This is a genomic window from Enterobacter cloacae complex sp. HYC080_NIDB, from assembly GCF_056673325.1.
In genome coordinates this window covers 4,189,897-4,305,239 of record NZ_CP114212.1, presented here as the reverse complement: position 1 = coordinate 4,305,239, position 115,343 = coordinate 4,189,897, and the positions used below count along the sequence as shown (strand labels likewise).

Here is a 115,343-nt window from a genome sequence, read left to right as displayed (position 1 = left end):
TTATTAACGCTGAGGTGTGATGACGAGGCACTACGGTGCTGAAGTAACAAATGCCCTGCTTCCAGGAAAAGCCTCTAAGCATCAGGTAACACGAAATCGTACCCCAAACCGACACAGGTGGTCAGGTAGAGAATACCAAGGCGCTTGAGAGAACTCGGGTGAAGGAACTAGGCAAAATGGTGCCGTAACTTCGGGAGAAGGCACGCTGATATGTAGGTGAAGCCCCTGCGGGTGGAGCTGAAATCAGTCGAAGATACCAGCTGGCTGCAACTGTTTATTAAAAACACAGCACTGTGCAAACACGAAAGTGGACGTATACGGTGTGACGCCTGCCCGGTGCCGGAAGGTTAATTGATGGGGTTAGCGGTAACGCGAAGCTCTTGATCGAAGCCCCGGTAAACGGCGGCCGTAACTATAACGGTCCTAAGGTAGCGAAATTCCTTGTCGGGTAAGTTCCGACCTGCACGAATGGCGTAATGATGGCCAGGCTGTCTCCACCCGAGACTCAGTGAAATTGAACTCGCTGTGAAGATGCAGTGTACCCGCGGCAAGACGGAAAGACCCCGTGAACCTTTACTATAGCTTGACACTGAACACTGGTCCTTGATGTGTAGGATAGGTGGGAGGCTTTGAAGCGTGGACGCCAGTCTGCGTGGAGCCGACCTTGAAATACCACCCTTTAATGGCTGGTGTTCTAACGTAGACCCGTAATCCGGGTTGCGGACAGTGTCTGGTGGGTAGTTTGACTGGGGCGGTCTCCTCCCAAAGAGTAACGGAGGAGCACGAAGGTTAGCTAATCCTGGTCGGACATCAGGAGGTTAGTGCAATGGCATAAGCTAGCTTGACTGCGAGAGTGACGGCTCGAGCAGGTGCGAAAGCAGGTCATAGTGATCCGGTGGTTCTGAATGGAAGGGCCATCGCTCAACGGATAAAAGGTACTCCGGGGATAACAGGCTGATACCGCCCAAGAGTTCATATCGACGGCGGTGTTTGGCACCTCGATGTCGGCTCATCACATCCTGGGGCTGAAGTAGGTCCCAAGGGTATGGCTGTTCGCCATTTAAAGTGGTACGCGAGCTGGGTTTAGAACGTCGTGAGACAGTTCGGTCCCTATCTGCCGTGGGCGCTGGAGAATTGAGGGGGGCTGCTCCTAGTACGAGAGGACCGGAGTGGACGCATCACTGGTGTTCGGGTTGTCATGCCAATGGCACTGCCCGGTAGCTAAATGCGGAAGAGATAAGTGCTGAAAGCATCTAAGCACGAAACTTGCCCCGAGATGAGTTCTCCCTGAGACTATAAGTCTCCTGAAGGAACGTTGAAGACGACGACGTTGATAGGTCGGGTGTGTAAGCGCAGCGATGCGTTGAGCTAACCGATACTAATGAACCGTGAGGCTTAACCTTACAACGCCGAAGGTGTTTTGGCGGTGAGAGACGATTTTCAGCCTGATACAGATAACATAATTTGCCTGGCGGCTTTAGCGCGGTGGTCCCACCTGACCCCATGCCGAACTCAGAAGTGAAACGCCGTAGCGCCGATGGTAGTGTGGGGTCTCCCCATGTGAGAGTAGGGAACTGCCAGGCATCAAATAGAAGAACCCCGTACCGTAAGGTGCGGGGTTTTTTGCTTTGGGCGTTATTCCTCTCCTTGAAACTTTCTCACCTTCCTCTTGCAGACTCGACATTCAGGCCGGATCTCGGTATTGTTAGCTGTCTGGATGTCTAAACGTTTATACGTATGCTTTGAGGATTCAACGATATGCCGATTCGGGTGCAGGACGAGCTACCAGCCGTCAATTTCTTACGTGAAGAGAACGTCTTTGTGATGACGGCTTCACGCGCAACAGTTCAGGAAATTCGCCCGCTGAAGGTTCTTATTCTCAACCTGATGCCGAAAAAGATTGAAACAGAGAATCAGTTCCTGCGTCTGCTTTCAAACTCTCCGCTGCAGGTCGATATTCAGCTGCTGCGGATCGATGCGCGCGAGTCACGCAACACGCCTTCTGAGCACCTGAACAATTTTTACTGTAACTTCGATGACATTCAGGGGGAAAACTTCGACGGCCTGATTGTGACCGGCGCACCGCTCGGTCTGGTTGAATTTAACGATGTCGCCTACTGGCCGCAGATCAAACAGGTCCTGGAGTGGGCAAAAGATCACGTCACGTCCACCTTGTTTGTTTGTTGGGCGGTACAGGCGGCACTGAATATTCTTTATGGTATCCCTAAACAAACCCGCACTGAAAAGCTCTCCGGCGTATACGAACACCACATTCTTCATCCACATGCTCTGCTGACGCGCGGGTTTGATGATTCGTTTCTGGCGCCGCATTCGCGCTATGCCGATTTCCCGGCGCAGCTGATCCGTGATTACACCGATCTGGAGATCCTGGCCGAAACGGAAGATGGGGATGCATACTTGTTTGCCAGCAAAGATAAGCGCATTGCCTTTGTAACCGGGCATCCTGAATACGATCCGCATACCCTCGCGTCAGAGTATTTCCGTGATGTCGAAGCGGGTCTTAATCCGGATGTGCCGTACAACTATTTCCCGAAAAACGATCCACAAAACAAACCGAGAGCAACCTGGCGCAGCCACGGGAATTTGCTTTTTACAAACTGGCTCAACTATTACGTCTACCAGATCACACCATACGATCTGCGACACATGAATCCGACGCTAGAGTAATCTTCTGCATTAAACGATCCTAAAGCGTTTCAGCTGTTCGCATCAGGCACCTTCGGGTGCCTTTTTTATTTCCGAAATTCTACTCAACATTGGGGAAAACTTTAATTTCATACTGATCAAGGAGTTAACGTTATAAATTAAATAAAATGGAAATTGTTTTTGATTTTGGAAAAAATAGAGATAGTCTTAATTCTGCTGAGCGAAAACTACACAACGATCTTTCGTTCGCATCGGGGGCGTGATTTTGGATCTTTGATGAGGAGCAGAGTAATGACTCAACAGGCAACGACGGTCGACGAACTGGCCTTTACCCAGCCGCATGGTGAGCAAGAACAGCAAATATTGACGGCAGAGGCGGTCGAATTTCTGACTGAACTGGTGACCCGCTTTACGCCGCAGCGCAATAAGCTGCTGGCAGCACGCATTCACCAGCAGCAGGAAATTGACGATGGCAAGTTGCCTGGATTTATTTCGGAAACCGCTTCCATTCGCCGTGGTGAGTGGAAAATTCGTGGTATTCCTGAAGATTTACAGGATCGCCGCGTTGAGATCACCGGTCCGGTAGAACGCAAAATGGTGATCAACGCCATGAACGCGAACGTTAAAGTCTTTATGGCTGATTTTGAAGACTCGTTGGCACCGGACTGGCGTAAGGTTATCGAGGGGCAAATCAACCTGCGCGACGCCGTGAACGGCACCATCAGCTATACCAACGAAGCCGGGAAAATCTATCAACTTAAACCGAATCCGGTGGTGCTGATCTGTCGAGTACGCGGTCTCCATCTGCCTGAAAAACACGTCACCTGGCGTGGGGAAGCCATTCCCGGCAGCCTGTTTGATTTCGCGCTCTATTTCTTCCACAACCACAAAAACCTGCTGGCAAAAGGCAGTGGCCCCTATTTCTATCTGCCAAAAACGCAGGCCTGGCAGGAAGCGGCGTGGTGGAGTGACGTGTTCAGTTATGCAGAAGATCGTTTCAATCTGCCACGTGGCACCATCAAAGCCACCCTGTTGATTGAAACGCTGCCTGCGGTTTTCCAGATGAACGAAATTCTGCATGCCCTGCGTGACCACATCGTCGGCCTGAACTGTGGGCGTTGGGACTATATCTTCAGCTATATCAAAACCCTGAAAAATTATCCCGATCGTGTACTGCCCGATCGTCAGGTCGTCACTATGGATAAGCCGTTCCTGAGCGCCTACTCGCGCCTGCTGATCAAAACCTGCCACAAGCGCGGTGCCTTTGCGATGGGCGGCATGGCGGCATTTATTCCGAGCAAAGACGCGGAGCGTAACAATCAGGTGCTCAACAAAGTGAAGGCCGATAAAGAGCTTGAAGCGCGTAACGGTCATGACGGAACGTGGATCGCCCATCCGGGCCTCGCAGACACGGCAATGGAAGTCTTTAACCGCGTACTCGGTGACAATAAAAATCAGCTCTTTGTTACGCGCGAAGAGGATGCGCCAACGGCTGAAGAACAGCTGCTGGCACCGTGTGCAGGTGAACGTACGGAAGAGGGCATGCGCGCCAACATTCGCGTTGCGGTGCAGTACATCGAAGCCTGGATCTCTGGCAACGGCTGCGTGCCGATCTACGGCCTGATGGAAGATGCCGCCACGGCGGAAATCTCCCGCACCTCTATCTGGCAATGGATCCATCATCAAAAAACGCTCAGCAACGGCAAGCCGGTGACCAAAGCCCTGTTCCGCCAGATGCTGGCCGAAGAAATGCGGGTGATCCAGGACGAGTTGGGCGAACACCGCTTCAGCAGCGGACGTTTTGACGATGCTGCACGCCTGATGGAACAAATCACCACCTCAGATGACTTAATCGACTTCCTGACTCTGCCGGGCTACCGCTTCCTGGCGTAACTCACCACATAACAATATGGAGCATCTGCACATGAAAACCCGTACCCAACAAATCGAAGAACTGAAGAAAGAATGGACACAACCGCGCTGGGAAGGCATTCGTCGTCCGTACAGCGCGGAAGAAGTGGTGAAATTACGCGGCTCGGTCAATCCGGAATGCACGCTGGCGCAAAATGGCGCGGCGAAAATGTGGAAGCTGCTGCACGGTGGTTCCAAAAAGGGTTATATCAATAGCCTCGGGGCGTTGACCGGCGGTCAGGCACTGCAGCAGGCGAAGGCCGGTATTGAGGCTGTTTATCTTTCCGGCTGGCAGGTTGCGGCGGATGCCAACCTGGCATCCAGTATGTATCCGGATCAGTCCCTCTACCCGGCGAACTCCGTGCCGTCGGTGGTTGATCGAATCAACAACACCTTCCGCCGTGCGGATCAGATCCAGTGGGCGGCAGGCATCGAACCCAACGATCCGCGCTTTATTGACTACTTCCTGCCGATCGTCGCGGATGCGGAAGCGGGTTTCGGCGGCGTGCTGAACGCGTTCGAGCTGATGAAATCAATGATTGAGGCCGGTGCAGCGGCCGTTCACTTCGAAGATCAGCTGGCATCGGTGAAGAAGTGCGGACACATGGGCGGTAAGGTGCTGGTTCCGACCCAGGAAGCGATTCAGAAGCTGGTTGCCGCGCGTCTGGCGGCAGACGTGCTCGGCGTGCCGACGCTGGTCATTGCCCGTACCGATGCGGATGCGGCTGACCTGATCACCTCTGACTGCGATCCGTACGACAGCGAGTTCATCACCGGTGAGCGCACCAGTGAAGGGTTCTATCGTACCCATGCAGGCATCGAACAGGCGATCAGCCGTGGCCTGGCGTATGCCCCTTACGCCGACCTGGTCTGGTGTGAAACCTCCACGCCGGATCTGGCGCTGGCAAAACGTTTTGCCGATGCCATTCATGCGAAATATCCGGGCAAACTGCTGGCCTATAACTGCTCGCCGTCCTTCAACTGGCAGAAGAATCTGGATGATAAAACCATCGCCAGCTTCCAGCAGCAGCTTTCTGACATGGGCTACAAGTACCAGTTCATTACCCTGGCGGGTATCCACAGCATGTGGTTCAACATGTTCGACCTTGCACATGCTTATGCGCAGGGTGAAGGCATGAAACACTACGTCGAGAAGGTTCAGCAGCCAGAATTCGCCGCCGGAAAAGAGGGTTATACCTTCGTTTCTCACCAGCAGGAAGTGGGAACGGGCTACTTCGACAACGTGACCACTATCATTCAGGGCGGTGCCTCCTCCGTCACCGCCTTAACGGGATCAACCGAAGAAGCACAGTTCTAATCGTTTCCCCCTCTCCCCCCTCGGGGAGAGGGTTGGGGTGAGGGGGAATATATGTCGCGTGGCCTGGAATTACTGATTGCTCAAACTATTTTGCAGGGCTTCGATGCCCAGTATGGTCGTTTTCTTGAAGTGACATCCGGTGCGCAACAGCGCTTCGAACATGCAGACTGGCATGCGGTTCAGCAGGCCATGAAGCAGCGTATTCACCTTTATGACCACCACGTGGGTCTGGTGGTGGAGCAGTTGCGCTGTATTACCGATGGTAAAAGCCCGGATGCGGACTTTTTACTGCGCGTGAAAGAGCACTACACCCATTTATTACCTGACTACCCGCGCTTCGAGATTGCGGAGAGCTTTTTCAACTCCGTCTATTGCCGGTTATTTGACCACCGCTCATTATCTCCTGAGCGGTTATTTATCTTCAGCTCTCAGCCTGAACGACGATTTCGTGCTATCCCACGTCCGCTGGCGAAAGATTTCTTCCCGGAACGCGGGTGGGAGAAGCTTTTGCACCGTGTGCTAACCGATTTGCCGCTGCGTTTGCCCTGGGAGAATAAAACCCGGGATATAGGTTATATCCACACCCACCTGCGCGAAACCTTCGGCGAGGCGTTGCTCGGCCGCAGCCACTTGCAGGTTGCCAACGAGCTTTTCTATCGCAATAAAGCCGCCTGGCTGGTAGGAAAACTGGTCACGCCATCGGCCATCGTACCGTTTCTGCTCCCCATCCATCGCACAGATGACGGGGAACTGTTTGTCGATACCTGCCTGACCACCAGCGCCGAGGCCAGCATTGTATTTGGCTTCGCCCGCTCCTATTTCATGGTGTACGCACCGTTGCCTGCCGCGCTGGTGGAATGGCTGCGGGAGATCCTGCCGGGCAAAACCACCGCCGAGCTGTATATGGCGATTGGCTGTCAGAAGCACGCTAAAACGGAAAGCTATCGGGAATACCTGCGTTATGTCACCACCGCAGATGAACAGTTTATCGAAGCACCTGGCATTCGCGGCATGGTGATGCTGGTGTTTACGCTTCCGGGGTTCGACCGCGTATTTAAGGTCATTAAAGACCGGTTCGCGCCGCAGAAAGAGATGACCGCCGCGCACGTCCGCGCCTGCTATCAGCTGGTCAAAGAGCATGACCGTGTCGGACGTATGGCGGATACTCAGGAATTCGAAAACTTTGTGCTGGATAAGCAACAGATCGACCCGGCGCTGATGGCGCTTTTGCTCAAGGAAGCATCCGGGAAAATCACCGATCTTGGCGACAAAATCGTGATTAGCCATCTTTACATCGAGCGCCGCATGGTGCCGCTGAACATCTGGCTGGAGCAGTCCGAGGGTCAGGCGCTGCGCGATGCTATAGAAGAATACGGTAACGCGATTCGCCAGCTTGCCGCGGCCAATATTTTTCCGGGCGATATGCTGTTTAAAAACTTCGGCGTCACGCGCCACGGGCGAGTGGTGTTTTATGATTACGACGAGATTTGCTACATGACCGAAGTGAATTTCCGTGATATCCCGCCGCCCCGTTACCCGGAAGATGAACTGTCTGGTGAACCGTGGTACAGCGTTTCGCCGGGCGATGTCTTTCCCGAAGAGTTTCGCCACTGGCTGTGCGCCGACCCGCGCATCGGGCCGCTATTTGAAGAGATGCACGCCGACCTTTTTCGTGCCAGCTACTGGCGTGGGCTGCAAACGCGGATCAAAAACGGGCATGTGGAAGATGTGTACGCTTACCGCCGCAAGCAGCGGTTTTGCATCCGGTTTAACGAATCCCACCATACGCCAGCGTCACCTCTTTCGCCGCCTTAATCACCAGCGCACCTAACTCGGTGACGCGGTCGTCGGTCATGCGCGAAATTGGCCCGGAGATAGAGATGGCGGCAAACGGCTCGCGGTGCTCATCAAAGATACAGGCCGCGATACAGCGCAGACCCAAAGCATGTTCTTCATCATCAAATGAATAGCCACGCTTGCGGGTTAACGCCAGATCCTCTTTCAGATGCACCGGCGAAACCAGCGTGGCATGGGTATAGGCGTGCAGCCCTTTACGATGCAGCAGCCCTGTCACCTGATCTTCGCTGAGCTGAGACAGAAACGCTTTTCCTGCCCCGGACGCATGCATCGGCAGCTTACCGCCAATCGGCGCGGACATACGCATCAGCTGCGTGCACTGCACCTGATCGATAATGATTGCCTGATGATCGCTCTGATCAAGCACCGCCAGGTTTACCGTCTCGCCGGAATCTTCCATCAGCTTGCGCAGAATCGGATGGACAATCGCCAGCAGATTGCGGCTTTGCAGGAAGCTGCTGCCAACGATAAAGGCATGTGCGCCCACCGCCCAGTGTCCCAGCTCGCCGACCTGGCGGACAAAGCCCAGCTGCTGCATAGTGGTCAGCAGGCGGTGCGTGGTGGAGTTCGGCAGGCCAGCCTGCTGGGCCAGCTCCGTCAGGGCCACGCTGCTGTGCGACTCGGCTATCCACTCCAGCAGCTTCAGACCGCGCGTGAGCGATTGAACCTGTCCGCTCGGTTGTGCAGCGGGGGTGGCAGCAGGTTTTCTGCCGCGTTTGGCGGGAACGGTCGCGACCATGACGATCTCCTTTTTCTGTATCGTGGAAATCATTTTCGTTTTATTTGGTGATTTTGCAACCGTTATCCTGACTGATCGGAGGAGTGATGGTGAACATGTCTCATGTTACCGCTGTGTGACTTTTCCACCCTGCGAGATTGTGCCAGTATGGAACGCAGCCTTTTGGCCTTGTTGAGCGTTGTCGGGAGCAAGTGTGAGCAGCAAAGTAGAGCAACTGCGTGCGCAGTTAAATGAACGAATTCTGGTGCTGGACGGCGGCATGGGCACGATGATCCAGGGCTATCGTCTGAGTGAAGACGATTTCCGCGGCGAACGCTTCGCTGACTGGCCTTGCGATCTGAAAGGTAACAACGACCTGCTGGTGCTCAGCAAGCCGTCCGTCATTAAGGATATCCACAATGCCTACTTCGAGGCAGGGGCAGATATCGTTGAAACCAACACCTTTAACTCGACAACCATCGCCATGGCGGATTACCAGATGGAATCCCTGTCGGCGGAGATCAACTTTGAGGCGGCTAAACTGGCTCGTGCCTGCGCAGATGAATGGACTGCCCGCACGCCGGACAAACCGCGCTACGTTGCCGGGGTGCTTGGCCCAACCAACCGCACCGCATCAATCTCACCGGACGTCAACGACCCGGCATTTCGTAATATCACCTTTGACCAGCTGGTCGCTGCCTACCGTGAATCGACCAAAGCGCTGGTGGAAGGCGGTTCCGACCTGATCCTGATTGAAACGGTTTTCGACACCCTCAACGCCAAAGCCGCGATTTACGCGGTGAAAGAGGAGTTCGAGGCACTGGGCGTTGACCTGCCGATCATGATTTCCGGCACCATTACCGACGCCTCCGGCCGTACCCTGTCCGGCCAGACCACCGAAGCGTTTTATAACTCCCTGCGCCACGCGGAAGCGCTCTCCTTTGGCCTGAACTGTGCTCTGGGGCCAGATGAACTGCGCCAGTACGTGCAGGAGTTATCGCGCATCGCAGAATGCTATGTCACCGCGCACCCGAACGCCGGTCTGCCCAATGCCTTTGGTGAATACGATCTGGATGCCGACACCATGGCGGCGCAAATCCGCGAGTGGGCTGAATCTGGCTTCCTGAACATTGTTGGCGGCTGCTGCGGCACCACGCCGGAACACATTGCCGCCATGAGCAACGCCGTGGCCGGGCTGCCGCCGCGTAAGCTGCCTGAGCTTCCCGTTGCCTGTCGTCTTTCTGGTCTCGAGCCGTTGACCATTGGTGACGACAGCCTGTTTGTGAACGTGGGTGAGCGGACTAACGTTACCGGTTCCGCGAAGTTCAAACGTCTGATCAAAGAAGAGAAATACAGCGAAGCGCTGGACGTCGCCCGCCAGCAGGTGGAAAGCGGCGCACAGATTATTGATATCAACATGGACGAGGGGATGCTCGACGCCGAAGCGGCGATGGTGCGTTTCCTCAACCTGATTGCCGGCGAGCCGGACATTGCCCGCGTGCCGATCATGATCGACTCCTCCAAGTGGGAGGTCATCGAAAAAGGGCTGAAGTGCATTCAGGGTAAAGGCATCGTCAACTCTATCTCGATGAAAGAGGGCGTTGATATCTTTATCCACCACGCGAAGATGGTCCGCCGCTACGGTGCCGCCGTGGTGGTCATGGCCTTCGACGAAGTGGGCCAGGCGGATACCCGCGAGCGTAAAATTGAGATATGCCGCCGCGCGTACAAGATTTTGACCGAAGAGGTGGGTTTCCCGCCGGAAGACATCATCTTCGATCCGAACATTTTCGCCGTCGCGACCGGGATTGAAGAGCATAACAACTATGCCCAGGACTTTATCGGCGCATGTGAAGACATTAAACGTGAATTGCCGCATGCGTTAATCTCCGGCGGCGTGTCGAACGTGTCGTTCTCGTTCCGCGGCAACGACCCGGTGCGTGAAGCGATCCACGCCGTGTTCCTCTACTACGCCATCCGCAACGGGATGGACATGGGGATCGTTAACGCTGGCCAGCTGGCGATTTACGATGACCTCTCTGCCGAGCTTCGCGACGCGGTAGAAGATGTCATCCTTAACCGTCGCGACGACGCCACCGAGCGCATGCTGGACCTCGCGGAGAAATACCGCGGCAGCAAAACGGATGAATCGGCCAACGTTCAGCAGGCCGAGTGGCGTTCCTGGGACGTGAAAAAGCGTCTGGAATATTCGCTGGTGAAAGGCATCACCGAGTTTATTGAGCAGGACACCGAAGAAGCGCGCCAGCAGGCAGCCCGCCCGATTGAGGTGATCGAAGGCCCGCTGATGGACGGCATGAACGTGGTCGGCGATCTGTTCGGCGAGGGAAAAATGTTCCTGCCGCAGGTGGTGAAATCTGCCCGCGTGATGAAGCAGGCCGTGGCCTATCTGGAGCCGTTTATCGAGGCCAGCAAAGAGAAAGGCTCCAGCAACGGCAAGATGGTCATCGCCACCGTGAAGGGCGACGTGCACGACATCGGCAAGAATATCGTCGGCGTGGTGCTGCAGTGCAATAACTACGAAATTATCGACCTCGGGGTAATGGTCCCGGCGGATAAAATCCTCAAAACCGCGCGTGAGGTGAATGCCGACCTGATTGGCCTTTCCGGGCTGATCACGCCGTCGCTGGACGAGATGGTCAACGTGGCGAAAGAGATGGAGCGTCAGGGCTTCACTATTCCGCTGCTGATTGGCGGAGCGACCACCTCGAAAGCCCATACTGCGGTGAAAATCGAGCAGAACTACAGCGGCCCGACGGTCTATGTGCAGAACGCCTCGCGCACCGTAGGCGTGGTGTCCGCGCTGCTCTCCGACACCCAGCGCGATGACTTCGTGGCGCGCACCCGCAAAGAGTACGAAACCGTCCGCATCCAGCACGGTCGTAAGAAACCGCGCACGCCGCCGGTTTCACTTCAGGCGGCGCGCGATAACGATCTGGCGTTTGACTGGTCGAGTTATACCCCGCCGGTCGCGCATCGTCTGGGCGTGCAGGACGTCACCGCCAGCATCGAAACGCTGCGTAACTACATCGACTGGACGCCGTTCTTCATGACATGGTCGCTGGCGGGCAAATATCCGCGCATCCTCGAGGATGAGGTGGTAGGTGAAGAGGCGAAGCGGTTGTTTAAAGATGCCAATGACATGCTCGACAAGCTGAGTGCAGAGAAATCCCTCAATCCGCGCGGCGTGGTGGGGCTGTTCCCGGCGAACCGCGTGGGTGACGATGTGGAAATCTACCGCGATGAAACCCGCACGCATGTGCTGACCGTGAGCCATCACCTGCGTCAGCAAACGGAGAAAGTGGGCTTCGCCAACTACTGTCTGGCGGATTTCGTCGCACCGAAACTGAGTGGCAAAGCCGACTATATCGGCGCCTTTGCGGTAACCGGCGGCCTGGAAGAAGATGCGCTGGCGGAGGCATTCGAAGCGCAGCATGATGATTACAACAAAATCATGGTCAAAGCGATTGCCGACCGCCTGGCGGAAGCCTTCGCTGAGTATCTGCATGAGCGCGTACGTAAGGTGTACTGGGGCTACGCGGCCAATGAAAACCTCAGCAACGAGGAGCTGATCCGCGAAAACTACCAGGGCATTCGCCCGGCCCCGGGCTATCCGGCCTGCCCGGAGCACACCGAAAAAGGCACCATCTGGAAACTTCTCGATGTTGAGGCCCATACGGGGATGAAACTCACCGAGTCGTTTGCCATGTGGCCGGGTGCCTCCGTCTCAGGCTGGTACTTCAGCCACCCGGACAGCAAGTACTTTGCCGTGGCGCAGCTACAGCGCGATCAGATCGAAGATTACGCCCTGCGCAAAGGCATGAGCGTGTCAGAAGTCGAGCGCTGGCTGGCGCCTAATCTCGGCTACGACGCCGACTAAAATCACTTTTCCTTACAACAAACAGGGCGCTCATGGGGCGCCCTGTCTCTTTCTTACGTTTAAACCCTTATACTGAACCTAAGGAAAATGAATAACGATAAGGAGGAAAACCTTCCGTGCTGACCCTGTTACATCTGCTCTCCGCAGTCGCACTGCTCGTTTGGGGGACCCATATCGTCCGTACCGGCGTGATGCGCGTCTTTGGTGCTCGTTTACGCACCGTTCTCAGCAGCAGCGTTGAGAAGAAGCCGCTCGCCTTTTGTGCGGGGATAGGCGTCACGGCGCTGGTTCAGAGCAGTAATGCCACCACCCTGCTTGTCACCTCCTTTGTGGCACAGGATCTGGTGGCGCTCGCGCCGGCACTGGTGATCGTGCTGGGGGCCGACGTGGGTACCGCGCTGATGGCGCGTATTCTGACGTTCGATCTCTCCTGGCTGTCGCCGCTGCTGATTTTCATTGGCGTCATCTTCTTCCTCGGGCGCAAACAGACGCGTGCCGGGCAGCTTGGGCGCGTGGGGATTGGCCTGGGGCTGATCCTGCTGGCGCTGGAGCTGATTGTGCAGGCGGTCACCCCCATCACCGAAGCCAACGGCGTTCAGGTCATCTTCGCCTCTCTGACCGGTGACATCATGCTGGACGCGCTGATTGGCGCGGTGTTTGCCATCGTCAGCTATTCAAGCCTGGCAGCCGTATTGCTGACGGCCACGCTCACCGCTGCCGGGGCGATCTCCTTCCCGGTGGCGCTATGTCTGGTGATTGGTGCGAACCTGGGGTCTGGCCTGCTGGCAATGCTCAACAATAGTGCCGCCAACGCTGCGGCTCGCCGCGTGGCGCTCGGCAGCCTGCTGTTTAAGCTGGTGGGTAGCCTGATTATCCTGCCGTTTGTGCACCCGCTGGCGAACCTGATGGATAACCTCTCGCTGCCGAAAGCTGAGCTGGTGATCTATTTCCACGTTTTCTATAACCTGGTGCGCTGCCTGGCGATGGTGCCTTTTGCTGGGCCGATGGCCCGCTTTTGCGAACGACTCATTCAGGATGAACCGGAGCTGGATGCGCGCCTGAAACCGAAGCATCTGGATACCTCCGCGCTGGATACCCCGGCGCTGGCGCTGGCGAATGCCGCCCGCGAGACGCTACGCATGGGTGATGCGATGGAAACCATGCTCGAAGGGCTGCAGAAGGTGATGCACGGCGAACCGCGTGAAGAGAAAGAGTTGCGCAGGCTGGCGGACGATATCAACGTGCTTTATACCGCCATTAAGCTCTATCTGGCGCGTATTCCGCAGGATGAACTGGCGGAAGAGGAGTCTCGCCGCTGGGCAGAAATCATCGAGATGTCGCTCAACCTGGAGCAAGCCTCCGATATCGTGGAGCGTATGGGGAGTGAGATTGCAGATAAGTCACTGGCAGCACGTCGGGCATTCTCCATTGAGGGCCTGAAGGAGCTGGAGGCGCTCCACGAACAGCTGTTGAGCAACCTGAAGCTGGCGATGCTGGTCTTCTTCTCCAGCGACGTGCCGAGCGCGCGCCGCCTGCGTCGTAACAAGCATCGCTTCCGCATCCTCAACCGTCGCTACTCGCACGCCCACGTTGAGCGTCTTCACCAGCAAAACGTGCAGAGTATCGAGACCAGCTCCCTGCACCTGGGGCTGCTGGGGGACATGAAGCGTCTAAACTCGTTGTTCTGCGCGGTGGCCTATAGCGTGATGGAACAGCCGGATGAAGATGACGAGCGGGACGAGTATTAATCTCTGAAAGCGCCTCGCAAAACCGTTTTGCGAGGCGTGACACCTTATGAAGCGCCATTTACGCTGCAGACCTTACATTTTTAAGGGAATAGAAAATGTTCGTTTATTACGCTACACTTCGCCAATTCATGCGCATACCGATGGGGGTTCTCATGCGCACTACTCATGGCATCAAAAAATCAGTCAATGTGTCGTTAGCACCAGAAATCCTTGAAGAGGCGCGACGGCTTAAACTTAATCTCTCTGCTGTACTCACGGCTGCATTGCAGGAGCAGTTTCGTGCGCATCAGCGTGCTGAGTGGTTAGCAGAAAATAAAGCGTCTATCGAGGCTATTAACCAGTGGGTTGATGAAAACGGCTCCTTTAGTGACTTTCAGAGGTCGTTCTGATGGAGCAATATTTTGCTTATGAGAATGAAGGTAAGGGGAAAACTGCCTATCCCTGGCTAATCAATATGCAGCATCCCGTGGCCAATGTGATGAAGCATGTTCTGGTCGCCCCCACAGTTGAGCTTAGCCACCTGGGAGGCATTCAGCCGCCTGCGAAAGTGTGCCCTGTCGTTGAGATAGCGGGTAAGCCCTGCGTGGTTATGATGCACATGATGGCAGGCATATCGCCAAAAGAGTTAGGCGAGCGTGTCGCCGATCTTACTCAAAACCGGGCCTCATTGCGGGATGCACTCGATTTTTTGATCAACGGTTACTAACACTTTTTTGTCAGCCGCAAGGTAAGGTATATTTCGCCCTTCACAGGAGAAACTATGCTGCCAACTCAATCAACCCGATTAAACAAATACATTAGCGAGAGCGGGATCTGCTCACGTCGCGAGGCTGACCGTTACATTGAACAAGGTAACGTGTTTCTTAACGGCAAACGCGCCACCATCGGCGATCAGGTGGTGCCTGGCGACGTGGTCAAAGTGAATGGTCAGGTCATCGAACCGCGTGATGCAGAAGACCTGGTGTTTATCGCGTTGAATAAACCGGTTGGGATTGTCAGCACCACGGAAGACGGTGAGCGAGACAACATCGTTGATTTCGTGAACCACAGCAGCCGCATCTTCCCGATTGGCCGTCTGGATAAAGATTCGCAGGGGCTGATTTTCCTCACCAACCATGGCGATCTGGTGAACAAAATCCTGCGAGCCGGTAACGACCATGAGAAAGAGTACATCGTTACGGTAAACAAACTGGTAACGGACGAGTTTATCCGCGGGATGAGCGCAGGCGTGCCGATCCTGGGCACGGTGACGAAGAAGTGTAAGGTCAAGAAAGAAGCGCCTTTCGCGTTTCGTATTACCCTGGTACAGGGCTTAAACCGCCAGATCCGCCGCATGTGCGAGTACTTCGGTTATGAAGTGACGAAGCTTGAACGTACGCGCATCATGAACGTTAGCCTGTCCGGGATCCCGCTGGGCGAGTGGCGTGATTTAACGGATGACGAGCTGATTGAGCTGTTCAGGCTTATCGAAAACTCGTCGTCAGAAGCGAAGCCGAAGGCTAAGGCGAAGCCGAAAACCCAGGCGATTAAACGCCCGGTGGTGAAGGCGCCGCAGGCGGAAGAGAAAGGGCGAGGCAAGTCGGGTAACGGTAAGCGATTTACCCAGCCGGGTCGTAAAAAGAAAGGGCGCTGATTAGCGCCTTCCACGGGTTGACGTGCTGGCGGACCAGGAGAAGGTCGCCTCTGCATCCGGTTTATAAGCCTGCTCTTTTTTCAGTTTGCGGGCTTTCTTCGCCGCGGCGTCACGTTCCGCCATCAGCTTGTCGATGTACTCTTTTTTCACCTGATTGGTTTCGGCGTTCGTCAGCGTGCGGCCATGTGCAATGCGGGCGCGGTCGAGAAGCGTTTTCAGTTCGCGCTGCTCGGCTTCCGTCATGTCTTTCTGGGTCAAACGTGGTGTAGCCATTGCTGAAGCCTCCTGAGGGGGAGGCTTCAGTGTAAAGCAATTTAATCCTGTTTCACCGCTTCTTTTTTCGTTTGTGCATTAATCGGTTTGCCGGACCAGTAGCCCGCCAGCAGCGAACCTGAAAGATTGTGCCACACCGAGAACAGGGCACCCGGCAGGGCCGCCAGCGGCGAGAAGTAAATTTTGCCAAGCGCCGCCGCCAGACCGGAGTTCTGCATCCCTACTTCAATCGCCAGCGTGCGGCAGGTGGATTCGTCGAAACCAAACAGCTTCCCGCCCCAGTATCCTCCCAGCAGGCCGATGGTGTTATGCAGCACGACTGCGACGATCACCACAAAACCGACGGAAGCAATGTGCGAGGCAGAACCCGCCACCACGGCGCTGATGATGGCCAGAATGCAGACCATCGAAAACGCAGGCAGGTAGGGCTCAACGGCTTTCACCACGCGCGGGAACAAATGGTGAATGACCAGCCCCAGGGCAATCGGGATCACCACAATCTGCAGAATGCTGAGCAGCATCCCCATCACGTCCACCTGAATATGCGCGTCCACGTACAGGCGGGTTAACAGCGGCGTGGCAATCACGCCCACCAGCGTGGAAACGGATGAAATGGTAACGGAGAGGGCTACATCCCCTTTAGCCAGATAGATCATGACGTTAGACGCCGTGCCGCTGGCGACGCTGCCCACCAGCACCATTCCGGCAGAGAGATCCGGCGGCATCTTAAAGGCCATCGCCAGCAGCCACGCCGCGAGCGGCATCACCAGGTAATGCAGGAAGATACCCGCAGCAACCGGAGCCGGGCGCGACAGCACGCGTTTGAAATCATCGATTTTTAAATGCACGCCCATGCCGAACATAATCAGCATCAGCAGCGTGGCGACCCACGGACCAATACCGGTGAACGTGGCGGGCGTGTAATACGCGAGTACAGAGAGCAGCAGCGCCCATATGGGGAACAGCCGGGTGATAACGGATAACATAGTGAATTCCTTGCAGTATTGTCGTGTTGTTTTGTTATGAAAAAGCCGGGTCTGTGCCCGGCTTATCGATATTGTTTAACGTGCTAACGAATTTTATTCAAACAAATTCTGATGAAGTTTCTGCACAACCTGCTCAGCCTGATCGGCAGGGACCAGGAAACAAAGGTTGTAGCTGGAGGCACCGTAGCAAATCATGCGGATGTTGAACGGGTCGAGCACACCAAACACCTCTTTGCCCACGCCGCAGGCGCGCGACAGCTTGTTGCCAATGATGGCCACCAGCGCCAGGTTTTCTTCTACTTCCACGCGGCACAGCTCGGACAACTCAATCAGCAGCGACTGCGTCAGCAGTGTATCGCCGGTGGAGGTCGAGCCGGTAGTGTCCAGCGTCAGCGCAATGCTCACTTCGGAGGTGGTGATGAGGTCTACGGAGATATTGTGACGCGCCAGAATGCCAAACACCTCTGCCAGGAAACCGCGGGAGTGGAGCATATTGTGGCTATGCAGCGTCACCAGCGTCTGGCGACGGCGCAGGGCCAGCGCACGGAACAGCGGTGGGTTTTCCGTTTTCTTGCAAACCAGCGTGCCGCCCGCTTTAGGATCTTTACTGGAGCCCACGAAGACCGGAATATCGCTGCGCACGGCAGGCAGCAGCGTTGCCGGGTGTAGCACCTTCGCGCCGAAGGTGGCCATTTCCGCCGCTTCTTCAAACGCGATCACATCAATACGTTTCGCCGCGGAAACCACGCGCGGGTCGGTGGTGTAGATACCCGGCACGTCAGTCCAGATATCCACACGGGTGGCATGCAGAGCTTCACCCAGCAGAGCCGCGGTATAGTCGCTGCCGCCACGGCCCAGCGTCGTCGTGCGACCTTTGGCTTCGCTGCCGATAAAGCCCTGGGTGACCACCATGCCTTCAGCCAGGCGCGGGGCCAGTTGCAGGTTGGTGAGCTCAGCCAGCATCTCAACGTCCGGTTCAGCGCGGCCAAAACGGTCACTGGTGCGCATCACTTTACGCACGTCAAACCACTGCGCCTGAACGTTACGTTCGCGCATGATTTCAACGAACAGCAGGGTAGACATCAATTCACCGTGGCTGACCAGTTCATCGGTCAGGGCGGTGGAGGTGGCCAGAGACGCTGCTTCTGCCAGGGTGGTGATATTTTCCAGCAGGCGTTCCACTTCTTCGCGGATCACGTTTGGATTTTGCAGACGCTCAAGGATGTCGAACTGAATTTTGCGCAGTGCATCCAGCTTCACGAAACGTTCTGTCGCTTCCAGTCCTTCAGACAGAGAAACCAGCAGGTTCGTCACGCCAGCGGATGCGGAGAGCACCACCAGGCGGGTATTCGGATCGGCCAGCACCACATCGGCGCTGCGGTTCATGGCATCGTAGTCGGCCACACTGGTGCCGCCAAACTTGGCGACCACAAAACTCGTCATAACAACCTCGTGTCAGGGAATGAATAAGCGACCTTGGCACAAGAGTGAAACGAAAACAGGTGCAGGCGCAAAATACGGCCCTATAAATAAAATGCGGGGGAGGTCCTGTCAATGCTGGGATTATGCGGATTTTTTATGGGGGGGTACCCCTGAGAAACAGGACTTATAACAGGGCCATATTTTATGCTCCGTTTTACCCCCTTTTGACCGACAATTCGCCGCCCGGGAGGGCACTTCAGCAGCTATACTTTTCGGGTCTTTTCACCTGTGTTTGATGCAGGCCAGGGCAATGGCATAAAAACCATCACAATTTTTATTTGCAGGCGCTACAATCGACCGCAGTCACAATTCTCAAATCAGAAGAGTATTGCTAATGAAAAACATCAACCCAACGCAGACCGCTGCCTGGCAGGCACTCCAGAAACATTTTGATGAAATGAAAGACGTCACCATCGCGAATCTGTTCGCGAAAGATGCCGATCGTTTCGCTAAGTTCTCCGCGACCTTCGACGACCTGATGCTGGTGGATTTCTCCAAGAACCGCATTACCGAAGAGACGCTGGCAAAGCTGCAGGATCTGGCAAAAGAGACTCAGCTTGCCGACGCTATCAAGTCCATGTTCTCCGGCGAGAAAATCAACCGCACCGAAGACCGTGCTGTGCTGCACGTGGCCCTGCGTAACCGTAGCAATACGCCAATCATCGTTGACGGCAAAGATGTTATGCCGGAAGTGAACGCGGTGCTGGAAAAGATGAAAGCTTTCTCCGAAGCGATCATCTCCGGTAGCTGGAAAGGCTATACCGGTAAAGCGATCACCGACGTGGTAAACATCGGCATCGGCGGTTCTGATCTGGGTCCGTTCATGGTGACCGAAGCGCTGCGTCCGTACAAAAACCACCTCAACATGCATTTCGTGTCTAACGTCGATGGTACTCACATCGCGGAAGTGCTGAAGAACGTGAACCCGGAAACCACCCTGTTCCTGGTGGCGTCTAAAACCTTCACCACCCAGGAAACCATGACCAACGCCCACAGCGCGCGTGACTGGTTCCTGAAAACCGCGGGCGACAACAAGCACGTGGCGAAACACTTTGCGGCGCTGTCCACCAATGGTAAAGCGGTTGGCGAGTTCGGTATCGACACCGCGAACATGTTCGAGTTCTGGGACTGGGTTGGCGGCCGTTACTCTCTGTGGTCTGCCATCGGTTTGTCCATCATTCTGTCCGTAGGCTTCGATAACTTCGTTGAACTGCTCTCCGGCGCGCACGCGATGGATAAACACTTCTCCACCACCGCACCTGAGAAAAACCTGCCGGTGCTGCTGGCGCTGATTGGTATCTGGTACAACAACTTCTTTGGTGCTGAAACCGAAGCGATCCTGCCGTACGACCAGTACATGCATCGCTTTGCGGCCTACTTCCAGCAGGGCAATATGGAATCCAACGGTAAGTACGTTGACCGTAACGGCAACGCGGTGGATTACCAGACGGGTCCAATCATCTGGGGTGAGCCGGGCACTAACGGCCAGCACGCGTTCTACCAGCTGATCCACCAGGGAACCAAAATGGTACCGTGCGATTTCATCGCCCCGGCTATTACCCATAACCCGCTGTCTGACCACCATCCAAAACTGCTGTCTAACTTCTTCGCCCAGACTGAAGCGCTGGCGTTCGGTAAATCCCGCGAGGTGGTTGAGCAGGAGTATCGCGATCAGGGTAAAGATCCGGCCACGCTGGACCACGTTGTACCGTTCAAAGTGTTTGAAGGCAACCGCCCAACCAACTCCATCCTGCTGCGTGAAATCACCCCGTTCAGCCTGGGTGCGCTGATTGCGCTGTACGAGCACAAGATCTTTACTCAGGGTGCCATCCTGAACATCTTCACCTTTGACCAGTGGGGCGTTGAACTGGGCAAACAGCTGGCAAACCGCATTCTGCCAGAGCTGGGTGACGATAAAGCAATCACCAGCCACGACAGCTCGACCAATGGTTTGATTAACCGCTATAAAGCCTGGCGCGCGTAATTAAAACATCATGAAAATGTGCCGGCGAAATGCCGGCATTTTTTTATCGGATAATTCCTGATGTCTGTTAGTTAACTCAAATTCTGGATGTGAGTTTAATCCGAAAAAGACGGTTAACCCGTTAATTGTTGCGGTTTATTTTAAGAAAATACGTAGAAGTAAGATAATGGGCTTATATTATAAATTATTGATTTTTAGTGATTATATATTTTAATTATTTGCTTTTCATTTCGATTTTATCCATTAGTCCGAAAACCCATTCCCTATTTCCCCTCACGGTAATCCCGCTGCTTTAGTTGTGTATACTCGATTCCGCCTGAATTTCTTTTCGGGCAAATCTCCATTCATTCATTGAAGGGAAATTGGGTAATGACTCCAACTTATTGATAGTGTTTTATGTTCAGATAATGCCCGATGACTTTGTCATGCAGCTCCACCGATTTTGAGAACGACAGCGACTTCCGTCCCAGCCGTGCCAGGTGCTGCCTCAGATTCAGGTTATGCCGCTCAATTCGCTGCGTATATCGCTTGCTGATTACGTGCAGCTTTCCCTTCAGGCGGGATTCATACAGCGGCCAGCCATCCGTCATCCATATCACCACGTCAAAGGGTGACAGCAGGCTCATAAGACGCCCCAGCGTCGCCATAGTGCGTTCACCGAATACGTGCGCAACAACCGTCTTCCGGAGCCTGTCATACGCGTAAAACAGCCAGCGCTGGCGCGATTTAGCCCCGACATAGCCCCACTGTTCGTCCATTTCCGCGCAGACGATGACGTCACTGCCCGGCTGTATGCGCGAGGTTACCGACTGCGGCCTGAGTTTTTTAAGTGACGTAAAATCGTGTTGAGGCCAACGCCCATAATGCGGGCGGTTGCCCGGCATCCAACGCCATTCATGGCCATATCAATGATTTTCTGGTGCGTACCGGGTTGAGAAGCGGTGTAAGTGAACTGCAGTTGCCATGTTTTACGGCAGTGAGAGCAGAGATAGCGCTGATGTCCGGCAGTGCTTTTGCCGTTACGCAACACCCCGTCAGTAGCTGAACAGGAGGGACAGCTGATAGAAACAGAAGCCACTGGAGCACCTCAAAAACACCATCATACACTAAATCAGTAAGTTGGCAGCATCACCGGGAAATTGTTATGAAGAAAGTACTGTATGGCATTTTTGCCATATCTGCACTTGCGGCGACATCTGTCTATGCAGCTCCGGTCCAGGTCGGGGAAGCAGCAGGGTCGGCAGCGACGTCTGCGTCTGCGGGAAGCTCTACCGCAGCCAGCACCAGCGCCGTAAGTTCAGCCGTGGGTGTCGCGCTGGCGGCAACCGGTGGCGGTGATGGCTCCAATACCGGAACCACGACCACTACGACAACCAGCACCCAGTAAGACCGGGTGTTTTAATCATAACCACACTTCGGTGTGGTTATTTCGCCCCTTCGGAGAAGAGTCGTGAAGCGACCTGCAATCATTCTGATTTGCCTGCTGTTGCAGGCGTGCTCAGCCACCACCAAAGGGCTGGGTCATTCACTGTGGGACAGCCTGTTCGGTACGCCGGGCGTGCAATTGACCGATGACGAACTTCAGAACATGCCCTACGCCAGCCAGTACATGCAGCTTAATGATGGCCCGCAACTGTTTGTGGTGCTCGCTTTCGATGAAAACGGGCAGCAGAAATGGGTGACGCAGGATCAGGCCACCATCGTGACGCAGCATGGCCGTATCGTGAAAACCCTGCTCGGGGGCGACAACCTGCTTGAGGTGAACAATATCGCGGCCGATCCGCTGATCAAGCCGAACCAGATTACCGACGGCGCTGGCTGGACGCGCACGATGGGCTGGACTGAACACAAGCAGGTGCGTTACGCCACGGCGCATTCCACCTTCCGCTGGGATGGCACCGACAGTGTGAAAGTGGGGAGCGATGAAACCCAGGTACGCGTGCTGGATGAAGAGGTAACAACCGACCAGGCCACCTGGCATAACCGCTTCTGGATCGACGAGGAAGGGCAAATCCGTCAGTCCCTGCAGTATCTCGGTGCCGGTTTCTTCCCGGTGAAAACCACGCTGATCAAGGCCGCAAAATCATGAAAACAATTATCCGCGTTGCGCTAATTGCGAGCCTTGCAACCCCTGCGGCATGGTCTGCAGGAACGGTGAAGGTCTACACGGCGGACAACGAGAAACCCAAAACGTTAACCAACGCTGAACATCTGCTCGATCTCGTCGGGCAGCCGAGGCTTGCCAACAGCTGGTGGCCGGGGGCGGTGATCGGCGAGCGTCAGGCAACGATTAAGGCAGAGCAAGAACATCTTGCACTGCTTGCCCGTCTGACAGGTCTGGCGGCGCAGGAAGACGGTGACGATGCCGCAGCAATCAATAGCATTCGCCAGCAGCTTCAGGCGCTGAAGGTGACTGGCCGCCAGAAGGTGAATCTTGATCCCGATGAAGTGCGCGTCACGGAAAAGGGCAACCCAACCCTTGAAGGGGAGTACACCCTCTGGCTGCCCGTAAAACCGACGACGGTGACCGTGATGGGGCTTGTCAGCAGCCCGGGTAAAAAGCCCTTTACGCCAGGTCGCGACGTGGTGAGCTATCTCGACGAGCAAAGCCTGCTGAGCGGTGCCGATAACAGCTACGCCTGGGTCGTTTACCCTGACGGGCACACGCAAAAAGCGCCGGTAGCTTACTGGAATAAACGCCATATCGAGCCCATGCCTGGCAGCATCATTTTTGTCGGTTTTGCCGACCATTTCTGGACGAAGGCATATGACGGGCTTAACGCCGATATCCTTCACTCCCTGACACAGCGGATACCGGAAGAATGAAAAAAACCTATCTCTACAGCATGCTGGCGCTCTGTGTAAGCGCCGCCTGTCATGCAGAAACGTATCCGGCACCCATTGGCCCGTCTCAGTCAGACTTCGGCGGCGTCGGTTTACTGCAAACGCCCACCGCGCGCATGGCGCGTGAAGGGGAAATCAGTCTGAACTACCGCGATAACGACCAGTACCGCTACTATTCCGCCTCGGTACAGCTTTTCCCGTGGCTTGAAACCACGCTGCGCTACACCGATGTTCGAACGAAACAGTACAGCAGCGTCGAGGCGTTCTCTGGCGACCAGACTTACAAAGATAAAGCCTTCGACCTCAAGCTGCGCCTGTGGGAAGAGAGCTACTGGATGCCGCAGGTGTCCGTGGGGGCCAAAGATATCGGCGGGACCGGCCTGTTTGATGCGGAATACATTGTGGCCAGCAAGGCCTGGGGGCCGTTCGACTTCTCGCTTGGCCTGGGATGGGGCTATCTCGGTACCAGCGGTAACGTCAAAAACCCGTTCTGCACCTACAGCGATAAATATTGCTACCGCGATAACAGTTACCAGAAAGCGGGTTCCATCAACGGCGACCAGATGTTCCATGGCCCGGCCTCGCTGTTCGGTGGCGTGGAATACCAGACCCCCTGGCAGCCATTGCGCCTGAAGCTGGAGTACGAAGGAAACGACTACTCGCAGGATTTCGCCGGGAAGATTGAGCAGAAGAGCAAGTTTAACGTCGGCGCCATTTATCGCGTCACCGACTGGGCCGACGTTAACCTCAGCTACGAGCGCGGTAATACCGTGATGTTTGGTTTCACGCTGCGCACCAACTTTAATGACATGCGGCCGCACTACAATGATAACGCGCGCCCTGCCTACCAGCCGGAACCGCAGGATGCGATTCTGCAGCACTCCGTGGTGGCAAATCAGCTGACGCTGCTGAAATACAATGCCGGTCTGGCGGATCCGAAGATTCAGACCAAGGGCGACACGCTTTACGTCACCGGCGAGCAGGTGAAATACCGCGACTCGCGGGAAGGGATCGAACGCGCCAACCGGATCGTCATGAACGATCTCCCGGACGGGATCCGCACAATCCGCGTGACCGAGAACCGCCTGAACCTGCCGCAGGTGACGACGGAAACGGACGTTGCCAGCCTCAAGCGCCATCTCGAAGGCGAGCCGCTCGGGCATGAAACCGAGCTGGTGCAAAAACGCGTTGAGCCGGTCGTGCCAGACACCACCGAGCAAGGCTGGTATATCGACAAGTCGCGCTTTGATTTCCATATCGATCCGGTGCTGAACCAGTCCGTTGGCGGACCGGAAAACTTCTACATGTATCAGCTGGGCGCAATGGCGACGGCAGATCTGTGGGTCACCGACCATCTGCTGACTACCGGTAGCCTGTTCGGCAATATCGCCAACAACTACGACAAATTTAACTACACCAACCCGCCGAACGATTCAAAACTGCCGCGCGTAAGAACTCGCGTTCGTGAATACGTGCAGAACGATGTCTACGTGAATAACCTGCAGGCCAACTACTTCCAGTACTTCGGCAACGGTTTCTACGGCCAGGTGTACGGCGGATATCTGGAAACCATGTTCGGTGGCGCAGGGGCAGAGGTGCTTTACCGTCCTGTCGACAGCAACTGGGCATTTGGGATTGATGCCAACTACGTGAAACAGCGTGACTGGCGCAGCGCGCAGGACATGATGAAGTTCACCGACTACAGCGTCAAAACGGGCCATCTGACCGCCTACTGGACACCATCATTCGCGCAGGATGTACTGGTGAAAGCCAGCGTCGGCCAGTATCTGGCGGGCGACAAGGGTGGCACGCTGGATATTTCCAAACACTTCGACAGCGGCGTCGTGGTGGGCGGTTATGCCACCATCACCAACGTCTCGCCGGACGAGTACGGGGAAGGGGACTTCACTAAAGGGGTCTATGTGTCGATTCCGCTGGATCTCTTCTCGTCAGGCCCAACCCGCAGCCGTGCGGCAGTGGGCTGGACACCGCTGACGCGCGACGGGGGTCAGCAGCTTGGGCGTAAGTTCCAGCTGTATGACATGACCAGCGATAAGAACGTTAACTTCCGTTGATGCTTGTTTGCCCGGTGGTGCTGCGCTTACCGGGCCTACGATATTGCTTTTGTAGGCCGGGCAAACGCAGTGCCGCCCGGCAAGAATGCTAATGCGGACAAAACATAAACAAAAAATATAGATCCCCGTCACATTTTTGCGTTATACAGGAACCTCGCCCTGGAGAATGAGGTGCTGTATGACATCCCTGACTCGCCCGCGCGTTGAGTTTATCTCAACGATCCTCCAGACCGTGCTAAATCTCGGTCTGCTAAGCCTTGGTCTGATTCTGGTCGTCTTCCTTGGCAAAGAGACGGTGCATCTGGCGGATGTGCTGTTCGCCCCTGAACAAACCAGCAAATATGCGCTGGTGGAAGGCCTGGTGGTCTACTTTCTCTACTTCGAGTTTATTGCCCTGATTGTGAAGTACTTTCAGTCGGGCTTTCACTTCCCGCTGCGCTATTTTGTCTACATTGGGATCACCGCGATTGTGCGGCTGATCATCGTCGATCATAAATCCCCCCTCGACGTGCTGATCTACTCGGCGGCGATCCTGCTGCTGGTGATCACCCTCTGGCTGTGTAACTCGAAGCGGCTGAAACGGGAATAAAAAAATGGCGCTCCGAAGAGCGCCTAACAACAGTCACAAGTTGGGTCAATACAATACGTCTAAAGTTGAGGGTTGCAGTGGCATAACAAATGAAACTTAACCTTTCACACCGCCCGCCGTCAGGCCGTTAACCAGCCAGCGCTGGGCCAGCAGGAACACCACGGTAATCGGGATGGCAGAGAGTACAGCCGCCGCAGCAAAGTCGCCCCACAGGTAGTTTTGCGGGTTGAGGTATTGCTGCATACCCACGGCCAGGGTGTAACTGTTCACGTCGCGCAGTAACAGAGAGGCGACCGGTACTTCGGTGATCGCAGCGATAAACGACAGGATAAACACCACCGCCAGGATAGGTACCGACAGCGGCAGCAGCACCAGACGGAAGGCCTGCCACGGAGTAGCGCCATCCAGCGCGGCCGCCTCTTCCAGCGAACCGTCGATGGTTTCGAAATACCCTTTGATGGTCCACACATGCAGGGCGATACCGCCAAGATAGGCGAAGATCACGCCGCCGTGGGTGTTCAGGCCGATAAACGGCACGTACTGACCCAGACGGTCAAACAGGGCATACAACGCGACCAGCGACAGCACGGCCGGGAACATCTGGAAAATGAGCATGCCTTTCAGCAGCGTCGCTTTGCCCGGGAAACGCATACGGGCGAAGGCGTAAGCACAGGTGGTGGAGAGCGTGACAATACCGATTGCGGTAATGGTCGCCACTTTCACCGAGTTCCACAGCCACAGCAGCACCGGGAACGGCGGAGGAGTTACGCGTCCATCCGCATGCTCCACGCTGAAGCCCAGCGCTAGCTTCCAGTGCTCCCAGGAGATTTCGTTCGGGATGAGACTCCCGGTCGCGAAGTTACCCGAACGCAGGGAGATAGCGATAACCATCAGCAGCGGGAACATGATTGCCGCGATGAAAATCAGCAGGCCTAAGTGTGTCGCCAGGAGGCGCAATTTCTGAGATTTGGGTTGTACCATAGCCATGATCGATGCCCTCCTTAGTCAAATTTCATACGTGTGGCTTTCAGGTTCACAATCGCCAGGGCACCAACCAGCAGGAAGATCAGGGTGGCAATGGCTGCTGCCAGACCGAAGTCCTGTCCGCCGCCGCCTTCGAAGGCGATACGGTAGGTGTAGCTCACAAGCAGGTCGGTATAGCCTGCCGGCGTGGTGGTGCCGAGACGGTCCGGGCCACCGTTGGTCAACAGCTGAATCAGCACGAAGTTGTTAAAGTTAAAGGCAAAGCTGGCGATCATCAGCGGGGTCAGCGGCTTAATGAGCAGCGGCAGCGTAATTTTAAAGAAGTTCTGGAACGGACCCGCACCGTCCATCGCTGAAGCTTCGTACAGATCGTCCGGGATAGCCTTCAGCAGGCCCATGCACAGGATCATCATGTACGGGTAGCCCAGCCAGGTGTTCACGATAATAATCATCGAGCGGGCGGTGGTTGGGTCGCTGAACCAGGCCGGTTTGATACCGAACAGCGCGCTCAGCATCATGTTGATTTCACCGAAGCTCTGGTTAAACAGCCCTTTGAAAATCAGAATCGAGATAAACGACGGCACGGCATACGGCAGAATCAGCAGCACGCGGTAAATCGCTTTGCCTTTCAGGGATTCCCACTGCACGAGACAGGCCAGCACCATGCCCACGGCCACGGTCAGGATCACGGTGAGCACCGAGAAAATCACCGTCCAGACGAAGATGGCGAAGAAAGGTTTCTGGATGCCTTCGTCGGTGAACACGCGGGTAAAGTTATCCCAGCCGATGGTAACGGTATAACCCGGGCTGAGTTTGTCATCACCCCATTTGCCGTCGGCAGTAATGGACTGATAGAAACCAATGTCGTTGTTCGGGCGATACTTCACGCCGCTCTGATTGTTAGTCAGCGTGCCGTCTTTTGCCAGGGTATAGAGCGGCTGAGTGCCGGAGAACTGGCGCAGCGAGCTCATGGTCACTTTGCTTTCATCTGGCAGCACGGCGGTGAGCTGGGTCAACGCCTGTCGATTCTGGGTAATGATACGCAGGTTAGCACGTTCACCTTCCGGCAGGGCCGCAGCCTCTTTTAAGGCCAGCTTCTGCTCGCCGCCAAATTTAAACGCGTCGGAAATATAGTTTTTGCCGCTCTCACCGTCAGTGAGCGCTAACTTCCATTCGTCACCCGCAGGATACAGGCCGAAATTAAAGGTTTTTCCCGCCTGATAGGAACGGTCCAGAAGCACCTGTTGGGCGCGTTCCTGCGCAAGCTGGTTGGTGCTGCTGTAGTTGGTGAAAGCAATGGCGATGGTACAGATCAGCGGGAACAGGACAAACAGCCCCATCCCGGCCACGCCAGGGTAAACATAGCGCCAGGCATAGGCTTTACGGTTGGCGAAAATATACAGGCCAGCAGAGCTTAAGATCAGCGTCATGATGGCAAAGAGATATTCCCCTTGTACGTACATTAAAACAACAAGGTAACCCACCAGCAGACACAGCAGACCTATCACTGACCATTTCAGCGCGTCGCTTTGCCACCAGTGCTTCTTTTTAATGACATCCATGGGGTTCTTCCTCTACAACGGTGGAAACTTTTCGTCAGGTGGCGCGGCGCTTACCTGACCTACGGATCGTGCCGTAGTCGTAGGGCGGGTAAGCGCACGCGCCACCCGCCGTTTTTCTGCTTATTTAGTAATACGACCCTGCGCATCCTTCAGCGCGGCATCAACAGTCTGACGACCGCTTGCTGCGTTGATGACTGCAGTACGGGTGGCGTACCAGAACGCTGCCATCTGTGGGATGTTCGGCATGATTTCGCCTTTCTGGGCGTTATCCATAGTGGCCGCGATGCGTGGATCTTTCGCCAGCTGATCCTGGAAGGATTTCAGCGCCACGGCGCCCAGCGGTTTATCCTTGTTCACTTCATCCAGACCCTGATCGGTCAGCAGGTAGTTTTCCAGGAACTCTTTCGCCAGCTCTTTGTTCGGGCTGGCGGCGTTGATACCCGCACTCAGCACGCCAACGAACGGTTTAGACGGCTTGCCGTTGAAGGTTGGCAGCAGCGTTACGCCGTAGTTGATTTTGCTCTTATCGATGTTGGTCCAGGCCCACGGACCGTTGATGGTCATCGCGGTTTCGCCTTTGTTGAACGCCGCTTCCGCGATGGAGTAATCGGTATCCGCGTTCATGTGTTTGTTCTTGATCAGGTCAACCAGGAAGGTCAGGCCTTTTTTCGCGCCTGCGTTATCCACGCCCACGTCTTTCACGTCATATTTGCCGTTTTCAAACTTGAACGCGTAACCGCCGTCGGCAGCAATCAGCGGCCAGGTGAAGTACGGCTCTTGCAGGTTGAACATCAGAGCGGATTTACCTTTCGCCTTCAGCTCTTTATCCAGTTTCGGGATCTCTTCCCAGGTTTTCGGTGGGTTTGGTACCAGGTCTTTGTTGTAAATCAGAGACAGGGCTTCCACCGCGATAGGGTAAGCGATCAGCTTGCCGTTATAGCGAACGGCATCCCAGGTGAACGGGAAGAGTTTGTCCTGGAACGCTTTGTCTGGGGTGACTTCAGCCAGCAGGCCAGACTGCGCGTAGCCGCCGAAACGGTCATGCGCCCAGAAGATGATGTCCGGGCCGTCGCCGGTTGCTGCAACCTGCGGGAATTTCTCTTCCAGTTTGTCCGGATGTTCTACGGTAACTTTGATACCGGTGTCTTTCTCGAATTTTTTGCCCACTTCGGCCAGGCCGTTATAGCCTTTGTCGCCGTTAATCCAGATAACCAGCTTGCCTTCTTCAATTTTGGCGAGCGCCGGTGCGGAAACCATCATTGCTGCAAGGGCGGACAATGCGAAAACGCGTGCGCCAGTCTTGATATTCATATCTGCCATCCTTTTGGTGATGTCTCGTAGTATGACTTCAGTGGTTCAACGTGAATCAGTCTCCTTATTTGACATCCTCTTTCCATCCTCCCAACCCCTACGCCCCACCCCCTGTTTGTGTGATCTCCGTTGCATAAATTTAAGTTATGAGTGCTGGCGCACATAAAAACCCACCGAATTTTGCAGGCGGCTTCACGAATTTCGCCTCAGCCCCCCGGCTGCGGTCGCAGAGCCTGCTCTCTCATCCTCCCGCCTCCTCCCCCATAAAAAAGCCGGGGGGTGGAGGATTCGTGAAAGTTATAGATACCCCATAGTGAACTTATGTTGAATGTTTCTGTCGGTGACAGGTTGTAACGAAGGGAGAAGGGCATGGCGAGCGTACAGCTGCGTAATGTAACGAAAGCCTGGGGCGACGTAGTGGTGTCAAAAGACATCAATCTGGACATCACTGAAGGTGAGTTTGTGGTGTTTGTCGGCCCATCAGGCTGTGGTAAATCTACTCTGCTGCGTATGATTGCCGGTCTTGAAACCATCACCAGCGGCGACCTGCTGATCGGTGATACCCGAATGAACGACATCCCGCCTGCCGAACGTGGCGTCGGTATGGTGTTCCAGTCTTATGCACTTTATCCCCATCTTTCCGTTGCCGAGAACATGTCCTTTGGCCTGAAGCTGGCCGGCGCGAAGAAAGACGTGATTAACCAGCGCGTCACCCAGGTGGCGGAAGTATTACAGCTGGCGCACCTGCTGGAGCGTAAACCGAAAGCGCTTTCCGGCGGTCAGCGTCAGCGTGTGGCGATTGGCCGTACGCTGGTGGCCGAACCGCGCGTGTTCCTGCTCGACGAACCCCTTTCTAACCTGGATGCCGCCCTGCGCGTTCAGATGCGTATCGAAATCTCCCGTCTGCACAAACGTCTTGGCCGCACGATGATTTACGTCACCCACGATCAGGTCGAAGCGATGACGCTGGCCGACAAAATCGTGGTGCTGGATGCCGGTCGCGTGGCGCAGGTGGGCAAACCGCTGGAGCTCTATCACTACCCGGCAGACCGCTTTGTTGCAGGCTTTATTGGCTCGCCAAAGATGAACTTCCTGCCCGTTAAAGTGACTGCAACGGCCATTGAACAGGTACAGGTGGAGCTACCAAACCGCCAGCAAGTCTGGCTACCGGTGGACAGCGCCAACGTACAGGTCGGGGCAAACATGTCCCTCGGTATCCGCCCTGAGCATCTCCTGCCGAGTCACATCGCCGATGTGACCCTGGAAGGTGATGTTCAGGTCGTTGAACAGCTTGGTCACGAAACACAGATTCATATCCAGATCCCCGCCATCCGTCAGAACCTGGTTTACCGCCAGAATGACGTGGTGTTGGTAGAAGAGGGTGCCACATTCGCTATCGGCTTGCCGCCAGAGCGTTGCCATCTGTTCCGTGAGGATGGCACTGCATGTCGTCGGTTGCATAAAGAGCCAGGCGTTTAAGCAATCCCAAAAGAAGACACGAAACCGACAGGTGAAGTGTTCAAAGAAAAGCAATGATCTCAGGAGATAGAATGATGATTACTCTGCGCAAACAAGTCCCTCTGGCAATCGCCGTTGCGGCAGGCATCCTGTCTGCCCAGGCGGGTGCTGTGGACTTTAAAGGTTATGCTCGTTCCGGCATCGGCTGGACCGGGAGTGGCGGTGAACAACAATGTTTCCAGGCAACCGGTGCACAAAGTAAATACCGTCTTGGTAACGAATGTGAAACCTATGCCGAGCTGAAACTGGGCCAGGAAGTGTGGAAAGAGGGCGATAAGAGCTTCTACTTCGACACTAACGTTGCGTATTCCGTTTCTCAGCAGAATGACTGGGAATCCACCAGCCCGGCCTTCCGTGAAGCAAACGTGCAGGGTAAAAACCTGATTGAATGGCTGCCAGGTTCTACTATCTGGGCCGGTAAGCGTTTCTATCAGCGTCATGACGTCCACATGATCGACTTCTACTACTGGGATATTTCGGGTCCTGGTGCAGGTATCGAAAACATCGATCTGGGCTTCGGTAAACTGTCTCTGGCAGCAACCCGTTCTTCTGAATCAGGCGGTTCTGCAACCTTCGCCGATCGTGATGCGAACGGCGATCGTATTTACGACAACGTTGTACCAAACGATGTCTTCGATGTTCGTTTAGCGGGTCTGGAAACCAACCCGGGCGGCACCCTGGAGTTAGGTGTCGACTACGGTCACACCAACATTCCTGACGACTACTACCTGCAGCCTGGCGCTTCTAAAGATGGCTGGCTGTTCACTGCTGAGCACACCCAGAGCATGTTGAAAGGTTTCAACAAGTTCGTACTGCAGTATGGTACGGACTCCATGACCTCCAACGGCAAAGGGATTCCACAGGGCGGCAGCGTTGATAACGACGGCTCCATGTGGCGTGTGCTGGACCACGGTGCAATTACCCTGGCAGACCGTTGGGACCTGATGTACGTCGGTATGTACCAGAACATCGATCGTGACAACAACAACGGTACCGAGTGGTGGACTGTGGGTGTTCGTCCGATGTTCAAATGGACGCCAATCATGAGCACCCTGCTGGAAGTGGGCTACGACAACGTCAAATCTCAGAAAACTGACGAGAAAAACAGTCAGTACAAAATCACCCTGGCACAGCAATGGCAGGCTGGCGACAGCATCTGGTCCCGTCCGGCTATCCGTGTCTTCGCAACATACGCGAAGTGGGATGAGAAATGGGGTTACGCAAACAACAGCGATACGGGTTACACCTCTGGTGTGGCTTACAGTGACACTTCTGCGAAAACCTTCAGCCGTGGCGACGACGACGAGTGGACCTTCGGTGCCCAGATGGAAATCTGGTGGTAATTCGTTAGACCTGACGTAATGACCTAAAAAGAGGGGCGCAAGCCCCTCTATCCTTAGGGTGCTGCGCGCTATTGCCTGGCCACCGCAGTGCTCACGCTATCAGAGGTAATAACAATGAAAATGAAGAAAAGTTTCGTCGCGCTGTGCCTCTCTGCGGGGCTGCTGGCCTGCGTTCCGGCGGTCACCTTTGCAGATGTCAATTTTGTTCCTCAAAATACCAGCGCCGCGCCTGCAATTCCGCCGGCGGCGCTTCAGCAACTGGTGTGGACACCGGTCGATCAATCGAAAGTACAAACCACTCAGCTTTCCGCTGGCGGTCAATCCCTGAATGTTCCCGGCATCAGCGGTCCCGTTGCCGCTTTTAGCGTACCCGCTAATATCGGCGAGCTGACCCTGACGTTGACCAGCGAAGTTAATAAACAAACCAGCGTATTTGCGCCGAACGTGCTGATTCTCGATCAAAACATGACGCCATCAGCCTTCTTCCCGAGTGATTATTTTAGCTACCAGGAACCGGGCGTGATGAGTGCTGATCGGCTGCAGGGCGTTATGCGCCTGACGCCAGCTCTTGGCCAGCAGAAAATTTACGTCCTGGTCTTCACAACGGAAAAAGATCTGCAGCAGACGACGAAGTTGGTTGATCCAGCGAAAGCTTATGCGAAAGGCACCGGAAACTCTGTTCCGGATATTCCTGACCCGCTTGCTCGCCATACCACCGATGGCCTGGTCAAACTAAAAGTCTCCACCAATAGTGCTTCCAGCGTACTGGTTGGCCCACTGTTTGGTTCGTCTGGCCCGGGTCCGGTAACCGTGGGCAATACCGCTGCCCCAGTCTATGCAGCACCTGCAGCTCCTGCCGCAACTGCCGCTGCACCAGCACCGGCGAAGAAAGCCGAGCCGGTACTGAACGACACCGAAGAATACTTCAACAACGCCATTAAGCAGGCGGTGAAGCGCGGCGATGTCGATAAAGCGCTGAAACTGCTTGATGAAGCCGAACGTTTAGGTTCAACCACTGCCCGTTCCACCTTTATCAGCAGTGTAAAAGGCAAGGGGTAACCGTTTCCCCACAGTGCTGATTTGTCAGTAGTTTAGTGCGCCTGAGTGGGCGCACTTTTTTTCGTGTCCGCCAGGCTGTTGCATCCATGTTGCGATCGTGATCGTTAAATAACGTTTGGCCCCCCTCAATCCGTGTTTCTGCGATACAATGCCATTACGTTATGTATCGGAGAGTCTGGCATGTCACACCCCGCGCTAACGCAACTGCGTGCGCTGCGCTATTTCGACCAAATACCTGCGCTTGATCCGCAGCAACTGGACTGGTTGCTGCTGGAAGATTCCATGACGAAACGTTTTGAACAGCAAGGTAAAACGGTCACGGTGACCCTGATACAGGAAGGGTTTGTCTCCGGCGATGAGATCGCCAGCGAGCTGCCGCTGCTGCCGCAAGAGGAACGCTACTGGCTGCGCGAAATTTTGCTCTGTGCCGATGGTGAGCCCTGGCTTGCCGGACGGACGGTAGTGCCCGAGTCCACCCTTTCCGGGCCTGAGCTGGCGCTGCAGCGGCTGGGGAAAACCCCGCTGGGACGTTATCTTTTTACCTCATCTGAGCTGACCCGGGATTTTATTGAGATTGGGCGTGATGCCGAACTGTGGGGACGCCGTTCCCGCCTTCGCCTGAGCGGTAAGCCGTTAATCCTGACGGAACTTTTTTTACCGGCATCACCGTTGTACTAAGAGGAAGAAAAAATGGAGTGGAGCCTGACGCAGAATAAGCTGTTGGCGTATCACCGCTTAATGCGTACTGATAAACCTATTGGCGCGTTACTGCTGCTGTGGCCGACCTTATGGGCGCTGTGGGTTGCAACGCCGGGCGTACCGCCGCTATGGATCCTGGGCGTATTTGTCGCCGGTGTCTGGCTGATGCGCGCGGCGGGTTGCGTGGTGAATGACTATGCCGATCGTAAATTCGACGGCCATGTAAAGCGGACAGCCAACCGTCCGTTACCCAGCGGCCAGGTGACCGGAAAAGAAGCCCGCGTGCTGTTCCTCGTACTGGTGCTGCTCTCATTCCTGCTGGTGTTAACGCTGAACACCATGACAATTCTGCTTTCCGTCGCTGCGCTCGCGCTGGCCTGGGTTTATCCGTTCATGAAGCGCTATACCCATCTGCCTCAGGTTGTGTTGGGCGCGGCATTTGGCTGGTCGATTCCGATGGCGTTTGCGGCGGTGAGTGAATCCCTACCGCTCAGCTGCTGGCTGATGTTCCTGGCGAATATTCTCTGGGCCGTGGCGTATGACACGCAATACGCGATGGTAGACCGCGACGATGACCTGAAAATTGGTATTAAATCGACCGCCATTCTCTTTGGACGTCAGGACAAACTGATCATCGGCATTTTACAGGTCGCGGTACTGGCACTGATGGTCGCGATTGGCCGTCTGAACGGGCTGAACTGGGAGTTTTACTGGTCGGTGCTGGTGGCGGGATTGCTGTTTGCTTACCAGCAAAAGCTGATTGCCAAACGCGAACGTGAAGCCTGCTTTAAAGCGTTTTTGAATAATAACTATGTCGGGCTGGTGCTGTTTTTAGGCCTGGCGATGAGCTATTTCTTATAAAAAAGTCGGGTGGCGGCTTCGCCTTACCCGACCTACGATCTGGAAGAACATGTAGGCCCGGTAAGCGTTAGCGCCACCGGGCGTTTTTTTATCGACGACGCAACAGCCTGAGGGCGTTCGCCGTCACCAGCACCGTTGCCCCCGTATCCGCCAGCACTGCCAGCCACAGCCCGGTCATGCCGAGCAGCGTCGTAACCAGGAAAATCCCCTTCAGTCCGAGCGCAATCCCGATGTTCTGGCGGATATTGGCTCGCGTCGCCCGCGCCAGGCCGATCATCTCTGCCAGCCCGGTCAGACGGTTATGCGTCAGCGCCGCGTCTGCCGTCTCCAGCGCCACGTCGGTGCCGCTTCCCATCGCAATGCCTATGATGGATGCTTTCATCGCTGGTGCATCGTTAATGCCGTCTCCGACCATCGCGAGCGGGGCGTGGCTGTTCAGTTCGGTTACCGCACTGACCTTATCGGCGGGCAGCAATCCAGCTTTAAATTCCAGTCCCAGTTCACCCGCAATGGCTGACGCCGCACGTGGGTTATCCCCGGTCAGGATCACGCCCTGCACGCCCAGCTGATGCAGCGCCGCTACGGCTTCCTTCGCGTCATCACGCAGGGTATCGCGCAGCGCCAGCATCCCTTTCGTCACGCCGTCCTGCATAACAACCACGACAGTTTGCCCGGCCTGCTCTAACGCCTGAACCTGTGCGGAAGGGGAGTGACCCGCCGCGACAATCAGGACCTTTTTACCGTCGACGTTGGCCTCAATCCCAGACCCGACCAGCGCGCGCTGGGCGGTGGCCGCCGGAATCGGTAATCCGCGAGCCTGCGCTTCCCGCACAATGGCCTGCGCCAGCGGGTGGGTGGAACCCTGTTCGACGGCGGCGGCTAAGGTAAGCAGTTCATCTTTAGCGATATCCTGCGGATAAATGCCGGTCACCTGGGGTTTGCCGACGGTTAACGTGCCGGTTTTGTCGAAGGCGATATGCTGAACCTGGCTCAGCTGCTCCAGCGCCGCGCCGCCTTTAATCAGCGCCCCGCGACGTGCCGCTGCCGCCAGACCGGAGGTGATCGCCGCTGGCGTGGAGATCACCAGCGCGCACGGGCAGCCAATCAGCAGCAGGGTCAGACCTTTATAAATCCAGCCCTCCCAGAGCGCGCCAAAGAACAGCGGTGGAACGAGCGTAACCAGCAGAGCAACCAGCATAATTGCGGGCGTGTAAATCCGGCTAAAGCGATCGATAAAACGCTCGACGGGGGCACGACGCTCTTCAGCTTCTTCAATCAGCTTCAGGATACGGTCGATGGCGCTGTCGCCGGGCCCGGAAAGCACCTCAAGCTGCACCAGGCGGTCAACGCTGGTGGCGCCTGCAGGCACTTTTTCTCCCGCGGTACGCTCAACCGGAATGGATTCCCCTGTCAGGGCGCTTTCATCAAAGCTTGCGGTGGCGCTAAGCAGTGCGCCATCGGCAGGCAAGCGCCCCCCTGCGGCGACTTCAATGACGTCGCCCGGGCGCAGCGTGCTGATGGCGACCGTTTCACGTTTGCCTTCGTTAACCCGCGTCGCGGTTTCCGGCTTCAGTGCCATCAACGCGCTCACCCCTTTACGCGCGCGGCTGGCGGCCCAGCCCTCAAGTCGTTCGCCGATCAGGAACAGCAGCAGAACCATCGCCGCTTCCGCCGTCGCGCCGATAAACAGCGCGCCGATCGCCGCCACGCTCATCAGCGTTTCGATGGCGAACCAGCTGCCGCTTCTCATCAGACGTAATGCCTGGCGGGCAATCGGAAACAGTCCGACCAGCGTGGTGGCGATAAACGCCAGGTTGCCAAACGGATGGTTGATCCGTTCCAGACCCCAGCTCAGGGCCATCATGATGATGAGGGTAATGAGCGGCAGATTTTCCTTCAGGGAGGCGGTCTTTTCGACAGGGGCTGTTTCGCTGCGCAGGGTGTATCCCGCCTTGCTGACGGCGGCTTCAACCTGCTTACTGACATCCTTGTCGGCGCTGACTAACAGCTTTTCGGTCGCAAAAAGCACCTGAACGTGGCTGACGCCCGGCACCTGTTTGACCGCATTTTCCACTTTACGTGCGCAGGCTGCGCAGTCCATACCGTTGACGGCCCAGCTGTAGCGATTACCGCTTTCGGGCTGCGCGTCGGCTTGCGTTTCGCAGCTCCCCTCGCAGCAGCAGTCCTCTTTTGGCGGAACCGGGCTGAGCTTAAGTGCCGAAAATTGTGGGATTTTTTTAGGTGTTTCTGGAGTCGACATGGCAGTCTCCGGTAATGATAATTTTCTCATTAACCGCAGCATACACTCTGGAGTCGACTCCAGAGTCAAGCGTTATTTAGATATACAGCGAACGCACGATCAGGAAGTGCCCGGCAAAGTAGCAGGCGGAAGCAATCGCGTTGTCGGCGCGGAAGCGACGGCGATAGTGGCTGCCCAGCCAGACGATATTACCGAGTAAGAGCAGTGCTGCGCCGAAGAACGCAGACATCGCCTGAGACGTCGGGCGGAAGAACCAGAGCTCGCCAGCGAGCCACACCATCACCAGCGTCATGGCGATAAATGTACAGACCGGCAAACGCATCTCTTCCAGACGCGACCAGATCACCGCTATCAGCAGTGCGCCAATCACCAGCAGCACCAGCGGCAGCGGCCAGAAGAAGGAGAGCGTCATCTGGCTGGCGAAGTAGATGGTATACAGCAGATGCGACAGGAAAAACGCCCCAACGGCATACAGCAGACGCTGACGCGGGAGCAGAGTTAAGGCATCGCCAATCAGGGACGCGCACAGCCCGGCGAGAACCAGGTAGCTGATGGCGTTAAACATCGGCGCTTGCCAGGCAAGCAGCAGAAGGAGCAACAGCGTGACGGGTTTAAACAACCAGCGCTGCCAGGCTGGGCCACGGTAGGACGCATCAACATAAAGCCATGCGGAAAAACAGACAGCGATAAATGACCAAAGCATATTAACTCCCTGTAACTGTTAAGGCTGAATAATCAGTTTCTGATCCAGTGTAGTGACGCGGGCGGGCGTTTGGCAATGCCGGGGCAGGCGAGGTATCCTGAATTCCGCATAATCTGATGGGATGTTTCAATGAGCAAGATGCCGCTGTTTTTCATTATCGTGGTAGCGATTATCGTCATTGCCGCCTCGTTTCGCTTCGTGCAGCAGCGCCGGGAAAAGGCGGATAACGATGCCGCACCGCTGATGCAAAAGCGGGTGGTGGTGAGCAATAAGCGCGAGAAAGCCCTCAACGACCGACGCTCTCGCCAACAGCAGGTTACGCCTGCAGGCGCGACGATGCGCTATGAAGCCAGCTTTAAGCCGGAAACCGGCGGGCTGGAGATGACTTTCCGCCTGGAGGCGCAGCAGTACCACCAGTTGACGGTGGGTGAGAAAGGAATGCTGAGCTACAAAGGGTCGCGGTTTGAAGGTTTTAGGGCGGAATAATGCGCGATCGGTCCCCTCTCCCGGTGGGAGAGGGTTAGGGTGAGGGCATCAGGCCGCACCCTACTTCTTCACCTGCGCCTTAAACTTCTTCATCCACACCAGCAACTCAAACACGCCGAAAATAAATACCCGCAGTTGCTGCCAGCCGGTCATCGGCGGGCCATCTTTTGGCAGGCCGTTTTTCAGCATTACCATCTGCAGGGCGTGCATGAACGAGGTGAAAATCAGCGCCACGTTAACGAAGATGTTCAACGGGCGCGGGAACGGGTGCACCAGATTCAAAATCAAAAATGCCCAGACGCCCAGCATCAGCAAACGTCCCAGGTTAATCAGTACCGGCATCAGAGCCTCCTTGTACCTGACGGTGATAAAGACGATAAGCGACCTGACCGGCAACCTTTTCGCGGTGCAGATCCCAGTGCGCGGGCACCGGCGGAAGACCGTTTTCCACTTCGCTTTCAACGTAAATTAATGCGTCATCCGCCAGCCAGCCGTTTTGTTCCAGCAGGGATAACGTCTCTTCCAGCAGCCCCTTGCGGAACGGCGGATCGACAAACACCACCTGATGCGGCGTGCCTTTCTGCGCGAGGAAGCTCAGGGTATTGGTGTTTACGACTTTGGCGTTACTCGCTTTGAGCGTCGCCAGATTTTGCTGCAGCGTCTGTGCCACGCCGCGCTCCATCTCCAGCAGCGTGGCGCTGGCGGCGAAACGCGACAACGCTTCGAGCCCTAATGCACCGCTGCCGGCGAAGCAGTCCAGGCAGTGGGCATCTACCATTGACGGGGCGAGCCAGTTAAACAGCGTCTCGCGAACGCGGTCGGTTGTCGGGCGTAAACCGGGGCTGTCCGGCACCGGTAATTTCCGGCCTCGCCACTGACCGCCGATAATTCGAATTTGACCGGCCGGGGCGCGGGTGGGTTTCTTCATCTCTGGAAAGCTCTGTTAACCATTGCCCTGCGATTGCGGGCGGTGATGTCAATTAAGTAAAGTGTTAGACTATTTCATCATTTTTTTAGCTTCCCTGTATATAGCGCCGCGAGGAGTGTAGTCGCAGATGGCAAAACAAAAAAAACGTGGCTTCTTTTCCTGGTTGGGTTTCGGTGAAAAAGAGCAAGAAACAGAACAGAAAACCGAAGAACAACAGGTTGTAGAAGAGCAGTCACAGCCTGAAACGCCTGTAGAAACCGCTGCGGTTATCGAAGCGGAAGAACCTGTCCACAGCAAAGAAGAGATTGAATCGTTTGCTGAAGAGGTGGTTGAAGTCACTGAACAGGTTCAGGAGAGCGAGAAGCCAGAACCGGTTGTGCCCGAAGCCGTTACCGACGCACCGCAGGCCGTTATCGAACATGAAGAGCTGCCGCTGCCGGAAGAGGTTAAAGCCGAAAAGGTATCTGCAGAAGAGTGGCAGGCCGAAGCGGAAACCGTTGAAATTGTTGAGGCGGTGGAAGAAGAGGCGGCGCTTGAGCCAGAGCTGACCGACGACGAGCTGGAAGCCCAGGCGCTGGCGGCTGAAGACGCGGTTATCGTCGTGCCGGTGGAAGAGCAGGAGCAGGCTGAAGAAGAGATCGTTCAGGAGCAGGAAAAACCGACCAAAGAAGGTTTCTTTGCCCGTCTGAAGCGCAGCCTGTTAAAAACCAAAGAAAATCTGGGTTCCGGATTTATCAGTCTGTTCCGCGGCAAGAAGATCGACGACGATCTCTTCGAAGAGCTGGAAGAGCAACTGCTGATCGCTGACGTGGGGGTGGAAACCACCCGTAAGATCATCGCCAGCCTGACCGAAGGGGCAAGCCGCAAACAGCTGCGCGATGCCGAGGCCCTGTACGGCCTGCTGAAAGACGAGATGGGTGAAATTCTCGCAAAAGTTGATGAACCGCTTAATATTGAAGGCAAAACGCCATTTGTTATTCTGATGGTGGGTGTTAACGGCGTGGGTAAAACCACGACTATCGGCAAGCTGGCGCGTCAGTTCGAGCAGCAGGGCAAATCGGTGATGCTGGCGGCGGGCGATACCTTCCGTGCGGCGGCGGTTGAGCAGCTGCAGGTGTGGGGCCAGCGGAACAACATTCCGGTGATTGCCCAGCATACCGGCGCGGATTCCGCGTCCGTGATTTTTGATGCCATTCAGGCGGCGAAGTCCCGTAACGTGGACGTGCTGATTGCTGACACCGCAGGGCGTTTGCAGAACAAATCGCACCTGATGGAAGAGTTGAAGAAAATCGTCCGCGTCATGAAGAAGCTGGACGAAGATGCACCGCATGAAATTATGCTGACTATCGACGCCAGCACCGGACAGAACGCCGTTAGCCAGGCGAAGCTGTTCAATGAAGCGGTAGGATTGACCGGGATCGCGCTGACCAAGCTGGACGGCACCGCGAAAGGCGGGGTGATCTTCTCCGTAGCCGACCAGTTCGGCATTCCTATCCGCTACATCGGTGTGGGCGAGCGTATTGAGGATTTGCGTCCGTTTAAAGCGGACGACTTTATTGAGGCACTATTTGCCCGAGAGGACTAACAATGATTCGCTTTGAACACGTCAGCAAGGCCTATCTCGGTGGGAGACAAGCGTTGCAGGGAGTCACATTCCACCTGCAGCCAGGCGAGATGGCATTCCTGACCGGCCATTCCGGCGCGGGGAAAAGTACTCTGCTCAAGCTTATCTGTGGGATCGAACGGCCAAGCGCCGGGAAAATCTGGTTCAGCGGCCATGATATTAGCCGTCTTAAGAACCGTGAAGTGCCGTTCCTGCGTCGTCAGATCGGCATGATTTTCCAGGATCACCATCTGCTGATGGATCGCACCGTTTTCGATAACGTCGCTATCCCGCTGATTATTGCCGGTGCCAGCTATGATGATATCCGTCGTCGCGTCTCTGCGGCGCTGGATAAGGTTGGGCTGCTGGACAAAGCGAAGAACTTCCCGATCCAGCTCTCCGGCGGTGAACAGCAGCGTGTGGGCATCGCCCGTGCGGTGGTGAACAAGCCGGCCGTACTGCTGGCGGATGAACCCACAGGTAACCTGGACGATGCGCTCTCCGAAGGGATTTTGCGTCTGTTTGAGGAATTCAACCGCGTTGGGGTCACAGTATTGATGGCGACGCACGATATCGGGCTGATTTCCCGTCGTTCGTACCGCATGCTGACTCTGAGCGATGGACATTTGCACGGAGGCCATGGTGAACAAGCGTGATGCAATGAACCAGATTCGGCAGTTCGGGAACCGGTTTGACCGTTTCCGTAAGCCGCAGGGTGGCGGTGATGGCAATCGTAACGCACCCAAGCGCCAGAAAGCGGCGCCAAAGCCGGCTTCGCGCAAAACCAACGTGTTTAACGAGCAGGTGCGCTACGCTTTCCACGGCGCGTTGCAGGATCTGAAAAGCAAACCGCTGGCAACGTTCCTGACGGTGATGGTCATCGCCATCTCCCTGACGCTGCCAAGCGTCTGCTACATGGTTTATAAGAACGTGAACCAGGCGGCGTCCCAGTATTATCCGTCGCCGCAGATCACCGTTTATCTGGATAAAGCGCTCGACGATAACGCGGCGGCGCAGGTGGTCGGGCAAATCCAGGCCGAGCAGGGCGTGGAGAAGGTCAACTATCTTTCCCGTGAAGAAGCGCTGGGCGAGTTTCGCAACTGGTCCGGTTTTGGCGGCGCGCTGGATATGCTCGAAGAGAACCCGTTACCTGCGGTGGCGGTGGTGATCCCGAAGCTCGATTTCCAGGGGACCGATTCGCTAAATACGTTACGCGATCGCATCACCCGGATTAACGGAATTGATGAAGTGCGCATGGACGACAGCTGGTTTGCCCGTCTTGCCGCGCTGACCGGGCTGGTGGGACGTGTGTCGGCGATGATCGGCGTACTGATGGTGGCCGCGGTGTTCCTCGTCATTGGTAACAGCGTGCGCCTGAGCATTTTTGCTCGCCGCGATACCATTAACGTGCAGAAACTGATTGGCGCGACGGATGGCTTCATCCTTCGTCCGTTCCTCTATGGCGGCGCATTGCTCGGTTTTTCTGGCGCATTTCTTTCACTGATTTTGTCAGAAATTTTGGTGATGCGTTTGTCATCGGCCGTGACGGAAGTGGCGCAGGTTTTCGGAACTAAGTTTGATATCAGTGGCTTAGGCTTTGACGAGTGCCTGTTATTACTGCTGGTTTGCTCGATGATTGGTTGGGTGGCAGCCTGGCTGGCGACCGTTCAACATTTACGCCACTTTACTCCCGACTAATAAAAGCGTGATATAATCTTTCCCTGCACCGAGATGTTCGCTCTGCAGGGAAAGCGTCCCTGTTGTCTCTTCCCCTGTTATCATCTCCATGTCACATTTTGTGCGTAATTTATTCACTGCTGCACCTGGAACTTGTGGATAAAATCACTGTCTGATAAAAGAGTGAATGCTAATCTCGTTGCTCAAACGCTTTGGCATGGTTGTTGCCTGACGGGGACAACCTGGACCAGAAGAAACATTGAGAGGAATGAATGACCAAAGAAATGCAAACTTTAGCTTTAGCCCCTGTTGGTAACCTGGAATCTTACATCCGGGCTGCGAACACCTGGCCGATGTTAACGGCCGAGGAAGAAAAGGAGCTTGCTGAAAAGCTGCATTACCAGGGCGATCTGGAAGCAGCGAAAAAGCTGATCCTGTCTCACCTGCGCTTTGTTGTTCACATTGCTCGTAATTACGCGGGCTATGGCCTGCCGCAGGCGGACTTGATTCAGGAAGGTAACATCGGTCTGATGAAGGCTGTACGTCGCTTTAACCCGGAAGTGGGTGTGCGACTGGTCTCCTTCGCCGTACACTGGATCAAAGCAGAAATTCATGAATACGTGCTGCGCAACTGGCGTATCGTGAAAGTCGCCACGACAAAAGCGCAACGTAAACTGTTCTTCAACCTGCGTAAAACCAAGCAGCGTCTGGGCTGGTTCAATCAGGATGAAGTGGAAATGGTGGCGCGCGAGCTGGGTGTATCCAGCAAAGATGTGCGTGAGATGGAATCCCGTATGGCCGCGCAGGACATGACGTTTGATATGTCCTCCGACGACGACGGCTCTGACAGCCAGCCAATGGCTCCGGTTCTGTATCTGCAGGATAAAACCTCCAACTTTGCTGACGGCATTGAAGAGGATAACTGGGAAGATCAGGCCGCGAATAAGCTCACCCATGCGATGGAAGGCCTCGACGAACGTAGTCAGGATATTATCCGTGCCCGCTGGCTGGACGAAGACAACAAGTCCACGCTGCAGGAACTGGCCGACCGCTACGGCGTCTCCGCTGAACGTGTGCGTCAGCTTGAAAAGAACGCCATGAAAAAACTTCGCGCCGCTATCGAAGCGTAATTTCTGCGAAGTACACTGAGAACCCCTGGATGAGAGTCCGGGGGTTTTGTTTTTTTAGCGCCCGCTATGGCGAATTCCTCCCCCCTGGCAAACACTTACTGATGCGCTAAGCAGGCGATTTTCTCAGGGGGACAGGGTGAAAAATAACGAACTGAACGACCGGCGTTTGCAGGCGACGCCGCGCGGTATCGGCGTCATGTGTAATTTCTATGCCGATAAAGCCGAAAACGCCACGGTGTGGGACGTAGAAGGCAACGAGTATATTGACTTCGCCGCCGGCATTGCGGTGCTGAATACCGGCCATCGCCATCCCAAAGTCATTTCCGCTATTGAAAAACAACTCCACGCCTTTACCCATACGGCGTACCAGATTGTGCCGTATGAAGGCTATGTAGCGCTGGCCGAGCGTATCAACCAGCGCGTGCCCATTGATGGCCCGGCCAAAACGGCCTTTTTCTCGACGGGCGCAGAAGCGGTTGAAAACGCGGTTAAAATAGCCCGCGCCTATACCCGACGTCCTGGCCTCATCACTTTCGGCGGCGCGTTCCACGGCCGTACTTTTATGACCATGGCGCTGACTGGCAAAGTTGCGCCGTACAAACTGGGCTTTGGTCCGTTCCCTGGCTCGGTGTATCACGCGCAGTATCCGAACGATCTGCACGGCGTCAGCACGGCGGAGGCGTTAAAAAGCCTGGAACGCATCTTTAAAGCGGATATCGCACCGGATCAGGTCGCGGCCATTATTCTCGAACCGGTTCAGGGGGAAGGCGGTTTCAATATTGCACCTGCCGATTTTATGCAGGCGCTGCGTGCCCTCTGTGATACCCACGGTATTTTGCTGATTGCCGACGAGGTACAAAGTGGTTTCGCCCGTACAGGCAAACTGTTCTCGATGGAACACCACTGCGTGAAGCCCGATTTGATCACCATGGCGAAAAGCCTCGCGGGTGGGATGCCGCTCTCTGCGGTATCGGGCCGTGCCGACGTGATGGACGCACCTGCGCCGGGCGGACTGGGCGGTACTTACGCGGGGAACCCGCTGGCGATTGCCGCTGCGCATGCGGTGCTGGACGTGATTGATGAAGAGGATCTCTGTACACGTTCTGCGCATCTTGGTCATCACCTGGTAGAGGTGCTGAACAAAGCGAAGGAACACTGTCCGTATATCGCCGACATTCGCGCGCAAGGATCGATGGTGGCGGTAGAGTTTAATGACCCGCAAACGGGCCAGCCTTCGCCGGAATTCACCCGCCAGGTACAGGAACGCGCGCTGCAGGAAGGTCTGCTTCTGCTGAGCTGCGGCGTTTACGGCAACGTTATTCGTTTCCTTTATCCGCTGACAATCCCCGAAGTGCAGTTCCGTCAAGCGCTGGACATTATCTCCGCCTCGCTGACACGTTAAAGCCACGCGCCCGGTGAAATCTTTGCCGGGCTTATCATATATTCATTTCAAATTAGCTATTCCAAAATCATAAAAATGGGGTATGTTTTAGCAGAGTATGCTGAAAAAGCGCGAACAGCACACCAATAACTGAAATAAAGCGCTGCACAACAACATCACAACAATCGTAATAACCATAATAATGGGGAATCTCAGGATGAACATGAAGGGTAAAGCGTTACTGGCAGGATGTATTGCGTTGGCATTCAGCACCATGGCACAGGCAGACATTAAGGTGGCTGTGGTTGGCGCAATGTCCGGTCCGGTAGCACAGTACGGCGACCAGGAATTTACGGGCGCTGAACAGGCGGTTGCAGACATTAATGCTAAGGGCGGTATTAAAGGCGAAAAACTGCAGATCGTAAAATATGATGATGCCTGTGACCCGAAACAAGCGGTAGCGGTTGCGAACAAAGTGGTGAACGACGGGATCAAATACGTTATCGGTCACCTGTGCTCTTCCTCAACTCAGCCTGCGTCTGACATCTACGAAGACGAAGGGATTCTGATGATCACCCCGGCGGCGACCGCACCGGAGCTGACCGCGCGCGGCTACAAACTGACCCTGCGCACCACGGGCCTGGACTCTGACCAGGGCCCAACGGCGGCGAAATACATTCTGGATAAAGTGAAGCCGAAGCGTATCGCGATTGTTCATGACAAACAGCAGTACGGTGAAGGTCTGGCGCGTGCGGTGCAGGATGGTCTGAAGAAAGGCAACGCCAATGTGGTCTTCTTCGATGGGATCACTGCCGGTGAGAAAGACTTCTCCACGCTGGTGGCGCGCCTGAAAAAAGAGAATATCGATTTCGTTTACTACGGCGGTTACCACCCGGAGATGGGCCAGATCCTGCGCCAGGCGCGTGCAGCCGGTCTGAAAACCCAGTTTATGGGGCCTGAAGGCGTAGCGAACGTTTCCCTGTCTAACATCGCGGGTGAATCTGCGGAAGGCCTGCTGGTGACCAAGCCGAAGAACTACGACCAGGTCCCTGCGAACAAACCTATCGTAGATGCCATCAAGGCTAAGAAACAGGATCCAAGCGGCGCGTTCGTCTGGACCACCTACGCTGCGCTGCAGTCTCTGCAGGCGGGTCTGAACCAGTCAGCCGATCCGGCTGAGATTGCGACCTGGCTGAAAGCGAACACCGTCGAAACCGTGATGGGACCACTGTCCTGGGATGAGAAGGGTGACCTGAAAGGCTTTGAGTTCGGCGTGTTTGACTGGCATGCCAACGGTACGGCGACAGACGCCAAATAATTTTCCCGTCGCCTTTCGCGCCGCAGGTGCGTTGGCTGCGTTATTCAACCCCGGTCACTTACTTATGTAAGCTCCCGGGGATTTCATAACTTGCCGCCTTCCTGCAACACGAAATGCTTGGGAAAATACGGTGGAGAATGTAGGCCGGGTAAGGCGCAGCCGCCACCCGGCTTTCTTTTAGCGCTTCTCCCACCCACTCTCCTGCGCCGTAAACCCTAACGCCTGCATAAACGCCGCCATCACGCCGCGGTCTTCTACGCCTACGTCAGCCATCCACCATGAGGTCACGTTCGGGTTTTCGCGGATCACTTCTTCAATTAAATACTGCCCCACGCCGCGACGCCGGGTGACGTCACGTACACGCAGTGAGTCCAGCGCCCCTTCTGTACCGCTCAGGGTCACGCGAACCGCAGCCAGCAGGCGTTCGTTGAAACGCGCGGCATAAATGCGGTGAGTCTCGTCGACGCGTAGCGACGAAGGGGAATATTCCGGCCAGATCTTGCCCAGGTCGATATGATCCTGGTCGCTAAAGGTCACCAGACGCACGATAGTCAGTTTCATTAGCTACATGTCCAAATCAAATTGAGTAGGGGCAGTGTACTCAATTTATTCACTCAGCGGCTTCCTCTTTTTATTCTCATTAACCAGGTGATTAGTTTTTTGGTAACGCGCTGGGCAGTTTGAAAACACATGGATCGAAAAATAAGCAGAATTTTAACCTGAATGGTAGTGATTTATTCGGCGCTTTGTACCGTTATTTTATGCTGCAAACTGCACTTTTATTTGTTTATCTCTGCATGATTTCAGAATATTATCTTTGCTTAATCGCCTGAAAAATAGAGATTTTAGTCTGGTTTTTGGCAAAAAACTGCGCTAAACCATTAAAGGCACTGGTAAAAATAGCGTTGTGCATTAAAAGTACAGAATGCTTTTTAACCATAATAAAACAAAATATAAACACGACATCACGAATGGGGATTCTGAGATGAAAAGGAACGCGAAAACATTTATCGCGGGAATGGTTGCACTGGCGATCTCGCATGCAGCCATGGCGGAAGAGATCAAAGTTGCGGTCGTGGGCGCAATGTCCGGCCCTGTTGCCCAGTGGGGTGATATGGAGTTCAACGGCGCGCGTCAGGCCATCAAAGACATCAACGCCAAAGGCGGCATCAAAGGCGACAAGCTGGTGGGCGTGGAATATGACGACGCCTGCGATCCGAAACAGGCCGTCGCGGTCGCCAACAAAATCGTCAACGATGGCATCCAGTATGTGATTGGCCACCTGTGCTCATCGTCCACCCAGCCTGCGTCTGATATCTACGAAGACGAAGGTATTCTGATGATCACCCCCGGCGCCACTAACCCAGAACTGACCCAGCGCGGCTATCAGCACATTATGCGTACCGCCGGTCTCGATTCTTCCCAGGGACCCACCGCCGCCAAATTTATCCTCGAAACCGTAAAGCCAAAGCGCATTGCCATCATTCATGACAAGCAGCAGTACGGCGAAGGCCTGGCGCGTTCCGTTCAGGACGGCCTGAAAAAAGGTGGCGCGAACATCGTCTTCTTTGACGGCATCACTGCCGGTGAGAAAGACTTCTCCGCGCTGATTGCTCGTCTGCAAAAAGAGAACATCGACTTCGTTTACTACGGCGGCTACTACCCTGAAATGGGGCAGATGCTGCGTCAGGCACGCGCCACCGGTCTGAAAACCCAGTTTATGGGACCAGAGGGCGTGGGTAATGCCTCCCTGTCGAACATCGCGGGCGATTCTGCCGAAGGCATGCTGGTTACGATGCCAAAACGCTATGACCAGGATCCTGCGAACAAGGCTATCGTTGATGCGCTTAAGGCGCAGAAAAAGGACCCGAGTGGTCCGTATGTCTGGATCACCTACGCGGCCGTACAGTCTCTGGCGACGGCTCTGGAGCGTACCGGCAGCAAAGAGCCGTTGGATCTGGTGAAAGATTTAAAAGCACACGGGGCGAACACCGTGATTGGGCCGCTGAACTGGGATGAGAAAGGCGATCTGAAGGGATTTGAGTTTGGTGTCTTTAAGTGGCACGCCGACGGGTCTTCCTCGGCCGCCAAATAATTATCCCGCCGCCCGGACCGCCGGGCGGGAATAAAAAGGTTTGCATATGTCCGAGCAGTTTCTCTATTTCCTGCAGCAGATGTTTAACGGCGTCACGCTGGGAAGCACCTACGCGCTGATTGCCATCGGCTATACGATGGTTTACGGCATTATCGGCATGATCAACTTCGCCCACGGCGAGGTGTACATGATCGGTAGCTACATCTCCTTTATGATCATCGCCGCCCTGATGATGATGGGCATCGACAGCAGCTGGCTGCTGGTTGCCGCCGGGTTTGTCGGCGCCATTGTGATCGCCAGCGCCTATGGCTGGAGCATCGAGCGTGTGGCCTATCGGCCGGTGCGCAGCTCCAAGCGTCTGATTGCGCTCATCTCCGCCATCGGTATGTCGATCTTCCTGCAAAACTACGTCAGCCTGACCGAAGGGTCGCGCGACGTGGCGCTGCCAAGCCTGTTTAACGGCCAGTGGATCGTGGGGGCCAGCGAAAACTTCTCTGCCTCTATCACCACCATGCAGCTCGTCATCTGGGTCGTGACCTTTATTGCAATGCTCGCCCTGACGCTGTTCATCCGTTATTCCCGCATGGGGCGCGCCTGCCGTGCCTGCGCGGAAGACCTGAAGATGGCGAGCCTGCTTGGCATCAATACTGACCGCGTGATTGCCCTGACCTTCGTGATCGGTGCCGCGATGGCGGCAGTGGCGGGCGTGCTGCTCGGCCAGTTCTACGGCGTGATCAACCCGTACATCGGCTTTATGGCCGGAATGAAAGCCTTCACCGCGGCAGTACTTGGCGGTATCGGCAGTATTCCTGGCGCGATGATCGGCGGCCTGATCCTGGGCGTGGCGGAAGCGCTCTCCTCGGCGTACCTGAGCACCGAATATAAAGACGTGGTGTCGTTTGCCCTGCTGATTCTGGTTCTGCTGGTCATGCCTACCGGTATTCTGGGCCGTCCGGAGGTAGAGAAAGTATGAAACCGATGCATTTTGCAATGGCGCTGCTCTCTGCCGCCATGTTCTTCGTGCTGGCGGGCGTCTTTATGGGCGTCCGGCTGGAGCTGAGCGGCACCAAACTGGTGGTGGATACCGCACCTGACATCCGCTGGCAGTGGGTGTTTATTGGCACGGCGGTGGTGTTCCTGTTCCAGCTGCTGCGTCCGCTGTTCCAGAAAACGCTGAAAGGTGTCTCCGGGCCGAAATTTGTTCTTCCGGCTATCGACGGTTCCACCGTGAAGCAAAAGCTGTTCCTCGTGGCGCTGCTGGTGGCGGCCGTGGCGTGGCCATTCGTGGTCTCGCGCGGCACGGTGGATATCGCTACCCTGACCATGATTTACGTGATTTTGGGTCTCGGTCTGAACGTGGTGGTGGGGCTCTCTGGCCTGCTGGTGCTGGGCTACGGTGGTTTTTACGCCATCGGTGCCTACACCTTCGCGCTGCTGAACCATTATTACGGCCTCGGCTTCTGGACCTGTCTGCCGCTGGCGGGCCTGGTTTCTGCCGCTGCGGGCTTCCTGCTGGGCTTCCCGGTGCTGCGCCTGCGCGGTGACTACCTGGCGATTGTGACCCTAGGCTTCGGCGAAATCGTCCGTATCCTGCTGCTGAATAACACCGAAATCACCGGTGGTCCGAACGGCATCAGCCAGATCCCGAAACCGACCTTCTTCGGGCTGGAGTTCAGCCGTACCGCCCGCGAAGGCGGCTGGGATACCTTCAGCAACTTCTTTGGCGTGAAGTATGACCCGTCCGACCGCGTGATTTGGCTCTACCTGGTTGCGCTGCTGCTGGTGGTGGTGACCCTTTTCGTGATTAACCGTCTGCTGCGCATGCCGCTGGGCCGCGCGTGGGAAGCGCTGCGTGAAGATGAGATCGCCTGCCGCTCCCTGGGCCTGAACCCGACCCGCATCAAGCTGACCGCGTTTACCATCAGCGCCGCGTTTGCCGGTTTCGCCGGGACGCTGTTTGCCGCGCGTCAGGGCTTCGTCAGCCCGGAATCGTTCACGTTTGCCGAATCGGCCTTTGTGCTGGCGATTGTGGTGCTCGGCGGGATGGGCTCGCAGTTTGCCGTCATTCTCGCGGCCATCCTACTGGTGGTCTCGCGCGAGCTGATGCGTGACTTTAACGAATACAGCATGCTGATGCTGGGTGGTTTGATGGTGCTGATGATGATCTGGCGTCCGCAGGGCCTGCTGCCGATGACCCGTCCACAGCTGAAGCTGAAGAACGGGAAAGCGAAAGGAGAGCAGGCATGAGTCAGCCATTATTATCCGTTAACGGTCTGATGATGCGTTTTGGCGGCCTGCTGGCGGTCAACAACGTGAATCTGGATCTGCATAAGAAAGAGATCGTCTCCCTGATTGGCCCCAACGGCGCGGGAAAAACCACGGTGTTTAACTGTCTGACCGGTTTCTACAAGCCTACGGGCGGCACCATCATGCTGCGCGATAAGCACCTGGAAGGGCTGCCGGGCCAGCAAATTGCCCGCATGGGCGTGGTGCGTACCTTCCAGCACGTGCGCCTGTTCCGCGAGATGACGGTGATTGAGAACCTGCTGGTGGCACAGCATCAGCAGCTCAAAACCGGGCTGTTCTCCGGTCTGCTGAAGACTCCGGCCTTCCGCCGCGCCCAGGAGGAGGCCCTCGACCGCGCCGCCACCTGGCTCGACCGCATCGGCTTGCTGCAGCACGCCAACCGTCAGGCGAGCAACCTGGCCTACGGCGATCAGCGTCGTCTGGAGATTGTGCGCTGCATGGTGACGCAGCCGGAGATCCTGATGCTCGACGAACCGGCGGCGGGCCTCAACCCGAAAGAGACCAAAGAGCTGGACGAGCTAATTGCCGAGCTACGCGATCACCACGACACCACCATCCTGCTGATTGAGCACGACATGAAGCTGGTGATGGGTATTTCGGACCGTATTTACGTGGTCAACCAGGGCACGCCGCTGGCAAACGGCACGCCGGAAGAGATCCGCAACAATCCGGACGTGATCCGCGCGTACCTTGGTGAGGCATAAGATGGAAAAAGCGATGTTAACGTTCGACAAGGTCAATGCGCACTACGGCAAGATCCAGGCGCTGCACGACGTCAGCCTGCACATCAATCAGGGTGAAATCGTCACCCTGATTGGCGCCAACGGCGCGGGCAAAACCACGCTGCTCGGTACCCTGTGCGGCGACCCGCGGGCTACCAGCGGGCGGATTGTGTTTGATGGCAAAGACATTACCGACTGGCAGACTGCAAAAATCATGCGTGAAGCGGTGGCGATTGTTCCGGAAGGGCGTCGCGTCTTCTCGCGCATGACGGTGGAAGAGAACCTAGCGATGGGCGGCTTCTTCGCTCACCGCGATGAATACCAGACCCGCATCAAGTGGGTATACGAACTCTTCCCGCGCCTGTGGGAGCGCCGTATTCAGCGTGCGGGCACCATGTCCGGCGGTGAGCAGCAGATGCTGGCGATTGGCCGCGCGCTGATGAGCCAGCCACGCCTGCTGCTGCTGGACGAACCGTCGCTCGGTCTGGCGCCGATCATTATCCAGCAGATCTTCGACACCATCGAGCAGCTGCGTAAAGAGGGGATGACCATCTTCCTCGTCGAGCAGAACGCCAACCAGGCGCTGAAGCTCGCCGACCGTGGCTACGTGCTGGAAAACGGCCGCGTGGTGCTTGAAGATACCGGCGATGCGCTGCTGGCGAACGAAGCGGTGCGGAGCGCGTACCTCGGAGGCTAAGCCGTCTGTGTTGCCCGGTGGCGCTTACGCTTACCGGGCCTACATGCCTTTCTCCCTCTCCCTGTGGGAGAGGGCCGGGGTGAGGGCATCAGACCGCACTCAATCACCCAACCCCCCAACACCCTTCACACAACCATCATCCCCCTGACGCTTTGCTGTCACTTATCTGTAAACAAACAGTTATTTTTCTGTCATTCGAGCATGTCATGTTACCTCGCGAGCATAAAACGCGTGATATCGCGCATCCGGCACAATAAGAGAGATGACAATGACATCGTTACGACACACAGCTTTGGGTCTGGCACTGGGTCTGGCTTTTGCGACGAACGCAATGGCTGTCACCACCATTCCATTCTGGCATTCCATGGAAGGGGAGTTGGGTAAAGAAGTTGACTCCCTGGCGCAGCGTTTCAACGACACCCACCCGGATTACAAGATTGTGCCGGTGTACAAAGGCAACTACGAGCAGAGCCTGAGCGCGGGCATCGCCGCCTTCCGTACCGGTAACGCTCCTGCACTGTTACAGGTTTATGAAGTGGGTACCGCGACCATGATGGCCTCCAAAGCCATCAAGCCGGTCTATGAAGTCTTCAAAGAGGCGGGCATCAACTTCGACGAGTCGCAGTTCGTGCCAACCGTGGCGGGCTACTACACCGATTCCAAAACCGGTCACCTGCTGTCTCAGCCGTTTAACAGCTCCACGCCGGTCCTGTACTACAACAAAGACGCCTTCAGGAAAGCCGGTTTAGATCCGGAGCAGCCGCCAAAAACCTGGCAGGATCTGGCCGACTATACCGCGAAGCTGAAAGCTGCAGGGATGAAGTGCGGCTACGCCAGCGGCTGGCAGGGCTGGATCCAGATTGAAAACTTCAGCGCCTGGCACGGCCTGCCGGTTGCCACCAAAAACAACGGCTTCGACGGCACCGACGCGGTACTGGAGTTCAACAAGCCGAAGCAGGTGAAGCACATTGCGCTGCTGGAAGCGCTCAACAAAAAGGGCGATTTCAGCTACTTCGGCCGTAAAGACGAATCCACTGAAAAGTTCTACAACGGTGACTGCGCTATTACCACCGCGTCTTCCGGTTCGCTGGCAGATATCCGTCACTACGCCAAATTCAACTACGGCGTGGGCATGATGCCGTACGACGCTGACGTGAAGGGCGCGCCGCAGAACGCCATCATCGGCGGGGCCAGCCTGTGGGTGATGCAGGGCAAAGACAAGGGCACCTACAAAGGCGTGGCCGAGTTCCTCGACTTCCTGGCGAAGCCAGAAATTGCCGCTGAGTGGCACCAGAAAACCGGCTACCTGCCGATCACCAAAGCCGCCTATGACCTGACCCGCGAGCAGGGCTTCTACAGCAAAAACCCGGGCGCGGATATCGCGACGCGTCAGATGCTGAACAAGCCGCCATTGCCGTTCACCAAAGGTCTGCGTCTGGGCAACATGCCGCAGATCCGCACCATCGTGGATGAAGAGCTGGAAAGCGTGTGGACCGGGAAGAAAACGCCTCAACAGGCGCTGGATTCAGCGGTAGAACGCGGGAATCAGCTGCTGCGCCGTTTTGAGCAGTCGACCAAATCGTAATCTGTGATTCGCCCGGTGGCGCTACGCTTACCGGGCCTACGACGTGCCACATGTAGGCCGGGTAAGGCGTAGCCGCCACCCGGCATTGTTCAGGAACCCAATCTCAATGTCATCATCCCGTCCGGTGTTCCGCTCCCGCTGGCTGCCCTATCTTCTGGTCGCGCCGCAGCTGGTCATCACCGTTATCTTCTTTATCTGGCCTGCGGGCGAAGCGCTGTGGTACTCGGTACAAAGCGTCGACCCGTTCGGGCTGTCCAGCCAGTTTGTTGGCCTGGACAACTTCACCGCGCTGTTCCACGACAGCTACTATCTGGACTCCTTCTGGACGACGATGAAATTCAGCGCGCTGGTCACCGTCAGCGGTCTGGTCGCTTCGCTGTTCTTTGCCGCGCTGGTGGATTACGTGGTGCGCGGCAGCCGCCTGTATCAGACCCTGATGCTGCTGCCTTACGCCGTCGCGCCTGCCGTCGCCGCCGTACTGTGGATCTTCCTGTTTAACCCTGGGCGCGGGCTGATTACCCACTTCCTGGCCGAATTGGGTTACGACTGGAACCACGCCCAGAACAGCGGTCAGGCGATGTTCCTGGTGGTGTTCGCCTCGGTGTGGAAGCAGATCAGCTATAACTTCCTGTTCTTCTTTGCCGCACTGCAGTCCATCCCGCGTTCGCTGGTGGAAGCCGCGGCGATTGACGGCGCAGGGCCGGTTCGCCGCTTCTTCAGATTATCGCTGCCGCTGATCGCCCCGGTGAGTTTCTTCCTGCTGGTGGTTAACCTCGTGTACGCCTTCTTCGACACTTTCCCGGTGATCGACGCGGCGACCGCGGGCGGCCCGGTGCAGGCGACCACGACGCTTATCTATAAGATCTACCGCGAAGGCTTTGCGGGGCTTGATCTCTCGGCCTCCGCCGCGCAGTCGGTGGTGCTGATGTTCCTCGTCATCATCCTCACGGTGGTGCAGTTCCGCTATGTTGAAAGTAAGGTGCGCTACCAATGATTGAGAACCGTCGCGGGCTGACGATTTTCAGCCATACCATGCTGATTTTAGGGATCATCGTCATCCTGTTTCCGCTGTACGTGGCGTTTGTCGCCGCCACGCTGGACACCAAAGCGGTGTTCGACACGCCGATGACGCTGATCCCAGGTTCGCATTTGTTTGAGAACATGAAGACCATCTGGACCCAGGGCGTGGGCGCGAACAGCGCGCCGTTCTGGCTGATGATGCTCAACAGCTTCATCATGGCGTTCGGCATCACCGTCGGCAAAATCACGGTGTCGATGCTCTCCGCCTTCGCCATCGTCTGGTTCCGTTTTCCGCTGCGCAACCTCTTCTTCTGGATGATCTTTATCACCCTGATGCTGCCGGTGGAAGTGCGTATCTTCCCGACGGTGGAAGTGATCGCCAACCTGAAGATGCTCGACAGCTACGCGGGCTTAACCCTGCCGCTGATGGCCTCGGCGACCGCCACCTTCCTGTTCCGCCAGTTCTTTATGACCCTGCCGGACGAGCTGATTGAAGCCGCGCGTATCGACGGCGCGTCACCGATGCGCTTCTTCCGCGATATCGTGCTGCCGCTGTCGAAAACCAACCTTGCGGCGCTGTTTGTGATCACCTTTATCTACGGCTGGAACCAGTACCTGTGGCCGCTGCTGATTATCCAGGACGTCAGCCTCGGCACCGCCGTCGCGGGCATCAAAGGCATGATTGCCACCGGCGAAGGCACCACCCTCTGGAACCAGGTGATGGCGGCGATGCTGCTCACCCTTATCCCACCCGTAGTCATTGTTTTAGCCATGCAGCGCGCGCTTGTCCGCGGCCTGGTCGATAGCGAGAAATAAGATGGCAGGTTTAAAACTTCAGGCAGTAACCAAAAGCTGGGACGGCAAAACCCAGGTCATTCAGCCGCTGACGCTCGACGTAGCGGACGGGGAATTTATCGTGATGGTTGGCCCGTCCGGCTGCGGCAAATCCACCCTGCTGCGCATGGTGGCGGGGCTGGAGCGCGTGACCTCCGGCGATATCTGGATTGACCGCCAGCGCGTCACCGAGATGGAACCGAAGGATCGCGGTATTGCGATGGTGTTTCAGAACTACGCCCTCTATCCGCACATGAGCGTGGAAGAGAATATGGCGTGGGGGCTGAAAATCCGCGGCATGGGCAAAGGCCATATCGACGAGCGCGTCAAAGAAGCGGCACGCATTCTGGAACTGGACGGCCTGCTCAAGCGCCGCCCGCGCGAGCTCTCCGGTGGTCAGCGCCAGCGCGTGGCGATGGGACGCGCCATCGTGCGCGACCCGGCGGTATTCCTGTTCGATGAACCGCTCTCCAACCTGGATGCCAAGCTGCGCGTGCAGATGCGTCTTGAGCTGCAACAGCTCCATCGCCGTCTGAAAACCACCTCCCTGTACGTGACCCACGATCAGGTCGAAGCTATGACCCTTGCCCAGCGCGTGATGGTGATGAACAAAGGCATCGCCGAGCAGATTGGTACGCCGGTGGATGTTTACGAGAAACCGGCCACCCGCTTTGTGGCGAGCTTTATCGGCAGCCCGGCAATGAATTTGCTGGAAGGGCGTATCAGCAATGCAGGCACGCACTTTGAGCTGGAAAGCGGGATGGCATTACCGATCAACTGGTACTATCGTGGCTACGCCGGGCGTAAGATGACGCTCGGGATCCGCCCCGAGCATATCGGTTTAACCTCTCAGGCGGACGGCGGCGTGCCGCTGGTGATGGACACGCTGGAGATGTTGGGGGCAGATAACCTGGCGCACGGGCGCTGGGGTGAGCAAAAAATGGTGGTGCGTCTGGCACATCAGGAGCGCCCGAAAGCAGGCAGCACGCTGTGGCTGCACCTGCCGGAAAATCATCTGCACCTCTTTGATGGTGAAACAGGACAACGAGTATGAGCAACTGGCCTTATCCCCACATCGTCGCCCACCGTGGCGGCGGTAAACTGGCGCCGGAAAATACCCTGGCGGCGATTGATGTTGGCGCGCGCTACGGTCACACGATGATCGAGTTTGACGCCAAGCTGTCGAAGGACGGCGAGATTTTCCTGCTGCATGACGACAACCTCGAACGCACCAGCAACGGCTGGGGCGTAGCGGGTGAACTGCCGTGGCGCGATCTGCTGAAAGTGGATGCCGGAAGCTGGTACAGCGGTGAATTCAAAGGCGAACCGCTGCCGCTGCTGGCGGAGGTGGCGGACCGCTGTCGTCAGCACGGCATGATGGCAAACATTGAAATCAAACCGACCACCGGCACCGGGACGCTGACGGGTAAAGTCATTGCGCTGGCCGCGCGTGAGCTATGGGAAGGGATGACGGCGCCGCTGCTCTCCTCGTTTGAAATTGACGCCCTGGAAGCGGCCCAGGCTGCCGTGCCTGAACTCCCGCGTGGGCTGCTGCTGGACGAGTGGCGTGAGGACTGGCGCGAGCTGACGACCCGCTTAGGCTGTGTCTCTATCCATCTCAATCACAGGCTGCTGGACGAGGCGCGGGTGAAGATGCTCAAAGACGCGGGTCTGCATATTCTGGTTTATACCGTGAATAAACCCCAGCGTGCAGCCGAACTGCTGCGCTGGGGCGTGGACAGCATCTGTACCGATGCCATAGACCTGATCGGCCCGAACTTTAGTTCTGCGGGTTAAGCATACTGCCATTCGACTGCGACGGCAGCATATGCTGCTGTCCGCTGCCTGACGACGTCATCCCACCTAACATCCCACCGTTTTTATTCGGCAGCGGCTGCTCACGCACCTGTCCCTGCTGCACGCGCTGGGTGTTGGCGTTCATCTGATTTTGCAGGCTCTGCTGCTGCATCTGGGTCTGTGTTTTCAACTGCTGGTTCAGCATCCCTTTTTGCTGTTGCTGCTGGCTCATCATCTCCGTCTGCATACGCTGCTGGCTCGGGATGACATAACCCTGCTGGTTCGGGTTGTTCATGGTGTTAAGTGGCTGTGCGAGCGCGGCAAATGGGATCAGCGCCGCAAGAATCAGTAAGCGTTTCATTGTCATTTCCTCCTGTTGAGGTCTCTCTTAAGTTTACCCTGATTTCACCATGACGATGATTTTTTAGGAGTTGTGAACCAGGCTTAAGCGGGGAATATGGATCCCTTCACCTGGAGAACAATAATGATGAAACCAACGTTTTTGCGCTGGGTCGCCATCGCCGCGCTGATGGCAGGCGGGACATTTAGCGTGGCGGCCAACCCGCCAGCGGCTCCGCCAGTATCGTATGACGTGGAGGAAGATGTTTTTCATCCCGTGCGGGCAACCCACGGTATGGTGGCGTCCGTGGATGCGCTGGCAACCCATGTGGGCGTCGACATTCTCAAACAGGGCGGTAACGCGGTAGATGCGGCGGTCGCGGTGGGATATGCACTGGCGGTAACGCACCCGCAGGCGGGGAATCTGGGTGGCGGCGGCTTTATGATGCTGCGCACCAAAGACGGCAAAACGACCGCCATCGACTTCCGCGAAATGGCGCCTGCTCAGGCGTCCCGCGATATGTTCCTCGACGACCAGGGGAACCCGGACAGTAAAAAATCCCTGACTTCCCATCTCGCAAGCGGCACGCCGGGCACCGTGGCGGGCTTCTCGCTGGCGCTGGAGAAATACGGCACCATGCCGCTGAACAAAGTGGTGCAGCCAGCCATTAAACTGGCCCGGGACGGCTTTGTGGTGAATGACGCTCTGGCGGACGATCTCAAAACCTACGGCAGTGAAGTGATTCCCAATCACGAAAACAGTAAAGCCATCTTCTGGAAAGACGGCGAGCCGTTGAAGAAGGGCGATAAGCTGGTGCAGAAGAACCTCGCCAAAAGCCTTGAGCTGATAGCTGAAAACGGTCCGGACGCCTTCTACAAAGGGGCAATTGCCGACCAGATTGCCGAAGAGATGAAGAAAAACGGCGGGCTCATCACCAAAGCGGACCTGGCCGAGTACAAGGCGGTAGAGCGTGAGCCAATTAGCGGAACCTATCGCGGCTACGAAGTCTTCTCGATGCCACCGCCGTCCTCCGGCGGGATCCACATCGTGCAGATCCTCAATATTCTTGAAAACTTCGATATGCATAAGTTCGGCTTCGGCAGCGCGGATGCGATGCAGGTAATGGCGGAGGCCGAAAAACGCGCCTACGCCGACCGCTCGGAATACCTCGGTGACCCGGACTTCGTGAAGGTGCCGTGGCAGGCGTTGACCAACAAGGCATATGCCAAATCCATTGCTGATGAGATCGACATCAACAAGGCTAAACCGTCCAGCGAGATCCGCCCCGGCAAGCTGGCACCGTATGAAAGCAACCAGACCACCCACTTCTCGGTGGTGGATAAAGACGGTAACGCGGTGGCGGTGACCTATACGCTCAATACCACCTTTGGTACCGGGATTGTGGCGGGCAACAGCGGCATTCTGCTTAACAACGAGATGGATGATTTCTCTGCCAAGCCGGGCGTGCCGAACGTCTACGGTCTGGTCGGCGGCGATGCGAATGCGGTTGGGCCGAAGAAGCGACCGCTGTCATCCATGTCACCCACTATCGTGGTGAAAGACGGTAAAACCTGGCTGGTCACCGGCAGTCCTGGCGGAAGCCGGATTATCACTACGGTATTGCAGATGGTGGTCAACAGTATCGATTTTGGGATGAACGTCGCCGAAGCGACCAACGCGCCGCGTTTTCATCACCAGTGGCTGCCGGATGAACTGCGCGTTGAGAAGGGCTTTAGCCCGGACACCATCAAACTGCTGGAGCAACGTGGACAGAAGGTGGCGGTAAAAGAGGCGATGGGCAGTACTCAGAGCATTATGGTCGGGCCGGACGGCGCGCTGTTTGGGGCGTCGGACCCGCGCTCGGTGGATGATTTAACAGCGGGGTACTGATTTTGTTGCCCGGTGGCGCTGCGCTTACCGGGCCTACAACGGCACGAATGTAGGCCGGGTAAGGCGAAGCCGCCACCCGGCAACAAATTACTTCATTCTCGCCATATAATACGCATCCACATACTCACCGTTGCGCAGGGCGTAGCGCTTGCCAGTACCTTCAATCTCGAATCCGTGTTTTTTGTACACGGCTATTGCCGGCTCGTTATCCACAAACACCGTTAATTCGATGCGGTCGACGCGCAGCCAGTTGTCGCACATGTCGATCATGGTGCGGATCAGCGCGCTGGCGACGCCGCGGTTGTGCCACTGTGCGCCTACGCAGATACCAAAATCGGCCACGTGGCTGCGGCGCGGGCGCTGGGCAACATCAATGGTGAGGTGCCCAACCACGATATCGTCAATACAGGCAACCAGTTGCTTAATACCGGGCTGGTCGCCTAGCCGCATCTGCCACATTTCCAGCGAAGGGTGAGGAACCTGTAGCGTGTTGTGGTACACCTCCGGCTGGGCGTGGATCTGACGAATGGCGTCATAATCTTTCGGTTCCGCGTGGCGTATCACAATCTCACTCATCCCTTGTTCCTCAGTCAGTTAAATGTCCCTCTCAACATCAATGACTTTAAAATTTGAGTCAACCGCTATTTTTTGCAAAAAGTATTGGACAAGTGCGAATGAGAATGATTATTATTGCTCTGCATTCAGGAAGACCCCTACGGGAACCTGAAAGCACGACATTGCTCACATTGCTTCCAGTATTACTTTAGCCAGCTTTTAGCTGGCTTTTTTTTTGTTATGGTTAGACTCAATAACCTTCCAAAAGGACTGAGCCATGACACTACATTGCGCATTTATTGGATTTGGTAAAAGTACGACCCGCTATCACCTGCCGTATGTTCTCAACCGTAAAGACAGCTGGCACGTCGCGCACATCTTCCGCCGCCGCGCGAAGCCGGAAGAGCAACTCCCGCAGTACTCCCATATTCATTTCACCAGCGATCTCGATGAGGTGCTTAACGACCCGCAGGTTAAGCTGGTGGTTGTCTGCACCCACGCCGACAGCCATTTTGACTATGCGAAACGCGCGCTGGAAGCGGGCAAAAACGTGCTGGTGGAAAAACCGTTCACCCCAACCCTTGCCGAAGCGAAAGCGCTGTTCGCGCTGGCAAAAAGCAAAGGGCTAACCGTGACGCCGTACCAGAATCGTCGCTTTGACAGCTGTTTCCTGACGGCGAAAAAAGCGATTGAAAGCGGTAAGCTCGGTGACATTGTGGAAATCGAAAGTCACTTTGATTACTACCGTCCGGTAGCGGAAACCCAACCCGGGCTGCCTCAGGATGGCTCTTTCTACGGGCTTGGCGTGCACACCATGGACCAGGTCATCTCCCTGTTTGGCCGGCCGGACCACGCTGCGTATGACATTCGCAGTCTGCGCAATAAAGCCAACCCGGACGATACTTTTGAAGCGCAACTGTTTTACGGTGACCTGAAAGCCATCGTCAAAACCAGCCATTTGGTGAAAATCGACTATCCGAAATTTATCGTTCACGGCACCCGAGGCTCGTTCATCAAGTACGGTATCGACCAGCAGGAGACGAGTCTGAAGGCCAACATTATGCCGGGTGAACCGGGCTTTGCGGCGGATGATTCCGTGGGCGTACTGGAATATGTCAACGACGAAGGCGTAACGGTCAAAGAAGCGCTGAAGCCGGAAACCGGCGACTATGGTCGCGTCTACGATGCGCTGTTTGAAACGCTGACCCGCGGGGCACCCAATTACGTCAAGGAATCTGACGTTCTTACCAACCTCGAACTGCTCGAGCGGGCGTTCGAACAGGCTTCTCCTGCCACGATCACCCTCGCGAAATAAGCAAAAACGGCTCCTCTGCGCTTGTTCACAATTTTTGAACAGAGGAGTCAATTTTCACCCTCTATGATCCCAGGCTGTTTGCATCCACACTTACTCCATCGAAACGAACTGAGGGTGAAAACAATGATCTATTTACGCAAAGCAAACGAACGTGGTCACGCGAATCATGGCTGGCTGGACTCATGGCATTCATTCTCGTTTGCCGACTACTACGACCCGAACTTCATGGGCTTCTCTGCACTGCGCGTCATTAACGACGACGTGATTGATGCAGGTCAGGGCTTCGGTACCCACCCGCACAAAGACATGGAAATCCTGACCTATGTGCTGGAAGGGGCGGTTGAGCACCAGGACAGCATGGGCAACAAAGAGCAGGTTCCGGCGGGCGAGTTCCAGATCATGAGCGCGGGTACCGGGGTGCGTCATTCCGAGTACAACCCGAGTAAAACGGAAAAACTGCACCTGTATCAAATCTGGATCATTCCAGAAGAGACCGGCATCACGCCGCGCTATGAGCAGCGCCGCTTCGACGCCAAACAGGGCAAACAGCTGGTGCTGTCCCCGGATGCGCGTGAAGGTTCCCTGAAAGTGCATCAGGACATGGAGCTGTACCGCTGGGCGCTGGCGAAAGATGAACAGTCTGTGCATCAGATTGCCGCTAACCGCCGCGTCTGGATCCAGGTAGTGAAAGGTGAGGTGTCCATCAACGGCACCAAAGCCACCACTGCCGATGGTCTGGCTATCTGGGATGAACAGGCACTCTCCGTGCACGCCGACAGCGAAAGTGAAATCCTGCTGTTTGACCTGCCGCCGGTCTAAATAATTTCTCAACCTTCCCTTTAAACGGGGAAGGTTGAGCTTTGTCCGTGATAAACTGAGCAAATCTCTCACTTCAAGATTTCTCAGGACGATGAAAAAGAAACGCCCCGTACTTCAGGATGTCGCCGATCGCGTCGGTGTGACCAAAATGACGGTCAGCCGCTTTTTACGTAACCCGGAACAGGTTTCCGTGGCGTTGCGTGGCAAGATTGCCGCAGCCCTTGATGAACTGGGTTATATCCCCAACCGCGCACCCGATATTCTCTCCAATGCGACCAGCCGTGCGGTGGGTGTCCTCCTGCCTTCCTTAACCAACCAGGTTTTCGCCGAGGTGCTTCGCGGCATTGAAAGCGTCACCGATGCGTTTGGTTACCAGACCATGCTCGCCCACTACGGGTACAAGCCGGAGCTGGAAGAAGAACGTCTTGAATCCATGCTTTCCTGGAACATCGACGGCCTGATTTTAACCGAACGTACGCACACCGCCCGCACGCTAAAAATGATTGAAGTGGCGGGTATTCCGGTGGTGGAGCTGATGGACAGCCAGTCGCCGTGCCTCGACATCGCCGTGGGTTTTGATAACTTCGAAGCGGCACGTCAGATGACGGCGGCCATCATCGCCCGGGGACATCGTCATATCGCCTATCTGGGCGCGCGTCTTGATGAACGTACTATCATCAAACAGAAGGGATACGAGCAGGCGATGCTCGACGCGAACTTAACCCCGTACAGCGTAATGGTTGAGCAGTCCTCTTCCTATACGTCGGGTATTGAGCTGATGCGTCAGGCGCGACGCGAGTATCCGCAACTGGACGGTATTTTCTGTACTAACGATGACCTTGCGGTCGGTGCAGCGTTCGAATGCCAGCGTCTGGGGCTGAAGATCCCGGAAGATATGGCGATTGCGGGTTTCCACGGCCATGACATCGGCCAGGTTATGGAGCCGCGTCTGGCGAGCGTGCTGACACCGCGTGAACGTATGGGCCGCATTGGCGCAGAACGCCTGCTGGCGCGCATTCGTGGCGAGACGGTTACGCCTAAGATGTTAGATTTAGGTTTCACCTTGTCACCGGGTGGATCTATTTGAGCTGACAAATTTGAACTAGCTCACACTTATTCACTTCGCGCACGTTTGGATATTGCTTCTCTTTTGCCCCGGCAGGACAATGTTACCGATAACTGTTACCCGTAACAATTGACTGAGGGACACCCTTTGAGCACGACTAATCATGATCACCACGTTTACGTCCTGATGGGCGTGTCCGGTAGCGGTAAATCTGCCGTGGCGAGCGAAGTGGCGCATCAACTCCAGGCTGCGTTTCTTGATGGTGACTTCCTCCATCCGCGCAGCAACATCATGAAAATGGCCTCCGGCGAGCCGCTCAACGACGACGATCGCAAACCGTGGCTGCAGGCGCTGAACGACGCCGCATTCGCCATGCAGCGTACCAACAAAGTTTCGCTGATCGTCTGCTCCGCGCTGAAAAAAACCTACCGCGATCTGCTGCGCGACGGCAACCCGAACCTCTCTTTCATCTACCTGAAAGGCGATTTCGAGGTGATTGAAAGCCGACTGAAGGCGCGTAAAGGTCACTTCTTCAAAACCCAGATGCTGGTGACGCAGTTCGACGCGCTCCAGGAGCCGGGTGAAGATGAGAAAGACGTCTTAGTGGTTGATATCGATCAGTCACTGGAGGGTGTTGTAGCCAGCACCATCGAGGTCATTAATAAAAGGCAGTAAGTTTTGAGTACATTAACGCTAGTTTTGACAGCAGTGGGTTCGGTATTGCTGCTGCTGTTTTTAGTGATGAAGGCGCGTATGCACGCCTTCGTTGCTTTGATGGTGGTTTCTATTGGTGCAGGTCTCTTTTCCGGTATGCCGCTCGACAAGATCGCTGCGACGATGGAAAAAGGGATGGGAGGCACGCTCGGCTTCCTGGCGATTGTGGTCGCGCTGGGCGCGATGTTTGGCAAGATTTTACATGAGACGGGCGCGGTCGATCAGATTGCCGTCAAGATGCTGAAATCCTTCGGCCACAGCCGCGCGCACTATGCGATTGGTCTGGCGGGTCTGATTTGCGCGCTGCCGCTGTTCTTCGAGGTGGCGGTTGTGCTGCTGATTAGCGTGGCATTCTCTATGGCGCGTCATACCGGTACCAACCTCGTGAAGCTGGTCATTCCGCTGTTTGCGGGCGTGGCGGCAGCGGCAGCGTTTCTGTTGCCTGGGCCCGCGCCGATGCTGCTGGCCTCCCAGATGCACGCTGACTTTGGCTGGATGATCCTGATTGGCCTGTGCGCCGCGATCCCGGGAATGATCATTGCCGGCCCGCTGTGGGGCAACTTCATTAGCCGTTACGTTGAGCTGCACATTCCGGATGACATCACCGAGCCGCATCTGGGCGAAGGCAAAATGCCGTCCTTTGGCTTCAGTCTGTCACTGATCCTGCTCCCGCTGGTCCTGGTGGGTCTGAAAACCATCGCAGCGCGTTTTGTGCCGGTGGGCTCTACCGCCTACGAATGGTTTGAGTTCATTGGTCACCCGTTTACGGCGATCCTGGTGGCGTGTCTGGTGGCTATTTACGGCCTGGCGATGCGTCAGGGAATGCCGAAAGACCGCGTGATGGAGATCTGCGGTGCCGCGCTGCAGCCTGCGGGTATTATCCTGCTGGTGATTGGTGCCGGTGGCGTGTTCAAGCAGGTGCTGGTGGATTCTGGCGTGGGCCCGGCTCTGGGTGAAGCGCTGACCGGAATGGGCCTGCCGATTGCGGTAACCTGCTTCGTGCTGGCGGCGGCCGTGCGTATTATCCAGGGTTCCGCCACCGTGGCGTGTTTAACCGCCGTGGGTCTGGTAATGCCGGTGATTGAACAGCTGAACTACTCCGGTGCGCAGATGGCAGCGCTGTCTATCTGTATCGCGGGCGGTTCAATTGTGGTCTCTCACGTTAACGACGCTGGCTTCTGGCTGTTCGGTAAATTTACCGGCGCCACCGAAGCGCAAACCCTGAAAACCTGGACGCTGATGGAAACCATCCTCGGTACGACGGGTGCGATTGTCGGGATGATTGCCTTTACGTTGCTGAGCTGAATGCGGTGATTTAACCCGGCTCAAAAATAAGGCCCGGTAGCGTTAACGCTGACCGGGCCTTAATCTTTTCATCTTATGCAGAACATCAGGCCGGGAAAGGTGAAACCACCACCCGGCTTTTTTACATCACTCGCCCTGCGTCGCGCTCTCAATCGTCAAGCGCACATCTGACGTAATCAGCTCTGCCAGCATCTGGTAAACCTTCAGCGTCTCTTCTGGCTCGGCATCGCCCGTATCACTGATGAAGCCTTCATCACGCAGCGTCAGCACGAGGGAACTGAAGACCGCTTTGTCGAAGAATTCTGGTGCGTTAATGCCGTGCAGCACAGACAGGCGCTGTGCCAGCGTCCGGCTCTCTTTCTCCAGCGTACCGCGGTTGATCGACGGGTTCGCACTCAGCAGCCAGAACGTAATGGCGTAGCGCTGCAGCGTTTCGCGCGCGCCGGCCGCCAGCAGCTGCAGGGTTCGGGAGCGTGACGGATTGATATGCAGCTCATCGTTGGCAACGGTGATCAGCCCCTGACGACGAAGTTCTTCCGTCAGTTTATCCAGCTCAACGGCCAGCTCATCTTTGCTCCAGCGCAGGAACAGCTCCGCTTTCAGCATCGGGTAGAGCGTATCAACGTGACGCAATAGCTCCTGACGTGAAATGTGGCGATGCTGGGTAATGATGGCCGCCATCAGCGACGGCAGCATCAGCATATGCGCGATGTTGTTGCGATAGTACGTCATCAACACGGCCTGTTCGCGCGGCAGAATGATGATGTCGCCGATCGTGTCCTTCTCGACTTCAAACTTGTTCATCTGCAACGCGTGATCGATGAGCTCGCTGGCGGTAGCCGCAGGAACCGTTGAATCAACCGAGTACGGCACGTTGCGCATCATGTCCAGGTAGCAGTCCAGCTGCTCCGTGAGCTGTTCACGGGTCAGGGAGCGCTGACGAGAAGCCAGTAGCGCGGTACAGCACAGGTTCATGGCGTTAGCCGCCCCCGCGTTGTTAATACGCACCATCAGCTCGGATGCAATGCCGTTAACCGTTGGCGTCAGCCAGGCAGGACGAACCGCTTCGATAGGATCGATGGATTCGCGCCACTCCGGAACGTGATGGTTCAGGTACGTCATCAGCGGCATTGGCTCGCCAAAGTTCACGTAGCCCTGACCCAGGTTGCGTAACTTGCTCAGGCCGCGCAACATCTGCGGCAGGCTCTCTTTCTCTTTGGTTGCGCCACGCAGTTCTTTGGCATACGTACCCACTTCCATGACGTGCTCATAACCAATGTAGATAGGCACCAGCGTGATCGGACGGGTTCCGCCGCGCAGCATCGCCTGAATGGTCATCGACAGCGTGCCGGTCTTCGGATCAAGCAGACGTCCGGTACGGGAGCGACCACCCTCCACGAAGTACTCCACGGAATAGCCGCGACTGAACAGTTCGCCCAGATACTCGCGGAACACGGTGGAGTAGAGCTTATTGCCCTTGAAGGTACGACGGATAAAGAAGGCGCCCAGGCGGCGGAAGATCGGGCCCGCTGGCCAGAAATTCAGGTTAATACCGGCCGCGATGTGCGGTGGTACCAGCCCCTGGTGATAGAGCACGTAGGAGAGAAGCAGGTAGTCCATGTGGCTGCGGTGGCAGGGGACATAGACAATTTCATGGCCATCATGCGCCAGCTGGCGTACACGCTCGGCGTTATGAACGTTGATGCCCTGATACAGGCGGTTCCAGGTAAAGCCGAGAATACGATCGGAAAGGCGAATCATCTCGTAAGAGAAGTTCGCGGCAATCTCTTCCATCAGCGCAATGGCGTTCTGCTGGGCTTTCTCATGCGAAATCTTCTTGCTACGCGCTTCGTCTTCAACGGCGCGGGCGATCGCTTTGGAGGCCAACAGTTTGTTGAATAGGTCCTGACGCGCCGGGAGTCGTGGCCCGACGGCCGCGAGGCGCTGACGGGCGAAGTGCATACGTGCTACGCGCGCCAGCTTCTGCGCGATGATCTTGTCGGTACCGTGCTCATCTGCCATCCGGCGCAGTGAAACGGAAGGGGAGAAGCGCACAAAGCTGTCGCGTCCCAGCCAGGAGACCGCGAAGAACTTCTGGATGCCGTTAAGCATACGCAGCGGCGGATTCTCTTCGCCTTTTTCACGGCCCGGACGGCGGCCAAACATCACCGATACCGGCACCATCTGCACATCCAGATCGGGATTGCTGCGGTGCAGGTCGAGATAGTCGTGGAACAGCTTAATGGACTCTTCTTTTGGCGTGTAATAGGTAAACACACGCGGCCCGCCGTGAATGAACACGTAGCGCGGCAGCAACGTGCCGTCGACTTCCAGCGGTTCAAGCGGGTCAGGTAAGTCATGCGCCAGACATTGGGCGCGAAGGGTCAGTAAGTCTGCCTTCGAGTTATAAGGCAAAACGTACATAATAGGACGCGACGTATCGAGCCCCAATTCCAGCGCGGGTTCTGCTGGGATAGACTTGCTTTTTACCAGGATGCTTAATGGTAAATTAAGTAATTTGTAGTAAATTCGTGGCCAGCCGGACATAAACGATGTAAAGCCTCTGGTTAATAATGCAATTGCGGCGCAAGGATAACAGAAAGCGCGCAAAATTTCTGTTGTTACCCGTCATACTTCAGGCTGTAGCGAAACGCGCTACAGTTCCTGTTACTGACGCTTTTTTTCATAAAAGGTTCTTTTAATGGCCAATAATACCACTGGGTTAACGCGTATCATCAAAGCCGCCGGCTATTCATGGAAAGGTTTCCGTGCAGCGTGGATCAACGAAGCCGCCTTTCGTCAGGAAGGTGTCGCCACTATCATCGCGGTCATCATCGCCTGTTTCCTTGATGTCGATGCTATTACCCGCGTACTTCTCATCGGTTCCGTGCTTCTGGTGATGATAGTGGAAATTCTCAATAGCGCTATTGAGGCCGTTGTTGACCGTATTGGCTCAGAATTCCACGAGCTCTCCGGTCGCGCGAAAGACATGGGTTCTGCCGCTGTGCTGCTGGCGATTATCACTGCAGTCATTACCTGGGTCACGCTGCTTTGGTCACATTTCCGATGAGCCTCGAGGAATAATTAAGTCCCTGGTTTTTTGTGCAGTTTTTGGTTCCAAATTCACCTTTGACTGTATATACTCACAGCATAACTGTATATACACCCAGGGGGCGGAATGAAAGCATTAACGACCAGGCAGCAAGAGGTGTTTGATCTCATTCGGGATCATATCGGCCAGACGGGTATGCCACCCACGCGTGCGGAAATCGCTCAGCGTCTGGGCTTCCGTTCTCCGAATGCTGCCGAAGAACACCTGAAAGCGCTGGCACGTAAGGGCGTGATTGAAATTGTTTCAGGCGCGTCACGCGGTATCCGCCTGCTGGTGGAAGAAGAGACGGGCATTCCGCTGATAGGCCGTGTTGCTGCGGGTGAGCCGCTGCTGGCGCAGCAGCATATCGAAGGCCACTACCAGGTTGATCCTGGTATGTTCAAGCCGAGCGCAGATTTTCTGCTGCGCGTAAGCGGCATGTCGATGAAAGATATCGGCATTCTCGACGGCGATCTGCTGGCGGTACACAAAACGCAGGATGTGCGGAACGGCCAGGTGGTGGTCGCGCGCATTGATGACGAAGTGACCGTTAAGCGTCTGAAAAAGCAGGGTAACACCGTTCAGTTGCTGCCCGAAAACAGCGAGTTCTCTCCCATTGTGGTCGATCTCCGCGAACAGAGCTTCTCTATCGAAGGTCTGGCGGTCGGTGTGATTCGCAACGGTGAATGGCTGTAATCTCTTCCTGACAGGCTACGGTTCCGCTGTAGCCTGCCTTATTGACCACTCCCGGTGTTTCTCATGTCACTGCTGACGGCATCCGATAAGGCATTGTGGCGTCTTGCACTGCCGATGATTTTCTCCAATATCACCGTGCCCTTGCTGGGTCTGGTCGACACGGCCGTTATTGGGCATCTCGATTCCCCTGTCTATCTTGGCGGCGTGGCGATTGGCGCGACGGCAACCAGCTTCCTCTTTATGCTGCTGCTCTTTTTGCGCATGAGCACCACCGGACTCACGGCACAGGCGTATGGTGCAAAAGATCCGTTACGTCTGGCGCGGGCGCTGGTGCAGCCGCTGATTCTTGCGCTGGGCGCGGGCGCGTTAATCGTTTTACTCCGCGATCCCCTGATTGACCTTGCGCTCCATATCGTTGGCGGCAGTGAGGCGGTACTGGAGCAGGCGCGACGTTTTCTTGAAATCCGCTGGCTCAGTGCGCCCGCTTCGCTGGCAAATCTGGTTCTGCTGGGTTGGTTACTGGGCGTTCAGTATGCTCGTGCGCCAGTGATTCTGCTGGTCGTGGGAAACCTGCTCAACATCGTGCTGGATCTCTGGCTGGTGATGGGCCTCCATATGAACGTGCGGGGCGCGGCACTGGCGACGGCGATTGCTGAATACGGGACCTTTGTGATGGGGCTGTGGATGGTCTGGCGCGTGCTGGCGATGCGCGGGATCTCCCTCGCGCTGCTGAAAACCGCATGGCGCGGCAATATCCGTAAGCTGCTGGCGCTTAACCGTGACATCATGCTGCGCTCGCTGCTTCTGCAACTCTGCTTCGGCGCGCTGACGGTCTTCGGTGCACGGCTGGGGCCTGAAATCGTCGCGGTCAACGCGGTATTGATGACGCTGCTGACGTTTACCGCCTATGCGCTGGACGGCTTTGCCTACGCGGTTGAAGCACATTCGGGGCAGGCGTATGGCGCGCGTGAAAGCGGGCAGCTTCATGATGTCTGGCGGGCAGCCTGCCGTCAGTCAGGACTGGTAGCGCTGGTGTTTGCTGTGGTCTATGCCTGCTTCGGCGAACAGATTGTTGCTTTACTGACCTCTCTCCCTGCGCTGCGCGAACTGGCGAGCCACTATCTCATCTGGCAAGTCATCTTACCGGTGGTGGGTGTCTGGTGTTATCTGCTGGACGGCATGTTTATTGGTGCGACGCGCGGGGCGGAAATGCGTAACAGTATGGCCGTTGCGGCGGCAGGATTTGGCCTGACGCTGCTGACGCTTCCCTGGCTGGGTAATCACGGTTTGTGGTTGGCGCTTGCGGTCTTTCTCTCTCTGCGTGGCCTGTCGCTGGCTTTTATATGGCGCCGCCACTGGCAAAACAATACCTGGTTTCCTTCGCGTCACGATATATCGTGATGGTTAAAGATTCCGAATATGAAATCAACCGCCGAATCCTTAACTACAATAATTATCACGTCCAGCAGAAAAGAACGTAACGGACGTTACGACCCGACGCTTAACTAAGAGGACACGATGATGAATAAAGACGAAATCGGCGGCAACTGGAAGCAGTTCAAAGGTAAAGCGAAAGAACAGTGGGGTAAGCTGACAGATGACGATATGACCGTCATTGAAGGTAAGCGCGATCAGCTTGTCGGTAAAATTCAGGAACGTTACGGCTACGCGAAAGATCAGGCGGAAAACGAAGTCAAAGACTGGGAAACCCGCAATGATTACCGCTGGTAACGCTGAATAACCTACTGGGGCGGCTTCAGGCCGCCTTTTCTTTTGGCTGCTAACGCGGCTTTTTTTTCACCAGAATAGAGTGGTCATGCTGACACTCATCCTGATGTCGACACGCTTCCACCTCGACACACACTGAACACAGCCCGTGTGCTTCAATCACATTATGACGCAGGGCAAACCCCATTCTTGCCGCCAGCGTATGCATAATGTCTTCCACGCCTTCCGCAGCTTCTTCTTTCACTACGCCACAACGGTCGCAGATAAACATGGCCGACGTGTGGGTGGGCTGATCGAAAAGATGGCACAGTACATAGCTGTTTGTGGATTCCACTTTATGAACAAATCCCTGTTCCAGCAGGAAATCCAGCGCGCGATACACTGTTGGCGGTTTAGCCTGCGGCTCGCTTTCGCGGAGCAGGTCGAGCAGGTCATAGGCGCTGATGGCACCCTGTTGCAGGCTCATCAGACGTAAGACTTCAAGGCGCTGCGGAGTCAGGCGCACATTGCGTTGCGCGCACAGCTTTTCGGCCTGCGCTAACAGCTCTTTTGTGGACTTATCCATTGAGCACCTCGGATGTTCTGGGAAGTAAAACCCTCACTTTATCATGTTCTGGTAAAAACACCGATATCCGTCAGGCTGTGCTATACCTGACGCATCGCAAATCGGGAATATCATCATGAAAAAACCAGACTGTATTAAGCACTGGCGCGACATAGAAGGGCCGGATGACGCCACCTACCCCGACAGTAATGAGCTCTTTTCTATCGGTGCACCGCTGGCCCGCAGCCTTGGCCTCCGACGTATCGGCATTCATCATGAGCGTTTATTGCCCGGGCGTCGGACATCCTATCCCCATGCAGAGAGTGACGAAGAAGAGTTTATCTACGTGCTTGAGGGCTATCCTGAAGCCTGGATTAATGGCTATTTGTGGAAACTTGAACCCGGCGACAGCGTGGGCTTTCCTGCCGGAACCGGCGTCTGCCATACCTTTATCAACAACACGGATGAAGAGGTTCGATTACTGGTGGTGGGCGAGGCCAACAAGAAGCACAACCGCATCTACTATCCGCTCAATCCGGTCTATGCCGCCACGCGGGAGGATCGCTGGGTTGACCATCCTCCGCAGTTTTTTGGCCCGCATGATGGAAAACCTGTGAAAAAATAATTTCCTCTTCTATAAATATTGAAGGCCGTCACAAATTACAACAGGCCGTAAGGGAATTTCACTTAGGGAAAGAAATAGCGGGTCTTTTGCTTCTTATTCACAGCAATAGTTCGTTCCTGTTTGGGTGATAACAGACAGGGGTTATCTAATAACAAACTATTACGGGCATACTGTGAAAAAACATTTTAAATTTTCGGTGGTTAGCATTGCTGTTTCCCTGTTTATGGCAAATCAGGCGGGAGCAGCCAATACCTGGACAGAATCACGTAGCGACGCCATGGGCGGGACGGGCGTAGCCGCTGGCAGTTATGGCAGCGGAGCGTTAATCAACCCCGCGCTGCTGGCAAAGGCAAAACCGGACGATGATGTGACGGTCATTTTGCCATCCGTTGGGGTGCAGGTGACGGATGAAGACAATCTTCAGGATGAGATTGATACCATCAACGACAAAATCAATCACTATAAGGATGTGGTTGATAACCTTACGCCTATTGAAGTCATCACCAATCCGTTAGGTTCGATCAACCAGTTCCAGGGCGCGGCCAAAGATCTTGCCGATGAACTGGACTATCTCAAGGGTAAAACTGCACGTGCAACGGCAGGGGCAGGACTTGCCGTGAGTATCCCTAACGATGTGCTTTCCGTGGCCTTTATGGCCAAAGGTTATGCTCATGGTCGGGTTAGCTCATCTATCGACCAGCAAGATATTGATTATCTGCGCAGTATTCAACGAAGCGATGTGGTTGCGGCCGGTGTTGCTCTGGATGCAGCGCTGAATGGCACGGATCAGATTACCAAAAACCTCAACTCAACGGCGTCTGGCCGTGCGGCGATTGTGTCCGACTACGGTATTGCGGTTGCCCGTCAGTTCGATCTCGGGGGCATCCCGGTTTCTGTTGGCGTCACGCCAAAACTGCAAAAAACCTGGATCTATAACTACACCACTTCCATCTACGATTACGACAGTAATAAGTGGAACGATAGCCGCTACCGTACAGACGATACGGGCTTTAACGTTGATGCTGGTATTGCCGCTGATTTTGGCGAAAACTGGACGGTCGGCCTGAGCGGGCAAAACCTGATGTCACGCGATATCGACAGCAAGGATATCCGCATCCGCAACGGGCGTACGGGAGAAGTGGTGAGCTATAAAGACACCTACCAGATCCGTCCGCTGGTCACCGCGGGCGCCGCCTGGCACAACGATCTTGTTACGCTGACCGCTGATGGCGATCTGACCGAAACCAAAGGTTTCAAGAGCGAAGATACGTCGCAGTATGTTGGGGTAGGTGCTGAAGTAACCCCGCTGAGCTGGCTGGCGGTACGCGCAGGTTATCGCGCTGACGTGAAGGGTAACGACAGCAACGTCTTTACCGGTGGTGTCGGCTTCGCGCCGTTCAACACCGTGCATGTTGACCTGATGGGCCTCTACGGTGAAGACGAAACCTGGGGCGCAGGGGCACAGCTAAGCATGACGTTCTAAAGTGCACCGGAGGCGCTGCGCCTCCGGCTTTTCTTTGTGCTATACTAGCGCCCCTTTTCCACCAGATGCTTAAAACTTCGCCATGTTGTCAGAATACCAGACCGCTTTCCCAGCACACCGTTTCTCCATTGCGCCAATGCTCGACTGGACGGACAGACACTGCCGCTTCTTCCTGCGTCAGCTCTCCCGCCATACGCTGCTGTACACCGAAATGGTGACCACCGGTGCAATCATTCACGGCAAGGGCGACTATCTGGCATACAGTGAAGAAGAGCATCCGGTTGCCTTGCAGCTGGGTGGCAGCGATCCGGCCGCGCTGGCGCAGTGTGCGAAGCTGGCGGAAGCGCGCGGCTATGACGAGATTAACCTCAACGTTGGCTGTCCTTCAGACCGTGTGCAAAACGGTATGTTCGGTGCGTGTCTGATGGGGAACGCGCAGCTGGTTGCCGACTGTATCAAGGCGATGCGTGATGTGGTCTCCATTCCCGTGACGGTCAAAACCCGTATCGGCATTGACGACCAGGACAGCTACGAATTCCTGTGCGATTTCATCAACACGGTGTCCGGCAAAGGCGAATGCGAGATGTTTATCATCCACGCCCGTAAAGCCTGGCTCTCCGGCCTGAGCCCGAAAGAGAACCGTGAGATCCCACCGCTGGACTATCCGCGCGTATATCAGCTTAAACGTGATTTCCCGCATCTGACGATGTCGATCAACGGCGGTATTAAGTCGCTTGAAGAAGCCAAAGCGCACCTCGAACATATGGACGGCGTGATGGTCGGACGCGAGGCGTATCAGAACCCGGGCATTCTGGCGACGGTCGACCGTGAAATCTTTGGCGTTGACGGCGCTGATACCGATCCGGTTGCCGTCGTGCGCGCCATGTACCCTTACATTGAGCGCGAGCTGAGCAACGGCACGTATCTCGGCCACATTACCCGCCATATGTTGGGCCTGTTCCAGGGCATACCGGGGGCGCGGCAGTGGCGTCGTTACCTCAGTGAGAACGCACATAAAGCCGGTGCGGATATCGAGGTGCTGGAACATGCGCTGCGACTGGTCGCAGATAAGCGATAATTTTCGCTAAAAGATCGTCAAATTCACCACGCCCTGCATATCATTGCGGGGCGTTTTTCCTTAAGAACAATGGTTTAGTTTTGGCATGATTCTTGTAATACAGACTGTATTACTCGGGAACTGGTGGGAGAGAGCACCATGCTGGAACTACTTTTTGTCATTGGCTTTTTTGTCATGTTGTTAGCCACAGGCGTTTCGCTGCTTGGCATTCTCGCTGCGCTCGTCGTGGCGACGGTGGTGATGTTTATCGGCGGACTGTTTGCCCTGACCATCAAACTGCTGCCGTGGTTATTACTGGCCATTGCGGTGGTGTGGGCGATACGGGCGATTAAATCGCCAAAACTGCCGACTTATCAGCGCAATAACCGCTTCCGTTACTAAGGTATTGAGGGGTTCGTCACATACTTGTAACTTTCCCGGCAGCATTACTTAGAACAGAATAGGATTTACTTATCGAATCTGTCACTATGGCTGCCGCTACAGAATTCATCGAGCTGTACCCTACATACAGCCGAACTAAAAAAAGAAAGGGCTTCCCACGGGAAGCCCAATTTCTTTTTGGGGCTCAGGGAATGAGTAAACTTGAACCCTGTGTCGCCCGGCTTTCCAGCACCTCATGCGCACGCTGCGCATCGGTCAGCGGATATTTCTGCGCATCCGCCACGTCCACCTTAATCACGCCGCTGGCGATCAGCGAGAACAGCTCGTTGCTGGCTTCCTCCAGTTCTTCCCGGTTGGTGATATAGCCCTGCAGGGAAGGGCGGGTCACGTAGAGCGAGCCTTTCTGATTCAGGATGCCAAGATTGACGCCAGTGACAGCGCCTGACGCATTCCCGAAGCTCACCATCAGCCCGCGACGTTGCAGGCAGTCCAGCGACGCCTCCCAGGTGTCTTTGCCCACCGAGTCATACACCACGCGCACTTTTTTACCGCCAGTAATCTCTTTCAGGCGCTCGACGATGCTCTCTTCGCGATAGTTGATCACCTGCCACGCCCCCGCGTCCAGCGCACGCTGCGCTTTTTGGGCATTGCCCACGGTACCGATGAGTTTCGCGCCTAAGGCTTTCGCCCACTGGCAGGCAATCAGCCCCACGCCACCCGCTGCGGCATGAAAAAGAAACTGCTCGTCGGGTTTAATTTCATAGGTTTTGCGCAGCAGATAGTAAACCGTTAACCCCTTCAGGAATGAAGCGGCCGCCTGCTCGAAGGAGATAGCGCCAGGCAGCAGAGCGGCTTTATCCGCCGGAACGTTGTGGACGGAGCTGTAAGCGCCCAGCGCAGATTGCGCATACACCACGCGGTCGCCCTCTTTAATATGCTTAACCGCGCTGCCCACTTTAATGACGACACCGGCCGCCTCGGTGCCCAGACCACTCGGCATTGACGGAGGCGGGTAGAGACCGCCGCGAATATAGGTATCGATGTAGTTAATGCCGATAGCTTTGTTTTCAACCTGAATTTCGTTCTCGCCAGGCGCTGCGGGGGTAAACTCCACCGCTTTCAGTACGTCCGGACCGCCGTGTTTCTGGAACTCAATGCGCGTTGCCATGCTCCCTCCGTAAGAAAAATATGGTAATCTTTCGACCCACTCTTTATCTCGGTAACTCCATTCACTATGGCAGGAAACAAACCCTTCAACAAACAGACTGAACCCCGCGAGCGTGATTTCCAGATCGCAGGGTTAAAAGTCCCGCCGCACTCGATTGAAGCGGAACAGTCGGTGTTGGGCGGTTTAATGCTGGATAACGAACGCTGGGACGACGTCGCTGAGCGCGTGGTGTCTGAGGATTTCTACACCCGTCCGCACCGTCATATCTTTACCGAAATGGCGCGCCTGCAGGAGTCGGGCAGCCCGATTGACCTGATTACGCTCGCGGAATCGCTTGAGCGTCAGGGTCAGCTGGACAGCGTCGGCGGGTTTGCCTACCTGGCAGAACTGTCAAAAAACACGCCAAGTGCGGCGAACATCAGCGCTTATGCTGATATCGTGCGGGAACGTGCCGTCGTCCGTGAGATGATATCGGTGGCGAACGAGATCGCCGAAGCCGGTTTTGATCCGCAGGGGCGCACCAGCGAAGACCTGCTCGACCTGGCGGAGTCCCGCGTCTTTAAAATTGCCGAAAGCCGTGCGAACAAAGACGAAGGGCCTAAAAACATTGCCGATGTGCTCGACGCGACCGTGGCGCGTATCGAGCAGTTGTTCCAGCAACCGCACGATGGTGTCACCGGGGTCAACACCGGTTATGACGACCTCAACAAAAAGACCGCCGGCCTGCAGCCGTCGGATCTGATTATCGTTGCGGCGCGTCCGTCGATGGGTAAAACGACATTTGCGATGAACCTCGTCGAAAACGCCGCAATGTTGCAGGATAAACCTGTTCTCATCTTCAGTCTTGAGATGCCCTCCGAGCAGATTATGATGCGTTCTCTGGCATCGCTGTCGCGCGTGGACCAGACCCGTATCCGTACCGGCCAGCTCGATGATGAAGACTGGGCGCGTATCTCCGGCACGATGGGCATTCTGCTGGAAAAACGTAACATCTATATCGATGACTCCTCTGGCCTGACGCCGACGGAAGTGCGCTCCCGCGCGCGCCGTATCGCCCGCGAACACGGCGGCATCGGCCTCATCATGATCGACTACCTCCAGCTGATGCGCGTGCCGTCGCTCTCCGATAACCGTACGCTGGAAATTGCAGAGATTTCCCGCTCGCTTAAGGCGTTAGCCAAAGAGCTGCACGTGCCGGTGGTGGCGCTGTCGCAGCTGAACCGCTCCCTGGAACAACGTGCCGATAAACGCCCGGTCAACTCCGACCTGCGTGAATCCGGCTCCATCGAGCAGGATGCCGACTTAATCATGTTCATCTACCGTGATGAGGTTTATCACGAGAACAGCGACCTGAAAGGGATCGCCGAAATTATTATTGGTAAACAACGTAACGGCCCGATCGGGACGGTGCGTCTGACTTTTAACGGACAGTGGTCGCGTTTCGACAACTACGCCGGTCCTCAATATGATGATGAGTAATTTCTAAGGAATTCAAATGCAAGCGGCAACTGTAGTCATTAACCGCCGCGCTCTGCGACACAACCTGCAACGTTTGCGTGAACTGGCGCCCGCCAGCAAGCTCGTTGCAGTCGTGAAAGCGAACGCTTACGGACACGGTCTTCTTGAGACCGCGCGAACGCTCCCCGATGCCGACGCCTTTGGCGTCGCCCGTCTTGAAGAAGCTCTCCGCCTGCGTGCGGGGGGGATCACGCAACCCATTTTGCTGCTGGAAGGCTTTTTCGAAGCCACAGACTTGCCTACGATTGCTGACCAGCATCTGCACACGGCGGTACATAACGAAGAACAGCTGTCCGCGCTGGAAAACGCCGAGCTGAGTGAACCCGTTACCGTCTGGATGAAGCTCGACACGGGCATGCACCGTCTGGGCGTTCGCCCGGAAAATGCGGAGGCGTTTTATCAGCGTTTGTGCCGGTGCAAAAACGTGCGCCAGCCCGTGAACATCGTCAGCCATTTTGCGCGTGCCGATGAGCCTGAATGTGGGGCAACCGAGCAGCAGCTCGATATCTTTAACACCTTCTGCGAAGGCAAGCCGGGAATGCGCTCGATTGCGGCTTCCGGCGGGATCCTGCTGTGGCCGCAGTCGCACTTTGACTGGGCGCGCCCGGGCATTATTCTTTATGGCGTGTCGCCTCTGGAGAGCAAACCCTGGGGGCCGGACTTTGGCTTTAAGCCAGTGATGTCGCTGGTCTCGAATCTGATTGCCGTGCGTGAGCACAAAGCGGGCGAGCCGGTGGGCTATGGCGGCACCTGGATTAGCGAGCGCGACACGCGCCTTGGCGTGGTGGCGATGGGCTACGGAGATGGCTATCCGCGTGCTGCACCGACAGGTACACCGGTGCTGGTCAATGGTCGCGAGGTCAACATTGTCGGTCGCGTCGCGATGGACATGATTTGCGTGGACCTTGGACCCGACGCCCAGGATAAAGCTGGTGGTGATGTGGTGATGTGGGGTGAGGGCCTGCCCGTTGAGCGCATTGCTGAAATCACGAAAGTGAGTGCTTACGAACTTATCACGCGCCTGACCTCCCGGGTGGCGATGAAATACCTTGACTGAACCGTCTGTGAAGTGAGGTTATTAACCTCACTTCAACTTTATTAACATCCTCTCGACCTTCTCCCACTTCCGGTTTATTGTTGAAACTCCTGCCTCATCGAATTCCGGAGAACCATCGCGTGTTTCAGAACGTTGACGCCTATGCCGGCGACCCTATTCTCTCCTTAATGGAGCGTTTCAAAGAAGATCCTCGCAGCGATAAAGTGAACCTCAGCATCGGTTTGTATTACAACGAAGAGGGTATTATTCCTCAGTTACAAGCCGTTGCCGAAGCCGAAGCGCGTCTGAATGCGGTCCCGCATGGAGCGTCGCTCTATCTGCCGATGGAAGGGCTCAATGCGTACCGCAATACCATCGCACCGCTGCTGTTTGGGGCCGATCATCCGGTACTTGCGCAAAAACGTGTGGCGACCATCCAGACGCTGGGTGGATCGGGCGCGCTGAAAGTTGGTGCTGATTTCCTGAAAAAATACTTCCCGGATTCCGGCGTGTGGGTCAGTGACCCGACGTGGGAAAACCACGTCGCAATTTTTGAGGGCGCAGGCTTTAATGTCGAGACTTATCCGTGGTTTGACAGCGAAACCAACGGCGTGCGCGTTGAAGCCCTGCTGGAAAGACTGAAAACGTTGCCGGCGCGCAGCATTGTGCTGCTGCATCCCTGCTGCCACAACCCAACGGGTGCGGACCTCACCAATGACCAGTGGGATGCCGTCATTGAGGTGCTCAAGGCTCGCAACCTGATTCCATTCCTCGACATCGCCTATCAGGGCTTTGGCGCCGGGATGGAAGACGATGCCTATGCTATCCGCGCCGTTGCGAGTGCCGGCCTGCCTGTGCTGGTGAGCAACTCTTTCTCGAAAATCTTCTCCCTGTATGGCGAACGCGTCGGCGGGCTGTCCGTGGTCTGCGAAGATGCCGAAGCTGCCAGCCGCGTGCTGGGCCAGCTTAAAGCTACGGTGCGCCGTATCTACTCCAGCCCCCCGAACTTTGGTGCGCAGGTTGTGGCGACGGTACTCGGCGACGAACAGCTGAAAGCTAGCTGGCTTGCCGAAGTGGAATCCATGCGTAAGCGCATTCTGTCGATGCGTCAGGAGCTGGTCAACGTGCTGAAAGAGGCGGTACCGGGGCATAACTTTGATTATCTGATCAGGCAGCGCGGGATGTTCAGCTACACCGGTTTGAGCGCCGCGCAGGTCGACCGTCTGCGCGACGAGTTCGGCGTCTACCTGATTGCCAGCGGCCGCATGTGCGTCGCGGGTCTCAATGCCAGCAACGTTCATCGCGTGGCACAGGCATTTGCTGCGGTAATGTAAGTACTCACTACGGTTTCTCCCTCTCCCTGTGGGAGAGGGCCGGGGTGATGGCATCAGGCTACTCAGGTCGATGTCTCGCTTTGTGATCGTCTTCTTTTTCTTCAGATTGATAATCAAAAACTCCTTTTCTTCACCTGCCGCTGGGGTTATGGTCGGATAGTTTTTTGACCATTCACTCAAAATAAAACGATAACGAACTGAATATTCAGGGGAAAATATGCGCAAGATCACACTGGCGCTCAGCGCCGCCTGCTTATTGTTCTCACTTAATAGTGCCGTCGTCGCGCGCGCTTCTGCGCCAACGCCGCTTTACACCGGCACTACCGCTGCCATTCTTGCCGAACAGGCTCCTATTCACTGGGTATCCGTGGCCCAAATCGAAAACAGTCTGATGGGCCGCCCGCCCATGGCCGTTGGCTTTGATATTGACGACACCGTCCTGTTCTCCAGCCCGGGATTCTGGCGCGGCAAAAAAATGTATTCGCCGGACAGCGAAGCGTATCTGAAGAACCCGGCGTTCTGGGAAAAGATGAATAACGGCTGGGACGATTACAGTATCCCGAAAGAGGTCGCCCGGGCGGTCATTGCCATGCATGTGAAGCGCGGCGACAGCATTTACTTCGTCACCGGTCGTAGTCAGACCAAAACAGAAACCGTCTCCAGAACCCTGCAGGATGATTTCCAGATCCCGGCTGCCAACATGAACCCGGTCATTTTTGCGGGTGACAAAGAAGGGCAAAACACCAAAACCCAGTGGCTGGAGAAGAAAAACATCAAAGTGTTCTATGGTGATTCGGATAACGACATTACCGCGGCGCAGGATACAGGAGCCAGAGCGATCAGGGTGTTACGCGCCTCTAACTCGACCTATCGACCGCTGCCGATGGCCGGAAAATTTGGCGAAGAGGTGATTGTTAACTCGGAGTATTAAGCGTCTGGCCGCGAGTTTGATTCTTTTTTAATCAAATCTCGCTGCGGCGGGTTTTACCTTTCGACTTCTTGCTGCACACTTAGAAAGGTTCATCTTTCTAAACGGAGCAGCACATGTGGTATCAACAGACCCTGACCTTAAGCGCTAAACCCCGCGGGTTTCACCTGGTGACGGAGGAAGTCATCGGGCAAATCCGCGATTTGTCGCGCGTCAGAACGGGTTTACTGCATCTGCTGCTTCAACACACGTCAGCCTCCCTCACGCTTAATGAAAATTGCGATCCCACTGTCCGGTCTGATATGGAAAACCATTTTCTGAAGAGTGTCCCGGACAACGCCCCCTATGAGCACGATTATGAGGGCGCAGATGACATGCCTTCGCATATCAAATCTTCTCTGCTCGGGGTATCGCTGATGCTGCCGGTACACAACGGGCGGCTACTGCTGGGAACGTGGCAAGGGATCTGGCTTGGAGAACATCGCATTCACGGTGGTTCGCGTAAAATTATCGCAACGCTACAAGGGGAATAATGATGACAATTTCGGAGCTACTTCAGTACTGCATGAGTAAACCTGGCGCGGAGCAGAGCGTGCATAGCGACTGGAAAGCCACGCAGATAAAAGTGGGAGATGTGCTGTTTGCGATGGTGAAAGAGGTCGAAGGCCGCCCGGCCGCGTCGCTGAAAACCAGCCCGGAGCTGGCGGATTTGCTACGTCAGCAGCATGATGATGTGAGGCCGAGCAAACACCTGAATAAGGCGCACTGGAGCACGGTTTATCTGGATGGCTCCCTGCCCGGCTCGCAAATTTACTATCTGGTGGATGCGTCTTATCAACAGGCAGTAGAGCTGCTGCCGGAAGCGACCCGACAACAACTCTCCGTCTGACATTACAGCAACGGTTTAAGGAAGCGCGCGGTGTGCGAGGCTTCGCACTCTGCAACGGTCTCCGGCGTACCGGAGACGAGGATTTCACCGCCGCCGCTGCCGCCTTCCGGGCCGAGATCGACAATCCAGTCCGCGGTTTTAATCACGTCCAGATTATGTTCGATGACCACAATCGTGTTGCCCTGATCGCGCAGCTGATGCAGCACGTCGAGCAACTGCTGGATATCCGCAAAGTGCAGACCGGTAGTCGGCTCATCCAGAATATACAGCGTCTGACCGGTGCCGCGTTTGGAGAGCTCACGCGCCAGCTTCACGCGCTGGGCTTCACCGCCCGACAGCGTAGTGGCGGACTGCCCCAGACGAATGTAGGTCAGACCGACGTCCATCAGGGTCTGCAGCTTACGCGCCAGCGCAGGGACGGCGTCAAAGAACTCGCGCGCCTCTTCGATGGTCATGTCCAGCACTTCGTGGATGGTCTTGCCTTTGTACTTAATTTCCAGCGTTTCGCGGTTATAGCGTTTACCTTTGCACTGGTCGCACGGGACGTAGATGTCCGGCAGGAAGTGCATCTCAACTTTGATGACGCCATCGCCCTGGCACGCTTCACAGCGGCCGCCGCGCACGTTAAAGCTGAACCGTCCCGGCGTGTACCCGCGTGAACGCGCTTCCGGTACGCCGGCGAACAGTTCACGTACGGGCGTGAAGACGCCGGTATAAGTCGCCGGGTTCGAGCGAGGGGTTCGGCCAATCGGGCTCTGGTCAATGTCGATAACCTTATCGAAATGTTCCAGCCCCTGAATGTCTCGGTACGGCGCGGGCTCGGCCAGCGTCGCACCGTTCAGCGCCGTCTGCGCAATCGGGAACAGGGTATCGTTAATCAGCGTCGATTTACCGGAACCGGACACGCCAGTGATGCAGGTAAACAGGCCAACCGGTAGCGTCAGCGTCACATCTTTCAGGTTGTTGCCGCGCGCGCCGGTCAGCTTCAGCACTTTTTCCGGATCTGCCGCTACGCGCTGTTTTGGCACCTCAATCTTACGCTTGCCGCTCATGTACTGGCCGGTCAGCGACTCGGGTACCGCCATAATATCTTTCAGCGTCCCTTCCGCGACCACCTGACCGCCGTGTACGCCCGCGCCAGGACCAATGTCGATCACGTGATCCGCAGCGCGAATCGCGTCTTCGTCGTGCTCCACCACAATCACCGTGTTACCGAGGTTGCGCAGGTGGACCAACGTGCCGAGCAGACGTTCGTTGTCGCGCTGGTGCAGGCCGATTGACGGCTCATCCAGCACGTACATCACGCCCACCAGGCCTGCGCCAATCTGGCTGGCCAGGCGGATACGCTGGGCCTCACCGCCGGACAGCGTTTCTGCCGAGCGGGAAAGCGTCAGGTAGTTCAGACCCACGTTCACCAGGAACTTGAGACGATCGCCAATCTCCTTCAGCACTTTTTCAGCGATTTTCGCGCGCTGACCGGAGAGCTTCAGGTTGTTGAAGAAGTCCATCGCGTGGCCGATGCTCATGTCTGAGATGGTCGGCAGCGCCGTGTTTTCGACAAAGACATGACGCGCTTCGCGACGCAGACGCGTGCCTTCACAGGTGGCACAGGAGCGGTTGCTGATGAACTTCGCCAGCTCCTCGCGTACCGCGCTGGATTCGGTCTCTTTGTAGCGGCGCTCCATATTGTGCAGCACCCCTTCGAACGGGTGGCGACGCACGGAGGTATCACCGCGATCGTTCATGTATTTGAACTCGATGTTCTCTTTACCGGAACCGAACAGGATCACTTTGTGCACGTTCGGGCTCAGGCTGGCCCATGGCGCTTCCACGTCGAACTTATAGTGCTCCGCCAGCGATTTCAGCATCTGGAAGTAGTAAAAGTTACGCTTATCCCAGCCGCGAATGGCGCCGCCTGCCAGCGACAGCTCAGGGTTCTGGATCACGCGGTCCGGGTCGAAATACTGCTGTACGCCCAGGCCGTCGCAGGTTGGGCATGCGCCTGCCGGGTTGTTGAACGAGAACAGACGCGGTTCCAGCTCGCGCATGCTGTAGCCGCAAATCGGGCAGGCAAAGTTGGCGGAGAAGAGCAGCTCTTCCGCTTTTGGGTCGTCCATATCGGAAACAACGGCGGTACCACCGGAGAGTTCCAGCGCCGTTTCGAACGATTCCGCAAGACGCGTCGCGAGGTCTTCACGCACCTTAAAGCGATCGATCACCACCTCAATGGTGTGCTTTTTCTGCAGCTCCAGTTTTGGTGGATCCGACAGGTCGCACACTTCGCCGTCAATACGGGCGCGGATATAGCCCTGGCTTGCCAGGTTCTCCAGCGTTTTGGTGTGTTCGCCTTTACGCTCTTTAATAATTGGCGCCAGCAGCATCAGGCGTTTGCCTTCCGGCTGCGACAGCACGTTATCCACCATCTGGCTCACGGTCTGCGCCGCCAGCGGGACGTCGTGGTCCGGGCAGCGCGGTTCACCCACGCGCGCATACAGCAGACGCAGGTAGTCGTGAATTTCAGTAATGGTACCGACCGTTGAACGCGGGTTATGCGAAGTCGACTTCTGCTCGATGGAGATCGCAGGCGATAACCCTTCAATATGATCGACATCCGGTTTTTCCATCAGCGACAGGAACTGACGCGCGTACGCGGAGAGAGATTCAACGTAACGACGCTGTCCTTCGGCATACAAGGTGTCGAAAGCCAGTGAGGATTTGCCAGACCCCGAAAGCCCGGTCACGACGATGAGTTTGTCGCGAGGGATTATGAGGTTGATATTTTTGAGATTGTGGGTGCGGGCGCCCCGAACTTCGATCTTATCCATTCACCTTTCCCGGTTGAAACACGGATTGCCTGGTTTGTTTGAAGGACAAACGGCTGTCAGAAACGGCTAATTATGACACAATTTAACCTGTTTGAATATACAGTATTGGAATGCATTTTATGATTCGCTGTGTAACAATGTTCAGTTCGCGCGCGAACTCTGGAAGATACTACGCAACTATCAAAGTGGCGTCTGGAAATGGTACACTCGCGCGTTTACACTATTAAGAAACGTATTCAGGAGACACGAACATGGCCAGCAGAGGCGTAAACAAGGTGATTCTCGTCGGTAATCTGGGCCAGGACCCGGAAGTACGCTACATGCCGAGTGGTGGCGCAGTTGCCAACATTACGCTGGCTACTTCCGAATCCTGGCGTGATAAAGCGACCGGTGAGATGAAAGAGCAGACTGAATGGCACCGCGTGGTGCTGTTTGGCAAACTGGCAGAAGTTGCCGGTGAGTATCTGCGTAAAGGTTCTCAGGTCTATATCGAAGGCCAGCTGCGCACCCGTAAATGGACCGATCAGTCCGGCGCTGAGAAGTACACCACCGAAGTTGTGGTAAACGTTGGCGGTACCATGCAGATGCTGGGCGGCCGTCAGGGCGGTGGCGCGCCAGCAGGTGGCGGTCAGCAGCAGCAGGGCGGTTGGGGTCAGCCTCAGCAGCCACAGGGCGGCAACCAGTTCAGCGGCGGCGCACAGTCTCGTCCGCAGCAGCAGTCTGCTCCGGCACCGTCTAACGAGCCACCAATGGACTTCGACGACGACATCCCGTTCTGATCAACGGATGCTCAAACAAAAAACCCAGACATCGTCTGGGTTTTTTGTTTATACAGGAATCAGGTAATCACCATTGGCCAGTCTGGTGGCTGGTGGCTCATTGCCTCTACCATCACGACTTTAATATTTTCCCAGACAGCGGCAATATCCAGCAGGGTGATGCCCAACAGGCCCGTTGCGAACCAGCAAGCCGCGCCAAGTCCCAGCAGAGTGCTGATGACCGCAAGACCCGCGTAGTCAGATTTACGAAACTGAATGTTCAGCGTGCTGGCTAAAAACATCAGTACCGCGCTCAACAAAGGCCAGCGCAGGAGAACCATGCTGGTAGTAATGGTTGCCATAGAACCCATCCTCTACAAAACAGACGAACTGAATGAAACGGTGTTTCTCGTTACAGAATATGTGTGAACTATATCACATTTGTTGATTTATTCGCCAGCGTCTGAGCGTTCAAAATGGGGATTTTATTACGCAAAAAAGGCGATGGTGCCGGGTACCTGGGTCCCGATACCTGGCTGAGCGGACACACGATGGGCCAGCCACGAGGTTTTTATAAGTGGCACGTTATTTTTTGCTCATCCTGAAAATAATGTGGTAATAGCCGGGCATTTATAAAACATCGATTCTCTGTTGTGTTATCTTCAAACCCCACATGTGCGCTGGATAATTATTTCCCTTAATTGAAACGGAACGAATACTTACAGTTTAGCTTACGGGAAAATATTATCGTCATAACGAAATTTAAGATTTTTAATACTAAAAGTCAGTTGCTAACTTCGCATGATTCATGCAACGTAATCACCTGTTTAACAAAGCATCCGGCCTTCATTACTACAGGCGTACAACATGCAGGGATATAGGGCGGGAAATGAATCGTAGCGCGCGGCGCAAAATGCTCAGGGTAGTAGGGATCATCATGGTAGTTATGCTGCCGGTGATGCTTGCCCTATGGTTTGCCCAGCTAAGAGCCGTGTCGGAAACAAGCGCTCAGCTCCGTACATTTGCTGAACTGGCTTTAGACAAAACAGAACTGGTTATTCAACAAGTTGATCTGGCCCGGGACGAGGCCGAAAAATATCAGGGTAAACTTTGTACACCGGAACATCGCCAATATATGTTGAACGTTGTGCGTGGCCGCCTGTTTGTCGCTGATTTAATTTATGCAGAAGGTCAGAATTTTCTTTGTTCAACCGTTTTTACGCCGGACCAACCTTACGCGATCCCGATTGCCAATTACACCCGTAAACCTGACATCGCTATCTATTATTTTCGCGACACGCCATTTTATACTGGCTATAAAATGACATATATGCAGCGTGGAAATTATGTCGTGGTGGTCAATCCGCTTTCTTACAGCGAAGTGATGTCTACCGATCATTCTCTCTCCTGGGGAGTGTACGACACGGTAACCAATGCATTCTTTTCCGTTAGCCAGAAAGCTAATCCTTCTTTATTAAATTCGATGATTCAGGATAAGGAATCGGTATTTCAAAAAGATAACCGTTTCTATACCGTCGTGAAATCACCAAAACGGCCGATTGCCGCTATCGTGTCGACGTCAAATAAGCGTTTTTACGAAACGCTCTACCATCAGGCGACGTTGACGCTGCCGCTGGGGATGATCTGCAGCATTATTATTTTGCTGGTATGGTCGCGGACGCACCGCGAGCTTAATTCGCCAGGGCGGTTGCTGCATCGGGCGTTGCACAAACGACAGCTTTGCCTGCACTACCAGCCGATTATTGATATCAAGAACAACCAGTGCGTGGGGGCAGAGGCGTTGTTGCGCTGGCCGGGTTTCAACGGACAGGTGATGAGTCCGGCTGAGTTTATTCCGCTGGCTGAAAAAGAGGGAATGAGCGAGCGGATTACGGATTATGTCGTTGAGGAGGTATTCAGCGATCTGGGTCATTTCCTGGCTGAGCATCCGCATCTCTATATTTCAATTAACCTGTCGGCCACGGATTTCCACTCCTCACGGCTGATCGCCATGATTTCTGACAAGGCGCGCCACTATGCCGTCCGTGCTCAGCAAATCAAAATCGAAGTGACGGAACGTGGGTTCATTGATGTGCCAAAAACCACACCGGTGATTCAGGCTTTCCGGCAGGCGGGTTATGAAGTGGCGATCGATGATTTCGGGACCGGTTACTCGAACCTGCACAATCTCTATTCGCTGAACGTCGACATTCTGAAAATCGATAAATCGTTTATCGATACTCTAACGACCAACAGCACCAGCCATCTGATCGCCGAGCATATTATCGAGATGGCGCAAAGCCTGCGGCTTAAAACCATTGCGGAAGGGGTCGAAACGGCAGAGCAGGTGAGTTGGTTGCTGAAGCGCGGCGTCCAGTTCTGTCAGGGATGGCACTTCGCGAAAGCGATGCCGCCCCAGGAATTTATGACCTGGCAGCAGCAACCTTTGCACTAAGGGTGATTAATTCAACTGGTGGCGATAGTCGCTCGGCGTACGGTCAAACTCGCGGCGAAACACGCGGGAAAAGGTTTGTTGCGACACATAGCCAAGATCCATCGCGATATCAAAAATCGGTCGCTGCGTTGAGCGTAACGCCTGCGCCGCCAGCAGTAATCTGCGCTGACGAATGTACTCACCCAGGGTTTGATGCATAACCGTGCGGAACATTCTCTGTAAATACCATTTCGAATAGCCCGACTTTTTAGCGACCACATCGATGTTCAACGGTTGATCGATATGATCATCAATCCATTCAATAAGTGTCTGAATAATCTGCTGATGCGACATAAGGTTGCCCCTCTGTAGATACAACTTTCTTGGTTGATTCGTCGTTTTCTCTGCGGGGGAGTATAATTCCTCAAGTTAACTTGAGGTAAAGAGGTTTTATGGAAAAGAGATTGCCGCGTATTAAAGCGCTTTTAACCCCCGGCGAAGTGGCAAAGCGAAGCGGTGTTGCGGTATCGGCGCTCCACTTCTATGAAAGCAAAGGGTTAATTAAAAGCATCCGTAACGGCGGAAACCAGCGCCGCTATACCCGTGACGTTCTCCGTTATGTGGCGATTATCAAAATTGCGCAACGAATCGGCATTCCCCTGGCGACGATAGGTGAGGCGTTTGGGGTGTTGCCGGAGGGCCACACGCTGAGCCCGAAAGAGTGGAAAGAGCTCTCCTCCCAGTGGCGTGAAGAGCTGGACAGACGTATTCATACGCTGGTTGCGCTGCGCGATGAACTGGACGGTTGTATCGGCTGCGGCTGTCTGTCCCGCAGCGACTGCCCGTTGCGGAACCCTGGCGACAGGCTGGGCGAGCAGGGGACAGGGGCGCGGCTGCTGGAGGAGGAGTAAGTCTCTGCGGCCTGCGCGTCGGGTGGCGGCTGCGCCTTACCCGACCTACAAAAACCACATTCTCGAACGTAGGCCGGGTAAGGCGCAGCCGCCACCCGGCATACACACGCACCCTATAAAGAACTAAAGCGCCACTAAGGGCGCTTTAGTTTTTCCCGGTCTTTGTCTTTCTCTCTATCCCGCTGGTTCACGGGAGGGTTTCCCCCGACATCAGCACCCCTCGTGTCGAGCTGGTTGGTGAGGTTCCGGATTGTGCTGACACTTTAATTCTATGCAAGCCCCGTTTTTTCGCCAGCGTCGCTGACCGGTTTTTAGCCGAATTTTTTTCGCGGTGTTGTTCAATTTTCTATAGTTAAAAAGTATGAATCACAGGAGAAGACCATGCTCACGGTACATCACCTTAACCAGTCGCGCTCACATCGTGTGATCTGGGCGCTGGAAGAACTCGCCCTGCCTTATGAGATCGTTCACTACCAGCGCGAAAAGAACATGCTGGCGCCGGAGGCTCTCAAAAAGGTGCATCCGTTGGGCAAATCACCCATCATCGAAGATAACGGACTGATCCTCGCGGAATCGGGTGCCATTCTGGAGTACCTCCAGGAAACCTATGATGCCGAATCGCGCCTTAAGCCGTTAGATCCGGCGCATAAGGTGCAATACCGCTTCTGGCTGCATTACGCGGAAGGATCGCTGATGCCACTGCTGTTAATGAAGCTGGTTTTCAACAGCCTCGGCAAGCCGCCCGTGCCGCCAGGCATCCGACTCCTGGGCAAGGCGCTGGGTAAGGGGGTGCAGAAAGCGTATCTCAATCCCCAGTTGGAAACGCATGCGCGCTTTATTGATTCGCATCTCGCTCAAAACAGCTGGTTTGCCGGGGACGCGCTCAGCATGGCCGACATTCAGATGAGTTTCCCGATCTTTGCCCTGCTGGCGCGTGGGGGCATCGACAATCTGCCGCATATTGAGGCCTGGAAGCAAAAGGTCGATAACAGTCCCGGCTGGAGGCGAACCCTGGAACAGGGTGGGCCATTATCCATCCCGGGTGAGGATTAAATGTAAACAAATTGCGCATAGACGATAACGTTTGCGCATCCTCTGTTTATTTCTTCAGCGTCATAAGCGAATTTTAGCGAAAAACGATAAAGTTCAGTTGAAAAGGGCGGTGTTTAGGCTGGATAATCGTTTGCCTTAATTTGACCACCCGTTTTTAAGCGCGGAGCTAAACGTTTGCTTTTTTTGTGACGCCCTTTCGTCGCAAACGCAAGACAAGGATTTGACGTTTAGCTGGCAGTGGCGTCTCCACCACGCTTATGAACGTTCTATAAAAACTCTCAGGGGATGTTTTCTATGTCTACGCCATCTGCGCGTACCGGCGGTTCACTTGACGCCATGTTTAAAATTTCGGCTCGCGGCAGCACCGTGCGTCAGGAAGTTGTTGCCGGTCTGACAACGTTTCTGGCGATGGTTTACTCCGTCATCGTTGTGCCGGGCATGCTGGGTAAAGCGGGCTTCCCGCCAGCAGCTGTTTTTGTCGCGACCTGCCTGGTAGCCGGTGTGGGCTCCATTGTGATGGGGCTGTGGGCGAACCTGCCGCTGGCGATTGGTTGCGCCATCTCTTTGACCGCGTTCACCGCGTTCAGCCTGGTGCTGGGTCAGCAGATCAGCGTACCGGTCGCACTCGGCGCCGTGTTCCTGATGGGTGTGCTGTTCACCGTTATCTCTGCTACCGGCATTCGTAGCTGGATTTTGCGCAACCTGCCGCAGGGCGTGGCGCACGGCACCGGTATCGGCATCGGTCTGTTCCTGCTGCTGATTGCCGCTAACGGCGTGGGCCTGGTGATCAAGAACCCGCTGGACGGCCTGCCGGTGGCGCTGGGGCATTTCGCGAGCTTCCCGGTGATCATGTCGCTGATCGGTCTGGCGGTGATTATCGGTCTGGAAAAACTGAAAGTGCCGGGCGGCATTCTGCTGACCATTATCGGTGTATCCATTGTCGGCCTGATTTTCGATCCGAACGTCCACTTCTCCGGTATTTTCGCCATGCCGTCGCTGAGCGATGACAAGGGCAATTCTCTGATTGGCAGCCTGGATATCGTTGGTGCGCTTAACCCGGTAATCCTGCCAAGCGTGCTGGCGCTGGTGATGACCGCCGTGTTTGACGCAACCGGTACGATTCGCGCGGTGGCCGGTCAGGCTAACCTGCTGGATAAAGACGGTCAGATTATTGATGGCGGCAAAGCCCTGACGACTGACTCCCTGAGCAGCGTCTTCTCAGGACTGGTGGGCGCAGCGCCTGCGGCAGTGTATATCGAGTCCGCAGCGGGCACGGCAGCAGGCGGTAAAACCGGCCTGACGGCCATCACCGTCGGCGTGCTGTTCCTGCTGATCCTGTTCCTCTCTCCGCTCTCTTATCTGGTACCGGCTTACGCGACCGCGCCAGCGCTGATGTATGTCGGCCTGCTGATGCTGAGCAACGTGGCGAAGATCGACTTTGCGGATTTCGTGGATGCCATGTCTGGCCTGATTACCGCCGTGTTTATCGTGCTGACCTGTAACATCGTGACCGGCATCATGATCGGTTTCGCGTCGCTGGTCATTGGTCGTCTGGTCTCTGGTGAATGGCGCAAGCTGAACATCGGCACCGTGGTGATCGCCGTTGCGCTGGTGGCATTCTACGCGGGCGGCTGGGCCATCTAAGTTGTCCATTGATGCGAAAACGGGTGGCTCAGGCCGCCCGTTTTTATTTTCAGAGCTCATCCCGTTGCCTTTTGCGTTACTCTGAAGAAGATAGAATAAAAGGCACGACGCCTTCCGTAGTACATAAGTAACACAGCAAACAGGGAACGCATGGAAATCTTCTTCACAATACTCATCATGACCCTTGTGGTCTCATTATCCGGGGTGGTTACACGCGTACTGCCCTTTCAGGTCCCCCTGCCATTAATGCAAATTGCCATCGGCGCGCTGCTGGCGTGGCCGACGTTTGGCCTGCACGTGGAATTTGACCCCGACCTGTTCCTCGTGCTGTTTATTCCGCCACTGCTGTTTGCTGATGGCTGGAAAACGCCCACGCGCGAATTCCTTGAGCATGGGCGAGAGATCTTCGGCCTGGCGCTGGCGCTGGTCGTCGTCACCGTCGTCGGGATTGGCTTCCTGATTTACTGGGCCGTACCGGGTATCCCGTTAATCCCCGCCTTTGCGCTGGCCGCCGTGCTCTCGCCAACCGATGCCGTGGCGCTTTCCGGCATTGTGGGTGAAGGTCGTATTCCGAAGAAAATCATGGGGATTTTGCAGGGCGAGGCGCTGATGAATGACGCCTCTGGTCTGGTCGCCCTGAAGTTTGCCGTGGCGGTTGCCATGGGGACGATGGTCTTTACCATTGGCGGCGCGACGCTGGAATTCTTCAAAGTGGCGATTGGCGGTATCCTCGCGGGCTTTGTAGTGAGCTGGCTGTATGGTCGCTCCCTGCGCTTCCTCAGCCGCTGGGGCGGTGATGAACCCGCCACGCAAATCGTACTGCTGTTCCTGCTGCCGTTTGCCTCCTACCTGATTGCCGAACATATTGGCGTATCGGGCATTCTGGCGGCGGTAGCGGCAGGGATGACCATTACCCGCTCCGGCGTGATGCGCCGCGCGCCGCTGGCAATGCGTCTGCGTGCCAACAGCACCTGGGCGATGCTGGAATTTGTGTTTAACGGCATGGTATTCCTGCTGTTGGGCCTGCAACTGCCGGGCATTATGGAGTCCTCGCTGATTGCGGCAGAGGCCGATCCGAACGTTGAAGTCTGGATGCTGTTTACCGACATCGTGCTGATCTACATGGCACTGATGCTGGTGCGTTTTGGCTGGCTCTGGACGATGAAGAAATTCAGCGTGCGCTTCCTGACGAAAAAGCCGATGGAGTTTGGCTCCTGGACCACACGCGAGCTGCTGATTGCCTCTTTCGCTGGCGTGCGTGGGGCGATCACCCTTGCCGGTGTGCTCTCTATTCCGCTGCTGCTGCCGACGGGCGATGTCTTCCCGGCGCGCTACGAGCTGGTGTTCCTGGCGGCAGGCGTGATCCTCTTCTCGCTGTTCGTGGGCGTGGTGATGCTGCCGATTTTACTGCAGCACATTGACGCCGGGGATTCGACCCAACAGCATAAAGAGGAGCGTATTGCGCGTGCGGCTACCGCCGAAGTGGCGATAGTCGCTATTCAGAAAATGGAAGAGCGTCTGGCGGCGGATACAGACGAGAACATCGATAATCAGCTGCTGACGGAAGTGAGTTCCCGCGTGATTGGTAACCTGCGCCGTCGGGCTGACGGACGTAATGACGTGGAAAGCTCGCTGCAGGAGGAAAACCTGGAACGCCGGTTCCGCCTGGCGGCGCTGCGTTCAGAGCGTGCCGAGCTGTACCATCTGCGCGCCACGCGGCAGATCAGCAACGAGACGCTGCAAAAGCTGTTGCACGATCTGGATTTGCTGGAAGCGTTGTTGATAGAGAATCAGTAGCGCGCTTTTGCCCGGTGGCGCTGCGCTTACCGGGCCTACATTCGAATCGTAGGCCGGGTAAGGCGAAGCCGCCACCCGGCACTATTCAGACTGCACCCAAAACCCCTTACAGCACTCCAGCCACGCCTGCGCGCTATGCGACAGATACACCCCTTCACGCCAGATCATCCCTAACTGCCAGTGCAGCTCGCTCTCCAGCGGGATCCAGCGAAGCGTATTTTTATCCAGCCGCTCGCAAATCGGCTGCGGCAGAATGGCAATCCCCACGCCAGCCTGAACCATCGCGGCCAGAAAATCCCACTGACCGCTGCGCACCGCAATGCGTGGCTTCACATTATGTTGGTTAAACAGCGTCATCAGCTGGCGGCTTAAGGCGAAGTCTTCGTTGTAGATCAGCAACGGATGTTCGCCGAGCAGTTCGGGTTTCACCGAGTCAATTTTCAGCCAGTCACCGGAGCGCGGTACGAGAACGCACAGCGGATGGCTGAACAGCGGCAGCGTCGCCAGACCGCTCTCTTCCTCTACGGGGAGGGCCGTCATCGCCACATCCAGCTCGCCGTTCATCACGGCCTGCTGGACGGTCAGGCCGCCAAATTCAGAAATTTTTAGCTCAACGCCGGGGTAGCGCTGACGAAAGAGGCTAATCGGCCCGGCCATCATCATGCCGACCATCGGCGGAATGCCAAGACGTAATAGCCCTTTGGTAAGGTGGTTGATATCCGCAAGCTCAGCCTCAAGCTGGCGGAACTCAGCCAGAATCGCCAGCCCGCGCTCGAAGACCACGCGCCCGGTATCCGTCAGCAGCAGCTTGCGTCCGTCACGAAGCAGCAGGGTACAGTTCAGCTCGTCCTCAAGGTTTTTCAGCATCTTGCTGATGGTCGGCTGGGTAACGAACAACTTCTCCGCTGCGCGGGTAAAACTTTGCTGGCGAACCACCTCGACAAAATAGCGCAGCGTTCTTATGTCCATGATTATTCCTCGAAACTATACCTTCGATGATTTTAATTCATTTCTGTCCCTGACGTGCGCTCTCTATACTGGCGCCTCGTCTCAATTTTGAGGAAAACCCCCATGGCCGTGGCGTTAAGTCGTGTTACGCCTGCCGTTGTGCAACGACTCCAGGTACCGGTTCAGGTACTGCTCTATGCCGGACTGTTTGTTTTCGCGGAATATCTTGTCGACTGGCTGCACCTGCCTTTACCCGCCAATCTGGTCGGGATGGTGCTAATGCTAACGCTGATCCTCTGTCGCGCGTTGCCCCTTAGCTGGGTGCGAGCCGGCGCGCGCTGGCTGCTGGCGGAGATGCTGCTGTTCTTCGTGCCTGCGGTGGTCGCGGTGGTGAACTATGCCCAGCTGCTGATGGTCGACGGCTGGCGCATCTTCGCGGTTATCGCCCTGAGTACGCTGATGGTATTGGGCGCCACTGCCTGGGTGGTGGATAAAGTCTATCGCTTTGAAATCAGCAGGCAGAAGCATGACTAACGTTCAGATAAGCGTGCTGTGTCTGATTGCGACCATCGTAATCTACTTTGCCAACAAGCGTTTGTACCGCCGCTTTCGCGCGCTGCCGCTCATGCCGCTGGTGTTCACCCCCATCCTGCTGGTGCTCATGCTGGTCTTCGGCCATATTTCCTGGCAGAACTACATTGGGGAATCCCACTGGCTGCTGTGGCTGCTCGGCCCGGCCACCATCGCCTTTGCCGTTCCCGTGTACGACAACCTGAATATTATTAAACGCCACTGGATGTCGCTCAGCGCAGGCGTTCTGACTGCCACGGTGGTGGCGGTGTGTAGCTCGGTCTGGCTGGCGCGGCTGTTTACGCTGCCCGATGAAATTCAGCGCAGCCTGGCCGTGCGTTCGGTGACGACGCCGTTTGCGCTGGCAGCGGCTAAACCGCTTGGCGGGCAGCCGGATCTGGTGGCGCTGTTTGTGGTCGTGACGGGCGTCTTTGGCATGGCGGTGGGCGATATGCTCTTTTTGCGGCTTTCTATTCGGGAGGGGATGGCGAAAGGGGCAGGGTTTGGCGCGGCGTCTCATGGCGCAGGTACGGCGCGTTCGTATGAGCTGGGTCAGCAGGAAGGCGTGGTGGCAAGTCTGGTGATGATGCTCTCTGGCGTGACGATGGTGCTAATCGCACCGCTGGTGGCATGGGTGATGTTTTAAACTCCCCGGCCTGAGAGACCGGGGAGAAAGGCTTAGTGTGCGCGGCCCTGTTCAACGCCCAGGCCGGTTTGGGAGCGAATAAACTGGGCGCGGAATTTCTCACGCTCCAGGTTACCTTCCGGCGAGTTGTCGGTGGCCGAGAAGACCCAGATACCAATAAACGCCACGGCAATCGAGAACAGCGCCGGATACTCATACGGGAAAATGGCGCTTTCGTGACCGAGGATCTGTACCCAGATGGTCGGGCCCAGAATCATCAGGATCACCGCCGTCAGCAGCCCCAGCCAGCCGCCAATCATCGCCCCACGGGTGGTCAGTTTTGACCAGTACATGGAGAGCAGGATGATCGGGAAGTTACAGCTCGCCGCAATCGAGAAGGCCAGCCCCACCATAAAGGCGATGTTCTGCTTCTCAAACAGAATACCGAGCAAAATGGCGACCACACCCAGCACCAGCACGGTGATCTTAGAGACTTTCAGCTCGTCACGTTCGCTTGCCCCTTTACGGAACACGTTGGCGTAGAGGTCGTGCGAGACCGCAGAGGCACCGGCCAGCGTCAGTCCCGCTACCACGGCAAGGATGGTGGCGAAGGCCACGGCGGAGATAAAGCCGAGGAACAGGTTACCGCCCACCGCATCGGCCAGATGCACCGCCGCCATGTTGTTGCCGCCAATCAGCGCACCCGCCGCGTCTTTAAACGCCGGGTTTGCCCCTACCAGCATGATCGCGCCAAAGCCGATGATAAAGGTCAGGATGTAGAAATAACCCATAAAGCCGGTGGCGTAGAAGACGCTCTTACGCGCTTCACGCGCATCGCTCACGGTGAAGAAACGCATCAGAATGTGTGGCAGGCCCGCGGTACCGAACATCAGGCCGAGACCGAGGGAGAGTGCGGATATCGGATCTTTCACCAGCCCGCCCGGGCTCATGATTGCCTCTCCTTTTGGATGAACCGCCATCGCTTCGGTAAACAGGTTATTGAAGCTGAACCCGACGTGCTTCATCACCATAAAGGCCATAAAACTGGCGCCGAACAGCAGCAGGACCGCTTTGATAATCTGTACCCAGGTGGTCGCCAGCATGCCGCCGAACAGGACGTACATCACCATCAGGACGCCAACCAGTACCACGGCGATGTGGTAGTTCAGACCGAACAGCAGTTCGATCAATTTACCTGCCCCGACCATCTGCGCAATCAGGTATAGCGCAACCACCACCAGCGAACCGCAGGCGGAGAGGGTACGAATGGGCCCCTGTTTCAGGCGATAGGAGGCCACGTCAGCGAAGGTATAGCGCCCGAGGTTGCGCAAGCGCTCGGCAATGAGGAACAGGATGATCGGCCAGCCGACGAGGAAGCCCAGGGAGTAGATCAGGCCGTCGTAGCCGGAGGTATAAACCAGCGCGGAGATCCCGAGGAACGAGGCGGCAGACATAAAGTCGCCCGCTATCGCCAGCCCGTTCTGGAAACCGGTAATGTTGCCGCCCGCGGTGTAATAATCATTACGGGAGCGCACGCGCTTCGACGCCCAGTAAGTGATGTACAGGGTCAGCAGGACGAAAATCAGGAACATCACAATCGCCTGCCAGTTAGTCGGCTGGCGCTGAACGTCGCCGGTGATGGCATCCGCCGCGTGGGCGGCAAAAGGAAGTGTGGCGGCAAGCGCCGTCAGGATCCGCTTCATGATGCTTTTACCTCTTGCAGTACCGCTCTGTTGAGACGATCGAATTCACCGTTCGCGCGCCAGACGTACACGCCGGTCAGTAAGAAGGAGATCACAATCACGCCAATGCCAATAGGAATGCCGCGCGTGACGCTGGTGCCCGCGTGCAGCGGGGTGCCCAGCCAGTGCGGAGCAAAGGCGATCAGCATAATAAAGCCGACGTAGATAATCAGCATGATGATAGAAAGGATGAAGGCAAACCGTTGCCGTTTTTCGACGAGCTCCCTGTAGTGCGCACTATTCTCTATCTGCTGACAAATATGGTCATTCATCACAGAGTCTCCAAAGGTAAGGTTGGTTTGTTTTTAGTCCCCTCTCCCCTTTGGGGAGAGGGTTAGGGTGAGGGGAGAGGAAGGTGCGGTCTGATGCCCTCACCCCGGCCCTCTCCCACGGGGAGAGGGAGAAAAAACTAGGAAGGCATTGCGATGGACTGCTTCTCTTCGAGCAGTTTTTCCACCACGCCAGGATCCGCGAGCGTTGAGGTATCACCGAGGTTGCTGGTATCCCCCGCCGCGATTTTGCGCAGGATACGGCGCATAATCTTGCCGGAGCGGGTTTTCGGCAGCGAGTCGGTCCAGTGCAGCACGTCCGGCGTAGCAAGCGGGCCGATCTCCTTACGTACCCAGTTGCGCACCTCGGCGTACAGCTCGGGTGATGGCTCCTCGCCGTGGTTCAGCGTGACGTAAGCGTAAATCGCCTGGCCTTTGATGTTGTGCGGGATCCCGACAACGGCGGCTTCAGCAATTTTCGGATGCGACACCAGCGCCGATTCAATTTCAGCCGTCCCCAGACGGTGGCCAGAAACGTTGAGCACGTCATCCACGCGACCGGTGATCCAGTAATAACCGTCTTCATCACGGCGCGCGCCGTCGCCGCTGAAGTACATGTTTTTAAAGGTCGAGAAATAGGTCTGCTCAAAGCGTTCGTGGTCGCCGAACAGGGTACGCGCCTGGCCTGGCCACGAGTCGACGATCACCAGGTTGCCTTCGGTGGCCCCGTCCAGCGGGTTGCCCTCGTTATCCACCAGCGCAGGCTGTACGCCGAAGAATGGGCGCGTGGCAGAACCGGCCTTCAGCTGTGTGGCGCCAGGCATAGGGGTGATCATGAAGCCGCCGGTTTCGGTCTGCCACCAGGTGTCCATCACCGGGCATTTTTCATTGCCGATTTTCTTCCAGTACCACTCCCAGGCTTCGGGGTTAATGGGTTCACCCACGGAACCGAGGATGCGCAACGAAGAGCGGTCAGTGCCTTCGATGGCCTTATCGCCTTCCGCCATTAACGCGCGGATCGCCGTTGGCGCGGTGTAGAGAATGTTGACCTGGTGCTTGTCGACTACCTGACACATACGCGCCGGGGTCGGCCAGTTTGGCACGCCCTCAAACATCAACGTGGTGGCACCGCAGGCCAGCGGGCCGTAGAGCAGGTAGCTATGCCCGGTCACCCAGCCCACGTCGGCGGTACACCAGTAGATGTCGCCCGGGTGGTAGTCGAAAACATATTTAAAGGTCGTGGCCGCATAAACCAGATAACCGCCGGTGGTGTGCAGCACGCCTTTCGGTTTACCGGTTGAACCGGAGGTGTAAAGAATGAACAGCGGATCTTCAGCATTCATCTCTTCCGGCTGATGCTGGTCACTCGCTTTCTCGATCAGGTCACTCCACCACAGGTCACGTCCCTCGTTCCAGTCGATCTTGCCGCCGGTACGCTTCAGCACGATAACGTTACTGACCGTTTTGACATTCGGGTTTTTCAGCGCTTCATCGACGTTTTTCTTCAGCGGGATACCGCGTCCGGCGCGCACGCCTTCATCGGCGGTGATCACCAGTTTTGAACTGGAATCGACAATACGGCCTGCAACGGCTTCCGGCGAGAACCCGCCGAAGATAACCGAGTGAATTGCGCCGATACGCGCGCAGGCCAGCATAGCAACCGCGGCTTCCGGCACCATTGGCATATAGATAGCCACCACATCGCCCTTTTTAATGCCTTTTTCCAGCAGGACGTTGGCGAAACGGCAGACGTCGCGATGCAGTTCTTTATAGGTAATGTGTTTGCTCTGTGAGGCATCGTCGCCTTCCCAGATGATGGCGGTTTCATTCCCGCGTTCGGCAAGATGGCGATCCAGGCAGTTCGCCGCCAGGTTCAGCGTGCCATCTTCATACCATTTAATGGAGACGTTGCCGGGCGCAAAGGAGGTGTTTTTCACCTTCTGATAAGGTTTGATCCAGTCAAGGATGTGTCCCTGCTCGCCCCAGAAGGCGTCAGGGTGGGAAACTGATTGCTGATATTTCTCGTGGTACTGCTCCGGGGTGATCAGGCAACGGTCCGCAATGTTTGCGGGAATGTCGTGTTTATGTATTTGGCTCATGGCTTTTTTTCTCCTTGTAAGATGTTAATAATATGTCGCAAAAACGTTAATAGTAGGGGCTTTACAAGCTTTGTTTATTATTTGGGCTACAGATCACGCATTGTTTGAAGAGGTTGAAAAACGAGCGAATGAAACTTTGAAGGGAAATAATTCAGCCTGACGATTATTCGCATTTAGATTTAAAAAAGCGTTTTTATAACAAATGGTTATTTATCAGGATAATGACAAACTCGCGTTATACCGTCATTTTCCAGTGAAATGCGTCGTTCTTTAAGGCTTGCGCAACAGGTCGCGCAAATGATACTCATACGCCGCGTTAAAAAATCCCATAAACCAACGCAACACAATTCATACCCTTTCAGTATGTCTCCATATTCATGCAGTTTTGCTGGTGCGGAGATTTCATTGAGGAAGTCAGTTTCTATGAAAAACGTTAAAGTCAGCCTGGCCTGGCAGATCTTGCTAGCCCTTGTGCTGGGCATCTTGCTGGGCAGTTATCTCCACTATCATAGCGACAGCCGCGAATGGCTGATTGCCAACCTGCTCTCCCCGGCGGGCGATATCTTTATTCATTTGATCAAGATGATCGTGGTGCCGATTGTGATCTCGACGCTGGTGGTCGGCATTGCCGGGGTCGGTGACGCGAAACAGTTAGGCCGTATCGGTGCGAAAACCATTCTCTATTTCGAAGTGATCACTACGGTTGCGATTATTCTGGGGATTACCCTGGCAAACGTGTTCCAGCCAGGTTCCGGGATCGATATGTCGCAGCTGGCCACGGTGGATATTTCGAAATACCAAAGCACAACGGCGGAAGTGCAGAGCCATGCGCACGGCCTGATGGGCACGATCCTTTCACTGGTGCCGACCAATATCGTGGCGTCGATGGCGAAAGGCGAGATGTTGCCGATCATCTTCTTCTCGGTGCTGTTTGGCCTGGGGCTCTCCTCGCTGCCTGCCACGCACCGTGAACCGCTGGTCACCGTCTTCCGCTCCATCTCCGAAACCATGTTCAAAGTGACCCACATGGTGATGCGCTACGCGCCGGTTGGGGTGTTCGCATTGATTGCGGTGACCGTGGCAAACTTCGGCTTTGCCTCCCTGTGGCCGCTGGCGAAGCTGGTGATCCTGGTGCACTTCGCCATCCTGTTCTTTGCGCTGGTGGTGCTGGGCATTGTGGCGCGCCTGTGCGGGCTGAGCATCTGGATCCTGATCCGTATCCTGAAAGATGAGTTGATTCTGGCGTACTCCACGGCAAGCTCTGAGAGCGTGCTGCCGCGCATTATTGAGAAGATGGAGGCTTACGGTGCGCCTGCCTCTATCACCAGCTTCGTGGTGCCGACCGGCTACTCTTTCAACCTGGACGGTTCAACGCTGTACCAGAGTATCGCCGCTATCTTTATTGCGCAGCTGTATGGCATTGACCTGTCGCTGTGGCAGGAGATCGTGCTGGTGCTGACCCTGATGGTGACATCTAAAGGTATTGCAGGCGTACCGGGCGTTTCGTTCGTGGTGCTGCTGGCGACGCTGGGCAGCGTGGGTATTCCGCTGGAAGGTCTGGCGTTTATCGCCGGTGTCGACCGTATCCTCGATATGGCGCGTACAGCGCTGAACGTGGTGGGGAATGCCCTGGCGGTGCTGGTTATCGCCAAGTGGGAACACAAATTCGACCGTAAAAAAGCGCTGGCGTATGAACGCGAGGTGCTGGGGCGTTTTGATAAGACGGCCGATCGGTAACATCTTATGCCCGGTGGCGCTGCGCTTACCGGGCCTACGGGTTTTGTAGGCCCGGTAAGGCGAAGCCGCCACCCGGCGCTTTACTCCCCGCTCAACGCATCAAACTCTTCACATCCCGTATCAAACCCTTCCGTACAGCTCAGGTTCAACCAGTAAAGCGCTTTCTGCTTGTTCGGCGTGATAAACCCTTTCTCGCCCTGTCTGAACAGCATCCCCGCCCAGTACTCCGCATAGCCCGTTCGCGACAGGGTAGAACTTCGCTTGAACCACGACGCGGCCCGCACGTCATCCTGAGCCACCTCAACGCCGTTGGCATAGATCAGCCCCAGCAGCAGCTGCGCGTCTACCGCCGAATCGTTGTCGATATCTTCAGTCGCCGTTTGCAGGAGCTTAATGGCCTGGGGATAGTCGGTTTGACCGGCCTGAGTGTTGACCAGCACGCGCGCCAGCATGATCGCGCCGCGTTTGCTGCCTGCAATGTTTGCCTGCTGCGCCAGAGCCTTGGCCTGCGCGTAATCCCCCTGCGTAAAGTGAATTTGCGACAACAGCGCCATGGCATCGACATCGCCACCTTTTGCGGCTTTTTCGGCCCACCGCGCGGCCTGTGTGCGGTCCCCCGAGCTGAAGTAGGTATCAGCAAGATAATACTGGGCGCGGGCATCGCCCGCTTCCGCCTGCTTCAGATACTGGCTGCCTATCTCATCCGCGCAGGCGAACGAGGTTATAAAGAATAACAACAGAAAAATGGCTTTCATGGATTCTTATCTTCTGGGTACACGCCGCGCAGTATAATCGCGGTGGCGGAAATAAAAAAAGGGAGTGAATATATCACTCCCTTTGTTCATTAATTAATTACCCGCTTCAACCCATTGCGCTTTCACGCAGTCGGGCTTTCAGCTTGTTATATTCGTCAATCACATACTGTTCGGCAGCGTGTTGATCCGCAATGGGCTCCACGTTGACGGCACAATATTTATACTCCGGCGTTTTGGTTATCGGGCTTAAATTCTCCGTCACCAGTTCGTTACAGGCACCAATCCACCACTGGTAGGTCATATAGACCGCTCCTTTGTTGGGACGATCGCTCACCTGCGCACGGGTGATGATTCGCCCTTTGCGCGAGTTCACCCATACCAGCGCCTCATCCTCAATACCCAGGCGTTCCGCGTCGGCAGTGTTGATTTGCGCGTAGCCGGGTTCATCTGCCAGCGCGGCCAGCGCGGCGCAGTTCCCGGTCATTGAGCGACAGGAGTAGTGGCCTACTTCGCGCACGGTGGAGAGCACCATCGGATACTCCTCGGTGAGTTTATCTATAGGTGCGACCCAGTCGCAGGTGAAGAACTGCGCCAGCCCGTTCGGGGTATCGAACGTCTCTTTGAAGAGGTATGACGTCCCCTGGTCGGCTTCCGACTCATCGCGGCATGGCCACTGGATATACCCCAGCTCACCCATTTTTTCATAGGTGGCACCGTAGAAGTCCGGGCACAGATGCCGCAACTCGTCCCAGATCGCCTGAGTGTTGTTGTAGTGCATCGGGTAGCCCATACGGGTGGCGATTTCGCTGATGATCTGCCAGTCGGTTTTCAAATCCCACTTCGGTTCGACCGCTTTGAAGAAGCGCTGGAAACCGCGGTCAGCCGCCGTGTAGACGCCTTCATGCTCACCCCATGACGTCGACGGTAAAATCACATCCGCCGCCGCCGCGGTTTTGGTCATGAAGATGTCCTGGACAATCACCAGCTCAAGATCCTCAAACCCTTTACGTACCGCAGAGAGTTCGGCATCGGTCTGGAGCGGATCTTCACCCATGATGTAGGCCGCACGCACTTCACCGTGCGCCGCACGGTGCGGCAGCTCGCTGATGCGATAGCCGGTGTGTTCCGGCAGGCTTTCGACCCCCCAGGCTTTCGCGAATTTCTCGCGGTTTTCCGGGAATTTGACGTACTGATATCCTGGATAGGTATCCGGCAGCGCGCCCATATCGCAGGCCCCCTGGACGTTATTCTGACCACGTACCGGGTTGACGCCGACGTGGGCCTTGCCCAGGTTACCCGTCAGCATGGCGAGGCTGGTCAACGAACGCACGGTTTCCACGCCCTGGTAGAACTGGGTCACGCCCATGCCCCACAGAATGGCGGCGGTTTTCGCCCCGGCGTACATGCGTGCGGCCTGGCGGATCTCCTGTGCGCTGACGCCGGTTATCGCTTCAACGGACTCTGGCGTATAGCCTTCGACAATTTTACGATACTCTTCAAAGCCTTCCGTGCGGCTGGCCACAAACGCCTGGTCGTACAGATTCTCCTCAATAATGACGTGCCCCATCGCATTCAACAGCGCGATATTCGAGCCGTTTTTCAATGCAATGTGCATATCCGCAATGCGCGCGGTTTCAATTTTGCGCGGATCGCAGACGATGATTTTCGCCCCGTTCTGTTTGGCGCGAATAACATGGTTCGCGACGATAGGGTGAGAATCCGCCGGGTTATAGCCGAAAATAAACACCAGATCGGTGTTGTCTATCTCGTTGATGGCATTACTCATTGCGCCGTTACCGACCGACTGGTGCAGACCTGCAACCGATGGGCCGTGTCAGACGCGAGCGCAGCAGTCGACGTTATTGGTTCCAATAACGGCGCGTGCGAATTTTTGCATCACATAGTTGGTTTCATTCCCTGTCCCGCGTGAGGAACCGGTCGTCTGAATCGCATCCGGGCCGTACTTGGCCTTGATGGCGCTGAGGCGCGTGGCGACGTAATCGAGCGCCTCGTTCCAGCTGACGGCTTCCAGCTTGCCACCGCGCTCGCGGCGGATCATAGGGGTTTTCAGGCGCGGGGTGAGGATTTGGGTATCATTGATAAAATCCCAGCCGTAATACCCTTTCAGACACAGCGTGCCCTGGTTGGTTTTCCCCTGTGCGGCCTCCGCCCGGACGATTTTGCCGTTATCGACCACCAGGTGGATCTTGCAACCTGAGGCACAATAAGGGCAAACCGTGACGACTTTTTTCATCAGTCTGCTCCAGTTAATCGAATCTTTCGCACCGACTAATGCAGCTTCTATGCCATGTTTTTAGTAGGGGTAATTGCGCGCTTTACGGCGTATTCCTGCCGGCAACCCTGACGAAAAGCAGACCATCGTCAAAATTGACGTGTCGAATGGGCAGGGTATGTGACCTGGGTTGAATTTCCGTCACGGAAAACGCCCTTTCACTGGAGCCGACGGCAGAATGGTTCAGACTTAACATAATCCCCTGACGGAAGCATATGATGAAACCGGCGATTCTGGTGGTTGATGACGATTTGGCAGTGTGTGAACTGCTGCAGGATGTGCTGAGTGAACACGTCTTTGACGTGCTTGTCTGCCATAACGGCCAGGATGTGCCAGGCCGGGTACAACAGGCGCCGGAGATCGCCCTTGTCCTGCTGGATATGATGCTGCCGGATATCAATGGGTTACAGGTTTTGCTGCAGTTGCAAAAGCAGCGTCCGGCGCTACCGGTGATCATGTTAACCGGGTTGGGCAGTGAATCCGACGTGGTAGTGGGGCTGGAGATGGGCGCCGACGACTATATTGGCAAACCGTTTAATCCGCGCGTGGTGGTTGCCCGAGTTAAAGCGGTCCTGCGTCGGACCGGCGTGCTGGCCGCAGAAACGCCGATGCCACGCGTAGCGGGGATAACCTTCGACAACTGGACGCTGGATACCTCCCGATGTGAACTGATTGATCCGCAGCGTAACGTCGTGCCGTTGACCCAGGGGGAATATGGCCTGCTGCTGGCGCTTACGCAAAATGCCCGCCGGGTACTCAGCCGCGATCAACTGCTGGAACTCACCCACAGCGAAAGCACGGAGGTGTTTGACCGGACTATCGACGTGCTGATCATGCGTCTGCGCCGGAAAATCGAGGTCAACCCGCATCAGCCTGCACTCATTAAAACCATTCGTGGACTGGGGTATGTATTTGCCACCGATGTTAGCCGCCCCGAACAGGCGGCATAAGGTCTATGTTATCGCCGGAATAAGAAGGGCGGCAAAAATGGCGCTGATGCACAGGTACTTGAGGGCATAATAGGCTTTACGATTTCGTTTTTTAAGACGCTGTCCGCGTTCGCGCCCCGCATGAACATATTTAAAAATGCGATTAATGCCGCCAGTGCGGTCATTCTCATCATTGGGTGAGCTGGCTGCAGACATCAGCGTCGTCCCTACCCAATGGTTAACTGCCTGTGCCCAGCCCCACTTCATCGGACGCTCGATATCACAGAAAAGAATAATGCGCGTTTGATCGGTTTTATTTTCTGCCCAGTGAACGTAAGTCTCATCAAAAATGACGGCCTCGCCATCGCGCCAGCTATGGCGCTGCTGGTCCACTTCAATAAAGCAGCGATCGTCATTCGGGGTAGATAAGCCCAGATGATAGCGAACCGAGCCCGCGTAGGGATCGCGATGCTTGCCCAGCTTTGCCCCCGCAGGCAGTTCGGCAAACATCGCCGCCTTTACGCAAGGAATTTGACTCACCAGTTGCGTGGTCACCGGGCAAAGCGCTTGCGCAGAAGGGTGAGCGTCGGCGTACCATTTCAGATAAAAACGTTTCCAGCCGCGTTTAAAAAAGGTGTTAAAGCCAGCGTCGTTATTATTTTGCGCCGCCTTTATATGATCCTGTAAACGCACAGCCTCTTCACGAATAACCTGCCAGTTTTCCGTCAGCGTTTTTAATTCAGGGAAACGCTCTGTCTCAAAGAAAGCCTCCCTGGCGGGCAGGGAAGAGAACGCCGTCATAAACATATTGATGGGGGCCATGAACGTCGAATGGTCGAACAACTGACGAGACAGCGTCTGTTTTTCTTTCCCGCGTGAATGCGCGTAAATAACGCTAATAATGAAAATACCGATGATGATGGCTGCGAACATTTTTCCCTTGTCCTCTTTCTATCTCATTTCGGAAAAGCGTGCGGACAGAGTGCTGCCCACGCCGAATATGCCAGATGGAGAGAGTGTAGTTCGGGAATGTAAAATTCATAGAACTGTAATGAAAAATCGCAATTATTGTTAAATTAATTGCCCTCGCGAATAAAAGCCTGCAGCCCGGCCAGCGTTTTTTGCCACCCACTCTCCCCAAAGGGGAGAGGGTTTAGGCTGAGGGGTTACTTAACCGTCCATCCTTTATAGGTACCGACGTTCTTTTTATCGATCATCGTCACCGGGATCAGCACCGGTTCTTTCGGTGCCGGTTTACCCTGGAGAATGTCGTAGCCGATCTCGACCGCTTTTGCCGCCATCACCTGCGGATCTTGTGCCGGGGTTGCCACAAACAGGGAGTTTTCCCGCTTCAGCGCTTCTTCACCATCCGGGCTGCCATCCACGCCCACAATGAAGAATTCATTGCGCTGCGCCTGTTTTGCCGCCAGATCGGCGCCGATCGCGGTAGGATCGTTAATCGCGAATACGCCGTCGATCTTCGGATTGGCCGCCAGAAGAGAGGTCATGACTTCCAGACCGCCTTCACGGCTGCCTTTGGCGTTCTGGTTATCCGAGAGCACCTTGATATCCGGATGTTTTTTGAATTCCATCTGGCAACCTTCCACACGGTTTTGCACCGCTGAGACCGGTGGTCCGTTGATGATCACCACATTGCCTTTGCCTTTCAGGCGGTCGGTAATGTACTTACAGGCCATTTCGCCCGCCTGGGTGTTATTGGAGGTGATGGTCGCATCGGCACCTTCCGCCGCCACGTCAACCGCCACGACCACGATCCCGGCATCCTTCGCGCGTTTCACCGCCGGGCCGATCCCTTTGGAATCCGCGGCGTTGAGGATGATCATGTCCACTTTCGCGGCGATAAAGTTATCGATCTGCGCCACCTGCTGACCGAGATCGTAACCGCTGGAGACCAGCGTCACTTTAACGTTATCGCCCGCCAGCTTGCGCGCTTCCAGCTCGGCACCTTTGGTGATCTGCACAAAGAACGGGTTGGCCAGGTCACCCACCGTCACGCCGATGGACTTCAGATCTTTCGCCTGCGCAAACGGCGTTGCGGCAAGCAGCGCGCCAGCACAGAGCGCGGTCACTAACGGTTTTAAACGCATATTGTATTCCTCGAAGCTGTAGGGTTTTGTTGTTATGCACTTTGATGGTGTCGGGTACGGTATTTGTCGATCAGCACCGCAATGATGATCACCGCCCCTTTGATCACCAGTTGCCAGAAGTAGGAGACGCCCATCAGCGTCATGCCGTTGTTGAGGGTGGCGATAATCAATGCCCCCACCAGCGTGCCGGTGATCGTGCCGATCCCGCCGACGAAGCTGGTACCGCCGAGGATCACCGCCGCAATCGCATCCAGCTCATAGCCGGTACCGAGGTTGCCGTTGGCGCTGTAAAGGCGTGAGGCGCTCATCACGCCACCGAGGCCGGAGAGCAGCCCGCTCATGCCGTAGACAAACAGCAGTACCATCCAGACCTTGATGCCCGTCAGGCGCGCCGCCTGCATGTTGCCGCCCACGGCGTAGATGTGAACGCCCAGCGTAGTGCGGCGCAGGATAAACCAGCAGATAGCAATGACCGCCAAAGCAATGACCACCAGCCATGGCACGGGACCGAGGTAGTTATTGCCGATCCACTCGAAGTTGATATTCGAGTTGATCACCGTGGTGCCGTCTGCCAGCAGGTAGGCCGCGCCGCGCAGCGCCGTATAGGTACCGAGCGTGACGATAAACGGCGGTAGCCCGGCAAAGGCCACCAGCGCGCCGTTGAACAGCCCCAGCACCATGCCGAGCATCAGCGCCGCCGGAATAGAAAGTCCGGCGAATTCCGGGATCAGCGACACCACCATTGCCGCAACGGCGGTAGTACCGAGAATCGACCCCACGGAGAGGTCAATCCCACCGGTTAAGATGATGAAGGTCATCCCCGCAGCCAGCACGATGTTGATTGACGCCTGACGGGTGATGTTGAGCAGGTTGCTCTCGGTGAAGAAGTTAGGGGCGATAAAGCCAAATACCGCCACGATCAGAATTAAAATAGGTAAAATGCCGATCGTTTGCATCAGATCGCTCATCAGCATTTTTTTGGCGGAGGCGGATTTCGCCACCTGCTGCGGATGGGTTGGAGTTGTCATAATTACACCGCCTGATGATGTGTGTCGTCCACGCCGGTTGCCAGCGTCATGATGTTTTCCTGAGAGATATCGCGCCCGTGGAGTTCACCCGCAATGCTGCCTTCGCGCATCACGTACACCCGGTCACTCATGCCCACCACTTCCGGCAGTTCGCTGGAGATCATCAAAATCGCCACGCCCTTACGCGCCATCTGGTTCATGATGCGGTAGATCTCGCTTTTCGCGCCAACGTCCACGCCGCGGGTGGGTTCGTCCAGAATCAGAATGCGCGGGCCTATCGCCACCCAGCGCGAGATCAGCAGTTTTTGCTGATTACCGCCGGACAGTCCGCCCGCGCGTACCTGTGAATGGGGCACACGAATGTTGAGCAGGGCAATAGCGTCATCGGAAATGGACTGGGCTTTTTTGCGGTTCAGCATGCCGAAGGTGGCATCGCGTTCCAGCGTCGCCATCGTGATGTTCTCTTGCGCCGCCAGCTCCAGAAACAGCCCCTGCTCCTTACGGTTCTCGGTGAGAAAACCGATCCCGTTTTCAATGGCCGCGCGCGGGGAGTGGATCACCACCGGCTCGCCGTCCACCTCAATCATGCCGCCCGTGGCTTTGCGCACGCCGAAAATCAGCTGCGCCAGCTCGGAGCGTCCGGCACCGACCAGCCCGGCCAGCCCGACGATTTCGCCGGAACGGACCTGTAAACTGCACGGCCGCACTTTTTTACCGTCGGTAAGGTGGTGGACGTTCAGGCGCGGGCTGCCGAGAGGGATATCGCGCTCTTTGTTGAACAGATCGCTTAAGGGGCGGCCTACCATCATTTTCACCAGCTCGGAGGCGTTGAGCTTGTCGCGCGTCAGGCTGCCGACGTACTGCCCGTCACGCAGAACGCTGACGCGGTCAGAGAGTTCATACACTTCCGCCATGCGGTGGCTGATATAGATAATCGCCATGCCTTCATCGCGCAGGCGCAGAATCAGTTCAAACAGGCGGTGGGTTTCGCGGGAAGAGAGGGCGGCGGTGGGTTCGTCCATCACCAGAATGCGGCTGTTGCGGTGCAGCGCGCGGGCAATTTCCACCTGCTGCTGTTCGGCGATGGTCAGCTTCATCACCCGATCGGTGGCGCTGAACTGGGCGCCGAGGCGATCGATCACCGCCTGCGCCTGGGCGGCCATCTCTTTACGCTGAACCAGCCCGCCGCGCGACAGTTCGCTGCCGAGGAAAATGTTTTCCGCCACGGTCAGATTGGGGGCGAGTTGCATCTCCTGGTAAATCAAGGTAATGCCTGCGGCCAGGGCATCTTTCGGCCCTTTGATGTGAAACGGCTGTCCGTCGATCAGGATCTCACCGCGGGTGGCAGTGTAGGCACCTGCGAGGATTTTCATCAGCGTGCTTTTGCCCGCGCCATTTTCGCCCATCAGCGCGTGGATCTCACCGGGGAAAACCGTCAAATCCACGCCCTTGAGCGCGTGGAAATTGCCAAAGGTTTTGGCTATGCCGCGCATCTCTAAAACCGGGGTTCTGCTCATGGCGGATCTCCTGTGAATGTCGATATCTGCACTTCATCACAGGTGCGTAAATGCAAAATGTCAGAAGCTGTTCATATTTGTCATAGTTATGAATAGCTAACCGCCGTCACATTTCTCTTTTCCCTCTCCCCGTGGGTGAGGGCATCAGACCGCTAAGGAGCCTAAAGAGATGTCATCACGCCCCCCGTTTTTTACCAGTGCCCGTGGCCGCCTGCTGATGTTCAATCTGCTGGTTGTTGCGGTCACGCTGATGGTCAGCGGCGTGGCGGTGCTTGGCTTCCGTCATGCCAGCCAGATCCAGGAGCAGGTGCAGCAGCAAACGCTGGATGACATGACCGGCAGCATGAACCTCGCTCGCGATACGGCTAACGTGGCGACGGCGGCGGTGCGGTTGTCGCAGGTAGTCGGATCGCTGGAGTACAAAGGCGAGGCGGAGCGGTTAAAGCAGATGCAAACGGCATTGCGCCGCTCGCTGGAGCAGCTGGCCGATGCGCCGCTGGCGCAGCAGGAGCCGGCGCTGGTGGCGCGGATTATTCAGAGAAGCAATGAATTACAGCAAGGCGTGACGGGGATGCTGGAGCGCGGGCAGCGACGCCATCTGGAGCGTAACGCGCTGCTCAGTTCGCTCTACCAGAGCCAGAGTTACCTGCGTCATCTGCAGGACATTAACCGCCGTACTGGCAGCGATGTTCCGGATGCGCAGCTGCTGATGGAAATGGACAGGCTGATCGCCGCCGCCATCGAAACCCCTTCACCACGCGCCACGATACAGCAGCTGGATACGGTGACGGCGATGCTGCCCCAGCGCGCGACGCAGCCTGTGGTCAACGTTGTGCTGCCCGACTTTAACGCCGAGCTGCGTAAGCTTGCCCCGCTGTCGACGCAGCTGGCAGAGAGCGATCTGGCAATAAGCTGGTATATGTTCCACATCAAGGCGCTGGTGGCGATACTGAATAGCGATATCAATCAGTACGTTGAACAGGTCGCGCAAGCCTCCCGGCTTCGCACGGCCCAGAGCCATCACGAGCTGCAATCCATTAGCGTTTTTATAAGCATTTTCGCCGTGCTGGCGCTGATCATCACCGGGTGCGCCTGCTGGTATATTTACCGTAACCTGGCCTCCAACCTGACGGCTATCTCCCGGGCCATGTCGCGCCTTGCCCGTGGCGAACAGGATGTCTCGGTGCCCGCATTGCAGCGGCGGGACGAGCTGGGCGAGCTGGCGCGCGCGTTTAACGTTTTTGCCCGCAACACTGCTTCACTTGAGCACACGACGCGTCTGCTGAAAGAGAAAACGACGCAGATGGAGATCGACCGCATTGAGCGTCAGGGACTGGAAGAAGCGTTGCTCCACAGCCAGAAGATGAAGGCTGTCGGACAGCTGACCGGCGGGCTGGCGCATGATTTTAATAATCTTCTGGCGGTGATCATCGGCAGTCTTGAGCTGACCGACCCCGAATCAAAAGACGCGCCGCGTATCACCCGGGCGCTGAAGGCGGCCGAACGCGGCGCCATGCTGACCCAGCGCCTGCTGGCATTTTCCCGCAAGCAATCCCTGACGCCGCATACCGTTGAGATGAAACCGCTGCTGGAGAACCTGCGGGAACTGATGCGTCACTCCTTGCCTGTCACCCTGACTCTGGAGATTGAAGCGCAAACCCCGGCATGGTCCGCATGGATAGACGTCGGCCAGCTGGAAAACGCGATTATCAATCTGGTGATGAACGCCCGCGATGCGATGGAAGGGCAAAGCGGCGTCATTAAAATTCGTACATGGAACCAGCGCGTGACCCGCAGCGACGGCCGCAGGCAGGATATGGTGGCGCTGGAGGTCATTGACCATGGTAGCGGTATGGCGCAGGAGGTGAAATCCCGGGTCTTTGAACCGTTCTTTACCACCAAACAGACCGGAAGTGGCAGCGGATTAGGGTTGTCGATGGTGTACGGTTTTGTGCGTCAGTCCGGGGGACGCGTGGAGATTGAAAGCGCGCCGGGGCAGGGCACCACCGTTCGGCTCCATCTGCCGCGCTCGACGTTTTCCACCGTGTCTGAAAGTGAGGCGCTCCCGGCTACCACCTCCCCGGATAGCGAGCGGCTGGTGCTGGTACTGGAAGATGAGGCGGATGTCCGCCAGACCCTGTGTGAGCAGCTGCATCAGCTAGGCTACCTGACACTCGAAGCGGAGAATGGCGAGCAGGCCCTGAGCATGCTGGAGGCATCGCCGGATATTGGCATGTTTATCAGCGACCTGATGCTGCCCGGAAGCCTCAGCGGAGCGGAGGTCATTAACCATGTGCGCAGTCATTATCCGCAGCTTCCGGTGCTGCTGATCAGCGGCCAGGATTTGCGGCCTACGCATAACCCTCAGCTGCCGGACGTTCAGTTACTGCGTAAGCCGTTTACCCGCGTACAGCTGGCACAGGCGCTGCGTAAGGTGATGGTAATTTGAGATTCCTCCGCTACTCCGGCACAGTCCCGTTGATTACCTTAACGCCAGTCCACCTGTGAGTCTGGCCTTATGAAACGTTACTTTTCCGCTCTGATATTGGGTCTGCTGTCACTCACCAGCCAGCTGGCCCACGCCGACGTGATTGATGATGCCATTGGCAACATTCAGCAGGCGATCAACGATGCTTATAACCCCGACAGCAGCCGTAATGACGACGACGATCGCTACGATCGCAGCCGTCAAAGCGACAGCCGTCAGTACGACGATCGCCGTCGGCAGCTCGAAGACAGACGCCGCCGTTTAGACGAGCGTCAACGTCAGTTAGATGACGACAGGCGTCGACTGGAAGAGGATGAACGGCGGTTAGAAGACGATTACGATCGCGGCTAAAGCCTGGTCCGTAGGCCGGGTAAGGCGCAGCCGCCACCCGGCAAAACTCAGTCGAGTACCAGCACCATGCCGTCATACCCCGCTTCGATACCGTTCGGCAGCGGGTTGTTCATCATCCACACGTCAAACTGATGGCTGATGTGCGTCAGGATCACCTGCGGACAGCCAATCACCTCGTTTAACGCAACCACGGTGTTCAAATCACAATGGTTACGCGGCGGCTCGTCACGCGGTTCATGACTGCAGTCGATGATTATCGCCTGCGGCTGATTGTTGAGCAGAAACTTCACCGTTTTTTCCGGTAATCCCGCCGTGTCTGAAAGCCACGCCACGCGGCTGTGGGCGGATTCCAGCAGATAGCCAAACGTCAGCTTCGAATGGTTGAGGGGCAGCGGCGTCACCCGCAGTCCCTGTAGCTCAAACACCACAAACGGTTCGACCGTATGACTGAAATCCAGGATCCCCGGATGTTTGAACAGGTCGTCACACCCCGCGTCGTCCGGTGGGCCGTAGACCGGAATCGTTGCACCCACGCCCCAGCGCAGGGGAAACAGCCCCTGAACGTGATCCATATGATAGTGAGTGAGTAAAAACTGCTGAAAACTGCCCGCGGGCCAGTCCTCCATCAGGTGTGGAATACCGGCGTCCAGCAACGTGACCGCATCGTTGTATTTGACCACCGCACTGCAGGGACGACGGCGATAATTTTCCTGCAAACGCGCGCGTCTACACGACGCGCAGTCGCAGCCAAAGACGGGCACCAGCTGGGCACCGCCGGTGCCGGTTAACGTTATGGTCAGACTCATCACTCACCTCTACAGCGGTTTGGTGAAGCGGAAATGGCTCTGCGTATACCCTTCACGAAGGTAGAAACGGTGGGCGTCCACGCGCTTCACGCTGGTGGAAAGTTCTGTCAACTCCGCGCCAGCCTGTCGTGCACCGTCCTCTGCCCAGGTGAGCAACTGGCTACCCACCTTTAACCCGCGCGCTTGCGGCATGACCACCAGCTCCTGGATCTCGCCGATCCAGCGGGCGTGATGGAGGTGAAACTGCATGTGCAGACCGATCATGCCGATGACTTCCCCGTCCAGCTCGGCAAGCTGATAGCGCATATTGTGATCCTGCAGATTAGCCAGATAGCCGGCATGAAACGCCTGGTGATCGAACTCTGCTTGCTTAAGTTCGCAGATGAGGGCGTACACGCTCTGCGCATCATCAGCAGTGGCGGGGCGAAGCTGGCAGTCAGGCATGCTGTTTCTCCTTCTGACGGATAAGGGATAAAAAGCTCTCGACTGACTGTAGCAAACTTCCGTCGTTATTGAGGACATGGCAGCCTGAAGGGGTGTAGCGCGCCGCGCGCTCCAGACGCTGGTCAATCTCCCGCGCGTTTTCGCGCCCCCGGTTTTGCAGCCTGCTGCGCAGAACGTCCGGGGAAACCTGCAGGCAGATTGGCAGCAGGGCCGTTTCATATCGGGCTTTTGCCTGCGGCAGATGGGCGCGTGAGCCGTTGACCAGCACATCAAAACCCGCGTGCAGCCAGAGGTCGATCTCAATGCCGACGCCATAGTAGAAACCGTTAGCGTGCCAGCTCAGTGCCAGCAGGTTTTGCCCGGCGCGGGTGAAAAACTCCTGCTCGCTCAGGGCGATATGGTTTTCACTTCCGGCGTTCGCCGCGCGGGTAATATAGCGGTGCGCCACCAGCAGCTGTGAATGTTCCCGCTGCCGCAGGGCAGACAGCAGGCTGTCCTTACCGGAGCCGGACGGCCCCATCAACCAGATAAGTCTTCCCATCAGAACACCCTTTTTCCCTGACGCCAGACGTGGTCGATATGAATATGCTCGCCTTTGCGGTGGGCAAGCACCAGATCTGCCCGTTTTCCTTCGGCAATCTCACCGCGATCCTGAAGATTGAGTGCGGCGGCCGGGTTTTTGGTCACCAGGCGAATGGCCTGCGGCAGCGTAAAACGGTTCTCCTCATCGTCCGCGACCCGGAATGCCGCATCCAGCAGGCTGGCGGGGTAGTAGTCAGACGAGAGGATATCCAGCAGGCCGAGCGAGGCGAGCTTGCTTGCCGCCACGTTGCCGGAGTGCGAGCC

General features: G+C 56.0%; 104 protein-coding genes and 2 rRNA genes (2 of these 106 only partly in view). 71 read left to right on the top strand and 35 right to left on the bottom strand.

From position 1 onward, the window contains the following. The 6 genes from O1723_RS20435 to aceK form a co-directional block, all read left to right on the top strand. Positions 1-1,403 (top strand): 23S ribosomal RNA (locus tag O1723_RS20435) (it extends 1,503 nt beyond the left edge of the window). Between the two features lie 64 nt (positions 1,404-1,467). Continuing rightward, a 5S ribosomal RNA gene (gene rrf, locus O1723_RS20430) occupies positions 1,468-1,583 on the top strand. A 175-nt stretch (positions 1,584-1,758) separates the two neighbouring features. Further along, positions 1,759-2,688: a homoserine O-acetyltransferase MetA gene (gene metA, locus O1723_RS20425; protein WP_014882083.1), complete on the top strand. Its 930-nt coding sequence runs from the start codon at positions 1,759-1,761 to the stop codon at positions 2,686-2,688. Between the two features lie 270 nt (positions 2,689-2,958). Next, positions 2,959-4,560 carry a malate synthase A gene (gene aceB, locus O1723_RS20420; protein WP_248191017.1) on the top strand — a complete coding sequence of 534 codons (1,602 nt, stop codon included), beginning with the start codon at positions 2,959-2,961 and terminating at the stop codon, positions 4,558-4,560. 31 nt (positions 4,561-4,591) lie between these two features. Then, positions 4,592-5,896, top strand: coding sequence for an isocitrate lyase (aceA, locus tag O1723_RS20415; protein WP_014882085.1), 1,305 nt, complete (start codon positions 4,592-4,594; stop codon positions 5,894-5,896). A 51-nt stretch (positions 5,897-5,947) separates the two neighbouring features. After that, complete coding sequence (gene aceK / locus O1723_RS20410; protein WP_014882086.1) at positions 5,948-7,711, top strand: bifunctional isocitrate dehydrogenase kinase/phosphatase; 1,764 nt, start codon at positions 5,948-5,950, stop codon at positions 7,709-7,711. Here aceK and iclR read toward each other — a convergent pair. Next, positions 7,665-8,492, bottom strand: coding sequence for a glyoxylate bypass operon transcriptional repressor IclR (iclR, locus tag O1723_RS20405; RefSeq protein ID WP_014882087.1), 828 nt, complete (start codon positions 8,490-8,492; stop codon positions 7,665-7,667). The two genes, aceK and iclR, sit on opposite strands and share 47 nt — an antisense overlap. Positions 8,493-8,685: 193 nt before the next feature. Between iclR and metH the strand changes: the two genes are divergently transcribed. The 5 genes from metH to rluF all read left to right on the top strand — a co-directional run bounded on the left by metH (position 8,686) and on the right by rluF (position 15,750). Further along, positions 8,686-12,369, top strand: coding sequence for a methionine synthase (metH, locus tag O1723_RS20400; RefSeq protein ID WP_014882088.1), 3,684 nt, complete (start codon positions 8,686-8,688; stop codon positions 12,367-12,369). A gap of 116 nt (positions 12,370-12,485) precedes the next feature. Continuing rightward, positions 12,486-14,117 carry a Na/Pi cotransporter family protein gene (locus O1723_RS20395; RefSeq protein ID WP_014882089.1) on the top strand — a complete coding sequence of 544 codons (1,632 nt, stop codon included), beginning with the start codon at positions 12,486-12,488 and terminating at the stop codon, positions 14,115-14,117. Positions 14,118-14,212: 95 nt separating this feature from the next. After that, positions 14,213-14,506: a type II toxin-antitoxin system CcdA family antitoxin gene (locus tag O1723_RS20390; RefSeq protein ID WP_014882090.1), complete on the top strand. Its 294-nt coding sequence runs from the start codon at positions 14,213-14,215 to the stop codon at positions 14,504-14,506. Beyond that, positions 14,506-14,823 (top strand): CcdB family protein, encoded by a 318-nt coding sequence (locus tag O1723_RS20385; RefSeq protein ID WP_014882091.1) that lies wholly within the window; start codon positions 14,506-14,508, stop codon positions 14,821-14,823. The genes O1723_RS20390 and O1723_RS20385 overlap by 1 nt, the downstream gene beginning before the upstream one ends. A 54-nt stretch (positions 14,824-14,877) precedes the next feature. Beyond that, positions 14,878-15,750: a 23S rRNA pseudouridine(2604) synthase RluF gene (gene rluF / locus O1723_RS20380; protein WP_014882092.1), complete on the top strand. Its 873-nt coding sequence runs from the start codon at positions 14,878-14,880 to the stop codon at positions 15,748-15,750. Here rluF and O1723_RS20375 read toward each other — a convergent pair whose 3' ends face one another. The 3 genes from O1723_RS20375 to lysC all read right to left on the bottom strand — a co-directional run bounded on the left by O1723_RS20375 (position 15,751) and on the right by lysC (position 18,452). Then, positions 15,751-16,023 (bottom strand): YjbD family protein, encoded by a 273-nt coding sequence (locus tag O1723_RS20375; protein ID WP_014882093.1) that lies wholly within the window; start codon positions 16,021-16,023, stop codon positions 15,751-15,753. It abuts the gene before it with no gap. Between the two features lie 41 nt (positions 16,024-16,064). Then, positions 16,065-17,009 carry a ketopantoate/pantoate/pantothenate transporter PanS gene (gene panS / locus O1723_RS20370; protein WP_014882094.1) on the bottom strand — a complete coding sequence of 315 codons (945 nt, stop codon included), beginning with the start codon at positions 17,007-17,009 and terminating at the stop codon, positions 16,065-16,067. Positions 17,010-17,102: 93 nt separating this feature from the next. Then, on the bottom strand, positions 17,103-18,452 hold the full coding sequence (gene lysC, locus O1723_RS20365; protein WP_014882095.1) for a lysine-sensitive aspartokinase 3: 1,350 nt from the start codon (positions 18,450-18,452) through the stop codon (positions 17,103-17,105). Between the two features lie 373 nt (positions 18,453-18,825). Between lysC and pgi the strand changes: the two genes are divergently transcribed. Further along, a complete protein-coding gene (pgi, locus tag O1723_RS20360; protein ID WP_248191019.1) occupies positions 18,826-20,475 on the top strand; it encodes a glucose-6-phosphate isomerase in 1,650 nt (549 codons plus the stop codon). A gap of 380 nt (positions 20,476-20,855) precedes the next feature. On the opposite strand, the gene O1723_RS20355 is transcribed toward pgi, so the two are convergent. Then, positions 20,856-21,553 (bottom strand): IS1-like element IS1A family transposase gene (locus O1723_RS20355; RefSeq protein ID WP_223826526.1). Its coding sequence is split into 2 segments (ribosomal slippage): positions 20,856-21,304 and positions 21,304-21,553, totalling 699 coding nucleotides; the frame shifts between segments, so codons are not numbered across the junction. Between the two features lie 66 nt (positions 21,554-21,619). Between O1723_RS20355 and yjbE the strand changes: the two genes are divergently transcribed. The 5 genes from yjbE to psiE all read left to right on the top strand — a co-directional run bounded on the left by yjbE (position 21,620) and on the right by psiE (position 25,983). Then, positions 21,620-21,862: an exopolysaccharide production protein YjbE gene (gene yjbE, locus O1723_RS20350; protein WP_003860341.1), complete on the top strand. Its 243-nt coding sequence runs from the start codon at positions 21,620-21,622 to the stop codon at positions 21,860-21,862. A gap of 63 nt (positions 21,863-21,925) precedes the next feature. After that, a complete protein-coding gene (locus tag O1723_RS20345; RefSeq protein WP_014882097.1) occupies positions 21,926-22,564 on the top strand; it encodes a YjbF family lipoprotein in 639 nt (212 codons plus the stop codon). Next, positions 22,561-23,301 carry a capsule biosynthesis GfcC family protein gene (locus O1723_RS20340; RefSeq protein WP_014882098.1) on the top strand — a complete coding sequence of 247 codons (741 nt, stop codon included), beginning with the start codon at positions 22,561-22,563 and terminating at the stop codon, positions 23,299-23,301. The genes O1723_RS20345 and O1723_RS20340 overlap by 4 nt, the downstream gene beginning before the upstream one ends. Next, entirely contained in the window at positions 23,298-25,394 is a 2,097-nt protein-coding gene (locus O1723_RS20335) for a YjbH domain-containing protein (RefSeq protein WP_014882099.1), read from the top strand. The genes O1723_RS20340 and O1723_RS20335 overlap by 4 nt, the downstream gene beginning before the upstream one ends. 178 nt (positions 25,395-25,572) lie before the next feature. Beyond that, positions 25,573-25,983 carry a phosphate-starvation-inducible protein PsiE gene (gene psiE, locus O1723_RS20330; protein ID WP_000202963.1) on the top strand — a complete coding sequence of 137 codons (411 nt, stop codon included), beginning with the start codon at positions 25,573-25,575 and terminating at the stop codon, positions 25,981-25,983. 96 nt (positions 25,984-26,079) lie between these two features. Here the strand turns inward: psiE and malG are convergent, their stop codons facing one another. The 3 genes from malG to malE form a co-directional block, all read right to left on the bottom strand. Then, positions 26,080-26,970 carry a maltose ABC transporter permease MalG gene (malG, locus tag O1723_RS20325; protein WP_014882100.1) on the bottom strand — a complete coding sequence of 297 codons (891 nt, stop codon included), beginning with the start codon at positions 26,968-26,970 and terminating at the stop codon, positions 26,080-26,082. Positions 26,971-26,984: 14 nt separating this feature from the next. Then, entirely contained in the window at positions 26,985-28,529 is a 1,545-nt protein-coding gene (malF, locus tag O1723_RS20320; protein WP_014882101.1) for a maltose ABC transporter permease MalF, read from the bottom strand. 120 nt (positions 28,530-28,649) lie between these two features. Then, positions 28,650-29,840 (bottom strand): maltose/maltodextrin ABC transporter substrate-binding protein MalE, encoded by a 1,191-nt coding sequence (gene malE / locus O1723_RS20315; RefSeq protein WP_023331781.1) that lies wholly within the window; start codon positions 29,838-29,840, stop codon positions 28,650-28,652. A gap of 369 nt (positions 29,841-30,209) precedes the next feature. Here malE and malK point away from each other — a divergent pair, with 369 nt between their 5' ends. From malK to ubiA, 5 genes are all read left to right on the top strand, one after another. Next, positions 30,210-31,319 (top strand): maltose/maltodextrin ABC transporter ATP-binding protein MalK, encoded by a 1,110-nt coding sequence (malK, locus tag O1723_RS20310; RefSeq protein ID WP_014882102.1) that lies wholly within the window; start codon positions 30,210-30,212, stop codon positions 31,317-31,319. 71 nt (positions 31,320-31,390) lie between these two features. Then, a complete protein-coding gene (locus O1723_RS20305) occupies positions 31,391-32,701 on the top strand; it encodes a maltoporin (RefSeq protein ID WP_014882103.1) in 1,311 nt (436 codons plus the stop codon). A 114-nt stretch (positions 32,702-32,815) separates the two neighbouring features. After that, positions 32,816-33,760 carry a maltose operon protein MalM gene (malM, locus tag O1723_RS20300; protein WP_014882104.1) on the top strand — a complete coding sequence of 315 codons (945 nt, stop codon included), beginning with the start codon at positions 32,816-32,818 and terminating at the stop codon, positions 33,758-33,760. Between the two features lie 180 nt (positions 33,761-33,940). Beyond that, a complete protein-coding gene (ubiC, locus tag O1723_RS20295; RefSeq protein WP_014882105.1) occupies positions 33,941-34,438 on the top strand; it encodes a chorismate lyase in 498 nt (165 codons plus the stop codon). A 12-nt stretch (positions 34,439-34,450) separates the two neighbouring features. After that, positions 34,451-35,320: a 4-hydroxybenzoate octaprenyltransferase gene (gene ubiA, locus O1723_RS20290; protein WP_014882106.1), complete on the top strand. Its 870-nt coding sequence runs from the start codon at positions 34,451-34,453 to the stop codon at positions 35,318-35,320. A gap of 88 nt (positions 35,321-35,408) precedes the next feature. On the opposite strand, the gene zntA is transcribed toward ubiA, so the two are convergent. Together zntA and O1723_RS20280 are read right to left on the bottom strand one after the other, a co-directional pair. After that, positions 35,409-37,580, bottom strand: a complete 2,172-nt coding sequence (gene zntA / locus O1723_RS20285) for a Zn(II)/Cd(II)/Pb(II) translocating P-type ATPase ZntA (RefSeq protein ID WP_248191021.1) — start codon at positions 37,578-37,580, stop codon at positions 35,409-35,411. A gap of 76 nt (positions 37,581-37,656) precedes the next feature. Beyond that, a complete protein-coding gene (locus O1723_RS20280) occupies positions 37,657-38,283 on the bottom strand; it encodes a lysoplasmalogenase (protein ID WP_014882108.1) in 627 nt (208 codons plus the stop codon). A 129-nt stretch (positions 38,284-38,412) separates the two neighbouring features. Here O1723_RS20280 and O1723_RS20275 point away from each other — a divergent pair, with 129 nt between their 5' ends. Continuing rightward, positions 38,413-38,769, top strand: coding sequence for a DUF2500 domain-containing protein (locus tag O1723_RS20275; protein WP_014882109.1), 357 nt, complete (start codon positions 38,413-38,415; stop codon positions 38,767-38,769). Positions 38,770-38,829: 60 nt separating this feature from the next. Here the strand turns inward: O1723_RS20275 and O1723_RS20270 are convergent, their stop codons facing one another. Together O1723_RS20270 and rsmD are read right to left on the bottom strand one after the other, a co-directional pair. Continuing rightward, a complete protein-coding gene (locus O1723_RS20270) occupies positions 38,830-39,111 on the bottom strand; it encodes a DUF1145 family protein (protein WP_014882110.1) in 282 nt (93 codons plus the stop codon). Then, positions 39,095-39,697, bottom strand: coding sequence for a 16S rRNA (guanine(966)-N(2))-methyltransferase (gene rsmD, locus O1723_RS20265; RefSeq protein WP_014882111.1), 603 nt, complete (start codon positions 39,695-39,697; stop codon positions 39,095-39,097). Before rsmD ends, O1723_RS20270 begins: the two co-directional genes overlap by 17 nt. A 127-nt stretch (positions 39,698-39,824) precedes the next feature. Between rsmD and ftsY the strand changes: the two genes are divergently transcribed. The 6 genes from ftsY to livJ all read left to right on the top strand — a co-directional run bounded on the left by ftsY (position 39,825) and on the right by livJ (position 46,806). Further along, positions 39,825-41,282, top strand: a complete 1,458-nt coding sequence (ftsY, locus tag O1723_RS20260) for a signal recognition particle-docking protein FtsY (protein WP_248191025.1) — start codon at positions 39,825-39,827, stop codon at positions 41,280-41,282. Positions 41,283-41,284: 2 nt separating this feature from the next. Beyond that, entirely contained in the window at positions 41,285-41,956 is a 672-nt protein-coding gene (gene ftsE, locus O1723_RS20255) for a cell division ATP-binding protein FtsE (protein WP_014882113.1), read from the top strand. Further along, positions 41,943-42,998: a permease-like cell division protein FtsX gene (gene ftsX / locus O1723_RS20250; RefSeq protein ID WP_014882114.1), complete on the top strand. Its 1,056-nt coding sequence runs from the start codon at positions 41,943-41,945 to the stop codon at positions 42,996-42,998. The genes ftsE and ftsX overlap by 14 nt, the downstream gene beginning before the upstream one ends. A 251-nt stretch (positions 42,999-43,249) precedes the next feature. Continuing rightward, positions 43,250-44,107, top strand: a complete 858-nt coding sequence (gene rpoH / locus O1723_RS20245; protein WP_014882115.1) for an RNA polymerase sigma factor RpoH — start codon at positions 43,250-43,252, stop codon at positions 44,105-44,107. Positions 44,108-44,243: 136 nt separating this feature from the next. Then, positions 44,244-45,509: a 4-aminobutyrate--2-oxoglutarate transaminase gene (locus O1723_RS20240; protein ID WP_014882116.1), complete on the top strand. Its 1,266-nt coding sequence runs from the start codon at positions 44,244-44,246 to the stop codon at positions 45,507-45,509. 196 nt (positions 45,510-45,705) lie between these two features. After that, a complete protein-coding gene (livJ, locus tag O1723_RS20235; RefSeq protein ID WP_014882117.1) occupies positions 45,706-46,806 on the top strand; it encodes a branched chain amino acid ABC transporter substrate-binding protein LivJ in 1,101 nt (366 codons plus the stop codon). A gap of 177 nt (positions 46,807-46,983) precedes the next feature. Here the strand turns inward: livJ and panM are convergent, their stop codons facing one another. Beyond that, positions 46,984-47,367, bottom strand: coding sequence for an aspartate 1-decarboxylase autocleavage activator PanM (panM, locus tag O1723_RS20230; protein WP_014882118.1), 384 nt, complete (start codon positions 47,365-47,367; stop codon positions 46,984-46,986). Between the two features lie 424 nt (positions 47,368-47,791). Here panM and livK point away from each other — a divergent pair, with 424 nt between their 5' ends. From livK to ugpQ, 10 genes are all read left to right on the top strand, one after another. Continuing rightward, entirely contained in the window at positions 47,792-48,901 is a 1,110-nt protein-coding gene (gene livK / locus O1723_RS20225) for a high-affinity branched-chain amino acid ABC transporter substrate-binding protein LivK (protein ID WP_014882120.1), read from the top strand. A gap of 46 nt (positions 48,902-48,947) precedes the next feature. After that, a complete protein-coding gene (livH, locus tag O1723_RS20220; RefSeq protein WP_014882121.1) occupies positions 48,948-49,874 on the top strand; it encodes a high-affinity branched-chain amino acid ABC transporter permease LivH in 927 nt (308 codons plus the stop codon). Beyond that, complete coding sequence (gene livM, locus O1723_RS20215; protein WP_023336594.1) at positions 49,871-51,148, top strand: branched chain amino acid ABC transporter permease LivM; 1,278 nt, start codon at positions 49,871-49,873, stop codon at positions 51,146-51,148. The genes livH and livM overlap by 4 nt, the downstream gene beginning before the upstream one ends. After that, the gene (livG, locus tag O1723_RS20210) at positions 51,145-51,912 is read left to right on the top strand and encodes a high-affinity branched-chain amino acid ABC transporter ATP-binding protein LivG (RefSeq protein ID WP_014882123.1); all 768 of its coding nucleotides are present in this window, start codon (positions 51,145-51,147) and stop codon (positions 51,910-51,912) included. The genes livM and livG overlap by 4 nt, the downstream gene beginning before the upstream one ends. A gap of 1 nt (position 51,913) precedes the next feature. Beyond that, complete coding sequence (livF, locus tag O1723_RS20205; protein ID WP_006812273.1) at positions 51,914-52,627, top strand: high-affinity branched-chain amino acid ABC transporter ATP-binding protein LivF; 714 nt, start codon at positions 51,914-51,916, stop codon at positions 52,625-52,627. 268 nt (positions 52,628-52,895) lie between these two features. Beyond that, the gene (gene ugpB / locus O1723_RS20200; protein ID WP_023336595.1) at positions 52,896-54,212 is read left to right on the top strand and encodes a sn-glycerol-3-phosphate ABC transporter substrate-binding protein UgpB; all 1,317 of its coding nucleotides are present in this window, start codon (positions 52,896-52,898) and stop codon (positions 54,210-54,212) included. 106 nt (positions 54,213-54,318) lie between these two features. Further along, on the top strand, positions 54,319-55,206 hold the full coding sequence (gene ugpA / locus O1723_RS20195) for a sn-glycerol-3-phosphate ABC transporter permease UgpA (protein WP_023331792.1): 888 nt from the start codon (positions 54,319-54,321) through the stop codon (positions 55,204-55,206). Continuing rightward, on the top strand, positions 55,203-56,048 hold the full coding sequence (ugpE, locus tag O1723_RS20190) for a sn-glycerol-3-phosphate ABC transporter permease UgpE (protein ID WP_023336596.1): 846 nt from the start codon (positions 55,203-55,205) through the stop codon (positions 56,046-56,048). The genes ugpA and ugpE overlap by 4 nt, the downstream gene beginning before the upstream one ends. 1 nt (position 56,049) lies before the next feature. Beyond that, the gene (locus O1723_RS20185; protein WP_014882127.1) at positions 56,050-57,120 is read left to right on the top strand and encodes a sn-glycerol-3-phosphate import ATP-binding protein UgpC; all 1,071 of its coding nucleotides are present in this window, start codon (positions 56,050-56,052) and stop codon (positions 57,118-57,120) included. Beyond that, a complete protein-coding gene (gene ugpQ, locus O1723_RS20180) occupies positions 57,117-57,863 on the top strand; it encodes a glycerophosphodiester phosphodiesterase (protein ID WP_023336597.1) in 747 nt (248 codons plus the stop codon). The genes O1723_RS20185 and ugpQ overlap by 4 nt, the downstream gene beginning before the upstream one ends. On the opposite strand, the gene O1723_RS20175 is transcribed toward ugpQ, so the two are convergent. Beyond that, a complete protein-coding gene (locus O1723_RS20175) occupies positions 57,847-58,224 on the bottom strand; it encodes a DUF2756 family protein (protein WP_023331795.1) in 378 nt (125 codons plus the stop codon). The two genes, ugpQ and O1723_RS20175, sit on opposite strands and share 17 nt — an antisense overlap. A gap of 123 nt (positions 58,225-58,347) precedes the next feature. Between O1723_RS20175 and ggt the strand changes: the two genes are divergently transcribed. After that, positions 58,348-60,093 (top strand): gamma-glutamyltransferase, encoded by a 1,746-nt coding sequence (gene ggt, locus O1723_RS20170; protein WP_248191027.1) that lies wholly within the window; start codon positions 58,348-58,350, stop codon positions 60,091-60,093. Between the two features lie 87 nt (positions 60,094-60,180). Here ggt and yhhY read toward each other — a convergent pair whose 3' ends face one another. Next, positions 60,181-60,669 (bottom strand): N-acetyltransferase, encoded by a 489-nt coding sequence (yhhY, locus tag O1723_RS20165; RefSeq protein WP_014882131.1) that lies wholly within the window; start codon positions 60,667-60,669, stop codon positions 60,181-60,183. A gap of 256 nt (positions 60,670-60,925) precedes the next feature. Here yhhY and O1723_RS20160 point away from each other — a divergent pair, with 256 nt between their 5' ends. The 5 genes from O1723_RS20160 to gntU all read left to right on the top strand — a co-directional run bounded on the left by O1723_RS20160 (position 60,926) and on the right by gntU (position 65,867). After that, entirely contained in the window at positions 60,926-61,963 is a 1,038-nt protein-coding gene (locus tag O1723_RS20160) for an oxidoreductase (protein ID WP_014882132.1), read from the top strand. A 123-nt stretch (positions 61,964-62,086) separates the two neighbouring features. Further along, a complete protein-coding gene (locus O1723_RS20155; protein WP_000639796.1) occupies positions 62,087-62,782 on the top strand; it encodes a pirin family protein in 696 nt (231 codons plus the stop codon). A gap of 91 nt (positions 62,783-62,873) precedes the next feature. Next, the gene (gene gntR / locus O1723_RS20150) at positions 62,874-63,869 is read left to right on the top strand and encodes a gluconate operon transcriptional repressor GntR (RefSeq protein ID WP_014882133.1); all 996 of its coding nucleotides are present in this window, start codon (positions 62,874-62,876) and stop codon (positions 63,867-63,869) included. Between the two features lie 126 nt (positions 63,870-63,995). After that, positions 63,996-64,523: a gluconokinase gene (gntK, locus tag O1723_RS20145; RefSeq protein ID WP_014882134.1), complete on the top strand. Its 528-nt coding sequence runs from the start codon at positions 63,996-63,998 to the stop codon at positions 64,521-64,523. A 3-nt stretch (positions 64,524-64,526) separates the two neighbouring features. Then, a complete protein-coding gene (gene gntU, locus O1723_RS20140; RefSeq protein ID WP_014833577.1) occupies positions 64,527-65,867 on the top strand; it encodes a gluconate transporter in 1,341 nt (446 codons plus the stop codon). 126 nt (positions 65,868-65,993) lie between these two features. Here the strand turns inward: gntU and plsB are convergent, their stop codons facing one another. Then, the gene (gene plsB / locus O1723_RS20135) at positions 65,994-68,414 is read right to left on the bottom strand and encodes a glycerol-3-phosphate 1-O-acyltransferase PlsB (RefSeq protein ID WP_014882135.1); all 2,421 of its coding nucleotides are present in this window, start codon (positions 68,412-68,414) and stop codon (positions 65,994-65,996) included. Positions 68,415-68,568: 154 nt separating this feature from the next. Between plsB and O1723_RS20130 the strand changes: the two genes are divergently transcribed. The 4 genes from O1723_RS20130 to O1723_RS20115 all read left to right on the top strand — a co-directional run bounded on the left by O1723_RS20130 (position 68,569) and on the right by O1723_RS20115 (position 71,385). Further along, positions 68,569-68,937, top strand: a complete 369-nt coding sequence (locus O1723_RS20130; RefSeq protein WP_023336598.1) for a diacylglycerol kinase — start codon at positions 68,569-68,571, stop codon at positions 68,935-68,937. A gap of 108 nt (positions 68,938-69,045) precedes the next feature. Beyond that, positions 69,046-69,654: a transcriptional repressor LexA gene (gene lexA, locus O1723_RS20125; protein WP_014882137.1), complete on the top strand. Its 609-nt coding sequence runs from the start codon at positions 69,046-69,048 to the stop codon at positions 69,652-69,654. 63 nt (positions 69,655-69,717) lie between these two features. Continuing rightward, positions 69,718-71,055, top strand: a complete 1,338-nt coding sequence (gene dinF, locus O1723_RS20120; RefSeq protein WP_014882138.1) for an MATE family efflux transporter DinF — start codon at positions 69,718-69,720, stop codon at positions 71,053-71,055. A gap of 120 nt (positions 71,056-71,175) precedes the next feature. Then, entirely contained in the window at positions 71,176-71,385 is a 210-nt protein-coding gene (locus O1723_RS20115; RefSeq protein WP_014882139.1) for a CsbD family protein, read from the top strand. A gap of 49 nt (positions 71,386-71,434) precedes the next feature. Here the strand turns inward: O1723_RS20115 and zur are convergent, their stop codons facing one another. After that, a complete protein-coding gene (zur, locus tag O1723_RS20110) occupies positions 71,435-71,947 on the bottom strand; it encodes a zinc uptake transcriptional repressor Zur (protein WP_023336599.1) in 513 nt (170 codons plus the stop codon). A gap of 115 nt (positions 71,948-72,062) precedes the next feature. On the opposite strand from zur, the gene O1723_RS20105 reads away from it, so the two are divergent. From O1723_RS20105 to pspG, 4 genes are all read left to right on the top strand, one after another. After that, complete coding sequence (locus O1723_RS20105) at positions 72,063-72,551, top strand: cupin domain-containing protein (protein ID WP_014882141.1); 489 nt, start codon at positions 72,063-72,065, stop codon at positions 72,549-72,551. 223 nt (positions 72,552-72,774) lie between these two features. Next, the gene (locus O1723_RS20100) at positions 72,775-74,034 is read left to right on the top strand and encodes a conjugal transfer protein TraF (protein ID WP_176602214.1); all 1,260 of its coding nucleotides are present in this window, start codon (positions 72,775-72,777) and stop codon (positions 74,032-74,034) included. A gap of 82 nt (positions 74,035-74,116) precedes the next feature. After that, positions 74,117-75,112, top strand: a complete 996-nt coding sequence (gene dusA / locus O1723_RS20095) for a tRNA dihydrouridine(20/20a) synthase DusA (RefSeq protein WP_014882143.1) — start codon at positions 74,117-74,119, stop codon at positions 75,110-75,112. Positions 75,113-75,250: 138 nt separating this feature from the next. Beyond that, positions 75,251-75,493 (top strand): envelope stress response protein PspG, encoded by a 243-nt coding sequence (gene pspG, locus O1723_RS20090; protein WP_014882144.1) that lies wholly within the window; start codon positions 75,251-75,253, stop codon positions 75,491-75,493. A gap of 184 nt (positions 75,494-75,677) precedes the next feature. On the opposite strand, the gene O1723_RS20085 is transcribed toward pspG, so the two are convergent. Further along, positions 75,678-76,661 (bottom strand): quinone oxidoreductase, encoded by a 984-nt coding sequence (locus tag O1723_RS20085; RefSeq protein ID WP_014882145.1) that lies wholly within the window; start codon positions 76,659-76,661, stop codon positions 75,678-75,680. Between the two features lie 66 nt (positions 76,662-76,727). Here O1723_RS20085 and dnaB point away from each other — a divergent pair, with 66 nt between their 5' ends. The 6 genes from dnaB (at position 76,728) to O1723_RS20055 (ending at position 82,366) form a co-directional block, all read left to right on the top strand. Beyond that, on the top strand, positions 76,728-78,140 hold the full coding sequence (gene dnaB, locus O1723_RS20080; protein ID WP_023336601.1) for a replicative DNA helicase: 1,413 nt from the start codon (positions 76,728-76,730) through the stop codon (positions 78,138-78,140). A 16-nt stretch (positions 78,141-78,156) separates the two neighbouring features. Next, entirely contained in the window at positions 78,157-79,236 is a 1,080-nt protein-coding gene (alr, locus tag O1723_RS20075) for an alanine racemase (protein ID WP_023336602.1), read from the top strand. Between the two features lie 119 nt (positions 79,237-79,355). Next, the gene (tyrB, locus tag O1723_RS20070; RefSeq protein WP_023336603.1) at positions 79,356-80,549 is read left to right on the top strand and encodes an aromatic amino acid transaminase; all 1,194 of its coding nucleotides are present in this window, start codon (positions 79,356-79,358) and stop codon (positions 80,547-80,549) included. 217 nt (positions 80,550-80,766) lie between these two features. Beyond that, positions 80,767-81,480 carry an acid phosphatase AphA gene (gene aphA / locus O1723_RS20065; RefSeq protein ID WP_014882148.1) on the top strand — a complete coding sequence of 238 codons (714 nt, stop codon included), beginning with the start codon at positions 80,767-80,769 and terminating at the stop codon, positions 81,478-81,480. A gap of 113 nt (positions 81,481-81,593) precedes the next feature. Beyond that, positions 81,594-82,010, top strand: a complete 417-nt coding sequence (locus O1723_RS20060; RefSeq protein ID WP_014882149.1) for a secondary thiamine-phosphate synthase enzyme YjbQ — start codon at positions 81,594-81,596, stop codon at positions 82,008-82,010. Between the two features lie 2 nt (positions 82,011-82,012). Beyond that, positions 82,013-82,366, top strand: coding sequence for an MmcQ/YjbR family DNA-binding protein (locus O1723_RS20055; protein ID WP_032645130.1), 354 nt, complete (start codon positions 82,013-82,015; stop codon positions 82,364-82,366). 2 nt (positions 82,367-82,368) lie between these two features. Here the strand turns inward: O1723_RS20055 and uvrA are convergent, their stop codons facing one another. Continuing rightward, the gene (gene uvrA / locus O1723_RS20050) at positions 82,369-85,191 is read right to left on the bottom strand and encodes an excinuclease ABC subunit UvrA (RefSeq protein WP_023331804.1); all 2,823 of its coding nucleotides are present in this window, start codon (positions 85,189-85,191) and stop codon (positions 82,369-82,371) included. Positions 85,192-85,442: 251 nt separating this feature from the next. On the opposite strand from uvrA, the gene ssb1 reads away from it, so the two are divergent. Beyond that, positions 85,443-85,970, top strand: a complete 528-nt coding sequence (gene ssb1, locus O1723_RS20045; protein WP_014882152.1) for a single-stranded DNA-binding protein SSB1 — start codon at positions 85,443-85,445, stop codon at positions 85,968-85,970. A gap of 59 nt (positions 85,971-86,029) precedes the next feature. Here the strand turns inward: ssb1 and O1723_RS20040 are convergent, their stop codons facing one another. After that, positions 86,030-86,311: a YjcB family protein gene (locus O1723_RS20040; protein WP_014882153.1), complete on the bottom strand. Its 282-nt coding sequence runs from the start codon at positions 86,309-86,311 to the stop codon at positions 86,030-86,032. A gap of 527 nt (positions 86,312-86,838) precedes the next feature. Here O1723_RS20040 and O1723_RS20035 point away from each other — a divergent pair. Next, complete coding sequence (locus tag O1723_RS20035) at positions 86,839-88,404, top strand: EAL domain-containing protein (protein ID WP_023336605.1); 1,566 nt, start codon at positions 86,839-86,841, stop codon at positions 88,402-88,404. Positions 88,405-88,410: 6 nt separating this feature from the next. Here O1723_RS20035 and soxS read toward each other — a convergent pair whose 3' ends face one another. Continuing rightward, positions 88,411-88,737 carry a superoxide response transcriptional regulator SoxS gene (gene soxS, locus O1723_RS20030; RefSeq protein ID WP_008503387.1) on the bottom strand — a complete coding sequence of 109 codons (327 nt, stop codon included), beginning with the start codon at positions 88,735-88,737 and terminating at the stop codon, positions 88,411-88,413. A gap of 98 nt (positions 88,738-88,835) precedes the next feature. Here soxS and soxR point away from each other — a divergent pair, with 98 nt between their 5' ends. From soxR to O1723_RS20010, 4 genes are all read left to right on the top strand, one after another. After that, positions 88,836-89,294, top strand: coding sequence for a redox-sensitive transcriptional activator SoxR (soxR, locus tag O1723_RS20025; protein WP_014882155.1), 459 nt, complete (start codon positions 88,836-88,838; stop codon positions 89,292-89,294). 381 nt (positions 89,295-89,675) lie between these two features. Further along, positions 89,676-90,347 (top strand): glutathione S-transferase family protein, encoded by a 672-nt coding sequence (locus O1723_RS20020; RefSeq protein WP_023336606.1) that lies wholly within the window; start codon positions 89,676-89,678, stop codon positions 90,345-90,347. A gap of 294 nt (positions 90,348-90,641) precedes the next feature. Next, complete coding sequence (gene ghxP / locus O1723_RS20015) at positions 90,642-91,991, top strand: guanine/hypoxanthine transporter GhxP (RefSeq protein ID WP_014882157.1); 1,350 nt, start codon at positions 90,642-90,644, stop codon at positions 91,989-91,991. 150 nt (positions 91,992-92,141) lie between these two features. Next, positions 92,142-93,788 (top strand): Na+/H+ antiporter, encoded by a 1,647-nt coding sequence (locus tag O1723_RS20010; RefSeq protein WP_023336607.1) that lies wholly within the window; start codon positions 92,142-92,144, stop codon positions 93,786-93,788. Between the two features lie 81 nt (positions 93,789-93,869). On the opposite strand, the gene O1723_RS20005 is transcribed toward O1723_RS20010, so the two are convergent. Beyond that, entirely contained in the window at positions 93,870-94,757 is an 888-nt protein-coding gene (locus O1723_RS20005) for a LysR family transcriptional regulator (RefSeq protein WP_014882159.1), read from the bottom strand. Positions 94,758-94,859: 102 nt separating this feature from the next. Between O1723_RS20005 and O1723_RS20000 the strand changes: the two genes are divergently transcribed. Both O1723_RS20000 and O1723_RS19995 read left to right on the top strand, forming a co-directional pair. After that, positions 94,860-95,270, top strand: a complete 411-nt coding sequence (locus O1723_RS20000) for a CidA/LrgA family protein (RefSeq protein WP_014882160.1) — start codon at positions 94,860-94,862, stop codon at positions 95,268-95,270. Further along, entirely contained in the window at positions 95,263-95,952 is a 690-nt protein-coding gene (locus tag O1723_RS19995) for an LrgB family protein (protein ID WP_014882161.1), read from the top strand. The genes O1723_RS20000 and O1723_RS19995 overlap by 8 nt, the downstream gene beginning before the upstream one ends. Positions 95,953-95,984: 32 nt before the next feature. Here the strand turns inward: O1723_RS19995 and actP are convergent, their stop codons facing one another. From actP to acs, 3 genes are all read right to left on the bottom strand, one after another. Continuing rightward, positions 95,985-97,634, bottom strand: coding sequence for a cation/acetate symporter ActP (gene actP, locus O1723_RS19990; RefSeq protein ID WP_014882162.1), 1,650 nt, complete (start codon positions 97,632-97,634; stop codon positions 95,985-95,987). Then, positions 97,631-97,945 carry a DUF485 domain-containing protein gene (locus O1723_RS19985; RefSeq protein ID WP_014882163.1) on the bottom strand — a complete coding sequence of 105 codons (315 nt, stop codon included), beginning with the start codon at positions 97,943-97,945 and terminating at the stop codon, positions 97,631-97,633. Before O1723_RS19985 ends, actP begins: the two co-directional genes overlap by 4 nt. A 137-nt stretch (positions 97,946-98,082) precedes the next feature. Further along, positions 98,083-100,041: an acetate--CoA ligase gene (acs, locus tag O1723_RS19980; protein ID WP_023331810.1), complete on the bottom strand. Its 1,959-nt coding sequence runs from the start codon at positions 100,039-100,041 to the stop codon at positions 98,083-98,085. Positions 100,042-100,464: 423 nt separating this feature from the next. Between acs and gltP the strand changes: the two genes are divergently transcribed. Further along, positions 100,465-101,778, top strand: a complete 1,314-nt coding sequence (gene gltP, locus O1723_RS19975; RefSeq protein ID WP_014882165.1) for a glutamate/aspartate:proton symporter GltP — start codon at positions 100,465-100,467, stop codon at positions 101,776-101,778. Between the two features lie 80 nt (positions 101,779-101,858). On the opposite strand, the gene O1723_RS19970 is transcribed toward gltP, so the two are convergent. Both O1723_RS19970 and fdhF read right to left on the bottom strand, forming a co-directional pair. After that, complete coding sequence (locus tag O1723_RS19970) at positions 101,859-102,533, bottom strand: tetratricopeptide repeat protein (RefSeq protein ID WP_023331811.1); 675 nt, start codon at positions 102,531-102,533, stop codon at positions 101,859-101,861. Positions 102,534-102,639: 106 nt separating this feature from the next. After that, complete coding sequence (fdhF, locus tag O1723_RS19965) at positions 102,640-104,787, bottom strand: formate dehydrogenase subunit alpha (RefSeq protein ID WP_080297792.1); 2,148 nt, start codon at positions 104,785-104,787, stop codon at positions 102,640-102,642. Between the two features lie 257 nt (positions 104,788-105,044). Between fdhF and O1723_RS19960 the strand changes: the two genes are divergently transcribed. Beyond that, the gene (locus tag O1723_RS19960; protein WP_032645159.1) at positions 105,045-105,776 is read left to right on the top strand and encodes a response regulator; all 732 of its coding nucleotides are present in this window, start codon (positions 105,045-105,047) and stop codon (positions 105,774-105,776) included. 3 nt (positions 105,777-105,779) lie between these two features. Here O1723_RS19960 and lpxO read toward each other — a convergent pair whose 3' ends face one another. The 4 genes from lpxO to O1723_RS19940 form a co-directional block, all read right to left on the bottom strand. Further along, the gene (gene lpxO, locus O1723_RS19955; RefSeq protein WP_023336610.1) at positions 105,780-106,688 is read right to left on the bottom strand and encodes a lipid A hydroxylase LpxO; all 909 of its coding nucleotides are present in this window, start codon (positions 106,686-106,688) and stop codon (positions 105,780-105,782) included. Positions 106,689-106,921: 233 nt separating this feature from the next. Continuing rightward, a complete protein-coding gene (locus O1723_RS19950; RefSeq protein WP_014882170.1) occupies positions 106,922-107,863 on the bottom strand; it encodes an ABC transporter substrate-binding protein in 942 nt (313 codons plus the stop codon). Positions 107,864-107,895: 32 nt separating this feature from the next. Further along, a complete protein-coding gene (locus O1723_RS19945; RefSeq protein ID WP_014882171.1) occupies positions 107,896-108,891 on the bottom strand; it encodes an ABC transporter permease subunit in 996 nt (331 codons plus the stop codon). Between the two features lie 2 nt (positions 108,892-108,893). Further along, positions 108,894-110,408 carry a sugar ABC transporter ATP-binding protein gene (locus O1723_RS19940; protein WP_014882172.1) on the bottom strand — a complete coding sequence of 505 codons (1,515 nt, stop codon included), beginning with the start codon at positions 110,406-110,408 and terminating at the stop codon, positions 108,894-108,896. Positions 110,409-110,577: 169 nt separating this feature from the next. Between O1723_RS19940 and O1723_RS19935 the strand changes: the two genes are divergently transcribed. Further along, positions 110,578-112,857 carry a hybrid sensor histidine kinase/response regulator gene (locus tag O1723_RS19935; RefSeq protein WP_023336611.1) on the top strand — a complete coding sequence of 760 codons (2,280 nt, stop codon included), beginning with the start codon at positions 110,578-110,580 and terminating at the stop codon, positions 112,855-112,857. 69 nt (positions 112,858-112,926) lie between these two features. Continuing rightward, on the top strand, positions 112,927-113,247 hold the full coding sequence (yjdP, locus tag O1723_RS19930; RefSeq protein WP_014882174.1) for a DDRRRQL repeat protein YjdP: 321 nt from the start codon (positions 112,927-112,929) through the stop codon (positions 113,245-113,247). Between the two features lie 47 nt (positions 113,248-113,294). On the opposite strand, the gene phnP is transcribed toward yjdP, so the two are convergent. The 4 genes in view from phnP to phnM are tightly spaced (at most 9 nt apart) and all read right to left on the bottom strand, a layout consistent with a single transcriptional unit that may run on beyond the window. Then, positions 113,295-114,053, bottom strand: coding sequence for a phosphonate metabolism protein PhnP (gene phnP / locus O1723_RS19925; protein ID WP_014882175.1), 759 nt, complete (start codon positions 114,051-114,053; stop codon positions 113,295-113,297). A gap of 9 nt (positions 114,054-114,062) precedes the next feature. Continuing rightward, complete coding sequence (gene phnO, locus O1723_RS19920; RefSeq protein WP_248191028.1) at positions 114,063-114,497, bottom strand: aminoalkylphosphonate N-acetyltransferase; 435 nt, start codon at positions 114,495-114,497, stop codon at positions 114,063-114,065. Further along, positions 114,490-115,041 (bottom strand): ribose 1,5-bisphosphokinase, encoded by a 552-nt coding sequence (gene phnN / locus O1723_RS19915; protein ID WP_086527806.1) that lies wholly within the window; start codon positions 115,039-115,041, stop codon positions 114,490-114,492. Before phnN ends, phnO begins: the two co-directional genes overlap by 8 nt. Then, on the bottom strand, positions 115,038-115,343 hold the end of the coding sequence (gene phnM, locus O1723_RS19910; RefSeq protein WP_014882178.1) for an alpha-D-ribose 1-methylphosphonate 5-triphosphate diphosphatase. 831 nt of this gene lie beyond the right edge of the window; the window shows 306 of its 1,137 coding nt (coding positions 832-1,137); its start codon lies off the right edge, out of view; the stop codon is at positions 115,038-115,040. The genes phnN and phnM overlap by 4 nt, the downstream gene beginning before the upstream one ends.

What these genes read in the sequence shown, in the direction of transcription:
- O1723_RS20000 (WP_014882160.1), top strand. Translation starts at nt 94,860, where the DNA reads ATGGCCGTGGCGTTAAGTCGTGTTACGCCTGCCGTTGTGCAACGACTC.
- O1723_RS20175 (WP_023331795.1), bottom strand. Translation starts at nt 58,224, where the DNA reads ATGAAACGCTTACTGATTCTTGCGGCGCTGATCCCATTTGCCGCGCTC.
- O1723_RS20100 (WP_176602214.1), top strand. Translation starts at nt 72,775, where the DNA reads ATGGCAAATCAGGCGGGAGCAGCCAATACCTGGACAGAATCACGTAGC.
- yjbE (WP_003860341.1), top strand. Translation starts at nt 21,620, where the DNA reads ATGAAGAAAGTACTGTATGGCATTTTTGCCATATCTGCACTTGCGGCG.
- aceA (WP_014882085.1), top strand. Translation starts at nt 4,592, where the DNA reads ATGAAAACCCGTACCCAACAAATCGAAGAACTGAAGAAAGAATGGACA.
- panM (WP_014882118.1), bottom strand. Translation starts at nt 47,367, where the DNA reads ATGAAACTGACTATCGTGCGTCTGGTGACCTTTAGCGACCAGGATCAT.
- dnaB (WP_023336601.1), top strand. Translation starts at nt 76,728, where the DNA reads ATGGCAGGAAACAAACCCTTCAACAAACAGACTGAACCCCGCGAGCGT.
- ggt (WP_248191027.1), top strand. Translation starts at nt 58,348, where the DNA reads ATGATGAAACCAACGTTTTTGCGCTGGGTCGCCATCGCCGCGCTGATG.
- alr (WP_023336602.1), top strand. Translation starts at nt 78,157, where the DNA reads ATGCAAGCGGCAACTGTAGTCATTAACCGCCGCGCTCTGCGACACAAC.
- gntR (WP_014882133.1), top strand. Translation starts at nt 62,874, where the DNA reads ATGAAAAAGAAACGCCCCGTACTTCAGGATGTCGCCGATCGCGTCGGT.
- malE (WP_023331781.1), bottom strand. Translation starts at nt 29,840, where the DNA reads ATGAATATCAAGACTGGCGCACGCGTTTTCGCATTGTCCGCCCTTGCA.
- lpxO (WP_023336610.1), bottom strand. Translation starts at nt 106,688, where the DNA reads ATGTTCGCAGCCATCATCATCGGTATTTTCATTATTAGCGTTATTTAC.
- O1723_RS20280 (WP_014882108.1), bottom strand. Translation starts at nt 38,283, where the DNA reads ATGCTTTGGTCATTTATCGCTGTCTGTTTTTCCGCATGGCTTTATGTT.
- zntA (WP_248191021.1), bottom strand. Translation starts at nt 37,580, where the DNA reads ATGTCGACTCCAGAAACACCTAAAAAAATCCCACAATTTTCGGCACTT.
- O1723_RS20160 (WP_014882132.1), top strand. Translation starts at nt 60,926, where the DNA reads ATGACACTACATTGCGCATTTATTGGATTTGGTAAAAGTACGACCCGC.
- lysC (WP_014882095.1), bottom strand. Translation starts at nt 18,452, where the DNA reads ATGACGAGTTTTGTGGTCGCCAAGTTTGGCGGCACCAGTGTGGCCGAC.
- O1723_RS19960 (WP_032645159.1), top strand. Translation starts at nt 105,045, where the DNA reads ATGAAACCGGCGATTCTGGTGGTTGATGACGATTTGGCAGTGTGTGAA.
- ugpQ (WP_023336597.1), top strand. Translation starts at nt 57,117, where the DNA reads ATGAGCAACTGGCCTTATCCCCACATCGTCGCCCACCGTGGCGGCGGT.
- actP (WP_014882162.1), bottom strand. Translation starts at nt 97,634, where the DNA reads ATGAAGCGGATCCTGACGGCGCTTGCCGCCACACTTCCTTTTGCCGCC.
- livM (WP_023336594.1), top strand. Translation starts at nt 49,871, where the DNA reads ATGAAACCGATGCATTTTGCAATGGCGCTGCTCTCTGCCGCCATGTTC.
- O1723_RS20340 (WP_014882098.1), top strand. Translation starts at nt 22,561, where the DNA reads ATGAAAACAATTATCCGCGTTGCGCTAATTGCGAGCCTTGCAACCCCT.
- malG (WP_014882100.1), bottom strand. Translation starts at nt 26,970, where the DNA reads ATGGCTATGGTACAACCCAAATCTCAGAAATTGCGCCTCCTGGCGACA.
- livJ (WP_014882117.1), top strand. Translation starts at nt 45,706, where the DNA reads ATGAACATGAAGGGTAAAGCGTTACTGGCAGGATGTATTGCGTTGGCA.
- aceB (WP_248191017.1), top strand. Translation starts at nt 2,959, where the DNA reads ATGACTCAACAGGCAACGACGGTCGACGAACTGGCCTTTACCCAGCCG.
- O1723_RS19945 (WP_014882171.1), bottom strand. Translation starts at nt 108,891, where the DNA reads ATGACAACTCCAACCCATCCGCAGCAGGTGGCGAAATCCGCCTCCGCC.
- ugpB (WP_023336595.1), top strand. Translation starts at nt 52,896, where the DNA reads ATGACATCGTTACGACACACAGCTTTGGGTCTGGCACTGGGTCTGGCT.
- lexA (WP_014882137.1), top strand. Translation starts at nt 69,046, where the DNA reads ATGAAAGCATTAACGACCAGGCAGCAAGAGGTGTTTGATCTCATTCGG.
- O1723_RS20005 (WP_014882159.1), bottom strand. Translation starts at nt 94,757, where the DNA reads ATGGACATAAGAACGCTGCGCTATTTTGTCGAGGTGGTTCGCCAGCAA.
- O1723_RS19985 (WP_014882163.1), bottom strand. Translation starts at nt 97,945, where the DNA reads ATGAATGACCATATTTGTCAGCAGATAGAGAATAGTGCGCACTACAGG.
- gltP (WP_014882165.1), top strand. Translation starts at nt 100,465, where the DNA reads ATGAAAAACGTTAAAGTCAGCCTGGCCTGGCAGATCTTGCTAGCCCTT.
- O1723_RS19995 (WP_014882161.1), top strand. Translation starts at nt 95,263, where the DNA reads ATGACTAACGTTCAGATAAGCGTGCTGTGTCTGATTGCGACCATCGTA.
- ftsE (WP_014882113.1), top strand. Translation starts at nt 41,285, where the DNA reads ATGATTCGCTTTGAACACGTCAGCAAGGCCTATCTCGGTGGGAGACAA.
- O1723_RS20335 (WP_014882099.1), top strand. Translation starts at nt 23,298, where the DNA reads ATGAAAAAAACCTATCTCTACAGCATGCTGGCGCTCTGTGTAAGCGCC.
- O1723_RS19940 (WP_014882172.1), bottom strand. Translation starts at nt 110,408, where the DNA reads ATGAGCAGAACCCCGGTTTTAGAGATGCGCGGCATAGCCAAAACCTTT.
- O1723_RS20375 (WP_014882093.1), bottom strand. Translation starts at nt 16,023, where the DNA reads ATGGCTACACCACGTTTGACCCAGAAAGACATGACGGAAGCCGAGCAG.
- phnP (WP_014882175.1), bottom strand. Translation starts at nt 114,053, where the DNA reads ATGAGTCTGACCATAACGTTAACCGGCACCGGCGGTGCCCAGCTGGTG.
- dusA (WP_014882143.1), top strand. Translation starts at nt 74,117, where the DNA reads ATGTTGTCAGAATACCAGACCGCTTTCCCAGCACACCGTTTCTCCATT.
- O1723_RS20270 (WP_014882110.1), bottom strand. Translation starts at nt 39,111, where the DNA reads ATGCCGGTACTGATTAACCTGGGACGTTTGCTGATGCTGGGCGTCTGG.
- O1723_RS20010 (WP_023336607.1), top strand. Translation starts at nt 92,142, where the DNA reads ATGGAAATCTTCTTCACAATACTCATCATGACCCTTGTGGTCTCATTA.
- O1723_RS20040 (WP_014882153.1), bottom strand. Translation starts at nt 86,311, where the DNA reads ATGGCAACCATTACTACCAGCATGGTTCTCCTGCGCTGGCCTTTGTTG.
- malF (WP_014882101.1), bottom strand. Translation starts at nt 28,529, where the DNA reads ATGGATGTCATTAAAAAGAAGCACTGGTGGCAAAGCGACGCGCTGAAA.
- soxS (WP_008503387.1), bottom strand. Translation starts at nt 88,737, where the DNA reads ATGTCGCATCAGCAGATTATTCAGACACTTATTGAATGGATTGATGAT.
- rsmD (WP_014882111.1), bottom strand. Translation starts at nt 39,697, where the DNA reads ATGAAGAAACCCACCCGCGCCCCGGCCGGTCAAATTCGAATTATCGGC.
- psiE (WP_000202963.1), top strand. Translation starts at nt 25,573, where the DNA reads ATGACATCCCTGACTCGCCCGCGCGTTGAGTTTATCTCAACGATCCTC.
- metA (WP_014882083.1), top strand. Translation starts at nt 1,759, where the DNA reads ATGCCGATTCGGGTGCAGGACGAGCTACCAGCCGTCAATTTCTTACGT.
- O1723_RS20115 (WP_014882139.1), top strand. Translation starts at nt 71,176, where the DNA reads ATGAATAAAGACGAAATCGGCGGCAACTGGAAGCAGTTCAAAGGTAAA.
- ftsY (WP_248191025.1), top strand. Translation starts at nt 39,825, where the DNA reads ATGGCAAAACAAAAAAAACGTGGCTTCTTTTCCTGGTTGGGTTTCGGT.
- ugpE (WP_023336596.1), top strand. Translation starts at nt 55,203, where the DNA reads ATGATTGAGAACCGTCGCGGGCTGACGATTTTCAGCCATACCATGCTG.
- pgi (WP_248191019.1), top strand. Translation starts at nt 18,826, where the DNA reads ATGAAAAACATCAACCCAACGCAGACCGCTGCCTGGCAGGCACTCCAG.
- O1723_RS20385 (WP_014882091.1), top strand. Translation starts at nt 14,506, where the DNA reads ATGGAGCAATATTTTGCTTATGAGAATGAAGGTAAGGGGAAAACTGCC.
- O1723_RS20055 (WP_032645130.1), top strand. Translation starts at nt 82,013, where the DNA reads ATGACAATTTCGGAGCTACTTCAGTACTGCATGAGTAAACCTGGCGCG.
- iclR (WP_014882087.1), bottom strand. Translation starts at nt 8,492, where the DNA reads ATGGTCGCGACCGTTCCCGCCAAACGCGGCAGAAAACCTGCTGCCACC.
- uvrA (WP_023331804.1), bottom strand. Translation starts at nt 85,191, where the DNA reads ATGGATAAGATCGAAGTTCGGGGCGCCCGCACCCACAATCTCAAAAAT.
- aceK (WP_014882086.1), top strand. Translation starts at nt 5,948, where the DNA reads ATGTCGCGTGGCCTGGAATTACTGATTGCTCAAACTATTTTGCAGGGC.
- O1723_RS19950 (WP_014882170.1), bottom strand. Translation starts at nt 107,863, where the DNA reads ATGCGTTTAAAACCGTTAGTGACCGCGCTCTGTGCTGGCGCGCTGCTT.
- O1723_RS20390 (WP_014882090.1), top strand. Translation starts at nt 14,213, where the DNA reads ATGTTCGTTTATTACGCTACACTTCGCCAATTCATGCGCATACCGATG.
- malM (WP_014882104.1), top strand. Translation starts at nt 32,816, where the DNA reads ATGAAAATGAAGAAAAGTTTCGTCGCGCTGTGCCTCTCTGCGGGGCTG.
- O1723_RS19970 (WP_023331811.1), bottom strand. Translation starts at nt 102,533, where the DNA reads ATGAAAGCCATTTTTCTGTTGTTATTCTTTATAACCTCGTTCGCCTGC.
- ugpA (WP_023331792.1), top strand. Translation starts at nt 54,319, where the DNA reads ATGTCATCATCCCGTCCGGTGTTCCGCTCCCGCTGGCTGCCCTATCTT.
- O1723_RS20060 (WP_014882149.1), top strand. Translation starts at nt 81,594, where the DNA reads ATGTGGTATCAACAGACCCTGACCTTAAGCGCTAAACCCCGCGGGTTT.
- dinF (WP_014882138.1), top strand. Translation starts at nt 69,718, where the DNA reads ATGTCACTGCTGACGGCATCCGATAAGGCATTGTGGCGTCTTGCACTG.
- livH (WP_014882121.1), top strand. Translation starts at nt 48,948, where the DNA reads ATGTCCGAGCAGTTTCTCTATTTCCTGCAGCAGATGTTTAACGGCGTC.
- panS (WP_014882094.1), bottom strand. Translation starts at nt 17,009, where the DNA reads ATGTTATCCGTTATCACCCGGCTGTTCCCCATATGGGCGCTGCTGCTC.
- O1723_RS20155 (WP_000639796.1), top strand. Translation starts at nt 62,087, where the DNA reads ATGATCTATTTACGCAAAGCAAACGAACGTGGTCACGCGAATCATGGC.
- ghxP (WP_014882157.1), top strand. Translation starts at nt 90,642, where the DNA reads ATGTCTACGCCATCTGCGCGTACCGGCGGTTCACTTGACGCCATGTTT.
- O1723_RS20275 (WP_014882109.1), top strand. Translation starts at nt 38,413, where the DNA reads ATGAGCAAGATGCCGCTGTTTTTCATTATCGTGGTAGCGATTATCGTC.
- yhhY (WP_014882131.1), bottom strand. Translation starts at nt 60,669, where the DNA reads ATGAGTGAGATTGTGATACGCCACGCGGAACCGAAAGATTATGACGCC.
- zur (WP_023336599.1), bottom strand. Translation starts at nt 71,947, where the DNA reads ATGGATAAGTCCACAAAAGAGCTGTTAGCGCAGGCCGAAAAGCTGTGC.
- ubiC (WP_014882105.1), top strand. Translation starts at nt 33,941, where the DNA reads ATGTCACACCCCGCGCTAACGCAACTGCGTGCGCTGCGCTATTTCGAC.
- livG (WP_014882123.1), top strand. Translation starts at nt 51,145, where the DNA reads ATGAGTCAGCCATTATTATCCGTTAACGGTCTGATGATGCGTTTTGGC.
- aphA (WP_014882148.1), top strand. Translation starts at nt 80,767, where the DNA reads ATGCGCAAGATCACACTGGCGCTCAGCGCCGCCTGCTTATTGTTCTCA.
- O1723_RS20020 (WP_023336606.1), top strand. Translation starts at nt 89,676, where the DNA reads ATGCTCACGGTACATCACCTTAACCAGTCGCGCTCACATCGTGTGATC.
- plsB (WP_014882135.1), bottom strand. Translation starts at nt 68,414, where the DNA reads ATGTCCGGCTGGCCACGAATTTACTACAAATTACTTAATTTACCATTA.
- pspG (WP_014882144.1), top strand. Translation starts at nt 75,251, where the DNA reads ATGCTGGAACTACTTTTTGTCATTGGCTTTTTTGTCATGTTGTTAGCC.
- malK (WP_014882102.1), top strand. Translation starts at nt 30,210, where the DNA reads ATGGCGAGCGTACAGCTGCGTAATGTAACGAAAGCCTGGGGCGACGTA.
- O1723_RS20305 (WP_014882103.1), top strand. Translation starts at nt 31,391, where the DNA reads ATGATGATTACTCTGCGCAAACAAGTCCCTCTGGCAATCGCCGTTGCG.
- rluF (WP_014882092.1), top strand. Translation starts at nt 14,878, where the DNA reads ATGCTGCCAACTCAATCAACCCGATTAAACAAATACATTAGCGAGAGC.
- livK (WP_014882120.1), top strand. Translation starts at nt 47,792, where the DNA reads ATGAAAAGGAACGCGAAAACATTTATCGCGGGAATGGTTGCACTGGCG.
- O1723_RS20130 (WP_023336598.1), top strand. Translation starts at nt 68,569, where the DNA reads ATGGCCAATAATACCACTGGGTTAACGCGTATCATCAAAGCCGCCGGC.
- phnO (WP_248191028.1), bottom strand. Translation starts at nt 114,497, where the DNA reads ATGCCTGACTGCCAGCTTCGCCCCGCCACTGCTGATGATGCGCAGAGC.
- O1723_RS20185 (WP_014882127.1), top strand. Translation starts at nt 56,050, where the DNA reads ATGGCAGGTTTAAAACTTCAGGCAGTAACCAAAAGCTGGGACGGCAAA.
- ssb1 (WP_014882152.1), top strand. Translation starts at nt 85,443, where the DNA reads ATGGCCAGCAGAGGCGTAAACAAGGTGATTCTCGTCGGTAATCTGGGC.
- O1723_RS20085 (WP_014882145.1), bottom strand. Translation starts at nt 76,661, where the DNA reads ATGGCAACGCGCATTGAGTTCCAGAAACACGGCGGTCCGGACGTACTG.
- O1723_RS20105 (WP_014882141.1), top strand. Translation starts at nt 72,063, where the DNA reads ATGAAAAAACCAGACTGTATTAAGCACTGGCGCGACATAGAAGGGCCG.
- rpoH (WP_014882115.1), top strand. Translation starts at nt 43,250, where the DNA reads ATGACCAAAGAAATGCAAACTTTAGCTTTAGCCCCTGTTGGTAACCTG.
- yjdP (WP_014882174.1), top strand. Translation starts at nt 112,927, where the DNA reads ATGAAACGTTACTTTTCCGCTCTGATATTGGGTCTGCTGTCACTCACC.
- O1723_RS20035 (WP_023336605.1), top strand. Translation starts at nt 86,839, where the DNA reads ATGAATCGTAGCGCGCGGCGCAAAATGCTCAGGGTAGTAGGGATCATC.
- soxR (WP_014882155.1), top strand. Translation starts at nt 88,836, where the DNA reads ATGGAAAAGAGATTGCCGCGTATTAAAGCGCTTTTAACCCCCGGCGAA.
- ubiA (WP_014882106.1), top strand. Translation starts at nt 34,451, where the DNA reads ATGGAGTGGAGCCTGACGCAGAATAAGCTGTTGGCGTATCACCGCTTA.
- livF (WP_006812273.1), top strand. Translation starts at nt 51,914, where the DNA reads ATGGAAAAAGCGATGTTAACGTTCGACAAGGTCAATGCGCACTACGGC.
- O1723_RS19935 (WP_023336611.1), top strand. Translation starts at nt 110,578, where the DNA reads ATGTCATCACGCCCCCCGTTTTTTACCAGTGCCCGTGGCCGCCTGCTG.
- acs (WP_023331810.1), bottom strand. Translation starts at nt 100,041, where the DNA reads ATGAGCCAAATACATAAACACGACATTCCCGCAAACATTGCGGACCGT.